Raw genomic sequence first — 110,274 nt, 5'->3', positions numbered from 1 at the left:
AGCCGCTCCATCCGAACACGTCCCGACGTCAGACGGTGCGCGCCGGCGCGCGCCCGAACGGAATGCCGATGACAGCCCCGATCGACACCATCCGCAACTTCTCGATCGTCGCGCATATCGACCACGGCAAATCGACCTTGGCCGACCGGCTGATCCAGGCCACCGGCACGGTCGCGCTCCGCGACATGAGCGAGCAGATGCTCGACTCGATGGACATCGAGAAGGAGCGCGGCATCACCATCAAGGCGCAGACCGTGCGCCTGGAGTACAAGGCCCAGGACGGCAAGGACTACGTCCTGAACCTGATGGACACGCCCGGCCACGTGGACTTCGCCTACGAGGTCTCGCGCTCGCTCGCCGCCTGCGAGGGCTCGCTCCTGGTGGTCGACGCCTCGCAGGGCGTCGAGGCGCAGACGCTCGCCAACGTCTACCAGGCGCTCGACGCCAACCACGAGATCGTCCCGGTCCTCAACAAGGTCGACCTGCCCGCCGCCGAGCCGGACCGGGTCAAGGAGCAGATCGAGGAGGTGATCGGCCTCGACGCCTCCGATGCCGTGCCGATCTCGGCCAAGACCGGCCTCAACATCGAGGCGGTGCTGGAGGCGATCGTCACCCGCCTGCCGCCGCCGAAGGGCAGGAGCGACGCGCCCCTGAAGGCGCTGCTCGTGGACAGCTGGTACGACGCCTATCTCGGCGTCGTGGTGCTGGTGCGGATCATCGACGGCACCCTCAAGAAGGGCATGACCATCCGCATGATGGGTGCCGACGCCGTCTACGGCGTCGACCGGATCGGCGTGTTCCGGCCGAAGATGGCCGACATCGACGCGCTGGGACCGGGCGAGGTCGGCTTCTTCACCGGCTCGATCAAGGAGGTGGCCGACACCCGCGTCGGCGACACGATCACCGAGGACAAGCGCCAGACCACCGAGATGCTGCCGGGCTTCAAGGAGGTCCAGGCGGTGGTGTTCTGCGGCCTGTTCCCGGTGGACGCGGCCGAGTTCGAGAACCTGCGCTCCGCCATGGGCAAGCTCCGGCTCAACGACGCCTCGTTCTCCTACGAGATGGAGACGTCGGCGGCGCTGGGCTTCGGGTTCCGCTGCGGCTTCCTCGGGCTCCTACACCTGGAGATCATCCAGGAGCGGCTAGAGCGCGAGTTCAACCTCGACCTGATCTCCACGGCGCCCTCGGTGGTCTACCACCTGAAGATGCGCGACGGCGAGACCAAGGAGCTGCACAACCCGGCCGACATGCCGGACATCATGAAGATCGAGACGATCGAGGAGCCGTGGATCCGCGCCACGATCCTGACGCCCGACGAGTATCTTGGCGGCGTGCTGAAGCTCTGCCAGGACCGCCGCGGCGTGCAGATCGACCTCAACTACGTCGGCAAGCGCGCCATGGTGGTCTACGACCTGCCGCTGAACGAGGTCGTCTTCGACTTCTACGACCGGCTGAAGTCGATCTCGAAGGGCTACGCCTCGTTCGACTACCACGTGTCGGATTACCGCGAGGGCGACCTCGTGAAGATGTCGATCCTGGTGAATGCCGAGCCGGTGGACGCCCTCTCGATGCTGGTCCACCGCACCCGCGCCGAGTCGCGCGGCCGGGCCATGTGCGAGAAGCTGAAAGACCTGATCCCCCGCCACCTGTTCCAGATCCCCGTCCAGGCGGCGATCGGCGGCAAGATCATCGCCCGCGAGACCATCCGGGCGCTGTCGAAGGACGTCACCGCCAAGTGCTACGGCGGCGACATCTCGCGCAAGCGCAAGCTTCTCGACAAGCAGAAGGAAGGCAAGAAGAAGATGCGCCAGTTCGGGCGCGTCGAGATCCCCCAGGAGGCGTTCATCGCCGCCCTGAAGATGGACGATTGATCCACCGCGTCTTTGCGAGCGGAGCGAAGCAAACCAGGTGCGCGACGCTCGTCAATGGCCCGCCGCCCTGGGTTGCCTCGCTGCGCTCGCAATGACGGTGGTGCCGCTTACCCCGGCGGCAGCACGTCGATCTGGATGCCCGCGTAGTACGCCGCCAGATTGGCAATGTCGGCGTCCGACAGTTCCTTCGCCACGACGTTCATGATCTCGTTCTGCCGCTTGCCGTCGCGGTACTCGGTGAGCGCCTTCACGAGGTAGGGCTCGACCTGCCCGGCGAGGTTCGGCGCCTCCGGTAGCTTCGAGAGCCCGTCCATCCCGTGGCAGGTCTGGCAGGCGGTCGCGCGCTTCTTGCCCGCGGCCGCGTCGCCGGCCTGAGCCGAGAGCGGGACGAGGGTGGCGACGAGGAGGAGAAGCGGGCGGATCATCGGGCGGGCTCGAACTCTGAGATCAGTGAAGACTTGTCCGCTCGCGTCGGAAGGGGACGCGCGCGCCCTCTCCCGAACGTCAGAGAGGGCGCGTTGCGGCTTTCCGCGACCTGGCGCCTCACGAGCGGAGAGGCGCCAGGTCACAAGAGACTACTTCTCGTAGGAGATCCGGTAGATCGCCCCGGCGGAGTCGTCGGAGACGAGTAGCGAGCCGTCGAGCATCACCGCGACGTCCACCGGGCGGCCGAGATACTCGCCGTCGCCGGTGAGCCACCCTTCCGCGAACGGCTTGACCGACTCGACCTTCCCGTCGGCCCCGAGCTTGGCGAACATCACCCGGGCGCCTACCGGCTCGGTGCGGTTCCACGAGCCGTGCTCGGCGATGAAGATCCCGCCCTTGTAGGCGGCCGGGAACTGCTTGCCGTTGTAGAAGGTCATACCGAGATCGGCCGCGTGCGGCGGCAGCTCGGCCTGCGGGGCGACGGCGTCGGCCGGCGGAGTCTGGTCCTTATACTCGACCGTGCGGACCGAGCCGCCGCCGAACCACGGGAAGCCGAAATTCTCGCCCGCCTTGGTGGAGCGGTTCAGTTCGCCCGGCGGCTTGTCGTCGCCCATGCCGTCGACCTGGTTGTCGGTGAACCACAGCGACTTGTCGGTATTGAAATCCATCCCGACGGAGTTGCGGATGCCGGTCGCGTAGACCTCGCGGTTCTTGCCGTCGGCGTCGATGCGGATGATGCCGCCGATGCCGGTCTTCTTGTAGAGGTCCGCCTTCTCGGCGGGCGGCACGTTGTAGGGCTGGCCGAGCGCGATGTAGGTCTTGCCGTCCGGCCCGACCCGGCAGACCCGGGCGGTGTGGTTGAAGCTCTCCTCGGAGGCCGGGATCAGCTGTCCCTGCTTGACCAGCACGCCGGCGGCGACGTCCGGGTTCTCGTAGAAGAACTCGGCGGCCGGGAAGGCCAGGACGCGGTTCTGCTCGACCACGGTGAGCACGCCGTCCTTCGAGAAGCAGACGCCGTTCGGGATCTTGAACGTGATGCCCGGCGCGAAGGGGCGGACCTCGTCGGCGACCCGGTCCTTGTCGCGGTCGGTGACCGTGTAGATCTTGCTCTTGCGCGTGCCGACGAACAGCACCCCGGCATTGGGACCGACCGCGATGGCGCGGGCATCCGGCACCACCGCGTACAGGTCGATCTTGAAGCCGTCCGGCAGCTTGACCTTCGACAGGTTCTTGCGGATCGCGTCGGCGCGACGGCCGGTCTGCGGGATCTCGGCGGCGGCCTGGGTGTCCGTGCTGTGGAAGCCCTCGAGCTTCTCGAGGTCGTCGGTCTTGGCCTTGGTCTCGGCAGGGGCCGCACCCTGCGCCAGGGCGGGGAGCACCGCCGCCGGCATGGCCACGCCCGCGAAGAGCGCGGCGAGAAGCAGAGATCGCATCGATAGAATCCTCCCGGCGGCCCTTGGACCAGGGCATTACCGGGAAGGAACGATAGGGGCGCCGCAGAGACCGGCAAGCCGCGCCGGTGACGCGGCAGGAGCCCTGTCGCTGTCCGCGGGGTTTCCGATCGTCACCTCAGTGGGGTCGCACCCTCCGTCATCGCGAGCGAAGCGAAGCGACCCAGGGCAGCGCGACTTCGAGGCGCTCAGCGCCGCCCTGGATTGCTTCGCTTCGCTCGCAAAGACGGGAGGCCGACCGGAACCGGCCTCAGGCCACCTTGCGCGGGACGAGGCGCTCGCTGCCCAGGGCGACGTCGGCCCCCGACACCCCGGACTCGGTGTACTCGGCGTCCTCGTTCACCCGCCAGACGTCGTGCCGGCGCCGGCCGCAGAGGATGTTCTCCACGGTCAGCATCGCGGTCATCATCGCGTGGTCCTGATTGTTGTACTTGTGCATGCCGTTGCGGCCCACGAGGTGCAGGCTCGGGAAATCCCGCTCCAGCTCCCGCCGCACGGTGACGACGTGGCCGGCATACTCCTCGTCGTAGACCGGGTAGGCCTTCGGCTGGCGGACCACGCAGGCATCGACGACGTCGGACGGGTCGATCAGGCCGATCTGACCGATCTCGCGCTTGGCGAGCTCCACCAGCTCCGAATCGTCGGCGTTCCAGAGGCCGTCGCCCTCGAAGCAGAAATACTCCAGGCCCAGGCAGGTGTGGTCCGCGTCCGGCACCATCTCGGGCGACCAGGAGCGGAAATTCTGCACCCGGCCGACCTTCACCGACGGGTCGTGGATGTAGATCCAGTTGTCGGGGAAGTTCTTGTCCGACTTGGCGATGAGCGCCACCGTCAGGAAGTCGCGGTACTTCAGCGCCCGGGCGTTGAAGGTGCTGAGCGGCCGCGGGCGGATGGCGTCGACGAGCTCGCGGACCGGCGCGGACGAGACGACGTTGCGGGCCGTGAAGGTCTCGCGGCTGCCGTCCGAGCGGCGGGCCGCCACCGTCCAGATGCCGGTGCCGGCGTCGTAGCTGAGGGAGTCGACGCCGCGGTCGAGCTTCAGCTGCCCGCCCTGGGCGCGGATCTTGGCGGCTGCCGCCTCCCACATCATGCCGGGGCCGCGGCGGGGATAGCGGAACGACTCGATCAGCGTTTTGATGACCGAACCGCCGGCCTTCGGCGCCTTGCGCAGGCCCAGCGACCGCTTGATGCCGTCGCGGATCGCCGCGCCGAGGTCGAGCCCCTTGATGCGCTGCGCCGCCCAGTCGGCCGAGATGGCGTCGCACGACATGCCCCACACCTTCTCGGTGTAGGTCTTGAAGAAGATCGAGAACAGGCGCTCGCCGAACTGGTTGCGGACCCAGGCATGGAAGGTCTTGGGCTCCGCCACCGGCCGCAGGCGGGCGTAGAGGTAGGAGGCGACGCAGGCCGCGCTGGTGAGGATCCCGAGGTTGCGCAGAGCCTCGAAGGCCTTCAGCGGGTAGGCGTAGTAGCGCCCGCGATAGTAGATCCGCGACAGGCGCGGGCGCTCGATGAAGTCGTCGGGGAGGATCTCGTCCCAGAGATCGACCACGGCCTGGGACTTCGAGAAGAACCGGTGGCCGCCGATGTCGAACAGGTAGCCGTTGTGCGAGACGGTGCGCGAGATCCCTCCGACCTGCGCCGGATCCCGCTCCAGGACGGTGACGGAGCGGCCCTTCTTCGACAGCAGGTAGGCGGCAGTCAGACCCGCGGGCCCGGCGCCGATCACCAGCGTCTCGGTGTGGTGGCTCATCCCATGCTCCGGCGATTGGTGCGGCGCGCGACGCGCAGGACGCCGACCGGTCGCCAGGATGCCCGGTCGTGGTTAAGGAATCGCTGGCGCCGCGGGGCCGGATCGACGGCCGGGCCGCGCATCCGGTGCCCTTTGACCGCGCGTTAAGCGGAACCGCGCGAGCATGCCGGCGAGGGCATCGACCGCCCGCCCGGGTGATCCACCAACCATGCCGGCTCCGGCGCTACCCCTCTCCCGACCGCGCGGGCGGATCGAGGCCCGCACGCTGCTGTGGATCCTCGCCGCCCTCTGCATCGCGACGATGAACGCGCCCCACGCGGTTTGGGAAACCGTCCAGCACCTGCGCGTCCCGGATACCGACGACGCGATGCGCCTCGTGGAAGTGCGCGACCTGCTGGCCGGCCAGGGCTGGTACGACAACGTCCAGTACCGATTCCTGCCCCCGGGCGGCGTGCCGAGCCACTGGTCGCGCCTCGTCGACGCGCCCATCGCCGGCCTGATCCTGGCGCTCACGCCCCTGACGGGCCCCGCGCTCGCCGAGGGCCTGACGGCGGCACTCTGGCCCGTGCTGCTCTTCGGGGTCTACGGCTGGCTCCTGTATCGCGGGGTCCGGCACAGCTTCGGCAGCCGCGCCGCGCTCCTGGCCGTGATCGCGGCCACGCAGACCTTCGGTGTGACGATCCAGTTCCAGGCGGGGCGGGTGGACCACCACAATCTGCAGATCCTCTCGATCCTCGGTCTCGCCTTCTGCATGATCCGCGGGGGCCTGCGACCCGGCGTGATCGGCGGGATCCTGGCAGCCGTGTCGCTGGCGATCGGGCTCGAGGGCCTGCCCTTCGTCGCGCTGGCGGCCCTCTTCCTCACGGGCGACTGGTGCCTGCGCGGACGGCCCGCGCTGGCGTCGCTCGCGGGCTTCGGCCTGGGTCTCGGCCTCGCCGCCCCCGCGCTGTTCGCCGTCCAGACGGCCCCCTCGCTCTGGGGTGTCTCCCACTGCGACGCGCTCTCGCCACCCTGGCTCTGGCTCACCCTGGGCGGCCTCACCCTCGCCGCGATCGCCGCCGGCGCGGGCGAGCGCCTCGCGACGGTTCCGGCGCGCCTCGCCCTGGCGGGCCTCGCGGGCAGCGTCCTGCTGGCCGGATTCGTCGCCGCCTTCCCGTCCTGCCTCGGCGGCCCGTTCCCCGACATGCCGCCGCTGGTGCGGATCCACTGGCTGCTCACGGTCAACGAGATGGCGCCGCTGGCGAAGTTCGTGGCCCGCGGCCAGTGGCAGGCGCTGGTCTTCTACCCGGTCGTGATCCTGGCGAGCCTCACGGCCGCCAGGATGGCGTGGCGCGGTCCCGAACGCCGGGCCTGGTCGGTGGTCGCGCTGTTCCTGTGGCCGGGGCTGATCCTCGGCGTCGCGCAGTTCCGCGGACTCTACATCGTCTCCGGCTTCGTGCCGCTGGTGGCGGGCGTGGTCCTCGACCGCGCGCTGGCACGGGCAGCCCTGCCGGCCGGGGCGCGGCGCTGGCCCGTCGCGCTCCTCGGCGCCGCGATGGTCAGCAGCCTCTGGATGATCCCGGCGCTCCTGGCGGAGACCCTCGCGCCCGGCCTGCGCAACGCGCCCGACGCGGCCGAGACGAATGCCTGCCTCGGCGACGCCGCGGTCCGCCCCCTGGCGCACCTGCCGGAAGGCACCGTGCTCGCCCCGATCTTCATGGGGCCGTCGATCCTCCTCCGCACCCCGCACAGCATCGTCGCCGCGCCCTATCACCGGGCCATTCCCGGCCTCAAAGCGGCGATCGAGGGGCTGGGCGGCACCGAGGCCGACCTCGACCGGGTGCTGACGGCGTTCGACGTCCGCTACCTCGTCGCCTGCCCGGCCCGGCCGGCCGCGAACCTTCAGGCGGAGACGGCGTTCGCCACACGGCTCGCCGCGGGCGCGGCCCGGAGCGCGCGCCTCGTGCCGCTGGACGTGCCCGGTCCCCTCAAGGTCTGGCGCGTCGCGCCCAGACGATCAGAGCAGGCGCCGATCGAGGCGGATGATCCGGCAGGGATCGCCGGCGCGCGCGGCCGGCGCGTGCGGGGCGCGGATCAGCAGGGCTTCGGACCGTCCGAGGACGGCGAGCATCGACGAGTCCTGACGTCGCTCGGCGGTCGCGACCGGTAGACGGTCGGGCTCGAGGGCGAGGCTCGCCCGCATGTAGTCGGCCCGGCCGTCATTCTCCGGCATGTCGCGGCCGAGCGTCGCCGGCTCGCTCCGGTCGGCACCGGCCCGCGGATCACCCTGGAGCGCGCGGATGGCGGGCACCACGAACAGGAGCCCGCACACGATGGACGAGACCGGGTTGCCCGGCAGCCCGATGACCAGCATGTCGCCGAGGCGGCCGTGCATCAGCGGCTTGCCCGGCCGGAGGGCGACCCGCCAGAAGCCGAGCTCCAACCCCTCCTTGGCGAGCGCGGCCTGAACCAGATCGTGGTCGCCGACGGAGGCGCCGCCGAGGGTGATCAGCAGGTCGGCCCGCGCCGCGCGGGCGCGACGGAACGCGTCCGCCAGGGCGTCGTGGTCGTCCCCCGCGATGCCGAGATCGACGATGTCGGCGCCCGCCTCCGCGGCGAGGGCACCGAGCGCGAGGCTGTTGGAGGCGACGATCTGGTCCCAGCCGGGCGCCGCGCCCGCCTCCACCAGCTCGTCACCGGTGGCGAGGATCGCGACGCGCGGCCGGCGGCGGACCGTGAGGCGCGGATGGCCGGCCGCCGCGGCGAGCGCCAGCCGCCGCGCGTCCAGGCTCATGCCGGCCGGGATCAGGGTCTCGCCGGCGGTGAAGTCGAGGCCGGCCCGGCGGATGAATCGCGCCGGCTCCACGGGCTCCAGGACGCGCACCGCGCCCGCCTCGGCGGCGGCGTTCTCCTGGATCAGGATCGCGTCCGCGCCCTCCGGCACCGGCGCCCCGGTGAAGATCCGGACCGCCTCGCCCGGGCCGATGCGGCCGGAGAAGCCGTGACCGGCCGCGCTGGCGCCGATCAGCCGCAGGAGCGCCCCGACCTCCCCGGCGTCGGCGCCGCGCACGGCGTAGCCGTCCATGGCGGAGGCCGGGAACGGCGGCTGGGTCCGTGAGGCGACGACGTCCGCGGCGAGCGTCCGGCCGCAGGCCTGCGCCAGCGGGACAGTCTCCAGCTCGACCGGCGCGGCGACGCTCGCGAGCACCCGCGCCAGCGCCTCGGCGACCGGGATCAGGCCGCTCATTCCGCCGGGGCCCGGTAAGTGCCCGAGCGGCCCCCGTCCTTGGCGGTCAGCCGGATTCCCTCGATCCGCATGCCGCGATCGACCGCCTTCACCATGTCGTAGACCGTGAGACACGCCACCGAGACGGCGGTCAGCGCCTCCATCTCGACGCCGGTCGGGCCCTGGACCCGGACCTCGGCGGCGATGCGCAGGCCCGGGAGCGCGTCGTCGGGCTCGCACTCGACCCGCACCTTCGACAGCAGCAGCGGGTGGCAGAGCGGGATCAGCTCGTGGGTGCGCTTGGCCGCCATGATGCCGGCGAGCCGGGCCGTGCCGATCACGTCGCCCTTCTTAGCGTCGCCCTCGCGGATCAGGGCCAGGGTCTCCGGCTTCATCACGATCTGGCCTTCCGCCCGGGCGGTCCGGTCGGTGGCGGGCTTGTCGGTGACGTCGACCATGTTGGCCGCGCCGCTGGTGTCGAGATGGGTCAGCGTCGAGCCCGGCCGCATGCCTTACGCCTTCTTCCGCGGCTTGCCGCCCTTGGCCTCCGCGGCGCCGAACAGCAGGGCGCGGGCCGCCTCCGCGACGTCCGGCTGCCGCATCAGGCTCTCGCCGACCAGCACCACGCCGAGGCCGTTGTCGCGCAGCCGGACCACGTCGGCGTGGTCGCCGATCCCGCTCTCGGCCACGGCGATCCGGTCCGCCGGGATCCCCGGCGCCAGCCGGATCGCGGTCTCGAACGAGACCTCGAAGGTCTTGAGGTTGCGGTTGTTGATGCCGATCAGCGCCGTGCCGAGGGGGATGGCCCGCGCCAGCTCGGCCTCGTCGTGCACCTCGACCAGGACGTCCATCCCGAGGAGGTGCGCCGTCTCGACCAGGGCGACGGCCTCGTCGTCGTCGAGGCAGGCCATGATGACCAGGATGCAGTCGGCGCCCCAGGCCCGGGCCTCGTAGACCTGATAGGGCTCGAACAGGAAATCCTTGCGCAGGACGGGCAACGCGCAGGCGGCGCGCGCCGCCGTCAGGTACTCCGGCCGCCCCTGGAACGAGGGCTCGTCGGTCAGCACCGACAGGCAGGTGGCGCCGCCGGCCTCGTAGGCGGCGGCGAGGCTTGCCGGGTCGAAATCGGCGCGGATCAGGCCCTTCGAGGGCGAGGCCTTCTTCACCTCGGCGATGAGCGCCGGGCGGTCCGCGGCGAGGTGGCTCCGGATCGCCGCCGCGAAGCCGCGCACCGGCTCCGCCTGCGCGACCTTCCGCTCCAGCTTGGCGAGCGGCACCCGCAGCTTCGCCTCGGCGATCTCGCGGCGCTTGTAGGCCTCGATGCGGGCGAGGACGTTCGGCCGCTCGGTCGGCGTCCCGGTGCCGGTCTCCGGGGTCGCCTCGTGCGTCAGCGAGCTCATCGGCCCTCCTGCCCGTTGGAGTGGTCGTTCGAGGCCCGGACGAGGCGGGCGAGCGTCGCCCGGGCGGCCCCGGAATCGACGGCATCCTGCGCCTGCGCGACGCCGGCCGCCAGGGCCTGCGCGGCCCCCGCGACCACGAGCGCCGCCCCCGCGTTGAGGACCGCGATGTCCCGGTAGGCGTTCCGCGCACCCGCCAGGACGGCCTCCAGGGACCGCGCGTTGTCGGCCGGGTCGCCGCCGCGCAGCTCCTCGGGCGCGCGCAGCGCCAGACCGAAGTCGCGCGGGTCGATGGTGAAGTGGGACAGCCGCCCCTCGTCGAGGGCGACCACCCGCGTCGGGCCCGTGACGGTGATCTCGTCGAGCCCGTCGGACCCGTGGACGGTCCAGACCCGGCGGCTGCCGAGCTCGGCCAGGACCCGCGTCAGCGGCTCCGCGAGGGCCGCCTGGGCGACGCCGAAGAGCTGATAGCCGACGCCGGCCGGGTTGCTCAGCGGCCCCAGCAGGTTGAAGATCGTCCGCACGGGCAATTCGGACCGGACCGCCGCCACGTGGCGCATGGCCGGGTGGTGGGCCTGCGCGAACAGGAAGCAGAGTCCGGCCTCGGCGAGGCAGCGGGCCTGCGCGGCGGGGTCGAGCCCGAGCCGCACGCCCAGGGCCGCGAGCACGTCGGCGGCGCCGGAGCGCGAGGTCGCCGCCCGGTTCCCGTGCTTGGCCACCGGCACGCCGCAGGCGGCCACGACGATCGCCGCCAGAGTGGAGACGTTGACGCTGCCGGAATGGTCGCCGCCGGTGCCGACGACGTCGACGGCGTTCGCGGGCGCCGCGACGCGGGTCATGCGCGCCCGCATGGCTTCGGCCGCGCCGACGATCTCCTCGACGGTCTCGCCGCGCACCTTGAGGGCGGTCAGGAAGGCGCCGGCCTGGACCGGCGTGACCTCGCCCGACAGCAGGTCGTCGAAGGCGGCGCGGGCCTCGGCGCGGTCGAGGGCGAGGCCCCCGGCGACCTTCGCGAGATGGGGTCTGAAGCTGTCCATGGGTTCTTACGGAGGGCCGCCCCGGCCCCCGGCGTCAATGCACGTCGGCACGCGTCCTGTCACGCGCCGTGTTCCAGGCGGCGGCGAGATCGAGGAAGTTCTTCACGATCTCCGTGCCGTGCTGCGACCGGATGCTCTCGGGATGGAACTGGACGCCGTGGAGCGGCCGGTCGGCGTGCTCCAGGCCCATGATCAGGCCGTCGGCCTCGGCGGTGACCCGCAGGGCCGTCGGGCAGGTCGCGCGGTCGACCACCAGGGAGTGGTAGCGCGTCGCCTCGAAACTGTCGTTCAGGCCGCGGAACAGGCCGCGCGCGCCGTGCCGGATGGTCGAGACCTTGCCGTGGAGCGGCAGGGGCGCCCGCACGACGTCGCCGCCGAAGGCCTGGCCGATCGCCTGGAGGCCGAGGCACACGCCGAAGATCGGGATCTCCTCGGACAGGTCGCGGACCACGTCGAGGCAGATCCCCGCCTCCGTGGGCGTGCACGGCCCCGGCGACAGCACGATCGCGTCGGGCGCCTTGGCGCGGATGTCGGCGATCGTGAGCGCGTCGTTGCGCGCGACCTCGACCGCGCCGCAGAGCGGCCCGATCAGATGCACGAGATTCCACGTGAAGGAATCGTAGTTGTCGATGACGAGGACGTTGGGCATCGCGGCGGCACGCTCGGGCATGCAGGCGATGTGACCGCTCGCACCCGCGCGGTCAACCGTCGGCGTCGGACGGCGGCGCAGCCGCGCGTCCGCCCTACGGCCCGCGCTACTGCCCGCGCTTCGCCTGCGCGGCGAAGCGCACCGCCTCCTCGGCAGCCCGGAACAGCGCCTTGGCCTTGTTGACGCATTCCTGCTGCTCGGAGGCGGGATCGGAATCGTAGACGATCCCGGCCCCGGCCTGGACGTGCATGGTCCCGTCCTTCACCACCGCGGTGCGCAGGACGATGCAGGTGTCCATCTCGCCCCGCGCGCCGAAATAGCCGATGCAGCCCGCGTACGGCCCGCGCTTCTCGCGCTCCAGCTCGTCGATGATCTCCATGGCCCGCACCTTCGGGGCGCCCGAGACCGTGCCGGCCGGGAATCCCGCCGCCAGGGCGTCCAGGGGATCGTGGCGCGGGTCGAGGTCCCCCTCGACGTTCGACACGATGTGCATGACCTGGCTGTAGCGCTCGATGAAGAACGAGTCGGTCACGCGGACGCTGCCGATCCGCGAGACCCGGCCGGCGTCGTTGCGGCCGAGGTCGAGCAGCATCAGGTGCTCGGCCCGCTCCTTCGGGTCGGCGAGCAGCTCCTCGGCGAGGGCGGAATCCTCGGCCGGGGTCGCGCCGCGGCGACGCGTGCCCGCGATCGGGCGGACCGTGACCACGCCGTCGCGCACCCGCACCAGGATCTCCGGCGAGGAGCAGACGATCTGGAAGTCCTCGAAATCGAGGTAGCAGAGGAACGGCGCCGGGTTGGTCCGCCGGAGCGAGCGGTACAGGCTGAAGGCCGGGAGCGTGAACGGCGCCGAGAACCGCTGGGACAGCACCACCTGGAAGACGTCGCCCGCGACGATGTACTCCTTGGCGCGCGCCACCATGGCGAAGAAATCGTCCGGCGGCGTGTTCGAGACCGGCTCGGGCGGGGCGACCGCCGACAGGTCCACCCGCGCCTCGATCGGCAGCGGGCCCTCGAGGGCGGCGGCGACCCGGTCGACGCGCTGCAGCGCGTCCTCGTAGGCGGCCCGGGCCGCGGTGCCGGGGGCGGGCCGGATCGGCGAGACGACCGTGATGACGTCGCGGATCGAATCGAACACCACCATCACCCGGGGACGCACCAGGATCGCGTCCGGCACGCCCAGCGGATCCGGGTTCGGCTCCGGCAGCCGCTCCATGGCGCGGACCATGTCGTAGCCGAGGTAACCGAACAGGCCGGCGGCCATCGGCGGCAGGTCCTGGCCGTCCGACTCGCCGATGGCGCTCTCGGCGATCAGGGCCCGCAGGCTCGCCAGCGGCGCCCGCGAATCCGGCTCGAACCGCGTGAGATCGGCCCCGCGCGCGATCGCGGGCGCGCCCGCCCGGCAGCGCCAGATCAGGTCCGGATCGAGGCCGATCATCGAGTACCGGCCGCGGACGGCGCCGCCCTCGACCGATTCGAGCAGGAAGGCCGGCCCGGCATGGCCAGCGCGCAGCTTGAGGAACGCCGCCACCGGCGTCTCGAGATCGGCGACGAGGCTCACCGCCACGAGGCTCGGCTGCCCGGCCTCGTAGCGCGCCGCGAAGGCCGCGTAATCGGGCGCGTCGGCCATGCCTCAGTACTCGCCGCCGATGGCGCGCCGCAGGGCGGCCGGATCGACCTTCACGCCGGCGTTCTTCTGGACCTCGCTGATGTACTCGGACAGCACGTCGTCGGCGAGCGCCGCCTGGAAGCTCTGCGTGATCTGCTTGTCGCTCGGGCTGTCGGCCACGAAGGCCGGCACCGTCGCCGCCGTGACCTTGAAGACCGCCCGCGAATCGCCCGCGGCCGCCGTGCCGGCCTTGCCCACCGGGGTCGCGAAGATCAGGTTCACGACGTCGGCCGTGAGCATGTCCTTGGCCTGGTTGCGGGCGAGATCCTGCGCCTCCTGCAGGTTGACGCCGACCTCCTGGGCGGCGGCCTCCATGGTCTCGCCCTTGTTGATCTTCTCGACGAGCTCGCGGCCCTTGGCCTGGAGACGCTTGGCGATCTCGGTCGCGGTCCAGCCGGCCTTCACGCCGTCCTTGACCTCGTCGAGGGGCTTGTCGTGGGCGGCGTCGATCCCGGTGACGTCGTACCAGACGTAGCCGCCGGTCTTGGTCCGCAGGGGCTCGTTGTCGCCGCCGATCTCGGCGCGGAACAGGGCCGGCAGGGTGGTCTCGGGGTCCGGGATGTCGGTGATCCGCTGCCCGTCCGGTCCCTTGCCGTTCACGTCCACCGCCTTCACGGCGACGACCTTGAGGCCGCGCTCGGCCGCGATGTCGGCCAGCGGCTTGGCGCCGGCCCGCTGGTCCTCGATCGCGTCGCGGGTGGTCTCCATGGCGTCGCGGGCGCGGGCCAGGGCGAGGGCCTTGCGGATCTCGCCGTCCACCGCCTCGAACGGCTTCACCGTCCCGGCCTCGATCTTGGTCACGCGCAGCAGCACGGTGCCGAACCGGCCCTGGACCGGCTGGCTCACGCCGCCCTCGGGCAGCGCGAAGGCGGCGTCGGCGACGGCCTTGTCGAACAGCTCGCTCTTGGTCAGCGTGCCGAGGGTCAGGTCCTTCTCGTCGGTGCCGCGTTCGGCCGCCACCGCGTCGAAGGTCTTGGAGCCGTCCGTGATCGCCTTGCGGGCCGCCTCGGCGGCGGCCGCGTCGGGGAACACGATCTGCTGGATCGTGCGCTTCTCGGGCGTGCCGTAGCGGTCCTTGTTCAGCGCGTAGGCGGCGCGGGCGTCGGCCTCGGTGATCGCGTCGGGCTTCGCCATCGCCTCGGGCTCGACCACGAGGAGGTTGGCCGCCCGGAACTCCGGTGCCCGGAAGCCGGACTTGTTGGCCTCGTACCAGGTCTTCAGCTCGTCGTCCGTCGGCTCGGGAATCTGGCCGGCCACCGAGGGCGTCAGCACCAGGTAGGCGGCCGCGCGGCGCTCGGTGGTGTAGCGATGGACGGCCTCCCGCATGGCGAGCGGCACGTGCAGGTCGGACGACACCGCCTCGGCCAGCTGGAGGCGGGCGATCACCGAGCGCTGCTCGCGCACGAACAGGGCCTCGTTGAGGCCGGCGCGCTGCAGGGTCTGGTAGAAGAGCTGCGGCTCGAACTGACCCTGCTGGTTCTGGAAGCTCTTCTCCTCGTGGATCGCCTTGATCACCGAGGAATCCGGCACCGTGAGGCCGAGATCGTGGGTCTTCTGATCGAGGGCGGCCTCGGTGATCAGCTGGGACATCACCTGCCGGTCCAGGCCGAGCATCCGCGCCTGGTCGGGCGTCAGCGGACGCTTCAGCTGGGTCTGATAGCGCTGCAGCTGGTTCTGGTAGGCTTGGCGCACCTGCTCGGCCGTGATCGGCGTGCTGCCGACCGTGGCCACCTTGTTGCTCGCGCCGCCGCGGAAGAACTCCTCCACCCCGAAGATGCCGACACCGGCGATCAGCAGCGTGAAGATGATCGTCAAGACGATCTTGCCGAGCCAGTGCTGGCTGGCGTTGCGGATGCCCTGAAGCATGGTCTGTGATCGAGTACCTTCGGCAGCCGCCCCGTCACCGGGCCGGCGCTGTCCCTGAGAGCCGACCGCGATAGACCATTCGCGTCCACAGGCAAAGGCTCGGGCGGTCCCGGCCGTTTGCACGCTCAAGCTCGCTCTGGTAGGCCCCGGCGACTTCGAGAAAGCCGCGGCGGAGCGAGGGCAGGAATGACGCAGTCTGGGCGCAAGCCGCTTGTCGCCGGCAACTGGAAGATGAACGGGACCCGGGCATCCATCCAGGTTGTCGAGGCGATTCGCGACGGGCTCTCGCCGGACCTCGCGTCGCGCATCGACGTGCTGATCTGCCCGCCGGCGACGCTGATCGGATCCTGCGTGGCGGCGGCGGCCGGATCGCCGATCGCGATCGGCGGACAGAACCTGCACGCCCGGCCGAGCGGCGCCTTCACGGGCTCGATCTCGGCCGAGATGCTCGCCGATCTCGGCGCCAAGTACGTGATCGTCGGCCATTCCGAGCGCCGGGCCTACCATCACGAGACCGACGACGGGGTCCACGCCAAGGCGCTGGGCGCCCGCCGCGCCGGCCTGTGCGGCATCGTCTGCGTCGGCGAGACCATCGAGGAGCGCGAGCAGGGCCGCGCCCTCGACATCGTCCGCGCCCAGCTCGCCATCGGCCTGCCGAAGGGCGCGACGGCGGCCGACACGGTGATCGCCTACGAGCCGGTCTGGGCGATCGGTTCCGGGCGGACGCCGACGCCGCGCGACATCGCCGAGGTCCACGCCTCCCTGCGGGAGATGCTCGACAAGCTCGTCGGCGACGAGGCGCAGAAGATCCGCATCCTCTACGGCGGCTCGGTGAAGCCCGGGAACGCCAAGGAACTCCTGTCGGTGGACAACGTCGACGGCGCGCTCGTGGGCGGCGCGAGCCTCGTGGCGGAAGACTTCCTGGGGATCTGCGCCGCCTACGCCTGAGCGCGGGCCCGCGAAGCCTGGCTAGGCGCGGCGCGACAGACGCGCCGCGCGACCGTCAGATCTTGAAGGCCTGCCGGGCGAGCAGCCGCCAGCGGCCGCCGTCGCTGTGCCAGACCTGCATCACGCCGATATGGACCGGCGACGTCTTGCCACCCGAGACCACCTCGCCGGTGAAGACGTGGCGCGCGATGGCGTCGTCGCCGACCACCGAGACGGAGCGGTCCGACAGGGTGATGCTCGGGAAGGTCGAGCGCTTGCTGGTCAGCGTCTCGATGAAGGCCGCCTTGTCCTGCACCTGACCGCTGGAATGGCCGTAGCTCAGCCCGTCGAGGGTCAGGGCGTCGAGGGCCGCACCGTCGGCGGCGAGGAGAGCCTTGGTGAGGGCGTCGACCGCCTGCTCGACCGCGGCGCCCCGGGCGGAGGGATCGGTTCCGGCCGCGGAGCCGGAGCCCGGGCGGATCAGGACGGGTGCGGCGATGGCGGCGGCGAGCGCCGCACGGCGTGACACGGACATGGCCTGCCTCCCGGACCGGGCGGCGCGTTCGGTCGGCCGCCCTGCCCCGGCAGAGAGCACGGTGCGCCGACGAAGGCGAGGGTCGGAGCGGACAGTCGGCCGCGCGCGTCAGGTTGGCGGCGGGCGACCGGTGGTGTATGCCGTCGCCGAATTCCGGCCGGTCCGCCCGAAGCGTCCCCCGAAGCCCCCGCCGCACGCCCGTGCGTCGGGGCGATTCGTGGACGATCGCGGGCCCCGGCCCTCGTGCGTTCGTCTTCCGGTGCCCGCTGCCGGCGCGCGGCGCTGAAGAAGATCCCGGAACACCGATGCAGACCGTCCTGATCGTCGTCCACCTCATCATCGTGCTCGCGCTGATCGGCGTCGTGCTGCTCCAGCGCTCCGAGGGCGGACTCGGGCTCGGCGGCGGTGGCGGCGGTGGCGGCGTCGGCGGGTTCATGACCGGCCGCGGCCAGGCCAACGCCCTGACGCGCGCCACCGCGATCCTGGCGGCCCTGTTCTTCGCCACCAGCCTGACCCTCGCGATCCTGTCGCACCGCTCGGCGGCGCCGAAGTCGATCCTCGACACCGGCGCGCCGCAGACCTCCGGCCAGCCGGCCAAGCAGCCGACCGGTGCCGACAACCTGCTCGACACGCTTCGCCAGCAGCAGGACCGGGCGCCCGCGAACGCTCCGGCCCAGCCGGCCCCCGCGCAGCCGGCCCCCGCCCAGCCGGCGGTTCCGGACGCGCCGCAGTCGCGCTGACGGCGCGCGCCGCGAGCGGCGCATCGTCCGACCCTTGTCCCGACGGACCGGCGCTCGGCCGGTCCACGCCATGCGTTCCGCGATCCCCAGCCCATGCGCGGGCCGGGGCCTGCGTCGTTTGGCAAATGCCAGCAGCTTCTTTATGGACCGAGGCCCATGACGCGGTACGTTTTCATCACCGGCGGCGTGGTCTCCTCCCTCGGCAAGGGCCTCGCCTCGGCGGCCCTGGCGGCGGTCCTCCAGGCCCGCGGCTACCGGGTCCGGATGCGCAAGCTCGACCCCTACCTGAACGTCGATCCGGGCACGATGAGCCCGACGCAGCACGGCGAGGTGTTCGTCACCGACGACGGCGCCGAGACCGACCTCGACCTCGGGCATTACGAGCGCTTCACCGGCGTTCCGGCGAGCCGGGCCGACAACATCACGACGGGCCGGATCTACCAGGACATCATCGCCAAGGAGCGCCGCGGCGACTACCTCGGCGCCACGATCCAGGTGATCCCGCACGTCACGAATGCGATCAAGGACTTCGTCCTCGACGGCAACGACAGCTTCGACTTCGTGCTGGTGGAGATCGGCGGCACGGTCGGCGACATCGAGGGCCTGCCGTTCTTCGAGGCGATCCGGCAGCTCGGGCAGGAGCTGCCGCGGGGCACCTGCTGCTACGTCCACCTGACGCTGCTGCCCTACATCCCGTCCGCCGGCGAGCTGAAGACCAAGCCGACCCAGCACTCCGTGAAGGAGCTGCGCTCCATCGGCATCCAGCCCGACATCCTGCTCTGCCGCTGCGACCGGCCGATCCCGATGGACGAGCGGCGCAAGCTCGCGCTGTTCTGCAACGTCCGCCAGACCGCGGTCATCGAGGCCCTCGACGTGGCCTCGATCTACGAGGTGCCGCTCTCCTATCGGACCGCGGGCCTCGACCGGGAGGTGCTCGGCCATTTCGGCCTGGAGCACGGCGAGGAGCCGGATCTCGGCCGCTGGCAGACCATCGCCGAGCGCGTGCGCAATCCCGAGGGCGAGGTCTCGATCGCCATCGTGGGTAAGTACACGGGGCTGAAGGACGCCTACAAGTCGCTGACCGAGGCGCTGACCCACGGGGGCATCAGCCACCGGGTGAAGGTCAATCTCGAGTGGATCGAGGCCGAGGTGTTCGAGCGCGAGGATCCGGCGCCCTTCCTCGAAGGCCTCAACGGGATCCTCGTGCCGGGCGGCTTCGGCCAGCGCGGGGCCGAGGGCAAGATCCGGGCGGCCCGCTACGCCCGCGAGAAGCGCATCCCCTATCTCGGCATCTGCTTCGGCATGCAGATGGCGGTGATCGAGGCGGCCCGCTCGCTGGCCGGGATGCCGGAGGCCAACTCCACGGAGTTCGGCGACACCGCCGAGCCGGTGGTCGGCCTGCTCACCGAGTGGCTGCGCGGCAACGAGCTGGAGCGGCGCGCGGCGGCCGGCGATCTCGGCGGCACGATGCGGCTCGGCGCCTACGAGGCGAAGCTCGACCCCGAGTCCAAGATCGCCCAGATCTACGGGTCCGATCAGATCTCGGAGCGCCACCGCCACCGCTACGAGGTCAACATGGCCTATCGCGAGCGGCTGGAGGCCAAGGGCCTGCGCTTCTCGGGCGTGTCCCCCGACGGCCTGTTGCCCGAGACGGTGGAGCATGTCGGGCACCCGTGGTTCATCGGCGTGCAGTTCCATCCGGAGCTGAAGTCGCGCCCGTTCGAGCCGCACCCGCTGTTCAAGGGCTTCGTCGGCGCCGCGATCGAGCAGAGCCGCCTGGTCTGAGGCCGCGGCGGCGCGCCGCTGCTCGCGCGGCGGCCCGCGGCCCTATATCCTCGGTGCCGTGACCGAGATCCTCTTCTACCATATGCAGCGACAGCCCCTGGAGAAGGTGCTGCCGAACCTCGTCGAGCGCTCGCTGGACCGCGGCTGGCAGGCCGCGATCCAGGCGGCGAGCGAGGAGCGCCTGCAGGCGCTCGATGACCACCTCTGGACCTATTCCGACGAGAGCTTCCTGCCGCACGGCACCGACCGCGAGCCCGACGCCGCGAGCCAGCCGGTGGTGCTCACGCTCCGGGACGTGAATCCCAACACCGCCTCGATCCGCTTCCTGGTGGAGGGCGCCGACCTGCCGCCCGACGCCGGGCAGTACGAGCGGATCTGCATCCTGTTCGACGGGACCGACCAGGACGCGCTGCTGCGCGCCCGCGAGCAGTGGAAGCAGGCCAAGGATGCCGGTCACGCGGTGGCCTACTGGCAGCAGGACGAGTCCGGACGCTGGAACAAGAAGGCTTGATGGTGGCCCCCCACGCACGTCTCGGGCGCGCCGCGCTCGCCCTCGCCCTGGCTCTCGCCGCGCCCCCGGCCACCCTCGCCCAGGACGCGCCGCACGGCCATCCCGCGGAGAGCAAACCGGCGCAGCGCGGACCTGAGGGGCGCCGCCTGCCGCCCGATTCGACGACCAAGCAGAGCGAGACGCTGCCGGACGGCCGGACCCTCGACTTCACCGCCACCGCCGGCAGCCTGCCCCTCGTCGACGAGGCGGGCAAGCTGCAGGCCGAGATCGCCTACGTCGCCTACACGATGGCGCCGCAGGCCGGCCGGGAGCGTTCCGTCACCTTCGCGGTCAATGGCGGCCCGGGCGCCGCCTCGGCCTATCTCAATATCGGGGCGATCGGGCCCTGGCGGCTGCCGGTCGGCGGCGACAGCATCAGCCCGTCGCAGCCGGTGACGCTGACGCCCAACGACGGGACGTGGCTCGGCTTCACCGATCTCGTCTTCCTCGACCCCGTGGGGACCGGGTATAGCCGGGCCGCGGACGGGAACGGCAAGGCCTACTGGTCGATCGATTCCGACGCCTCGACCCTGGCGGCGACCATCGCGCGCTACCTGCGCGTCAACGACCGCATGGCGAGCCCGAAATTCTTCGTCGGCGAGAGCTACGGCGGCTTCCGCGGCCCGCTGATCGCCGAGAAGCTCCAGGAGGAGATCGGCGTCGGCCTGTCTGGCATGGTGCTGCTCTCGCCGGTGCTCGATTTCGCGTGGCTGGAGACGCCGCGTGCCAATCCGTGGGGCTACGTGCTGAAGCTGCCCTCGCTGGCGGCGGGCGCGCTCGAGCGGGCCGGCACGGTGCCGACGCCAACCCTGCTCGGCGACGCGGAGGCCTATGCCTCGGGCCCGTACCTGAGCGACCTGCTCAAGGGGCCGAGCGACACGGCCGCCGTCGCCCGGATGACCGAGAAGGTCGCGCCCCTCGTCGGTCTCCACCCCGCCCTGGTGCGTGCCCAGGCGGCGCGCCTCTCGACCCGGAGCGTCCAGCGCGAGATCGACCGCGCCGAGGGCCGCGTGACCAGCGCCTACGACACCGGCATCACCGGCTGGGACCCGAACCCGGACGCCGCCCAGTCGAGCTTTGAGGATCCCCAGCTCACCGCCCTCCAGGCACCGCTGACGAGCGCGATGCTCGACCTCTACGCGCGGACGCTGAAATGGCCGGTGACCAACATGCGCTACGAGCTCCTGAACAACGCCGTCAATCGCGGCTGGAACTGGGGCTCGGGCCGGCAGGCGCCCGAGGTCCTGTCGAACCTGAAGGGCGATCTGGCGCTCGACGGGCACCTGCGCGTCCTCGTGGCGCACGGCTTCACCGACCTGGTGACGCCCTACTTCGCCTCGAAGCTCCTGCTGGCGCAGGTCCCCGCCTACGCCGCCGGCCGCCTGAGCCTCGCGGTCTATCCGGGCGGGCACATGTTCTACACGCGTCCGGATTCGCGCGCCGCCTTCCGGACGGACGTGGAGCGGATGTACACGGACGCCCTGAAGGTGCGCGACGCCGGCTCGACCCGTCCGGCCGGAGCCCCCGCCGAGCATCTCCGGACGGCGCCGTAGCGCCTCCGGCCCGCCAAGCCGGTCACGCGTCGTCGAAGGCGAGGGCCTCGGCCGGGTAATCCACCATCGTCCGGCGCTGCGCGTCGGTGTTCTGCCACTCGCCGACCTTCATGTAGCGGCCCTCGAGATCGCGGACCTCGACCACCTTCCCGATGGTGGGGATCGACTGGAAGCCCTGCGGCCAGTTCGACGCGAAGTAGAAGATCTGCTCGACGTGGTCCGAGAGGTGGCAGATCCCCGGCCCGAAGGTCCCCAGCCCGAAGACGAGGTAGCGGCCGTTCACCAGCGCCGCGACGTCGGAGATCAGCGACTCGCTCTGGATCTCCACCGGCAATCCGCGCCGCTCGGCGTACGCCTCCACCTCGGCGATGACCGGGTTCAGTCTGTTCTCGAAGACGAGCTTGACCGAGCGGATCCGGCCCTCGGCCAGGAGCCGGTCGATGACCATCCGGTAGAACGCGAAGGGCGGCTGCGGATAGTGCGGATCGACCCAGGTGCTGAAGATGTCGCCCGACCGGATGTGGATCAGGAGCTGGTCGTCGGGCTTCACCGGGAAGCTCTTCGGCAGGCCGTTGAACAGCGGCCGGATCACGCTCTGCACGATCGCGCGCGAATCCGTCGGCCCCCGCAGCGCGGTCACGCGCTCGAACTGCGTCGGGTCGAAATACAGGCCCGACAGGAAGTAGCCGTCCGCCGGCAGCGGCTCGTCCGGCGGGATGAAGGTGATGCCGTCGCAGGTCAGCCGCTCGGTCAGGAAGATCACCTTGCTGCGGTCGACCTTGGGCACCTTGATGTACTTCAGGTTGAGCGCCTTCGCGATGGACACCGCGATGATGTACTGGACGAGGCAGTTGCCGAAGGCGCCGTTCTCGAACAGCGACAGGCCGACCAGGGCGTGGCTGGCGCGGTCGGGCGCCGACTGGAGCGCGTAGGTGACGTAGACGTTGGCGCCGGGCGTCTCGTTCAGGAGCGTCACGTCGAGGCCGAGCATCGCCCGCAGCGCGATCAGGTCGACCGCGGCCTCGTCGGCGCGGATGCCGATGCCGGCGATCCGGGCCGGTTCGGGCGCGGCGATCCGGACCGCGCGCGCCCAGGCCCGCTCGTCGGGGACGATCGCGGCGACGAGGGCGTCCGGGGTCGCGGTCCAGCCGGCGAGGTCCGGCTCGGCCCACGTCACGCCGTCCTGCGAGACCGCCACCGCGACGTCGCCGGGCTCCGCGGGAACCGCCCCCTCCCCCGGCCGCAGGGCGACGGAATGGATCGGGAAGCGGCCGCCGAGGTCGACCTCGAGCCACGTCGTTCCCGTGCCCGCATCGGAGACGATCCGCGGCTCACGGCCTGCCGCGAGATCGACGAGAACCGGGGTCGGATCGTCTGTCGGGGCCATCGGGTCTCCGGGAGTTCAGCGCCCGCGCCGGGGCCGGGCGGGTATCGGGTGCGGCGGTGCCCGCTCCGGGGCGCGGCCGTCAAGCCCGCCCCGATCGCGGGGCGGGCGCGGGAAACGGCCGCGATCCGGCGCCGCTCCGTTGTGTCCCGGCGGTCATGCGTCTACAACGGTCCGGCGACGGTGCCCCGGAGACGGGGTGAAAAGGGAATGCGGTGAGGGGTTTGAAGCCCCGATTCCGCGGCTGCCCCCGCAACTGTGAGCGGCGAGCGCCCGCCAAGCGCCACCGGAGCGATCCGGGAAGGCGGTGGGCGCGCCGAGCCGCGAGCCAGGAGACCTGCCGTCGCGACAGGATCCCGCAATGCCGCCGGTGGGGCGGCTGGAGACGCTTCTGATGACGACGCAAACCCTCGCCCCCGTCGCCGCCGGCACCCGCGCGTCGGAGCGCCCGATCGCCGTCGCGCTCGCGGCCGTGCTGGGCCTCGGCCTGCTGTTCATGGCGGGCTTCTCGCCGGCGATCGCGCTCCACAACGCGGCGCACGACTTCCGCCACACCCAGAACTTCCCCTGCCACTGACGTCCCCGGACCAGGGATGATCATCCGGCTCCTGTCGGCGGCCCTCGCCGCCGGCTTCTTCGCGGCTGCCATCGTGACGGGCCTCGAATTCACGCTGACCTCGCCGCTGATCGTCGCGGCCGAGCGCTACGAGCAGCAGGAGGCGCCGAACCGGGCTGCCAAGGCGCTCCCGATCAAGGCGTTCCCGATCGTGCTCGCCCATGCCGGGCACGACCACGCCGCGCCCGACGCCGCGCCGGAATGGCAGCCCGCGCCCGGCCTGCCGCGGATGGCCTTCACCGGGCTCGCGACCCTTGTGGGCGGCGTCGGCTACGCGCTGCTGCTCGGCGCGGTGATGCTCGCCTGCGGCCGGGAACCCACGCCGCAGGTCGGCCTCGCCTTCGCGGTGGCCGCCTTCGCCAGCGTCGCGCTCGCGCCGGGTCTCGGCCTGCCGCCGGAACTGCCCGGCAGCGCGGCGGCCCCGCTCGCGACGCGGCAGGCGTGGTGGGTGATGACCGCCGCGGCGACCGGCATGGGGCTCTACCTGATCACGATTCGCCGCGCGCTGATCACGATCCTCGGGGGGCTCGTCCTGATCATCGCCCCGCACGTCGTCGGCGCCCCGCAGGCGCCCGAGGCCGCGTCCGAACTTCCGGCGGCGCTCGCCGCGCAATTCGCCGCGCGGTCGCTCGCCATCAGCTTCGTGTTCTGGATCCTGATCGGGCTGGGGCTCGGCTGGGCGTGGCAGGCCTTCGCCCGCGGCGCGGATCGGGGAGCGGCCCGTGCCTGAGACCGTTCTCTACGTCTGCACCACCTGCCGCCGGCCGGACGACGACCCCGACGGGCCCCGCGCCGGGGCCCGCCTGCTGGAGGCGCTCCGGGCGCGGAGCGGCGCCACGCCGGACCTGCGGGTCGAGGCGGTGGAGTGCCTGTCGGTCTGCAAGCGGCCCTGCACCGTGGCGGTCGCCGCGGCCGACCGCTGGACCTACGTCTACGGCGACATGGATCCCGCCGCCTCGGCCGAGATCATCCTCGGCGGGCTCGCGGCCTACGCGGCGACCCCGGACGGCATCGTGCCCTGGCGCGAGCGTCCGGAGGCGTTCCGCAAGGGCGTGATCGCCCGCATTCCCCCTTTCCCAGAACCCCGCCCGGTCCCCGCCGGCACCCTGGAGCCCGCGGAATGACCCTCGTGAACAAGATCCCCTGCACCATCGTCACCGGCTTCCTCGGGGCCGGCAAGACGACCCTCGTCCGCCACGTGGTCGAGAACGCCAAGGGGCGCCGCCTCGCGATCCTGGTGAACGAGTTCGGTGATATCGGCTTCGACAAGTCCTTCCTGGCGGCCTGCGGCGTCGAGGGCTGCACCGAGGACGCCATCGTCGAGCTGCCGAACGGCTGCATCTGCTGCACGGTCGCGGACGATTTCGTGCCGGCGCTGGAGACCCTTCTCGGCCGCGCCGAGCCGCCGGAGCACATCCTGATCGAGACCTCGGGCCTCGCCCTGCCGAAGCCGCTGGTCCAGGCATTCCAGTGGCCGGCGATCCGCTCGCGGGTGACCGTCGACGGCGTGGTCGCGGTGGTCGACGGCCCGGCGGTGGCCTCGGGCGCCTTCGCGGAGGACCCGGAGGCCCTCGCGGCCCAGCGCGCCGCCGACCAGTCGGTCGACCACGACAACCCCCTGGAGGAGGTGTTCGAGGACCAGCTCCTCTGCGCCGACCTCGTGGTCGTCAACAAGGCCGACCTGATCGACGCCGCGACGCGGGCGCGGGTCCGCGCCGAGGTCGAGGGGCACCTGCCCCGCGCAGTGAAGGTGGTCGAGACCGAGAACGGCGCCATCGACCCGCGGGTGCTGCTCGGTCTCGGCGCGGCCGCCGAGGACGACCTTGACGCCCGCCCCTCGCACCACGGCGAGGGCGAGGACCACGACCACGACGATTTCGAGACGGTCGCGCTGCCGGTGCGCCCGGCGGTGACCGCGGGGGATCTCGCGGCCCGGGTCGAGGCGGCGGCCGAGGCCGCCGGCGTCCTGCGCATCAAGGGCTTCGCCGAAGTCGAGGGCAAGCCGATGCGCCTCGTGGTGCAGGGTGTCGGCCGGCGCGTGACCCATCATTTCGACCGCCCCTGGCGGGCCGGGGAAGCCCGCGACGGGACGTTGGTGGTGATCGGCCTCAAGGGCTTCGACAAGAACGCCGTCGCGGCGGCCCTCGCGGGATGAGGCCGGTCGCGCACGCCCGCCCGGACTCGCTCTAGGGGTCGCCGCGGTGCACCTCGTGCGCATCGATTCCGTCTCCCTCGACGAGGGCGAGGCGGCCGTGGATCTCGGGCAGGAGCCCGGCGACCTCGTGGTGCTGTCCTTCACCGACAGCGACCTCGCGTCGGTCGGGCAGGCCCACGCCGCGGAGCCCGGCCTGCCAAGCCTGCGGCTCGCGAAGCTCGCCAGGCTGCGGCACCCGCTCTCGGTCGACCTCTACGTCGAGCGTGTCGTGGCGCGCGCCAAGGTCGTGGTGATCCGCTGCCTGGGCGGCCTCGATTACTGGCGCTACGGGATCGAGCGCTGCGCCGAGGCCGCGCGGGCGCACGGCGTCGTCCTCGCGGTCCTGCCGGGCGACGACCGGCCGGATCCGCGCCTCGCCGCCTTCTCCACCGATCCCGACCTCGCCGGGCAGCTCGACGCCTATTTCCGGGCTGGCGGCCCCGACAATTTGCGGCGGATGCTGCGGCGCCTGGCGGTTCGCCTGGGCGCCGACGGACCGGTCGAGCCGCCCGTGCCGCTCCCGCGCGGCTTTCCCTGGTGCCCCGGCTGCGGAGTTCTTCCCCTCGAGGCAGCCCTCGCCGCGGCCGGGACCGCGGTCCCGCTCGCCGGAGCGCGCAGTGCGGCGGAGCCCGTCGCGCTCCTGCTGATCTACCGCTCCGCCGTGCTCGGCGGCGACACCGGCCCGTTCGTCGCCCTCGCCGCCGCCCTGCGGGCGCGCGGGATCGGCGTGCTCCCGATGGCCGTGTCGAGCCTGAAGGAGCCGCAGGCCGCCGCCGCGGTCGCCGCTGCCGTGCGCGCGCGCAGGCCCGACCTCGTGATCGCCGCCACCGCCTTCTCGGCCCGCGAGGACGAGACCGGTTTCGTGCTCGACGGCGGCGACTGCCCGGTTCTCCAGGCCTTCACGGTCGGCTCGCCCCGCGCGGCCTGGGAGGCCTCCGCCCGCGGTCTCGGCGCGGCCGATCTCGCCATGCAGGTCGCGCTGCCGGAATTCGACGGCCGGCTCTCGGGCTTCCCGATCTCGTTCAAGGAGGAGAGCGCCGAGATCGCCGGCTTCGCCGAGCGGCGCGCCGTGCCCTACGAGGCCGGCATCGCCGCACTCGCCGACCGGGCCGCGGGATGGCTGCGGCTGGCCGCCCTGCCCCGGGCGGCGCGTCGCGTCGCCCTGGTCCTGTCCGACTATCCCGCCCGAGGCGGCCGGGCCGGGTTCGCGGTCGGCCTGGACACGCCCGCGAGCGCCCGCGCGATCGCCGCCGACCTCGCGGCCGCGGGCTACGCGGCGGGCGCGCTTCCGGAGCCCGGAGCGCTGATGGCGGCGCTCACGGACGGCCCGGCCGCGTTCCGGGTGCCGCTCGCGGCCTACGCGGCGTGGTGGCGCACGCTCTCCGAGGACGTCCGCGCCGCCGTGACCGACAGCTGGGGCGAGGCCGAGGCGGACCCGGCCTGCGTCGACGGCGCCTTCCGGTTCCGGATGGTCCGGGACGGCGGCCTCGCGGTCTTCCTCCAGCCCGACCGCGGCCGCGACCCCGATCGCAAGACCGGCTACCACGACCTCGACCGCGCCCCGACCCACGCCTACCTGGCCTTCCATCTCGGCCTGCGGCAGCAATTCGACGCCCTGGTGCAGCTCGGCACGCACGGCACCGCGGAGTGGCTGCCGGGCAAGGCCGTCGCCCTGTCGCCCGCCTGCTTCCCGGCGCTCTGCGTCGGCGGGCTGCCGGTGATCTACCCGTTCATCGTCGACGACCCGGGCGAGGCCGCGCCGCTCAAGCGCCGCCTCGGCGGGATCGCGCTCGGGCACCTGACGCCCGACACCGCCGTCCACGCGCTGACACCCGAGGCGGCCCGGCTCCGCGAGCTGGTGGAGGAGTATTCGGCGGCCAGCGTCCTCGACCCCCGCCGCGCCGACCTCATCGCCCGCGCCATCCTGGAGGAGGCTGCGGCGTCCGGACTGCTGGACGGTGCCGGGATCGGCGCGGACACGCCGATGGACGAGGCGCTGACGCGGCTCGACGCCCATCTCTGCGATCTCGGCGAGACCGTCTTCCGCGACGGACTGCACGTCTTCGCCCGCGCTCCGGACGAGGCCGCGGAGGCCGTCGCGGCGAGCGCGGACTCCGAGCGGGCCGGCCTGCTCGCGGCCCTCGACGGGCGGTTCGTCCGGCCGGGCCCCTCGGGTTCGCCGTCGCGCGGGCGGGCGGACGTGCTCCCGACCGGGCGCAACCTCGCGACCCTGGACCCGCGGGCCATCCCGAGCCGCGCCGCCGCGCTCCTCGGCGAGAAGGCCGCCATCGCCGTGGTGACCCGCTACCTCCAGGACGAGGGCGCCTATCCGGCCCGGATCGTCATGGATCTCTGGGCCTCGCCGACCCTGCGCACCGGTGGCGAGGACGTGGCCCACGCCCTGGCCCTGATGGGCGTGCGGCCGGTCTGGGACCATTCCAGCACCCGCGTCACCGGTTTCGAGATCCTGCCCCTCGCCATGCTGGACCGGCCGCGGATCGACGTCACCGTCCGCGTCTCCGGCGCGTTCCGCGACACCTTCCCCGACACGCTGGCGCTGCTCGACCGCGCCGCCCGCGCCGTGGCGGACCGGGACGAGGCCGACGACGAGAATCCCCTCGCGGCGGCGCGCCGGCGGGGCGACGCGTCGGTGCGCGTCTACGGGGCCGCGCCCGGCCGCTACGGCGCCGGCACCGCCGCCACGGCCCTCGACGGCGCCTGGGACGGCCGCGCCGACCTCGGCCGCGCCTACCTGGCCGCGAGCGGCCACGCCTACGGCGACCGCGAGGGGCCCGACGCCGATTTCGCCGCCCGCGTCGCGGCGGCCGACGCCTATCTCCACGCCTTCGACGTGGCCGAGCGCGACCTGTTCGACGGCGACGCCGCCGTCGACGCGATGGGCGGTTTCGCGGCGGCCGCGGCCCTGGAGGGGGCGAGCCCCGCCCTCTACAGCCTCGACGTGTCGGTCCCGGAACGGCCGAAGGCGCGGACGGCCCGCGAGGACGCGGCCCGCCTGATCCGCGGGCGCCTCGCCGATCCCCGCTGGATCGCGGCCCAGCTGCGCCACGGTTACCGGGGGGCGCAGGAACTCGCCCAGGGGCTCGACGCGGTCTTCGTCCTGGCCGCCGCGAGCGACGCGGTGACGGATGCGGGCTTCGAGGCGCTCTACGCGGCCTGGATCGCCGACGCCGAGGTGTTCGAGCGCCTGCGCGCCGCCAATCCCGCCGCGGCCCGCGCGATCCTGGAGCGGTTCGACGAGGCCCGGGATCGCGGCCTCTGGCACAGCCGGCGCAACGCCCTCCCGGCCGACGCCCTGATGCGCGAGGCCGCCGAGTGAGCGCGGCCCTGCATCGGCGCGCCCTGCCCAAGGCGCCGGCCCGCCGGGGCTGGTGCCCCGGTCTGACGCGTCCCATGCCGACGGGCGACGGCCTGCTCGCGCGCGTCCACCCGCCGCTTGGGATCCTGACCCTCGATCAGGCCCGCGCCGTGGCGGAGGGCGCGCGGCTCTTCGGGAACGGGCACCTGGATCTCACCGCCCGGGCCAATCTCCAGATCCGCGGCGTCTCCGAGGCGACGCGCGCGCCGCTGGCCACCTGGCTCGCGGCCCGAGGGCTCGGCGACGTGCGCGCCGATGGCGGCCCCCAGCGCCTGACGCTCACGAGCCCCCTGGCCGGCCACGACCCGAACGAGACGATCGACGTGCCGGCCCTCGCCCGGGCGATCGAGACCGCGGGGCTCGCGATCCCGGGGTTGCCGGCCAAGACCCTGGTCGCTGTCGAGGGCCGCCCCGGCCGGGCGCTGCCGGAAGCGGATTTCTGCGTCGTCGCCGAGGGACCCGGCCGCGTCGCGATCGCGGTCGCGCACGGTGAGACCTCGCGGACGCTCCTCCGCTGCGCGGACGACGCGGCGCCCGGCCACGTGGCGGCCCTGCTCGGCGCCTTCGCGCGGACCGGTCGGCGCCGGATGCGCGACCTGTCGGACGGCGAAATGACCGTGCTGACCGAGGTACTTCCGGCAGAAAAAACTCTCGTCGCATCGGCGCAGGCGCACCGGGGCTTCGCTCCGGAGCGGGAGCCGGCGCGTCCGGCGGGCGGAGGCGACCTCCGGAGCGTCGCCGTCGACGCGCCCTTCGGGCGCTGTACTGCCGACGCCCTCGACCGGATCGCGGCTACGGCAGCGGCGATCGGGTCCGACGAGATCCGCCTCTCGCCCACGCGCGGCTTCGTGCTGCTGGTGCCGGCCACCGCCTCCGACGCGACGGCAGCCGCGACGGCGGCGCTCGCGGCGGAGTTCATCGTCGTCCCCGACGATCCGCGGCGCGCGATCGCGGCCTGCACGGGGGCGCCGGGCTGCGCCTCCGGATCGACCCCCACGCTCGCGGACGCGGCCCGCCTCGCGGCGGCGTTCGGCACCCTGGCGGCCGCGGGCCATGCCGCGCACGTCTCGGGCTGCGCCAAGGGCTGCGCGCGGCCGGGTGCGGCGGACCTGACCCTCGTCGGCCGCGACGGCCTCTACAGCGTGGTGATCGGGGGCGCGCCCGGCGATGAGCCGGCGATGGATCTCCCTATCGAGGCCGTGCTGGAGCGGCTAGGAAGGGCCGAGATCGACGGGCTCTCCGCCGCATTCGCGCCGGAGATCACCCCTTCGGCATGCGGGAGGACCAGGAGACCGGCATGAGCGCGAGCCAGAACGCCCTGCGCCAGACAGGATCGGAGCCGGCCGCGGCCCACGAGTCCCCGTCCCGCTACGACTACATCCGCGACGGCGGCGCGATCTACGCGCGCTCCTTCGCGATGATCCGCGCCGAGGCCGATCTCGGGCGCTGGTCGGGCGCCGCCGAGCGCGTCGTCGTCCGCATGATCCACGCCTGCGGCATGACTGACCTGCCGGCCGACGTGGAGATGGCACCGGACTTCGCCGCGGCCGGCGTCGCGGCCTTGCAGGCCGGCGCGCCGATCCTGTGCGACGTCCGCATGGTCGCCGACGGCGTCACCCGGGCGCGGCTGCCGGCCGGCAACGAGGTGATCTGCACCCTGGGCGACCCGCGCGTGCCGGACCTCGCCAAGAGCCTCGGCACGACCCGCTCCGCGGCCGCCATGGAGCTGTGGCGGGAGCATCTCCCGGGCAGCGTCGTGGCGGTGGGCAACGCCCCGACCGCCCTGTTCCGCCTCTTGGAGCTGCTCGATGCCGGCGTGGCACCGCCCGCCGCGGTGATCGGCATTCCGGTCGGCTTCGTCGGCGCGGCGGAGTCGAAGGAGGCCCTGGCGCGGGACGGCCGCGTGCCGTTCGTAGTCGTGCACGGACGGCGCGGCGGCAGCGCCATGACGGCCGCGGCGGTCAACGCGCTCGCCAGCGAGGTCGAGTGATGGACGGTTTCGAGCGCCTCGACGGCCCGACCGAGGAGATCCCCGCGGCCGCGGTGACGGGCACGCTCTACGGCGTCGGGATGGGCCCGGGCGATCCGGAGCTGCTGACCGTGAAGGCGCAGCGCATCCTGATGCGCGCGCCCGTGCTGGTGCATTTCTGCAAGCGCGGCCGGCGGGGCAACGCCCGCACCATCGCGGACGCGATCCTGCGCGACCCGGCCCGCGAGATGGCCCTCGCCTATCCCTACACGACCGAGATCCATCCCGAGCACCCGGACTACGTCGCGGCGCTGGCCGGATTCTACGACGAGGCGGCCGGGCAGCTCGCCGATCACCTGGGCGCCGGGCGCGACGTCGCGATCCTGTCGGAGGGCGATCCGTTCTTCTACGGCTCGTTCATGCACCTCTGGCGGCGCCTGAAGGACCGGTTCCCCGTGGAGGTGGTTCCGGGCGTCACCGGCATGTCGGGCTGCTGGACCCGGGCCGGCACGCCGATCACGTGGGGCGACGACGTCCTCACCGTCCTGCCGGCGACCCTGTCGCTCGACGCGCTGACCGAGCGCCTGCGCGGCACGGACGCGGCCGTGGTGATGAAGCTCGGGCGGCACCTGCCGAAGGTCCGGGCCGCCCTGTCGGCCGCCGGGCTGCTCGCGCGCGCGGTCTACGTGGAGCGCGGCACGATGGCGGGCGAGCGGGTCGTGATGCTGGCCGACAAGGCCGACGACGACGCGCCCTACTTCTCGATGGTGCTCCTGCCCGGAGAGGGCCGGCGACCGTGAGCGGAAGCCTCACCGTCGTCGGCCTCGGGCCGGGCGACGCGGCCCTGCTGACCGAGTCGGCCCGCCGGGCGCTGGACGCGGCGGAGGACGTCGTCGGCTACTTCCCCTACGTGGCCCGCGTGCCCGAGCGGCCCGGCCTCGTCCGGCACGCCAGTGACAACCGGGTGGAGGTCGACCGGGCGCGCCACGCGCTGCAGCTCGCCGCCTCCGGCCGCCGGGTCGCGGTCGTCTCCGGCGGCGATCCCGGCGTCTTCGCCATGGCGGCGGCGGTGTTCGAGGCGGTCGAGTACGGCGAGCCCGGCTGGCGCGACCTCGCCATCACGGTGGAGCCGGGCATCACCGCGATGCTCGCCGCCGCGGCCCGGCTCGGGGCACCGCTCGGCGGCGACTTCTGCGCGCTCTCGCTCTCGGACAACCTGAAACCCTGGCCGGTCGTGACCGCGCGGCTGGAGGCGGTGCTGCGCGCGGATTTCGTGGTGGCGCTCTACAACCCGATATCCACCGCCCGGCCCTGGCAGCTCGGGGCGGCGCTGGAGATCGCGGCCGGGATCCGCGCGCCCGAGACGCCGGTGATGTTCGCCCGCGCCGTCAGCCGGCCGGACGAGGCGATCCGCGTCGCGACCCTCGCCGAGGCGCCCGCGGTGCCGGCCGACATGGCCACGATGGTGATCCTGGGCGCCTCGACGACGCGGCTGATCCCGCGCGCGGGCCGGGCGCCCTTCGTCTACACGGCCCGCAAGGTCGAGGGATCGGCGTGATCGCCCGCGTCCAGCCAGTCGCGCGCGCCGGCGGCGTCCGCGACGCTCGGCACGTCGGGCTTGCCCGGCCGACGCACCATCACGACCGGGATTCCGAGGCCGCGCGCCGCCGCGATCTTGCCGTAGGTCGCCGCGCCGCCCGCGTTCTTGCTGACCACGATCTCGATCCGGCTCGCCCGCATCAGGGCCGTCTCGGACGCGGCGTCGAACGGTCCGCGCGCCTCCAGGGCGGTCAGATGCGGCACCGGCAGGATGCCGCCCAGCGGCTCGACCGTCCGCGCCAAGTAGCTGTGCTGGGGCGCCGCCGCGAAGGCCCCGGCCTCCTGTCGACCGATCGTCAGGAACACGCGCCGGGGCTCGGGGCCAAGGGCGGCGACCGCCTCCTCCATCCCGTCGACCTCGACCCAGTCGTCGCCGGGCTCCCGGCTCCAGGCCGGCCTGCGGATCGCGAGGAGCGGCACGCCCGTCAGGGCCGCCGCGCGCGCGGCGTTGGCCGAGATCCGCGCGGCGAACGGGTGGGTCGCGTCGATCAGGCGGGTGATCGCCTCGGCCTCCAGGTAGCGGGCGAGGCCCTCGGCGCCGCCGAACCCGCCGATCCGGGTCGGGACCGGCTCGGGCTTCGGCGCCGCCGTCCGTCCCGCCAGCGAGAGGGTCACGGCGCGATCCGCCTGCCCCGCGAGCGACCGCACCAGGGCGCTCGCCTCGCCGGTCCCGCCGAGGATCAGGATCCGCATCGTGCCGGTGATCGGGAGCGGCGTGTTCATAAGCGCCTTGTCCATGAGCGCTGACCCGCTGTCGAGCGTCCCGTGGCTGTCGATCGTCGGGATCGGCGAGGACGGCCGGGCCGGACTGACGCCGTCCGCCGCCGCCGCGCTCGACGCCGCCCGCGTGGTCTACGGAGGCCGGCGCCACCTCGCCCTCGCCGGGCCGCTCGACGCGGAGACGCAGCCCTGGCCGAGCCCGATCCACGAGGCCTATCCAGAGATCCTGGCGCGGCGTGGCCGGCCGACCTGCATCCTCGCCACGGGCGACCCGTTCCACTACGGCATCGGCGCCGAGATCGCCCGGCTGGTGCCGGCGGACGAGATCCGCGCCTTCCCGCAGCCTTCGGCCTTCAGCCTCGCCTGCGCCCGGCTCGGCTGGCCGCTCGCCGAGTGCGCCCTGGTCACGCTCCACGGTCGCGCACTGACCCGGATCGTTCCGCATCTCCAGCCGGGTGCGCGGCTCCTCGTCCTGTCGTGGGACGGCACGACGCCCGGCGCCCTTGCCGCCCTGCTGCGCGACCGGGGCTTCGGCGCGTCGACGCTGACGGTGCTGGAGGCGATGGGCGGGCCGCGCGAGCGCGTCCGGCCGCTCCGCGCCGACGCGTTCGACGGCGCCGACTTCGATCCGCTGAACACGGTGGCGCTCGCGGTGGCGGGTGCCGGCCGCGCCCTGCCCCTCGCGCCAGGCCTCGACGACGACCTGTTCGAGAATGACGGGCAGCTGACCAAGTCCGAGATCCGGGCCCTGACCCTGTCGGCGCTGCGCCCGCATCCGGGACAGCATCTCTGGGATGTCGGTGCGGGCGCCGGCTCGATCGCGATCGAGTGGATGCTGCGCCACCCGAGCCTGCGCGCCACCGCGATCGAGGGAAGGCCGGACCGCGTCGAGCGGATCCGCCGCAACGCCGTCGCGCTCGGCGCCCCGGACCTCGCCGTCGTCGCCGGCACGGCGCCGGGCGCGCTCGCCGGCCTGCCCGCGCCGAACGCGGTTTTCATCGGCGGCGGCGTCTCGGAGCCGGGGGTCCTCGCGACCGTGCTGGCAGCGCTGCCGGGCGGCGGTCGCTGCGTCGCCAACGCCGTGACCCTCGAGGGCGAGGCCGCGCTGCTCGCGGCCTTCGCGGCGCATGGCGGGAGCCTGCGCCGCTACGGCGTGGAGCGGGCGAGCCCGGTCGGGGGAATGCACGGCTGGCGCCCGGCCATGACGGTGATCCAGTGGGCCTGGACCAAGCCGTGACCGGAGCGCTGGTCGCCGGCATCGGGTTCCGCCGGGGCACCGAGGCCGAGGAGATCGCGGAGTTGATCGAGCGCGCTCTCGTCCTGGTCGGCGCCGCGCGGTCGAGCCTCGCGGCCGTGGCCACGGCGGACGACCGGGCGTCGGACCCGGCGATCCGCGCGGCGACGGCCCGGTTCGGCCTGGCACCGCATTCCATCGCCGCCGCCGCGCTGGAGGCCCGCGACGCCGAGGTCGTCACCCGCTCGGCGCGGATCGAGCGCCTGCGCGGCGTCGGCTCGCTGGCCGAGGCGGCGGCCCTCGCCGGCGCGGGGCCCCGGAGCCGCCTCGCCCTGCCCCGGATCGCGAGCGGCGGCGCCACTTGCGCCCTGGCCGTCCGATACGACACGACACGGGAACCATGACCGTCCACTTCATCGGCGCCGGCCCCGGCGCGGCCGACCTGATCACGGTGCGCGGGCGCGACCGCATCGCCGCCTGTCCCGTCTGCCTCTACGCCGGGTCGCTCGTCGCCCCCGAGATCCTGGGCTGGTGCCCGCCCGGAGCGCGGATCGTCGACACCGCGCCCCTCGACCTCGACGCCATCCTGGCGGAGATCCGTTCGGCGCACGCGGCCGGCCAGGACGTGGCGCGCCTGCATTCCGGCGACCTGTCGATCTGGAGCGCCCTGGCCGAGCAGATGCGCCGGCTCGACGCGCTGGCCATTCCCTACACGGTGACGCCGGGTGTCCCCGCCTTCGCGGCCGCGGCCGCGCTGCTGCGCCGGGAGCTGACGGTCCCGGGCGTTGCCCAGACCGTGGTCCTGACCCGCACCTCCGGGCGGGCGAGCGCCATGCCCGAGCGGGAGACGCTGGCGGCCTACGCGGCCACCGGCGCGACCCTGGCGATTCACCTGTCGATCCACGTCGTCGAGGCCGTCGCCGCCGAGCTGATCCCCTTCTACGGCCCGTCCTGCCCGGCGGCGGCGGTGTTCCGAGCCTCCTGGCCGGACGAGCGGGCACTCGTGGGCGATCTCGCCGCGCTGCCCGGGCTCGTCGCGAAGGCCGGTCTGGAGCGCACCGCCCTGATCCTGGTCGGACCGGCGCTGAGCGCCGCGGAGTTCCGCGAGAGCGCCCTCTACGCGCCCGACTACGACCGGCGCTACCGGCCCGGCGGCATGGTGGGGTCGCGGTCGTGAGCGCCCCCGGCCTCCTCGTCGCGGCGCCGCGCTCCAGCTCCGGCAAGACGACCGTCGCCCTCGCGCTCATGCGCGCCCTCACCCGGCGCGGCCTGCGGGTGCGCGGCGCGAAGTGCGGCCCGGACTACATCGATCCGGCCTTCCACCACGCCGCGACCGGCCATCCGAGCTTCAACCTCGACAGCTTCGCCATGGCGCCGCCGCTCCTCGACGCGCTGGCGGGCGCGACGGCGGCGGCGGCCGATCTGCTGATCGCCGAGGGGTCCATGGGCCTGTTCGACGGCGTCCGGGCGGCCGAGAACCGCACCGGGGCGAACGCCGACATCGCCGCGCGCTACGGCTGGCCGGTGGTGCTCGTGGTGGACGTGTCGGGCGCGGCGCAATCGGCGGCCGCCGTGGCGCTCGGCTGCAAGCTCTACGATCCCCGCATCCGGATCGCCGGCGTGATCCTCAACAAGGTGGCGAGCGCCCGTCACCGGCGCCTCGTCGAAGCCGGCATGGAGCGCGCGGGGCTGCCGGTGCTCGGCGCGCTGATGCGCGACGCGCAGCTCGTCCTGCCCGAGCGCCACCTGGGGCTCGTGCAGGCCGGCGAGACCGCGGATCTCGCCGCGCGCCTCGACAGGCTCGCCGACCTCGCGGAGGCGGGCATCGACCTCGACGCCGTGACGGCCTGCGCGAGCGGCACCGTACCGCCCTCCGGTGGCCGCCTGCCCCGGCCGCCCGGACAGCGCGTGGCGGTCGCGCGGGACGCGGCGTTCAGCTTCCTCTACCCGCATCTCGAGACCGGGTGGCGGATGGCCGGCGCCGAGCTCGTGCCGTTTTCGCCCTTGGCCGACGAGGGACCGCCCGAGGATTGCAACGTCTGCTGGCTGCCGGGCGGCTATCCGGAACTGCACGCGGGCCCGATCGCCGGCGCGACCCGCTTCCTGGACGGGCTGCGCCGCTTCGCGCGGACCCGGCCGGTCCACGGGGAGTGCGGCGGCTACATGGTCCTGGGCGAGACGTTGCAGGATGCCGACGGAGCGACCCATGCCATGGCCGGACTGCTGCCGGTCGCGACCTCGTATCACCGGCGCAAGCTGCATCTCGGCTATCGCGTCGCGCAACTCTGCGAATCCGGCCTGCTCGGCGCCGCGGGCACGCGCCTCGTCGGCCACGAATTCCACTACGCCAGCGAACTCTCGCCGATCGCGCCGGAGGAAACGGCGCTCGCCCGCGTGACGGATGCCGAAGGTGTCGATCTGGGACTGGCCGGCCACCGGGTCGGACCCGTCACCGGCAGCTTCTTCCACCTGATCGCGACCGATCCGCCGTGACGCCGGGCTCGGCGCAGCCGCTTCGAAGGTCCCCGAGGTGAAGCCTGTTTCGCGCGCCGGTCAGGCCGGATCCGTCGTCGGCGCGGTTGCGCCCCGGTTCTGCGCGAGTCGCGCGGCGCTGCGGACCAGCGCGAGCACGTCGCGGCGCATCTGCTCGTCCTCGATCTGGGCGTAGGCGCGCAGCAGCTCGATGGCGCCGTGGGCGCTGAGGAAGCCGAACACGTCCTCCTGCGCGTTCTCGCGCGGCTCGTTCTCCTCGAAGAACGCGGAGACCGGAACCTCGAGGAGGCGCGCGATCTCGCGCAGCCGGCCGGCCCCGACCCGGTTCTGGCCCTTCTCGTATTTCTGAACCTGCTGGAAGGTCACGCCGACCGCGTTGCCCAGCGCGGTCTGGCTCATGCCGCGAGCCTTGCGCAGCGCTGTGATCCGGATGCCGACGAGGCGATCGACGTCCGTCGTCTGCTTCGGCATCGTCTGGCCGGAGGAATCCTTGTCCATGGCGTGGGCTGCATCCTCCTGCGGACGGGGTGTCTTCGCCTCGCTGTCGCGCCGCTTCACCGTCCGCCCCTTAGTCGCATGTCCTGCACGTCAGGTTGCCGGTACTCCGTGCCGATGTCCGGCTATAGCCCTGATCCCGACACAGGTGAACCGCGGCGCAGTAGGACACCAAGTTGTCAAGCTTCGCAAGTCGAAGGTTACATCTTCTAGTTTAAGCCCACACATCTTTGCAACATTGTTGCTCAAATGTCGACGTGGAGGTCAGGGCTGCTTTCGAGGTGCGCCTTGTCGCCGCGCGGCGGTACCCCTTAGGACCACAGGGGCATGTAGGTTCGGTACCGCGCAGGAGGCACGCATGTTCATCGCGATGAATCGCTTCAAGGTCGTTAAGGACGCGACGGCGGATTTCGAGGCCGTCTGGCTCGGGCGCGACAGCCACCTCGGCGAGATGCCGGGCTTCGTCGAGTTTCACCTGCTGCGCGGCCCCGAGCACGAGGACCACGTGCTCTACGCCTCGCACACGATCTGGCGATCGCGTGCCGATTTCGAGGCCTGGACCCGGTCCGAGCAGTTCCGCAAGGCGCATGGCCGCGTGCCCTCGACCAAGCCCCTGTATCTCGGCCACCCCCAATTCGAGGGTTTCGAGACGATCCAGACGGTCGGCGGGACGGCCGATGCGCGCCAGGACGCGGACGCCGTCTGAACGCGGCGGACCCCGGCCGCCCTTCGGCCGGGGTCATTCGAGGCGCCGATCCGGTTGAAACTGCGATGAAAGAAACCCGCGTGAATTGAAATAGCTCCGGCGAAAACGGTCCCCCGTCAAACCTCGCGACGGCCGGCTGCGCCGAACAGTCACTCAGCATTAACTATGTATTGCCTCCTCCGGAAGCAGGCCCTAACTCGCAGCGCTCATCCGCGACTGCGATCGTGAACCCGCCGGGCCCGCGGCTTGCTCCGTGACCGTCACCAGGCGGCGCTGAAACCTTTCGTGTCTCAGACTGGTACAGAGTCCGACTAAGACGGGACGTTGCGGGTCAGATGTTTCACGATCGGCTTCCGGAGACGTTTCAGGCGCTGCCGACCTCGGCGGAGCGCCGCCGCAATGTGTGGTCGGCCCTGCTGCCGCGCCGCGGCCGTGCGCTGGCACGCATCGCCCTGTCCATGACTCTCGCCGCCACCGACATCGCGGCGATCGTGGCGGTCACGCTGGGCCTCGAATGCGCCTACCAAGTCCTCGCGCAGGACGGCACGGTGTGGGCGGGTCTCGTCCGCGGCTCGCGGCTAACGGCGCTGCTGGCGCTGGTGATCGTCGCCACGAACGTCCTGCGCGAGGAGTACAGCCTCGAGAACGTGATGGCGCAGAAGCCGGGCGTCCAGCGGGTGGCCTCGCTCTGGCTGATCGCCTGGGCCGCCGTGCTCGTCGTCAGCTTCATGACGAAGACGACCAACGATTACTCGCGGCTCGTCTCGCTCGGGATCTTCGCCGCCGGCCTGCCGGTGCTCATCGCGGCGCGGGCCGCGGTGCGCCGGCTCGTGCGCGAGCGGCTGAGCGCGGGATCGGCCACCGCCAGCCGGATCCACCTCGTGGGCTACGAGGAGGACATCGCGCGCTTCTACGCCGGCAAGGAGGTCGACCAGCTCGGCTCGCGGATCATCGGGACGAGCTACCTGCGGCGGGTCGATCCCGGCGCCGACGCGGCCACGCGCCACGACCAGTTGCAGGAGGATCTCGACCTCGCCGTCTCCGTCGTCCGCTTCCTGCGGCCGGACGACGTCTTCGTGCTGGTGCCCTGGGCCGACACCGCGGAGGTCGAGCGCTGCATCGACGCCTTCCTGCGGGTGCCCTCGGCCCTCCACCTGCGTCCCGGCGCGGTCCTCGACCGGTTCCCGGACCTGCAGGTCGCCCGGGTCGGCGGCGTCTCGGGGATCAACATCGGCCGCCGTCCGCTGAACGTCGGCGAGGTCATGCTGAAGCGCGCCCTCGACCTGACGGTGGCGACCATCGCCCTGGTGTCGCTGTCGCCGCTGCTCGCCGCGATCGCGGTGGCGATCAAGCTCGACAGCCCCGGCCCGGTCTTCTTCCGGCAGAAGCGCTACGGCTTCAACCAGCAGCCGTTCGGCGTCTTCAAGTTCCGGTCGATGCGGGCGGATCCGAACGCCGCCTTCCGGCAGGCGACCCGCAACGACAGCCGCATCACCCGGATCGGCGCGATCCTGCGCCGGACGAACCTCGACGAGCTGCCCCAGCTGATCAACGTCCTGCGCGGAGAGATGTCGCTGGTCGGCCCCCGGCCGCACGCTTTGGCGCACGATCGGAGCTTCGAGCGCCGCATCGCCCTCTACGCCCGCCGGCACAACGTGAAGCCCGGGATCACCGGCTGGGCCCAGGTCAACGGCTACCGCGGCGAGACGCAGACCGACCTCGCCATGGAGCGGCGCGTCGCCTGCGACCTGCACTACATCGACAACTGGTCGATCTGGTTCGACATCCAGATCATGATCCAGACGGTCGTCTCGCGCCGCGCCTACCAGAACGCCTTCTGACCGGCACCCGGCGCCCGTCCGCCCTGGAAGTGGCGCCTCAGGGGGCCTGCTTCCGCTCCCGGCAGGCGCCGCAATCGCCCTCGACCTCCAGGATGCTGTGGGTCGGGGTGAAGCCGGCCCGCTCCAGCGTGCGCCCCAGGCTGCCCTCGACTTCCTCCGACGAGGCCTCGTCGACGCCGCCGCAGGTGCGGCAGATCAGGAAGATGACCCCCTCCCCGGGGGCGTGGCCGTGCGCGCAGGGGATGAAGGCGTTGCGGCTCGCGATCCGGTGGACCAGCCCCTGCTCCATGAGGAAGTCGAGGGCGCGGTAGACAGAGACCGGGGCCACGCGCTTGCCCGGCGCGCTCAGCCGCTCCGCGATATCGTAGGCGCCCTGAGCCTTGGCGGACTCGGCTACGGCCTCGAGCACCTCCCGGCGCAGGGGCGTGAACTGAAGACCGCGCTCGCGACACAGGGCCTCGGCCCGCGCGAGCATGTCACCGGTGCCGGCGTGGCACGCGTCGTGACCCTCGTGACGGTGCATGATCGCTCCAGACGTGATCCGCAGGTTGTCCCACGGGTTTGTTACAGTGTATCACCGCCGCCCAGCACCGCACCAGTAGCCCCGCGCGGTGCCCGCGCCGGCGTGAGCGCGCGACGAGGACCCCGTGCCGACCATTCCCAGCCCGAGACACGCGGCACGGCGATCGCTGTTCCAGAGCGGGATCGGCCTGCGACTGGCGCTCGCCGCGCTGCTCTCGGCGCTGGTCTGGCTGACCATCGCCTGGGCGCTGGCGACATGAGCGGCGCGCGCCCGGATCCGATCCGCCTCGTCGGTCTCACCCTCGGTTACGACCGGCATCCCGCGGTCCACCACCTCGACGGGTCCGTGCGGGCCGGCGACCTGCTCGCCCTCGTCGGCCCGAACGGGGCCGGCAAGTCGACGCTCCTCAAGGGCATGGCCGGGGAGATCCGCTGCCTGGACGGGCGCATCGAGCGCGCCGGCGCCCTCGCCTACATGCCGCAGGTCGACGAAATTGATCGGAGCTTCCCGCTCACCGTCATGGATCTCGCCGGCATGGGCCTCTGGCGGCGCGCGGGGGCGTGGCGCAGCCTCACCCGGCGGCGCCCGGCGATCGAGGCGGCGCTGGCCGCGGTCGGCCTCGACGGCTTCGCGGCGCGGCCGATCGGCACCCTGTCGGGCGGACAGTTCCGGCGCGCCCTGTTCGCCCGTCTGATCCTGCAGGACTGCCCGGTCGTGCTCCTCGACGAGCCGTTCACCGGCATCGACGCGCGGACGGTGGACGATCTCCTGGCGCTGATTCGCACGTGGCACGGCGAGGGGCGGACCGTGGTGGCGGCCCTCCACGACCTCCAGCAGGTCCGCGCGCATTTCCCGACGACGCTGCTGCTCGCCCGGGAGCCCGTGGCCTGGGGACCGACCGCGCGGGTCCTGACGGCCGAGAACCTCGCGCGCGCCCGCAACCTGTCCGAGGCCTGGGACGAGGGCGCGGCGATCTGCGCCGGGCCGCGATCCGTCGCGGCGGCGCACGACCACGGCGGCGCGGACCATCACCATCACGAGGACGCCGCGTGACCGATCCGCTCGGATCCCTGTTCGCGCCGTTCGTGGAGTTCGGCTTCATGCGCCGGGCCCTGGCGGGCTGCCTCGCCCTGTCGGTCTCGGCGCCGCCCATCGGCGTGTTCCTGACGCTGCGCCGCATGAGCCTGATGAGCGACGCGATGAGCCACGCGATCCTGCCCGGCGCCGCGGTCGGCTTCCTGGTCGCCGGCCTGTCGCTGCCGGCGATGACGCTGGGCGGCCTCGTCGCCGGCCTCGCGGTCGCCCTCCTGGCCGGCGCCGTCACCCGCGCGACGGTCGTCCGGGAGGACGCGAACCTCGCCGCCTTCTACCTCATCTCGCTCGCGGCCGGCGTGCTGCTGGTCTCCCTGCGCGGCTCGCAGATCGACCTCATGCACTTCCTGTTCGGCTCGGTCCTGGCGCTCGACGACGACGCGCTGTGGCTGCTCGGCGGCATCAGCACGCTGACCCTGCTGGCCCTGGCCCTGATCTACCGGCCGCTCGTGATGGAATGCGTCGATCCCCTGTTCCTGCGGAGCGTGAGCCGCAGCGGCGGCCCGGTCCACCTCGCCTTCCTGGCGCTGGTCGTCGTGAACCTCGTCGGCGGGTTCCAGGCCCTCGGCACGCTGCTGGCGGTGGGGCTGATGCTGCTGCCGGCGGTGGCGGCCCGGTTCTGGGCCCGCGACCTGGCCGGCCTGATCCCGGTCTCGATGCTGATCGCGGCCCTGGCGAGCGTGTCGGGGCTCAGCCTGTCGTACCGGTACGACGTGCCGAGCGGGCCGGCCATCGTGCTGGCGGCCGGTGCCCTCTACGTCGCCTCGATGATGGTCGGCCCCCGCGACGGCCTGCTCCGCCGCCTCGTCCGGCCGCGCCACCTCGAGGCCTGATCAGGGCTGGTCCTTGAGCGCGGCGAGTCCCTCGCGATAGGTCGGGTAGGCGAGCGCGACGCCCAGCTCGTCGCGGATCAGCCGGTTCCGGACGCGCTTGTTCTCGCCGTAGAAGCTGCGCGCCATCGGCGACAGGTCGGCGGTCTCGAAATCGATCTCGGGCGGCAGCGGCAGGCCTGTGAGGGCCGCCGCGTGCTCGGTCACGGTCTGGGGCGCGGTCGGCTCGTCGTCGGTGACGTTGTAGATCGCCCCCGGCCGCGGCCGATCGATCGAGGCGAGCAGCGTGGTGGCGATGTCGTCGACGTGGATGCGGTTGAAGACCTGCCCTGCCTTCACGATGCGCTGCGAGCGCCCCTCCCGCAGCTTCACGATCGGGTTGCGCCCGGGTCCGTAGATGCCCGAGAGCCGGAACACCTGCACGGCCTTGCCGGTCGCGGCGCCGAGCGCCAGCCACGCCGCCTCGGCGTCGACGCGCACCTTGGACCGGGCGCTGCGCGGGGTCGCCGGCGTGGTCTCGTCGATCCAGGCGCCGCCCTGGTCGCCGTAGACGCCGATGGTCGATAGGTAGCCGATCCACCGGATCCGGCTCGCCGCGACGGCGTCGGCGTAGCGGGCCAGCACCGGGTCGCCGGCCTCGCCGGGGGGCGCCGAGACGAGGAGCACGTCCGTGTCGGCGAGATCCGCCGCGATCCGGGGATCGTCGGCCTCCGGCCCGAAGGCGCGCATGGCGAAGCCCGTCTCCGCGGCGACGCGCTCGGCGGCCGCGGGGTCGGTCACCGTGGCGCGGACGGTCCCGAAACGCGGCCGCGCCCGCTCGGCGAAGTGGCGGCCCGTGAAGCCGAGCCCGAAGACGAAGAGGTTCATGCCGCGGATGTCTCGTCCGTCCGCGGTTCCGTCAAGCCGGTGGCGGCCCGCCACTCGTCCCGCACGTGGGCGTCGGTCTCGGAATCGCCGTGCTGGCGCCCGAGCGCGCGCACGGCCTCGGGCGCCAGCAGCCGGCCGCAGGCCCAGACCGCCATGCCGCGCACCAGTGAAGACGGGTCGCGCAGGCGCGCGACGGCCGCCTCCGCCAGCGACGGGTCACCCGAATTGCCGATCGCGATCATGACGTTGCGCAGGAAGCGGTCGCGCCCGGTGCGCTTCACCGGCGTGCCGGCGAAGAAGGTGCGGAACGCCGCGTCGTCGAGGCCCGCGAGATCCGCGAGCGCCGGGGCCGCCAGGTCCGCCCGCGCGGCGAGCCGGCTCTCCGCCGCGGTGCGGGCGAACTTGTTCCAGGGGCAGACGGCCAGGCAATCGTCGCAGCCGAACACCCGGTTGCCGATCGCTTCCCGGAACGCCGGGGGGATCGGCCCGGCATGCTCGATCGTCAGGTACGAGATGCAGCGGCGGGCGTCGAGCCGGTAGGGCGCCGGGAAGGCGTCGGTGGGGCAGACGTCCAGGCAGGCGCGGCACGAGCCGCAACGGTCGGGCTCCGGCGGGTCGGGCTCGAATTCCGCGCTCGTGTAGATCGCGCCGAGGAGCAGCCAGTTGCCGTGCCCGCGGGAGATCAGCACCGTGTGCTTGCCCTGCCAGCCGAGGCCGGCCGCCTCCGCCAGGGTCTTCTCCATGACGGGGGCGGTGTCGCAGAAGACCTTCACCCGCACGTCGCCCTTGGCCGACAGATACCCACCCAGTTCTTTCAGGCGGCCCTTCAAAACTTCGTGATAGTCCCGCCGCTGCGCGTAGGCGGCCACGGCACCGCGGTCGCGACGCGCCACGAGGTCGAGGGGATCGTGCTCCGGCCGGTAGCTCATCGCCAGGACCAGGATGCTGCGCAGACCGGGCCACAGCGCGATCGGGCTGGCGCGCTGATCGGACCGCTCCGCCATCCAGTCCATGGTGCCCTGCGCGCCCTCGGCGAGCCAGGCGGACAGGCGGCCGGGCAGGTCGGGCAGCCGGTCGGGTCGGGTCACGCGCAGGCCGCAGAACCCGAGCGTCCGCGCCCGGGTCTCGACGAGGCGGCGCAGGTCGGCGCCGTGGTAGGTCCGTCGGGCGTTCAGAAATCCAGATCCGCGTAGTGGGCGGCCGGTGCCATCCCGGCCACCCGGTCGGCGAGCAGGGCGCGGAACGAGGGCCGCGACTTGACGCGGGCGTACCAGTTCCGCGCCATCTCGTCCTCGTCCCAGGGCACGTCGCCCAGGTAGTCGACGCAGGAGAGATGGGCGGCCGCGGCGAGATCGGCATAGGTCAGGTTGTCGCCGGCGATCCAGCGCCGTCGCGCGATGAGGTAGCCGATGTATTTGAGGTGGTAGCGCACGTTGGAGCGCGCCGCGCGGATCGCGTTCATGTCGGGCGGGCCGCCGCCCTCGTTGGCCGACATGAAGCGCTTCGAGATCTTCTCGTTGACGAGGTAGGCGGTCACCTCGGACTCGAACTTGACCAGGAACCAGTCGAGCAGGCGCCGTACCTCCACGCGCTCGACGGTGTCCTCCGGCAGCATGCGGCGCCCCGAGAGCCCCAGGCCGCGGGTCTCGTCGAGGTACTCGGCGATGACGCCGGCGCCGGGAACCACGAGGCCGTTCTGCTCCAGCAGCACGGGCGTGACGCCCGCCGGGTTGATCAGCAGGAAGTCGTCGCGCCGTTCCCAAGGCCGTTCTTCGAACAGCGTCGGCTCCATGCCCATCTCGGCGAGCACGAGACGGATGAAACGGGAATTCGCGCAGAAAGGGAAATGGTAGAGGGTTGCCATCGAGGCCGTGCGGGACGTTCGGTCTGCCAGCGCGGCCGGTCCCGCGCTCGTCGTGGGTCCTGAAGCGCGGGTCTTCGGCGCAGAGGACTTCGGACCGAGCGTTATTGCCCGACCGTTGCCGAGCCCTTAACACGCGCGGCCCGGCCCAGTAACTGCCCGTCAACCCTGATCGGCGAAGCCTCGGGTACAACCATTTCGCGTGGCAGGTGGTGGCCCGACGGGGGCCTCCGCGCGCGCGGCACAGGGCGTCGCGATGGATCCGGCAAGCATCGGCAAGGCAGTTCTGCTCGCCCTGGTGGAGGGGGCGACCGAGTTCATCCCGGTCTCCTCGACCGGCCACCAGCTGCTGGTGGGGCACTTCATCGGCTTCCACTCGCCCAACAACACCTTCGAGGTGCTGATCCAGCTCGGCGCGATCCTGGCGATCCTGCTGGTGTATTTCCGCCGCCTCCTGGGGATCGCCACCGCGCTGCCGTCCGACCCGAAGGCGCGCCGCTTCGTGCTCGGCATCTTGGTGGCGTTCCTGCCGGCGGCGATCATCGGCGGCCTCTTCTCGAAGCTGATCAAGGCCTACCTGTTCAACCCGTGGATCGTCTGCGCGACGCTGGTGGCCGGCGGCCTCGTGCTCCTCGTCATCGACGACACCGACCTCGAGGTGAAGAAGACTGACGTCTACGACTTCTCGCTGCCGATGGACCTGAAGATCGGCATCTTCCAGTGCCTGGCGATGATCCCCGGCGTCTCGCGCTCGGGCGCCACGATCGTGGGCGCGATGCTGATGGGCGCCGACAAGCGCTCGGCCACCGAGTTCTCGTTCTACCTCGCGATGCCGACCATGGCGGGCGCCTTCGCCAAGGACCTGCTCGACAACTATAAATACCTCTCGAGCAACGATGTCGGCCTGATCGCGATCGGCTTCATCGTGTCGTTCGTCTCGGCGCTGTTCGTGGTGCGGTTTCTCCTCGACTACGTCTCCCGCCACGGCTTCTGGCTGTTCGCATGGTGGCGGATCATCGTCGGCGCCCTCGGCTTCGCCGGCCTGATTATCCTCGGCTGACGCGGGCGGGATCGCGCCCCGTTCGGTCGGCCCGGGCTCGCCGGCAGCGGCTCGGACTCGCGATCCGGATCGGCAGGTGCCCCTCACCGCACCTGCGCCGCATCACTCAAAAATCGGTGATCCGCGGCTTGAGCTTTCCTCAACCATCGGGCGATTGCCAGCGGCGGAGCGGCGTGCGAGGCAAACGCATGAAAGCGGTGCAGAAGACGCCGCGCCCTGGGACGTACCGATGGAAGACAGACCGCTCGCCGACCTCTTCGAGCCCGCAGACCGGGCGCGCTGGCTCGGCCTCGTCGAAGGCGTCCTGAAGGGCGCCGATTTCGAGAAGCGGCTGGTGTCGCGGACGGCCGACGGACTGCGGATCGAACCCCTCTACGGACCGGCCGAGCCGGCGGCGCAGCCGGTGCGTGAGCCCGGACCCTGGCGGATCGCCCAGCGGGTCGACCATCCCGACCTCGAAACCGCGAACACGCAGGCGCTCACCGACCTCGAGGGCGGGGCCGATGCCCTCGTGCTCGCCTTCGCGGGTGCGCCGGGCGCCCGCGGCTACGGTCTCACCGCGGCGAGCGTCGAGGAGCTCGACGCCGCCCTGAAGGGCGTGATGTTGCCGCTGATCGCCCTGCGGATCGATACCGGCGGCCGCGGCCTGGAGGTGGCCCAGCTAATCAAGGCGCTGGCGGAGCGCCGCGGCGAGGATCTCTCGACCTACGACGTCGATCTGGGGCTCGATCCCGTCGGCGTCCTGGCGGCCACCGGCAGCCTCGGAGCCGTCTGGACCGACATCGCCCCCCGCCTCGCCGACGCCGTGGCCGAGCTGGAGGCGGCGGGTTTCCGCGGCCGGGCCTTCCTGGCCGACGGCCGGCCCTACCACGAGGGCGGCGCCGGCGAGGCGGCGGAACTCGGCGCGGTGCTCGCCACCGCCGTCGCCTACCTGCGCGCCCTGGAAGCGGCCGGTCACGATCTCGCGAGCGCGCGCGACCGCGTCGCCGTGCTGCTCGCGGCCGATGCCGATGAGTTCGTCACCGTCGCGAAGTTCCGCGCGATGCGGCGCCTCTGGGCGCGCGTCGAGCAGGCCTGCGGCCTCGAGCCGAAGCCGCTGCGGCTCCACGCCGAGACCGCGTGGCGGATGATGACCAAGCGCGACCCGTTCGTGAACATCCTCCGCACCGGCATGGCGGCGGCCTCGGCCGGCATGGGCGGCGCCGACAGCGTCGCGGTCCTGCCGTACACGCAGGCCCTCGGCCTGCCCGACGCCTTCGCCCGGCGCGTGGCGCGCAACAGCCAGATCGTGCTCATCGAGGAATCGCACCTCGCGCGGGTCAGCGACCCCGCGGCCGGCGCCGGCGGGTTCGAGACCCTGACGGCCGAGCTCGCCGAGGCGGGCTGGGCGGCGTTCCAGGCGATCGAGGCCGAGGGCGGGATCGTCGCCTCGCTCAGCGTCGGCAAGCTCCAGCGGCGGATCGAGCTGACCCGCGAGGCCCGCGCCAAGGCGGTGGCGACCCGCCGCGAACCGCTCACCGGTGCGAGCGAGTTCCCGAACCTCCCCGAGAAGCCGGTCACGGTTCTCGACGTGCCGCCCGTGGCGGCGGTGCGCGGTACCAACTTCGGCGCGGGCTCGGCGGTCGCCTGCGACGCGCTGCCGTCCCAGCGCCTCGCGGAGCCTTACGAGGCCCTGCGGGACGCCTCGGACGCCTTCCTCGCCAAGACCGGTCGCAGGCCGATCGTGTTCCTGGCCAATCTCGGCCCGGTGGCGGCCTTCAACGCCCGGGCGACCTTCGCGGCCAACGCCTTCGCGGCCGGCGGGCTCGAGGCTCTGTCGAACGAGGGCTTCCCCGATGCCGAGGCGGCGGCGGCGGCGTTCCGGGAATCCGGCGCGAGCCTCGCCTGCATCTGCTCCACCGACGGGATCTACGCCGAGCGTGCGGTCGCGACCGCGGAGGCGCTGACCGGGGCCGGCGCCGGACCGGTCTACCTCGCCGGGAAGCCGACGGACCTGGCCGAGCCGCTGAAGCAGGCGGGCGTGGCCGCCTTCCTGCATGTCGGCTGCGACCTTCTCGCCCTCCTCAACGCGGCACTCCGTGCGGCCATGCGGACGCCCGCGCCGCAGGCGCCGCGCTGACGGGGCGCCGGTCTCCCCGAAGCCCACGGCACTCCGGATCCGCATGACGCCCCGCATCGCCGTCGCCCTGCTCCTCGCCGGCACGCTGCCCGCCGCGTCCGCCCCCCGCGCCGCCCTGCCCGATCGGTTCGACGGCACCTGGAGCGTCGAGATCATCACCGAGACGGGGACCTGCGACCGTGCCTACCGCTACCCGGTGCGGATCGAGCGCGGGCGGGCGCGCTTCATCGGGACTGCCTTCGTGGTGGAGGGTGGCGTCGCGCGGAACGGGGCGATCCGCGGCTCGATCTCCAACGGCGCCGCCACCGCCGACGTGCGGGGACGCCTGGGCTCGGACGGCTTCGGTGCCGGAACCTGGGTCTCGACCGGGGCCCTCGCCTGCCGGGGACACTGGAACGCGGAGCGGCGCGGCTGAGCGCGGCTGTGGCCGTCGCGAAACAGCCCGGATCTTGCCCGGAATCGGGCACCCGGACCGAACCGCCAGCCCCGATCCCGACGCAATCATGAGCGAGAGCTGAACACGGTTCGGACACCCGACGAGGCCGCCCGTATGAAGACTTCGATCCTCGCCACCTTCGCCGTCCTCGCGCTCGTCTCGGCCGCCGAGGCGCGGCCTCACCGGCACCCGGCCGCCCCGAAGGTGAACGCGGCGGAGGCCGAGAGGGTGTTGGCGCCGCTGCGGCAGGCCGCCACCGCGTGCTTCGCCGAGACGGTGCTGTCGAACCCGAAGGCGACGGCAGAGGCGCGCGCCGGCCGCTGGTACGAGGCCGTCGGCATCACGGGCTTCCTGTGCCGCCCGGAGGTCGCCGCGATGATCCGGACCCACGACAACCTCTACGGCGCGAAGACCGGTGAGCGCTACTTCAAGGGCGCGTACGTCAAGCATCTGGACCAGCAGCTCGCCGAGCGCCTTCAGCCGATGTTCGCCCGCAAGGCCGTCGCCAGCGCCGAGCCGCCACTCGAGAAGGCCTCGGCGGAGGAGCCGGCCGAGAACAACTGAGCGGGAACCGTCCGGGGTCGCCGCGCCTTCCCCGACCCGGAGGCGGCGATGCCCTACGAGCTCCATTACTGGCCGATGATCCAGGGGCGCGGCGAGTTCGTCCGCCTCGCCCTCGAGGAGGCCGGCGCCGACTACGTCGACGTGGCCCGCCAGGACGACGATTCCGGCGGCATCGGACCGATGCTCGACCGACTGTCCGACCCCGCCGATCCGCGACCGCCCCTGGCACCACCCTTCCTGCGCGACGGCGACGTCGTCGTCGGGCAGAGCGCCGCGATCCTGCTCTATCTCGGACCGCGCCTCGGGCTCGTGGGCCCGTCGGAGCGCGACCGGATCTGGACCCATCAGCTCCAGCTCACCGTCGCCGACGCGGTCGACGAGGCGCACGACACCCACCATCCCGTCGGCGTCGGCCTGTACTACGCGGATCAGAAGGCCGAGGCGCTGCGCCGGGCGGCCGAGTTCCGGCACGATCGCATCCCGAAATATCTCGGCTATTTCGAGCGCGTGCTGGCGGCCAACGGCGGCCGCCGCCTCGTCGGCGCGGATCTCTGCTACGCCGACCTGTCGCTGTTCCAGCTCGTCGACGGCCTGCTCTACGCCTTCCCCAAGGCGACCGCCGCGGCCCTCCGGAGAACCCCGCAGGTGGCGCGGCTCCACGAGACCGTGGCGCGGCGCCCGCGGCTCGCCGCCTACCTCGCCAGCGCGCGCCGGATCCCGTTCAACGAGGACGGCATCTTCCGCCGCTACCCGGAGCTGGATCCCTGAGACGCGAGCCGGGGCTCACCGACGCGGGCCGGCGATCAGGATCGCCGCGAGCACCAGCGCGACGAGCCCGAGCACCAGCGACAGCAGGCGCCAGAACAGCAGCGGGTCGCGCTCCAGGAGCGACGCCCGCCGGCCATCCGTGAAGGCCGGGTTGGGGTGGCGCAGGTCGTGGACGAAGGCCGACACGGTCGCGTAGCGCCGCTGCGGATCGGGATGGACGGCCCTGCGCAGCGCGCCGTCGACCCAGACCGGCAGCAGCGGGCGCACGGTCAGCGCCGACGCGTAGCGCAGCCGCCGCTGCGCCGCGCGCGTCCGGGCCCGGGGCACCGCGTCGCCGTAGGGCAGCCGCCCCGTGAGCATCTGGTAGGTCATCACGCCGACCGCGAAGACGTCCGACTGGGCGGTCCCCGAGGCGCCGAGGAAGCACTCCGGCGCCGTGTACTGCACCGTGCCCAGGATCTCCGCCGGGTCGATCCGCGGGTCGCCCTCGACGACGCCGGCGACCTGGGTCGCGCCGAAATCGATGATCTGGACGGTGCCGGCCGCGTCGATCAGAACGTTGTCGGGCCGCAGGTCCTGGTGGACCATCTCCCGCCGATGGAAGGCCTGCACGCCCCGGGCGAGCTGCTCGACGAGGCCCCGCACCGCCTCCAGCTCGGGCGCCGCGTGGTCGCGCATCCACTGGGTCAGGGTCTGGCCCTCGACGTAGCGCATCACCGTGTAGAGGTGGCTGCGGCGGCCGGCCTGGGGATGGGCCCTGAGCACGTGCGGATTGTCGATCCGCCGCGCGATCCACTCCTCCATGACGAAGCGCTTCCGCTGGGCTGGATCGTCCCGCAGGTCCAGCGACAGCACCTTCAGCGCGACCTGGGCGCCGGTCTCCGCCTCGACCGCCAAGTAGACGCGGCTCCGCGGACCGGAGTGGAGGATCCGCAGCAGGCGGAAGCCGTCGAGCTCCGCGGGCGGGTCGAGGAGCGGCGCCGGGTCCAGCCCCTCGGCCTCGCCGAGGAGGTCGGCCGGCTCGCCCTCCGGCACGGTCTCGACCCGCACGATCTGGATCGTCAGGTTGTCCGGGCTGCCGGCCGCCAGGGCCATCTCGACGATCGCCCGCGCGGCGGCGTCCAGGGTCTCGGCCGCAGCGATCTCCGCGACCATGTCGCGGGGCCGGACATGCTCGTGGATGCCGTCCGTCGTCAGCACGAAGGTGTCTCCGGCCTCGACGCCCACGGCGTGATAGTCGATCTCGACGCGGCCCTGCGCTCCGAGGGCGCGGCCGAGATACGATTCCGCCGCGGAGACGACGACCCGGTGGTCCTCGGTGAGCTGCTCGAGCGACCGGCCGGACACCCGCCAGATCCGGGCATCGCCCACGTGGAAGAGGTGGGCCACGCGGGATTTCAGCACGAGGGCGTCGAAGGTCGTGACGTGGCCCCGGTCGGCATCGTTCGGATCGGCGCCGCGCCGCGTCTCGGCGTAGAGCCAGGAATTCGTGGCCGCGATCACGCGCTGCGCCGAGGTCTTCACCGACCACGTGTCCGGCGTGGCGTAGTAGTCGCTGAGGAAGCTCTTGACCGCGGTCTCGCTCGCCGCCGCGCCCGCCGCGCTGCTGCTGATCCCGTCGGCGAGGGCGACCGCGATCCCCTTCAGGCCCAGCGCCGGCTGGACGGGAACCAGCGCGCCGTTGAAATCCTGGTTGGCGGCCTTGCCGCCGGCGCTGCTGTGCTGGCCGATCGTGACCGTCAGGTCGACCGGGCCGCGCGGTCCGGCGCTCAAGCGGCGGCCGCCGCGCTGTCGCCCCGGCCGCGGTACGACAGCGCTTCGGCGAGGTGGAGCCGGCGGACCTGCGCCTCGCCGTCGAGGTCGGCCAGGGTCCTGGCGACGCGCAGCGTCCGGTGGAAGCCGCGGGCGGAGAGGCGCATGCTCTCGGCCGCCTGGCGGATCAGCGCCGTCCCGTCGGCGTCGGGGCTCGCGACGTCCGAGATCAGCGTCGCGGGACAGGTCGCGTTGGTGGTGGATTCCGGCAGGCCGCGCGCGGCGTAGCGCGCCCCCTGGAGCGCGCGGGCCGCCGACACCCGGGCGGCCGCCTCGCGGGAGCCCTCGGCCGGCGCGGGCAGGATCAGGTCGGCGGCCGTCACCGCCGCCACCTCGACGCGCAGGTCGATGCGGTCGAGCATCGGGCCGGAGATCCGCGCCTGATACTGCGCCATGCAGCGCGCGTTCGGCCCGCGCCGGCAGGCGTAGCCCGGTTCGAGACCGTGGCCGCAGCGGCACGGGTTCATCGCCGCGACCAGCTGGAACCGCGCCGGGTAGGTGATTCGGTGGTTGGCCCGGGCAATCATCACCGCCCCGGATTCCATCGGCTGGCGCAGGCTGTCGAGCACCTGCGGGGAAAATTCGGGGAGCTCGTCCAGGAACAGCACGCCGCCATGGGCCAGGGAGACCTCACCGGGCCGCGCCCCGAGGCCGCCCCCCACCAGGGCCGCCATCGAGGCGGAATGGTGCGGCTGCCGGAACGGCCGGCGGTTCGAGAGCGCCCCGTCCTTCAGCGCGCCCGCCACCGACTGGATCATGGAGATGTCGAGCAGCTCGCGCGGCGTGAGCGGTGGCAGGATCGAGGGAAGACGCGCCGCCAGCATCGACTTGCCCGAGCCGGGCGGCCCGTTCATCAACAGGTTGTGGCCCCCGGCGGCCGCGATCTCCAGGGCGCGCTTGGCGCCCTCCTGCCCCTTGATGTCGGCGAGGTCCGGCAGCGGCCCGGCCGGCGCGGCGACGGCGGGCTCCGGCCGCGCCATCACCTGGCTGCCCTTGAAGTGGTTGGCGAGCTGGATCAGCGAGCGCGGCGCGAGCACGTCGAGGTCGCCCCCCGCCCAGGCCGCCTCCGGCCCAGTGGACGCCGGGCAGATGAGCCCGAGCCCCCGATCGGCCGCCGCCATCGCGGCTGGCAGCACGCCGCTCACCGCCGTGATGCTGCCGTCGAGGGCGAGCTCGCCCAGGACGCAGTAGCCGGCGAGCGCGTCCGCCGGGATCGCGCCGATGGCCGCCATGACGCCCAGCGCGATCGGCAGGTCGAAATGCGAGCCTTCCTTGGGAAGATCCGCCGGGGCGAGGTTCACCGTGATGCGCTTGGCCGGCAGCGCCAGCCCCGAGGCGATCAGCGCTCCGCGGACCCGCTCGCGCGATTCCGCCACCGCCTTGTCGGGCAGACCGACGACGGTGAACACCACCGAGCCCGGCACGATCTGGACCTGCACGTCCACCGCCCGCGCCTCGATGCCCTCGAAGGCCACGGTGGCGACGCGGGTGACCATTCGTGCAGTGTCCTCGCCGCCGCGTTCCGGTACGGCCAAGATGTGCGGCAGATTCGGGGGCGGCTCAAGGGGATCGCCGCCATGGAACTCCGCCGCGGCACGCCTGTTCACAGCCGGAAACAATTGCCGGATCGGAGACAGCCATGCGCCTGACCACGTCCCTTCTCGCCCTGACTTTGATCGCGGGCACCGGCCTCACCGCCCGCGCCGACGAGAAGCTTCCGGCCGATCAGCAGGCCAAGGTCGAGGCCGTGCTCAAGCAGGAGGGCTTCACCAAGTGGAAGGAGATCGAGCTCGACGACGGCATGATCGAGGTCGACGACGCGATCGACGCGAGCGGCAAGCAGTTCGACCTGAAGCTCGATCCGAAGACCCTGGCCATCGTGAAGCGCAAGGCCGAGTGAGGCAGCGCTTCGGCTGCGCTTCGACTCGGCTTCAGCAGCGCTTGCGTTCGGGCCGAGGCCCGGCCATATAGCCGGCGGGGGGTTGGCGAGGGACGTTTCACTCGCCAACCGGGTCAGGTCCGGAAGGAAGCAGCCCTAACGAGACCGAGCGGGTCTTCGTCCAGCCTCCCACCTCAATCCACGGCGCGCGGCAGCCGGACCCAGACACGGCATGGACGCTACGACCGGCACGCCTGACGACGAGCCGGGCCTGCCCGGGTTTCCAGCGCCCCCCGCCGCGGCGACGCCCTACCGGGTGCTCGCGCGCAAGTACCGCCCCACCAATTTCGGCGACCTGATCGGCCAGGACGCGATGGTGCGGACCCTCGCCAACGGGTTCGCGGCCAACCGCATCCCGCAGGCCTGGATGCTCACCGGCGTCCGCGGAGTCGGCAAGACCACGACGGCCCGCATCCTGGCGCGCGGCCTCAATTACGCCCGCGCCGGACAGCCCGACACCGGCCCGACCGTGTCGATGCCGGAACTCGGCCTCCACTGCGCGGCGATCATGGAATCCCGGCACATGGACGTGCTGGAGATGGACGCCGCCTCGCATACCGGCATCGACGACGTCCGGGCGATCATCGACGGCATCCGCTACGGGCCGGTCTCGGCGCGCTACAAGGTCTACATCGTGGACGAGGTCCACATGCTCTCCGAGAAGGCGTTCAACGCCTTCCTGAAGACGCTGGAGGAGCCGCCGCCGCACGCGAAATTCGTGTTCGCCACCACGGAGATCCGCAAAGTCCCGGTGACGATCCTGTCCCGCTGCCAGCGATTCGACCTGCGCCGGGTCGAGGCGCCGACCCTGCACGCGCATCTCGCGAAGGTCTGCGCGGCCGAGGGCGTATCGGTCGAGGACGAGGCTCTGGGCGCCATCGTGCGCGCCGCGGAAGGGTCGGTGCGCGACGCGCTCTCGCTGCTCGACCAGGCGATCGCCCACGGCGCCGGCACGATCACGGCGCAGAGCGTGCGCGACATGCTGGGCCTCGCCGACCGCGCCCGGATCCTCGACCTGTTCGAGGCGGTGATGCGCGGCGCGGTGCCGGCCGCCTTCGCGGAGCTGCGGGCGCAGTACGATTCCGGCGCGGACCCGTCGGTCGTGCTCTCGGATCTCGCGGCCTTCACGCACCTCGTCACCCGGCTCAAGGTGGTGCCGGAAGCCGCCGCCGACCCGACGCTCAGCGAGACCGAGCGCGTCCGCGGCGCCGCGTTCGCCGAGAAGCTCTCGATCCGCGCCCTGTCGCGGGCGTGGCAGATTCTGCTGAAGGCGATTCCCGAGGTCCAGGCGGCGCCCCGGCCCCTCGCGGCCGCCGAGATGGCGATCGTGCGCCTCGCCTACGCGGCCGACCTGCCCACACCCGACGAGGCCCTGCGCCAGCTCCGGGCCGAGGCCGCCGCCGCGCCCGCGGACGAGGCCCCGGTCGCGTCGGTCCGGCCGCCCCTCCCGCCGATTCCCGACCTGCGCGGCGGCGGTTCCGCGGCGCTCGCCGCGGCACCCCGCACGGTCGCGCCGGAGCCCGCCCCGGTCGCGGCGCCCCTGGCCGCGCCCGTCGCGGTGAACGCGCCGGCGAGCGTCCCGATCAGCGCGCCGGCGCCGAGGCCGGCGCCCGCGGAACCGCCGACGCCGCGTCTCGGTCGGTTCGAGGACCTGATCGCGCTGGCCGACGCCAACCGGGATATCCTGCTGCGGACCGCGCTGGAGCGCGACGTCCACCTGGTGCGCTTCGAGGAGGGCCGGATCGAGTTCCGCCTCGCCTCCGGCGGCCGGTCGAGCCTCGCCAACGACATCGGCGCCGCCATCGAGCGCTGGACCGGGCGGCGCTGGGTGGTGGCCCTGTCGAAGGACGAGGGCGCCCCGACCCTCGACGCGGCCGCCCGTGCCGCGACCGAGACACGCCGGGAGAACGCCGCCGCCGACCCATTCGTGCGCGAGGTTCTGACGCGCTTCCCCGGGGCCGAGATCGTCGACGTGCGCGAGACAATCTCCGAGGCCCTCCCCTCCGCCGAGCAGGAGATCCTCGGGGAAGGTGACGCCGCGCGGGTCGGCGAGGTCGAGGACGACGACGCCTGACGCATGGTGGCGCCCGGGCCGCGCCATACCCAGATCAGACGAGGAAACGGAAAGAGAGCCGCATGCGCGACCTGATGGGCATCATGAAGCAGGCTCAGGCCATGCAGGAGAAGATGGCCAACCTGCAGTCCGAGATGGACGAGATCGAGGTGACCGGCGCCTCCGGCGGCGGCTCCGTCCGGGTCACCATGAGCGCCAAGGGCCAGATGAAGGGGGTCAGTATCGACCCCTCGCTGATGGTCGCGGACGAGCGCGAGATCCTTGAGGACCTGATCGTCGCGGCCTGCAACGACGCCCGCGGGAAGGCCGAGGCGACCATGCAGGAGCGCATGGCCGAGCTGACCAAGGGCCTGCCCCTGCCGCCGGGCATGAAGCTGCCGTTCTAGGACGCATCTCGGACAGGACGTCCGAACCGTCTTCACGAGCGCAGCGAAGCGATCCAGTCGCGCTACGCTCGCAGATGTCGCGCTGCCCTGGATAGCTTCGCTGCGCTCGCTAAGACGGACGGGACGGGCGGCCCCGCGGGCCGCCCGCTCTCGGTTTACGCCGCGATCGCCTGCGCGGTCGGCCCGGCGGCGCGCACGTCGGCGTCGACATGGGCCTCGAACCGCTTGAAGTTGTCGTCGAACATCTTCACGAGCCGCGCCGCCGTCTCCACGAAGGCGCCCTTGTTGGCCCAGGTCTTCACCGGGGTCAGGATGTGCGGCTCGACGCCCGGAACCGAGACCGGCACCGCGAAGCCGAAATACGGGTCGCGGCGGAACTCGGCCTGCGCCAGCGAGCCGTCGAGGGCGGCGCTCAGCAGGCGGCGCGTCACGCGGATCGGCATCCGCCGGCCGGTGCCGACGCCGCCGCCGGTCCAGCCCGTGTTGACCAGCCAGCAATCGACGCTGTGCTTGGCGATGAGGTCGCGCAGCAGGTTGCCGTAGGTGCTCGGATGCCGCGGCATGAACGGCGCGCCGAAGCAGGTCGAGAAGGTCGCCTCGGGCCCGGTCAGGCCGCGCTCGGTGCCGGCCACCTTGGCGGTGTAGCCCGAGAGGAAGTGGTACATCGCCTCGGCGCCGGTGAGCTTGGCGATCGGCGGCATCACCCCGAAGGCGTCGCAGGTCAGCATGACGATGTTCTTCGGATGCCCGGCCCGGCCGGAGGCGCTGGCGTTGGCGATGAAGTCCAGCGGGTAGGCGCAGCGGGTGTTCTCGGTGAGCGACGCGTCGTCGAAATCCGGTGCGCGGGTGACCGGATCGATGATCACGTTCTCCATCACCGTGCCGAAGCGCTCGGTGGTGGCGTAGATCTCCGGCTCGGCGTTGCGCGAGAGGCGGATGGTCTTGGCGTAGCAGCCGCCCTCGAAGTTGAAGATGCCCTCGTTCGACCAGCCATGCTCGTCGTCGCCCAGCAGCTGGCGGGAGCTGTCGTTCGACAGCGTCGTCTTGCCGGTGCCCGAGAGGCCGAAGAAGATCGCCGAGCCGCCCTCGGCATCGAGCGCCGCGTTGGCGGAGCAGTGCATCGGCATCACGCCCTGGCCGGGCAGGATGTAGTTCAGGTAGGTGAAGACCGACTTCTTCATCTCGCCCGCGTAGGCGGAGCCGCCGATCAGCACGAGCTTCTTCGAGAAGTCGATGGCGATCACGGTCTTCGACCGGCAGCCGTGCCGGGCGGGATCGGCCTGGAAGCTCGGCAGGTCGATGATCGTCATGTCCGGCACGTAGGACGCGATCTCGGAGCGGTCCGGACGGATCAGCAGGTTGCGGATGAACAGCGAGTGCCACGCGAACTCGGTGAAGACCCGGGCCTTGACCCGGTAGGCCGGATCGGCGCCGCCGTAGAGGTCCTGGGCGAACAGCTCCTTGCCCTCGGCGTGCTTCAGGAAGTCCTGCCGTAGGGTCTCGAACTGCTCGGGCGTGATGGCGCCGTTGTTGTCCCACCAGACCTCGTTCTCGGTGCCGGCGTCGCGCACCACGAACTTGTCCTTGGGCGAACGGCCGGTATGGCTGCCGGTGGTGGCGACGAGGGCGCCGCCGCGGGCGAGCTGCGCCTCCTTGCGGAACAGGGCCTCCTCGTAGAGGCGCGGGGCCTCGAAATTCCAGTGGACGGCCTTGAGGTCGCGGAAGCCCGCCGCCTCGGCGCCGTGGGCCGCGTTGTGATCACCGATGTTGGTCATGATCGTATCTCCCGGGCCCCTGTTCGACCGTCGACGCGACTGAGCCGGACGGCACCGCCGTCCGGGTTTGCCCGGGAGACGTCCGTGCGGTCGTACAGGACCGCCGCACGCAGGTTCTCCGTTCCCGGCCGCTCGCCATCCCACGCTCGCGTAGGCGGCGAAGCTTCGCTGTCATAATGGGCTCCGCCGGGAGCCCGCAACGTGTACAAACAGGTTAGACCACAGTCGTGGACTCAGGAACCCAGGTCTGTAAGCAGTCCCGTTCGTCGTGCAGCATAATGCCACCGGCGCAGCGACGTCGGAATACCCATATACCACATACGATGGACCGCATCGGCGCGCGGACCCTTGCGCGGCGCCCGGCGCCGTCTATGCCCGTCCCGATCCGCAGCCCCTTCCTCGCCCCAGAGGCACGATGCCCCAAGCCGTCGCCGGCCCCGAGATCGAGCGCCTGATCCAGCTCCTCGCCCGCATGCCGGGCCTCGGACCGCGCTCGGCGCGGCGGGCCGCCCTGCAGCTCATCAAGAAGCGCGACACGCTGCTCGGGCCCCTCGCCGACGCGATGCGGGTGGCGGCCGACCGCATCATCGTCTGCACCAGCTGCGGGAACGTCGACACCTCGGACCCGTGCACGATCTGCCGGGACGCCGAGCGCGATCCGACGACGCTCGTGGTGGTGGAGGACGTGTCCGACCTCTGGGCGCTGGAGCGGTCCGGAGCCGTGAAGGCGCGCTACCACGTGCTCGGCGGCGTCCTCTCGGCGCTGGACGGCGTCCGTCCGGAGCACCTGAACCTCGCGAGCCTCGTGGAGCGCGTCGCCCGGCCCGAGGTGACCGAGGTCATCCTGGCGCTCAACGCCACCGTCGACGGCCAGACCACCGCCCACTACGTCACGGAGTCGATCCGGCACTGCGACGTGAAGGTCACGCGCCTCGCCCACGGCGTGCCGGTCGGCGGCGAGCTCGACTACCTCGACGAGGGCACGCTCTCGGCGGCGATCCGCAGCCGGACGGTGTTCTGAGGGCCGGCGACAGGTCGCGAACCGGTATTTGACCGGTCCTCGGCCGCATCCTATTCGACGGTGAGCCCGGACCCGTCCCGGCGCCTTCCCTGCCGGTTCCCGCCATGACCATCCGCCCGCTCGTCATCCTTCCCGATCCCGTCCTGCGCCTGGGATCCGAACCGGTCGGGCCGATCACCGCCGAGATCCGGACCCTCGTCGCCGACATGTTCGAGACGATGTACGACGCTCCTGGCGTCGGGCTGGCGGCGATCCAGATCGGCGTGGCGAAGCGCGTCGTGACGATCGACACGTCGAAGGAGGAAGGCGTCCGCGACGCGCGGGTCTTCATCAATCCCGAGATCGTCTGGTCGTCCGAGGAGAAGCGGGTCTACGACGAGGGCTGCCTGTCGATCCCGGACTACTACGCCGAGGTCGAGCGCCCGGACCGGGTGCGCGTGAAGTTCCGAGACCTCGACGGCAAGGAGCAGGAGATCGAGGCCGACGGCCTGCTCTCAACCTGCATCCAGCACGAGATCGACCATCTGAACGGCGTGCTGTTCATCGATCACCTGTCGAAGCTGAAGCGCGACCGGGTGATCAAGAAGTTCACCAAGGCGGCCAAGCGCGACGCGGCCTGAGCCGGCCATGCGCGTCGTCTTCATGGGCACGCCGGACTTCGCGGTGCCGACGCTCGCGCGGCTCGCGCAGGACGGGCACGACATCGCGGCGGTCTACACCCGCGCGCCCGCCAGGGCCGGCCGCGGCATGAGCCTGCGCCCCTCACCGGTCCACGCGCTGGCCGACACGCTCGGCGCGCCGGTGCTGACGCCCGCGACGCTCCGCACGCCCGAAGCCGCCGAGACCTTCGCGGCGCACCGGGCGGACGTCGCGGTGGTCGTGGCCTACGGGATGCTGCTGCCGCAGGCGATCCTCGACGCGCCGCGGCACGGCTGCCTCAACCTGCACGGATCCCTGCTGCCGCGCTGGCGCGGCGCGGCGCCGATCCAGCGCGCCGTGATGGCGGGCGACGCCGAGAGCGGCGTCGGCGTCATGCGGATGGAGGCCGGTCTCGACACAGGCCCGGTCGCCCTCGAGGCGCGGTTGCCGATCACCCCGGGCATGACGGCGGGCGCCCTTCACGACGCGCTCATGCCGCTCGGCGCCGACCTGATGGCGCGGGCCCTCGCGGCGCTCGACGCGGGCACGCTGACCTTCGCGCCGCAGCCGGAGGACGGAATCGTCTACGCCCACAAGATCACCAACGACGAGGCGCGGATCGACTGGTCCCGCCCGGCGGCTGAGGTCGCCAACCGGATCAACGGGCTGTCGCCGTTCCCCGGCGCCTTCTTCGAGGTCGATCTCGGCAAGGGCTCCGAGCGCGTGAAGGTGCTCCGCGCCGCCCCGGCGGAGGGTTCGGGCGCGCCGGGCACGCTGCGCGACTCCGACGGCACCGTCGCCTGCGGGGACGGCGCCGTCCAGCTGCTGGAGCTGCGCCGCGCCGGGAAGGGCGGCAGCGCCAGCGGGGCCGAGTTCGTCCGCGGCGCCCGTCTGACGCCCGGCGCCCGCCTCGGCTGATGCGCGTCGCCCGTTCACGGCATTCGGCGCGCTGCCCGACCCGTCATCGCGAGCGCAGCGAAGCGACCCAGGGCAGCGCACCCTGGCGAGGCTTGGCGCGACGCCGGATCGCTTCGGCACGCTCGCAGAGACGATCGCGCGCGCATCTTTCCGAAGCTCTGTGCCGTATCGCGAGATCGAACATCGGAGCGCTATCGAGAGACCTTGAGGGGGCCGGCTGATGCCCCGCTACAAGCTCGTCATCGAGTACGACGGCGGTCCGTTCTGCGGCTGGCAGCGGCAGGCGGACGATCCCACGGTCCAGGGCGCGATCGAGGCGGCGGTCACGCGCTTCTCCGGCGAGGAGGCCCGGCTCACCTGCGCGGGCCGGACCGATGCCGGCGTGCACGCGATCCATCAGGTCGCCCATCTCGACCTCGCCAAGGACTGGCGGACTGACACGGTGCGGGATGCCCTGAACGCCCATCTGCGGCCGCAGCCGGTGGCGATCCTGTCCGCCGAGACCGTGCCGGAGAGCTTCGACGCCCGCCACTCGGCGATCCGCCGGCACTACCGCTACCGCATCCTCAATCGGCGCAGCCCCGCGGCGCTGACGCGTGCCAATGTCTGGCACGTGCCGTGGACCCTCGACGTGGACCTCATGCACGAAGCCGCCCAGCGCCTCGTCGGCCGCCACGACTTCTCGGCCTTCCGGGCCGCCGAGTGCCAGGCGAACAGCCCGATCCGAACGCTGGAGCAGCTCGACGTCGCCCGCGCGCCGATGGCGCTCCACGACGAGATCGTGGTGGCGACGTCGGCGCGCTCGTTCCTGCACCATCAGGTGCGGGCGATGGTCGGCACGCTGATGCTTGCCGGCTGCCGCCGCCTCTCGGCGGACGAGGTCGCCGCTATCCTGGCCTCGGGCGACAAGCGCCGGTGCGGGCCGCTGGCCCCGGCCGCCGGGCTGACCTTCGTGGGCGTCGACTACGAACCGGGGAAGTAGGCGTCGAGCACGCGCCCGTAGATCGCCGTCAGCCGCTCCAGGTCGGCGACCGCCACGCACTCGTCGGTCTGGTGCATGGTCTCGCCCACGAGGCCGAACTCGATCACCGGGCAGGCATCCTTGATGAAGCGGGCATCCGACGTGCCGCCCGTCGTGGAGAGCGTCGGGGTCAGGCCGGTCTCGGCCCGGATCGCCTCCGCGACCAGCCTCACGAAGGCGTCCGGCCGCGTCAGGAACGCCGGCGCGTTCGAGGGCTGCAGATCCAGGCTGAAGCGCACCGCGTTCCCGGCCGCCTGTTCCAGGCGCCGACGGATCTCTTCGCCCAGGCTCTCGGCCGTCCAGTCGTCGTTGAAGCGGATATTGAAGGTCGCCCGGGCGGTCGCCGGGATCACGTTGGTGGCCGGGTTGCCGACGTCGATCGTGGTGAATTCGAGGTTCGAGGCGTCGAAATGCGCCGTCCCGCGATCCAGCGGCTCGGCGACCAGCGCCGAGGCGAGGCGCAGCAGGCCCGGGATCGGGTTCTCGGCCTTGTGTGGGTAGGCGACGTGGCCCTGCCGGCCGAGAACGGTGAGCTTGCCGGTCAGCGACCCGCGCCGACCGATCTTGATCATCTCGCCGAGCCGGCCCGGATTGGTCGGCTCCCCGAGGACACAGTGGTCGAACCGCTCGCCCCGGCGCCGCGCCCAGTCGAGGAGCTTCACGGTGCCGTTGACCGCCGGTCCCTCCTCGTCGCCGGTGATCAGGAACGCGATGGAGCCGCCGAAATCGGCGCCGCGCCGGTCGAGGAAGGCGAGGGTCGCCGCGAGCATGCAGGCGACGCCGCCCTTCATGTCGGCCGCTCCCCGCCCGTACAGCATCCCGTCGGCCACGGCGCCCGCGAAGGGATCGTGGCGCCACGCGCCCTCGCCCTCCGGCACGACGTCGGTGTGGCCGGCGAAGACGAGGCACGGACCGTCCCGCCCGACGCGGGCGTAGAGGTTCGGCGTGTCGGGGTAGCCGGGCTCCGAGAAGACCGGCCGGTCGACCGCGAAGCCGGCCGGCCGGAGCGCGTCGGCGACGACGTCGAGGGCGCCCCGATCCTCCGGCGTCACGGACGGGCACCGGATCAGGTCCTGCGCGAGGCGAAGGGCCGCGTCGGGGGCGTGATGAACTGCCGGCATGAACCCGTCCTCGGCGGCGCGACGTGCCGCGCGGCCCGCTTAACCCGAAGCGGGCCGCCCCGGAACTCCCGTCCCGGGCCCTACTTGGTCACCACGACCTGCACGTCGCCGTGGCGGCGTTGCACCGACACGGTGACGTCGTCGTCATAGCGCTGGAACCGGATGTCCAGGCGCGAGCCGCCGAGCTTGACGTTGTAGAGCGTCACCCCGTCGAGGAAGCCCGGCAGGATCGGGTTCTTGAGCCGGACACGGTTGCGCTCGTGGTCCAGTTCGAGGCCGAGGCAGGCCGCCAGGAACGCGAACGGCGCCGCCGCCGCCCAGGCCTGCGGGCTGCAGGCGACCGGGTACGAGACGGGGCCGCGCTGCTTGCGGCGCATGAAGCCGCAGAACAGCTCCGGCAGCCGCTTCTGGTCCTGGTAGAGCGAGGTGTCGAACATCCCCTGGAAGATGCGCGCGGCCTCGTGCTTGCGGTCGTAGCGCGCCAGACCCATCGCGATCAGCGCGTTGTCGTGCGGCCAGATCGAGCCGTTGTGGTAGGACATCGGGTTGTAGCGCGCCTCGCCCTTGGCGATCGTGCGCACGCCCCAGCCGTTGAAGCCGTCCTTGCACAGCAGCGTCTCGGCGACCCGCGCCGCCCGCTCCGGCTTGGCGATGCCGGTGAACAGGGCGTGGCCGGCATTGGAGGAGCGCACCGCGCACTGCTTCTTGGCGCCGTCGAGCGCCAGCGCGTAGGTGCCGATCTCCTCGTTCCAGAACGCCGCGTCGAACCGCTCGCGCAGGCTCGCCGCCTCCTGGGTGAGGCGCTCCGCCATCGGGTCGTGGCCGAGGAGCGCCGCGAGCTTCGCCATGCCGTTCTTGGCGGCGTAGACGTAGCCCTGCACCTCGCAGAGGGCGATCGGGCCCTTTGCCAGGTGACCGTCGGTGTGGAAGATCGAGTCGTGGCTGTCCTTCCAGCCCTGGTTCTCCAGACCCTTGTCGGTGTCGCGGGCGTACTCGACGAAGCCGTCGCCGTCGCGGTCGCCGTAGCGGTCCATCCATTCGAGCGCGAGTTCGAGGGCCGGCCAGATCGCCCGCACGGTCTCGAGGTCGCCCGTGACCGCGTAGTACTCCCAGGCCAGCATCACGAAGAGCGGCGTGCCGTCGATGGTGCCGTAATAGTGCCGGAACGGCACCTCGCCGAGCATCGCCATCTCGCCGCGCCGGGTCTCGTGGAGGACCTTGCCGGGCTGCGCGTCGGCGGCCGGATCGACCGCCTTGGCCTGGGTCGAGGCGAGGTAGCGCAGCACGCCCCGGGCGAATTTCGGGTCGATCCAGAGCGCCATCATCGCGGTGATGATGCCGTCGCGCCCGAACACCGTGGAGTACCAGGGGATGCCGGCGAAGGGGTAGATGCCCTCCGGGGTTCGGCTCGCGAGCATGTAGAGGTCGGCGGTCGCCCGGCACAGCCCCTCGTTGAACTGGTCGTTCGACGAGATGATCGTGGTGATGCCAGCCGTCAGCGCCCGCAGGTCGCGCCGCGAATCGCGGTAGGCGCGTGCGAAGATCGTCCCCTCGCCGAGATCCTTCGGCTCGCGCCGGGCACCGCCGGCATTGGCGGCGAGCGTCAGCTTGGCGGCCGCGTCCTCGCCGACCATCGTGTCGGTCGGGGGCTTGGTGAAGGCCCGGTGCGCCTCGAAGGTGACGCGGATGAACAGGGAGGTCCGGCCCTCCGGCGGGAGCGACACGTCGAACACCACCTTGCCGGGCTCGATCGAATCGGGCTTCGGGCCGAAATGCAGGGAGGTCGTCCGGACGATCTCGTCCAGGCCGACGTAGCGGAACTGCACCTCGCGGTCGCTCGCCACGAGCACGCCGCGCTTGCCGCGCTCCTGTCGATCTGTCCCGCGGACCTCGAAGAGGTCGCGGAAATCCGCGTCGAAGGTGACGGCGATGCGCAGGCGCCGGTGCTTCGAGTCGTAGGAGCGGAGGCCGATCCGGTCGTAGCAGGCGCCGCGGAACAGGAACTTGGTGCGCTCGATCGCGATCGTCTCGCGGGGGATCGAGGTCTCGTCGTGGGCGTCGATGCGGATGTCGGGCGTCGTCATGTCGACGCTGAGCGCGCCGTTATCGTCCTGCATCACCGAGGAGAGCATCAGCGGGCGCTGGCCCTCGACCGTCACCTCCAGGCGCGAGAGGTAGCGCGTGTCCTGGAAATAGAGGCCTTCCGGGCCGGGCTGGACGCCGATGTCGCCGTAGGAATCGAGGACGCCGAAGGCCTCGCCGAACTTCAGCGAGCGCAGTGGCCGCTCGACCAGGGAGGTCTGCGCCTCGATGTGATAGGTCGGGAGGACATCGTCCGCGTCCTGGAATCCGTGCGCCACGCTTCCGGCGCTCGCCGCGGTCCGGGCCTTCGCATCGTGGGCCGCTGCCGTGTTGTCCGCCGCCATGCAGGGCATCTCCGGGTGCAAATGAGGGGTGCGAATCGAGAGGGCTGCTGCATCCCTTCGATGCAGCAGCCCTTGTTCACCCTACGGATGAGTCGCCTTTAAGACGCTAGGCCGAGCCGGCCCCGCCTCGCAAGCCCGGGGGCCGGCTTTCAGGCCGGCATGGCGGCGACCGGGATCGCCGGACGCGCGGAGCCGTTAACCTCGCCGTACTGCGGCATGAAGCCGGACTTCGGCAGCTTGATCACGTCGGCGCCGCGGGCGAGCAGGTCCTCGTAGGCGGCGACGTACTTCTTCACCATGCACTCGGCGGTGAAGGCGCTCTCGAAGTGGCGGCGCACGCCGGCGCGGCTCATGGTCTTCACCTTGGCGACCGCGGCCACGGCGTCGTCCATGTTCTCGCAGAGAACGCCGCCCACGCCGTCCTTGATGACCTCCGGCACGGAGCCGTTCCGGAACGCGATCACCGGGGTGCCGGCCGACATCGCCTCGATCATCACGAGGCCGAAGGGCTCCGGCCAGTCGATCGGGAAGGCGAGCGCCAGGGCGTTGCCGAGGAACTCCTTCTTCTGCTCCTCATTGATCTCGCCGATGTACTCGATCAGCGGGTGATGGATCATCGGCTCGATGACCTCGTCCCAGTAATCCTGGTCGGCCTTGTCGACCTTGGCGGCGATCTTGAGGGGCGTGCCGGAACGGATCGCCATCTCGATCGCGCGGTCGGGCCGCTTCTCGGGCGAGATCCGGCCGAGGAAGGCCAGGTAGCCGCCCTTGGCGTCCGGGTAGTACGGGCAGTTCTCGGCCGGCAGGCCGTGATGGATCGTCGCCAGCCAGTTGGAGGTCGGCGGCATGGGCAGGCGCTGGTTGTCGGAGATCGAGACCAGCGGCATGCCCGTGAAGGTGCGGTAGACCGGCATGAAGTCCGGCACGTCCAGGCGACCGTGCATCGTGGTGATGCACTTGTGGTTCAGATCCTCGAACATCGGGTACTGAAGCAGGTCGATGTGGAAGTGCAGGATGTCGAACTCGTGCGCGCGGCGGTGCACCTGATGCAGCATCGCCAGGTGGCTGGCCGTGTGATCCCGGTAGCCGAGCAGGCGCAGACCCTCGGGCGTGCAGGCCGCGAGCTTGGCAGTCGTCTCGGAGTCACCGCTCGCGAACAGCGTGACTTCGTGGCCCTGGCGAACCAGTTCCTCTGTAATCCAGCTGACGACGCGCTCGGTGCCGCCGTAGAACTTCGGAGGGACGGCCTCCGACAACGGAGCGATCTGGGCAATGCGCACGAAGTGTCTCCTGGTTGGCCAATTTGACGGGGGGTCTAACCCTGCCGGCCTGAGCGGGACATGAATGAAACCGACGGCTAAGGTTATGGTTCCTGGCGCACCCGCTGTCCCTCGCCGTTTTGTGCGGCGCGCAAGCCGTCCCCGAATTCCTCCGAATCAGCACGGGCGAAACGGCCGCTGCCCCGCCGTTGCCGGCTCGCCGGCGCGGGCGTCGTGCAGAGAAGCCCGGTCCCAGGGCTCGATACGCCGGAGCCCGGCGACGCGTTCCACCGGATCTCGATCTCGTGCTCCGATCCGCGGGCGTTGCCGCCGCGTCAGCTTTCTGTCATAAGCCGCCCCGCGTCGAACCGCCCGGCCGATAGGGCTGCCGTGGCGGCTCGTGCTGCTCCACCAGAAGCATCAGCGCGCGAACCTCATCCGATCCTCCCGGATCGGTCCGGGATCATTTCGCGCAACGGAGAGCCAAATGCCCAAGTTGAAGACGAAATCGGGCGCGAAGAAGCGCTTCAAGATCACCGGCACCGGCAAGGTGATGTACGCCCAGGCCGGCAAGCGCCACGGGATGATCAAGCGGACGACCAAGCAGATCCGCAACCTGCGCGGCACCACGACCCTGTTCGAGGGCGATGCCGCCAACGTGAAGAAGTACTTCCTGCCGAACGCGCGGTAAGTCCTTCAGCACCCGTTGCCACTGTCTTTCGTCGAATCCAGGAGATAACCGATGGCCCGCGTCAAGCGCGGCGTGACCAGTCACGCGAAGCACAAGAAGGTTCTGAAGGCCGCCAAGGGCTATTACGGCCGGCGCAAGAATACGATCCGCATCGCCAAGCAGGCGGTCGAGAAGGGCATGCAGTATGCCTACCGCGACCGCAAGAACAAGAAGCGCACGTTCCGCGCCCTCTGGATCCAGCGCCTCAACGCGGCGGTCCGCGAGCACGGCCTGACCTACTCGCGCTTCATCGACGGCCTGGCGAAGTCCGGCATCGTCGTCGACCGCAAGGCCCTGTCGGAGCTGGCGATCCACGAGCCGGCGAGCTTCGCCGCCGTCGTCGAGAAGGCGAAGGCCGCGCTGCCGCAGAACACCGCCAAGGCCGCCTGATCCAGGCCTGAGGCGAGACGGACGGAAGGCGCGGTTCCCCAGGGAGCCGCGCCTTCGTCGTTTACGAGGTCCCGCGCCCCGCGCTTGCGCCGGCGCCCGCAACGCGCGAGAGCACGGCCCGACGGCCGACTCCGCCAACCCTGCTCGAAGACTGCGATGACCGATCTCGACACCCTGGAACGCGACCTCCTGGCCCAGGTGAGCGCGGCCTCCGACGAGGCCACCCTCGACGCGGTCCGCGTCGCCGCGCTCGGCAAGAAGGGCAGCGTCTCGGATCTGCTGAAGACGCTCGGGTCGATGACGCCGGACGAGCGCAAGGAGCGCGGGCCCCTGATCAACGGGCTGCGCGACCGGGTCCAGGGCGCCGTCACCGCCCGCAAGACCGAGCTGGCCGAGGCCGCCCTGGAGGCCCGCCTCGCCTCCGAGCGGGTCGACGTGACCCTGCCGGTCCGCGAGGCCCCCGAGGTGCGCGGCCGGATCCACCCGATCTCCCAGGTGATTGACGAGATCACCGCGATCTTCGCCGACATGGGCTTCGCGGTCGCCGAGGGTCCGGACATCGAGACGGACGAGCTGAACTTCACGGCGCTCAACTTCCCGCCCGGCCACCCGGCCCGCGAGATGCACGACACCTTCTTCCTGGCGCCCGACCGCGACGGGCAGCGCAAGGTGCTGCGCACCCACACCTCGCCCGTACAGGTCCGGACCATGCGGGCGCAGACGCCACCGATCCGCGTGATCATCCCGGGGCGGACCTACCGGCACGATTCCGACCAGACCCACACGCCGATGTTTCACCAAGTCGAGGGGCTGGTGATCGACAAGGCGGCCAACATCGCCAACCTGAAATGGGTGCTGGAGGAGTTCTGCAAGGCGTTCTTCGAGGTCGACGGCGTGAAGATGCGCTTCCGCCCGTCCTTCTTCCCCTTCACCGAGCCCTCCGCCGAGGTCGACATCCAGTGCTCGCGCAAGGGCGGCGAGATCCGCTTCGGCGAGGGGGACGACTGGCTGGAGATCCTGGGCTGCGGGATGGTCCACCCGAACGTGCTGCGCAATTGCGGGCTCGACCCGGACGCGGTGCAGGGCTTCGCCTTCGGTGTCGGCATCGACCGCATCGCCATGCTGAAATACGGCATGCCGGACCTGCGCCCGTTCTTCGAGGCCGACGTCCGCTGGCTCGACCATTACGGCTTCCGCCCGCTCGACGTGCCGAGCCTCGTGGGCGGCCTCACGAGCTGAGCCGCCCCGGCCCCGCGATCCTGTTCCTCCGACGGTCGAGCCGATACCGGGCTCTCGAAGGTCCATCATGAAATTCACCCTCTCCTGGCTCAAGGACCACCTCGACACCGAGGCCTCCCTCGACACCGTCGCCGAGACGCTCACGCGGATCGGCCTTGAGGTGGAGGGCGTCGAGGACAAGGCCGCCGCGCTCAGGCCCTACGTGATCGCCCGGATCCTGACGGCCGAGCAGCACCCGAACGCCGACCGGCTCCGGGTCTGCACGGTCGACACCGGCACGGGCACCCCCGTGCAGGTGGTGTGCGGCGCCCCGAACGCCCGGGCCGACCTCGTCTCGGTCTTCGCGCCGCCCGGCACCTACGTCCCGGGCAAGAACATCACCCTGTCGGTGGGCACGATCCGCGGCGTCGAGAGCCACGGCATGCTGTGCTCGGGCGCCGAGCTCGGCCTCGGCGACGACCACGACGGCATCCTGGAACTCCCGACCGACGCGCCGGTCGGCCAGGCCTACGCGCTCTACGCCGGGCTCGACGATCCGGTCATCGAGATCAACCTGACGCCGAACCGTCCGGACTGCACCTCCGTCCACGGCATCGCCCGCGACCTCGCGGCGGCCGGCCTCGGCACGCTCAAGGGCGAGACGCTGCCGGGCCTGCGCGGCGAGGGTCCCTGCCCGGTCGCGGTCGAGCTCGCCCTCGATCCGGCCGACCGGCACCTCGCCCCGATGTTCGCCCTGCGGCTCGTGCGCGGCGTCCGGAACGGCCTGTCGCCGGCCTGGATGCAGGCCCGGCTGCGCGCCATCGGCCTGCGGCCGATCAACAGTCTCGTCGACATCACCAACTACGTCACCTTCGACCGCGGGCGGCCACTGCACGTCTTCGACGCTGCCAAGGTCGCCGGCACGCTGACCGTGCGGCGGGCGCGGGCGGGCGAGAGCCTGCGCGCCCTCGACGGCCGGACCCACACGCTGACCGACGACACCGTGGTGATCGCCGACGCGAACGGCGTCGAATCCATCGCTGGCATCATGGGCGGCGAGGCGTCGGGCTGCGACGCCGGCACCACGGACGTGCTGATCGAGTCGGCCCTGTGGGACCCGACCAACATCGCCCAGTCGGGCCGACGGCTCGGCATCATCACCGACGCGCGCTACCGCTTCGAGCGGGGCGTCGACCCGGCCTTCACGGTTCCCGGCCTCGACCTCGCGACGCGGCTGGTGGTCGATCTCTGCGGCGGAACGCCGACCGAGGCGCATGTCGCCGGCGCGCCGCCCGAATCCCGGCGCAGCATCGACTTCCCCTGGACCGAAATCCGCCGCCTCGCCGGACTGGACGTGCCGCGCACCGAGATGCAGCAGATCCTCGAGACGCTGGGCTTCCACGTCTCCGGCACCGGGGACCGGGTGACGGTGCTGCCCCCGTCCTGGCGGCCCGACGTCGAGGGCAAGGCCGACCTCGTCGAGGAGGTCGTCCGCATCGCCGGGCTCGACCGGATCGTGGCCGAGCCCCTGCCGCCGCTCGCCGGGATCGGCCGCCCGCTGCTCACCGTGATGCAGAAGCGGACCCGCCTCGCCAAGCGCGCCCTGGCGAGCCGCGGCCTCATGGAGGCGGTCACGTGGTCGTTCGTGCCGCACGACGACGCCGTCCTGTTCGGCGGCGGCGGAGCCGACCTGGTGCTGGCCAACCCGATCGCCTCGGAGCTGTCCGACATGCGGCCGAGCCTGGTGCCGGGCCTCCTGCGCGCGGCGCAACGCAATGCCGACCGCGGCTACCCGGACGCCGCCCTGTTCGAGGTCGGCCAGTGCTTCGCCTCGGACGTACCGGAAGGCCAGACCGTCCGCGCGGCGGCGGTCCGACGGGGCGGCGCGACCCTGGCCGGCGCCGGGCGGCACTGGGACGGCACGGCGGCGACCGTCGACGCGTTCGACGCCAAGGCGGACGCCATCGCGTTGCTCGGCAGCCTGGGCGTGCCGACCGGCGGCCTCCAGATCACGCCCGGCGGCCCGTCCTGGCTGCATCCCGGCCGCTCCGGCACGCTGCGCTTCGGTCCGAAGACGGAGATCGGCTGGTTCGGGGAGGTGCATCCGCGAACGCTGCAGGCCCTCGACCTGAAGGGAACGCTCGTGGCCTTCGAGATCGTCCTCGACGCCCTGCCCCTGCCCAAGCTCAAGCCGACCAAGGCCAAGGCCGCCCTGGCACTGTCGGAATTCCAGCCGCTGTCGCGGGACTTCGCCTTCGTGGTCGGCCGCGACGTGCCGGCGGGTGACATCGTCAAGGCCGCCCAGAACGCCGAGCGCAAGCTGGTGACGGGTGTCGACGTGTTCGACCTCTACGAGGGGCCGGGCGTGCCGGACGGCGCGAAGTCGGTGGCGATCGCGGTGCGTCTCCAGCCCGTCGAGCGGACCCTGACCGACGCGGAGATCGAGGCGGTGAGCGCCAGGATCGTCGCCGAGGTCACCCGCAAGACGGGCGCGACGCTCCGGGCCTGAGGCGCCGCCATGGACCGGATCGCCCTGCTCATCGACGACCTCGCGGCGGCCGAGTACCGGCCGAAGGCGGCGTTGCGGGAGGCCCTGAACCACCCCGCCGCCGTCGCGGAGGCGACGCTGCCGCTGCTGGAGGCGGCCGCCGACGGGCGCGAGCTGGCAGCGGAGGAGACGAACCTCCTGTTCTGGGGCCTGCACGTCATGGCCCATGCCCGGGACACGCGCGCCCTCGCGCCGCTCCTCAGGCTGCTCCGGCACGACGAGGAGACCCTCGACGCGGTGCTGGGGGACGCCGTCACGGCGACGCTGGCCAAGGTCGTGGCGAGCCTGTTCGACGGCGATCCGCAGCCGCTGTTCCGCCTGATCCTGGACAGCACGGTCGACGATCACGCGCGCATGGCGCTGATGTGCGCCTGCACCTTCCTGACCCTGGAGGGACGGATCGACCGGGCCGCGATGCACGACCTGCTGGTCCGTTTCGACGACGCGCAGGCCGCCGTGGAGGACGGGCCGGCCTGGGTCGGCTGGGAGGAGACGATCGCGCATCTCGGCTTCCGGGACCTCGCGCCCCGCGCGGCCGCGGCCCGCGCCGACGGACGGCTCACCGACGAGATCAGCGACGCCGACTGGTTCAAGGAGGCCCTGCGCAAGGCCGAGACCAAGCCGGACGACCGGGACCGGCTCGGGCCCTACCAGTACGGCTACCTCGACGATCCGGTCGAGGCTCTCGACTGGGCCGAGGAGGGCGCGGGCGAGCCGCAGCGCAACCCGTTCAAGGATGTCGGCCGCAACGATCCCTGCCCCTGCGGCTCGGGCAAGAAGTTCAAGAAGTGCTGCCTCGGCAAGGCGGAGGCGGAGGGGCCTTGGATGCCGCCGGAACCCCTAGGCCGCTGAGGCGCCGCTGCCGCTGAGCGGGTTCTCGGGATCCCAGCCGTAGCTCAGGGTCTCGAACCGCATAGCGCGGGCGTCGACCATGAGGAGGCGCCCGACGAGGGGCTCGCCGAAGCCCGCCACGGCCCGGATCACCTCCATGGCCATCAGCGAGCCCATGACGCCGGCGAGCGCGCCGAGCACGCCGGCCTCCGCGCAGGCGGGCACACTGCCGGGCGGCGGCGGGTTCGGGAAGAGGCAGCGATAGGTCGGGTTCGGCGTCCCGTCGGGCCCCGTCTCGTGGGCCCGGATCGTGGTCAGCGTACCGTCGAAGCGGCCCAGAGCCGCCGTGACCAGCGGCCGACGCGCCCGGAAGCAGGCGTCCGACACCGCGTAGCGCGTGGCGAAATTGTCGGACCCATCCGCCACGAGGTCGTAGCCGGCGATCAGGTCGACGGCGTTGTCCGCGTCGATCCGGAACGGGTGCGGGACCACCGACACGTGCGGGTTGAGGCGCGCCACCGCGTCGGCCGCGCTCTCGACCTTCGGCCGACCAAGGTCCGGCGTCCCGTGGATCACCTGCCGCTGCAGGTTCGACAGGGAGACCGTGTCGTCGTCGACGAGGCCGATCGTGCCGATCCCCGCGGCGGCGAGGTACTGGATCAGCGGCGCGCCGAGGCCGCCCGCCCCAACGACGAGGATCCGGGCGGCCTTGAGCCGGGCCTGACCGGGACCGCCGACCTCCGCGAGGACGAGGTGGCGGGCGTAGCGTTCGATCTCATCGGGAGCGAGGGCCATCGCCTGCCCATAATCCGCGGCGCCGCCGATCGGAAGCGCTGAAAAAGACAACGCCGCCCCGGTGAGGAGGCGGCGCGGGTCTCGCGTCTCGGGATCCGGGCCGCTCAGCGCGGCGCGAGGATCATGATCATCTGCCGGCCTTCGAGCATTGGCTCGCTCTCGACCTTGGCGATCTCGGCGGTCTCGCTCTTCACGCGCTCCAGGAGGCGCAGACCGATATCCTGGTGAGCCATCTCACGACCGCGGAAGCGCAGGGTCACCTTGACCTTGTCGCCCTCCTCGAAGAAGCGGTGCACCGACTTCATCTTGGTGTCGTAGTCGTGCTTGTCGATGCCGGGACGGAGCTTGATCTCCTTCACCTCGACGGTCTTCTGCCGCTTGCGGGCCTCGTTCTGCTTCTTCTGCTCGTTGAAGCGGAAGCGCCCGTAATCGAGCAGCTTGCAGACGGGCGGCACGGAGTTCGGCGCGATCTCCACGAGATCGAGACCGGCCTCCTCGGCCAGATTGAGGGCGTCGAAGAAGGGAACGACGCCGCGGTTCTGCCCGGTGTCGTCGATCAGCTGCACTTCCCGCACACCGCGAATGTCGCGGTTGGCGCGCGGCCCGTCCTTCTGCGGGGCCGGCATGGCTCTCATCGGTCTACGAATGGCTTAGGTCTCCTGCTGCAACGGCGAAACGGCGGATCTTCAGGAAGATCTCCTGACCGCCAGCCGCTCCGGTCTCATCCGGACATACAACGTTGGTGGAACCGCGGCCAGAGTCAACCGGCTACCATCGCGACGCCGGAAATAATCGGCCGCCGCGTCGCGATTCGAGTCCGATGCCCTCAGGTCGAACGGCCGAGCAGCTCGGCGTAGACCGCCAGCGTGTCGCCGACCATCCGCTCCAGGGAGAAGTGCGCCTCGACATGCGCGCGGCTGCGCCGACCGAGGGCGTCGCGGGCGCTCGCGCCGAGGGAGAGGGCCTCGGTCAGAGCGGCGGCGAGCGCGGCCGGGTCGCCGGGCGGCACGCGCCATCCGGTGCGCTGGCCGGCGGGGGTCTCGGGCGGTGCCAGCACCGTCTCCGGCACCGCGCCGAGATCCGAGACGACCACGGGTGCGCCGAGCGCCTGCGCCTCGACGGCCGAGCGGCCGAAGGCCTCGGGCTCCACGGACGGCACCGCCACCACCGATGCGGCGCGGAAGGCCGCCGGCATGTCGGTGCAGTGCCCGACCCTGCGGACGATGCCCTCGAGCCCGCGCGCGGCGATCAGCGCGTCGAGCTCGCGTTCGTAGGCGGCGCGGCCCTGCGGGTCCCCCGCGAGGACCACGGCCAGGTCCGGGACACCGCGATCGCGCATCCGCGCGGCGGCCTCGATCAGCACGCGGTGGCCCTTCCAGGCCGTGAGGCGGGCGGCCAGCAGGATCACCCGCTCGTGCGGCGCCACATTCCAGCTCCGGCGCAGCGCCTCGACCCGGGTGGCCCCGACCGCCACCGGGTTGAACACCGCGAGGTCGGTGCCGCGGTGGATGACCCGCACGCGGTCGCCGGCCTGCTCGGCGTGCAGCCGGTGGATCAGGTCCGCGGTGTAATGCGAGTTGGCGATCACCACGTCGCCGCGGGCCATGATCGAGTTGTAGAGGACCTTCACGCCGGTCCGGCCGGAATAGCTGCCGTGATAGGTGGTCACGAACGGGAGCCCAAGCCGGCGCGCCGCCCCGAGGGCGACCCAGGCGGGCGCGCGGGAGCGGGCGTGGATGATCTGCACCTTCTCGCGGCGGCAGAGCGCCATCAGCCGCAGGACGTTCACCGCCATCGACGCTGGGTTCTTCGACGCGGCCGGGAATCGGAGCCAGTGCCCGCCCTTGGCCTGCAACTCGCCGACGAGTCGTCCGCCCTCGGTCGCCACCAGGGCGCGGGCGCCCACGGCCGCGAGGCCGCCCGCGACGTCGACGGTGGTACGCTCGGCGCCGCCCGCATCGAGTTCGGGGATGATCTGCAGGATGCGGGCGCCGGCCAGCGCCCCGACCTCCGCCGGGAACCCCGACAGGGCGTGGGGGCCGTCGCCCGTTCGCGGGCCCTCGGCGAGGACGCGCAGGCCCCCGGCCGGTATCTGCCAAATGCTCGCTGCCATTGATCCAGCATCGCCGCCGGGCTTTACGGTCCGGTAAACGAGAGTTGAAGCCGAACCGTTCAGGACCGGACTTCTTCCACGTCGAGACAGGGATACCGGAGAGAACGATGACGGATACGGCCCCCGAGTTCCTGACCGTTGGCACCGGCGACGCGGCCCGCCGCATCGCCGTGCGGGTGCGCGCGGGCGGCGGGCCGCCGGTGGTCTGGCTCGGCGGCTTTCGCTCCGACATGACCGCGACCAAGGCGACGGCGCTCGATGCCTGGGCCGAACGGACGGGCCGTAAGCTCGTGCGGTTCGACTACGCCGCGCACGGTGCCTCGGGCGGCACGTTCACGGACTGCACCATCTCGTCGTGGCTCGAGGACGCGCAGGCGGTCCTGGCGGCCTACGTGACGGAGGCGCCGGTACTCGTCGGCTCGTCGATGGGCGGCTGGATCGCCTGCCTGGCGGCCCGCGACCGGGCCGCGCGCGGGGAGGCCACGGCGGGGCTGGTGCTTATCGCGCCGGCCCTCGACTTCACCGAGGAGCTGATCTGGAACCGCCTCAGCGAGGCGGCGCGCGCCATGCTGATCCGCGACGGCGTCCTCCGGAAGCCCAGCGACTACGCGCCGGAGCCGGACCCGATCACGCGGGCCCTGATCGACGACGGCCGCCGACACTGCATGCTGGGCGGCCAAGTCGATCCGGGCTGCCCGGTGCACATCCTCCAGGGCATGCGGGACACCGACGTCCCCTACACGCACGCCCTGCGAATCCTCGACCGCCTGCCGGCCGAAGGGACGGTGCTGACGCTGATCGCCGACGGCGACCACCGGCTGTCGCGGCCGCAGGACATCGCGCGGCTCGTGGCGGCGGTGGCCGAGATCGCCTGACCGGTCTCCCGGCCAGGCCTCTCAGCGGGTCGGGTGCAGGGTCAATGCAGGCTGACGGGCTGCAGGTCGTGCGCGGCGGCGTTGGCCAGCACGACGTCCCGCGAATCGGCGAGCATGATCGGCGCGCCGCTCGCCGAGAGCAGGGCGAACAGGTCGAGGCCGGGCGTCAGCTCGGGGGCCTGCGGGAAGAAGCGGCGGACCTCGTCGGACCGGATCGGCCGGACGTAGGCGATGTGCCCCTCGCCCAGCGCCGCGAGATCGGCCGGCTGGAAATCGGCCGGATCGAGATCGGCGGGGGTCAGAGGAGACGGATTCAGATCGGTCATAAAGCCCTCCTGGGGTGGCAGAGCGTCCACCGCCGATCCTGAAGGCATCGGCGGCTCCACCCTGATGTGGGGATCCGCGCCGGCCAATCAATCGGTCGGCGTCAGCCGCGGGCGCCGATATCGATCTTGCGCACGATGCGGTCCGGCTCCGGCCGGACCAGATCGATCGACAGGAGGCCGTTGGCGAGGTCGGCGCCGAGCACCTCCATGCCGTCCGCGAGCAGGAAGGCCCGCTGGAACTGCCGCGCCGCGATGCCGCGGTGCAGGAAGTGGCGCTCGCGCTCGTCGACCTGCCGGCCGCGCACGACGAGCTGGCTCTCCTCCAGCATCACGTCCAGCTGATCGCGGGTGAAGCCGGCCACCGCCAGGGTGATCCGCAGGCGCTCGGGCTCGCTCTCGGTGCGGGGCAGGCGCTCGATGTTGTAGGGGGGGTAGCCGTCGTTGGCGGCCTTGGAGACCCGGTCGAGGGCCTGCTCGATCTCGTCGAAGCCGAGCAGGAACGGGTGCCCGAAGGGCGAGGATCGAGTCATCGCGGCCATCATCCAGAAAGCGAAGCCTCCGACCCCGGGATCTGCCGCAATCCCGGGATGCCCGAGCACCTCGTCGACAGGAGCCCGCCCGGGGCAGCGCTCCGCCGGACGCGACGACGCCGGCGACTCGGAGATATGGCCAAGGCCTTCCGGGCCATCAAGGGAGGGGACCGGAATCGACGGCGACCCGTGGTCGCGCATTTCCGGGAAGTTTCGGCAAATTTATGCGGGATCGATAGGCAAAGCCTGCAACGGCCACGCTTTCTTCTAACAGTTTGGAACTGCTCTGATTTTCTCGCCGGGCCTTGATCCGGGCGGCGGGCCTGGATACTGCCGCGGCAGGCGACGATCCGGCTCCCGAGCTCGATCGCCGCGATCCATTTCCGCGAGGCGCCGGAGCCGTGAGCACGCCCATGACCCCGTCGGACCACGCGGCGATGCGGCGCGTCGCAGACGTGTGCGGCGACGAGGCCGACATCCTGGCCCTGTCGGTGGCCCGCTTCGTGGCGGCCGGCTACATGACCAGCGACGTCGCCTGCTGGAACGCGGCCTTCGACGGGGCCGAGCAGTTGCTCGGGCCAACGGAAGGGTGCCGCTTCGTCGCCTGCGTGGTCGCGATCATCCGGGCGCTCCGCGCGGAACGCGACGGCGACTGGTCGTTCATGCCGGCGAGCTGCTGCCGCGTGACAGGCCACGAATGCGCGCTGGTGAAGCTGATCAACCGGGGCCGGCAGCGCCTCTGGGCGGATCTCGAGGCCGCCGCGGCCGAGATCACCGGCCAGGACGCGGCGCCGCGCCTCGTGGCGGCGGTCCGCGCCGCGGTCGGGCCGCTCGACGCGGCGGCCGAGCGCCTCGCCCCGGCCTCCTGCCCCGCCGGAACGGTGCTGCACTGATCCGGCTCCCCGTCACCCCGGACCGCGCGGCCCGAGCCGCCGGCCGGCGCGAACTCGAAGAGGACTTTGTCACGGTGCTTGCCCTGCGCGCTCCCCTGTACCGCCGTCGGATCGGGCGTGTCGCCCTCGACACGGCGGCCTGCTTCGCGCTCTCGGCGCTGCTCGTCGTGTCGGCCCTGGCGCAGGACGCCTCCGAGAAGGCGCCGATCAAGTTGCAGCTCAACAAGGTCGAGACCGCGGGCGAGGCCTGCCGGATCACCATGGTGATCGACAACAAAGGTTCGGGCCTCAAGTCCTACAAGGTGGATCTCTTCGCCTTCGACCCCGAGGGCGTCGCGCAGAAGCGCGTGGCGGTCGAACTCGGGCCGCTGCCGCCGAAGAAGACCACCGTGAAGATCTTCGATTTCCCCGGCATCGCCTGCAACAAGGTCGGTCGCGTCCTCCTGAACGACGTCCTGACCTGCGACGGCGGCGATCCGGGCCGCGAGGCCTGCCTCGAGCGGACCGAGACCGACAGCAAGGCCGGCCTGCCGTTCGACCGCTGATGCGGATGGTGTGACGGCTGACGAGACCAAACCGCCCGGCGGCGAGAGCCGCCGGGCGGCCTGCGGCTTTCGCCGCACCCCGAGACGATGGCGGCGCGACGCCGCGTGAGACCAGGACGCCAGGAGCCCGCGATGGACCCGACACAAGCCCCGATCGAGGCGGCCCACGACTTCTCGTTCCTCGGCCTGTTCCTGCAGGCCGACCCGATCGTGAAGGGCGTGATGATCCTGCTGGTGATCGCCTCGATCGCCTGCTGGACGGTGGTGTTCGAGAAGGTCATCCGGCTCGCCGCCGCGCGGCGCCAGGCCAAGGCCTTCGCGAATCTGGTCCGCTCCGGGGGCAGCCTCGACGGCGAGCATCGCGGCATCGCCGGCCACGTGGTGAAGGCGGCGATCGACGCGTGGCGCGATCAGGATTCCTCCGAGACCCGGGCCGAGCGCCGCGACCGCATCGAGCGGGCGATGAAGGGCGCCCTCGCCATCGAGGTGAAGCGCCTGCGCACCGGCCTGTCGCTGCTGGCGACCTCCGGCTCCACGGCCCCGTTCGTCGGCCTGTTCGGCACCGTCTGGGGCATCATGAACTCGTTCTCGTCCATCGCCCGGAGCCAGGACACCTCCCTCGCCGTCGTGGCGCCGGGCATCGCGGAGGCGCTGTTCGCCACGGCGATCGGTCTCGTCGTCGCGATCCCGGCGGTGATGGCCTACAACAAGCTCTCGAGCGACGTGAGCGGCATCCAGAGCACCTTCTCGTCCTATATCTCGGTCCTGGGCAACCGCCTCGCGCGCGACCGCGCCGGCGCCCACCGCGCGGCCGCCGAGTAGCGCGGCCGGCGCCAGCCCCCAGAGAGCCGAACGTAAAGGTACCGGAGACGCCCCATGGCGATGGGATCCATTCGCGCGAACGACGACGACGACCTCGACGACGTGCCGATGTCCGACATCAACGTCACCCCGATGGTCGACGTGATGCTCGTACTGCTGATCATCTTCATGGTCGCCGCGCCGCTGATGACCACCGGCGTGCCGGTCCAGCTGCCGAAGACCGCGGCGCCCAAGGTCGCGCAGTCGAAGAAGCCCGCCGAGGTGACGGTCGACAAGGACGGCAACCCGTCCATCGCCAAGGAGGTGTTCACGATGGAGAGCATCGTGCCGCGCCTGCGCGAGATGGCGGCTGCCGACAAGGATCAGGTGATCCTCGTGCGCGGCGACCGCGACGTGCCCTACGGCAAGGTCATGGAGGTCATGGGCCTCGTCGGACAGGCCGGCTTCACCAAGGTGTCGCTGATCGCGCAGTCGCCCGGCGGCGCCGCTCCGGCCTCGCCTGGCGCCGCCCCGGCCGCCCCCGCTGCCCCCGCAGGGACCGCGCGCTGAGCCGATGAGCACCTACACGTCGACGGATATGCCGGCCGGTCTCGGCGAGCGCCGCCCGTCCGGGCTGCTCGCCGCTTTCCTGGTCGCCCTCGGGCTGCACGCCTGCGTGCTCGCCGCCGTGATGTTCCTGCGGCTCTCCCCGCCCGCACCGCCCGGCGAGCAGCAGATCACCGTCGACCTCGCGCCGCTCATGACCGACGCGGCCACCGAGGCCCCGGCGGAGCAGCAGATGAGCCAGGAAGCCCCGCCGGAGGCGAAGCCGGTGGACACGCCGCCCGACGAGGCCGTCCAGCCGCCGCCGCCGACCGAGATGACCGAGGTGAAGCCGGAGGACACCCAGGCGGTCGAGATGCCGCAAGAGGCTCAGCCCGTGGAGGCGCAGAGCCAGGTGATCACCTCCGCGTCCGAGGCCGCCGAGCCGCTGGCGCCGCCGCCCACCGAGGTCGCCAAGTCCGAGGAGCCGCCCAAGCCGACGCCCGATCCGGCGAAGCTGAAGGCGGAGCGCGAGGCCAAGCTGCGCAAGATCCGGGAGGAGAAGCTCCGCGAGCAGAAGCGCGAGGAGGCGCGGCAGGAGCGCCTGGAGGAGATCCGCGAGGCGAAGGCCAAGGCTGCGCGCGAGGCGAAGGCGCGCGAGGCCAAGGCGCGGGCTGGCGCCGAGCGGAGTTCGGCGTCGGCCTCGCGGGCTAACGCGGCCGGCCGGGCCGCCGCGGGCAACGATCCGAGCGCCATGCGCCAGTGGCAGGGCGCCATCAGCGCGGCGATCCACAGCCGGATGAACGTGAACGCGGCCGTCGGCACCGGCGGCGGGACCGCGGTGGTGCGCTTCACCGTGATGCGCTCGGGTCAGGTGACGGGCGCCGGCGTGGCCCGGTCCAGCGGCGTCGGCCAGATCGACAGCGCTGCCCTCGCGGCGGTGCGCGGCTCGATGCCGGCGGCGCCCCCCGGCGTGACGCAGTCCAGCCTGTCGGTCTCCATTCCGCTCAACTTCCGCGTGCGCTGATCGGAGGACGATCCGGGCCGGATCCCGCTCGGCCGACCGCTAGCCCGATCCGGATCGTCCGGCGGACGCGTACGAATGGTGTGCGCCGTCAGTCCCACGCGGCGATCCGGATTCGCCATCGGCCGCGCGGGCATGCTAAAGCCTTCGTGAACCTGCCTTCCCCGCGCGCCTGACGGCGATGCGGGAGGGCGCCGATCCGGCCTTGCCTCCCGCCCCTCGAACAGGCCGGACCCGCTCAGACCCCGTCCCGCGCAGGATGCGCCGGGTCGGACCCGTCGAGCCGGGGTGAAAGGGACAGGATGAACGACGACACTGAGTACGACCTCGACGAGGTGAATGCCACCCGCGACGCGGAGGCGGAAGCCAAGACCCGGGCGGAGAACCGCGCCGAGCGCGCGGAACGGGCGGAGCGCATGGCTCGCGAGGGCGCCCAGGCGATGGCGGAGCACCACGCGGCCATCAAGGCGATGGACGAGCGGACGGTGCGGCTACGGTCGCTCCGGCTCGCCAAGGAGGCCGCGGACGCGCAGGCCAAGGCGGCCGAGAAGGAAGCCAAGGCGGCCGCCAAGGGCAGCGCGAAGAAGGCCGCGCCGAAGAAGACGACCGCGAAGGGCTAGAGGTCGATGGCCGAAGACCGCAACCGCCGCCGCTTCACCGACCCGCGCGCGGCAGCCGAGGCGGCCTTCCGGGCCGCCACGAGCCCGAAGACGGCCGCTCCGCCGCCTCAGGCCGCGCCGCGGCCGGCAACGGTCCCAGGATCTCGGGAAGTGGTGAGCCTGCGCCTCGACAGCGCCGTGCTCGCGCATTTCCAGAAAGACGGCCCGGGCTGGCAGGACCGCATCAACGAGGCGCTCAAGGCCCTCGTCCCGGCGGCCGAGGCCTGAGACCTCCCGCGCGGGGAACGCCGTCGCGCCCGGGACCGGTGCTCAGACCGGCTTCGGCCGCTCGCGCAGGATCCGGTTCACCGCCCGGTCGAGGGCGCACAGGAAGGCCGACCGGTCGGCGCGCGAGAACGGTTTCGGCCCGCCCGTGATGGTCCCGGCCTCGCGCAACGATTGCATCAAGTCGCGCGTCGCGAGGGCGAGACCGATCCCGGCCTCGCTGAACGGCTTCCCAGTGAACGCCAGGACCGTGGCGCCGGCCTTCACGCAGCGCGCGGCCAGCGGAACGTCGGCGGTGAGGACGATGCTCCCGGGTCCGGCCCGCGCGGCGATCCAGTCGTCGGCGGCGTCGAGTTCCGGACCGACGACCACGCGCTCGATCCAGGGCTCGCGCGGCAGGTTCAGCACGCTGTTGGCGACGACGTGGACGGTCAGGCCGTAGCGCTCGGCGACCCGGTAGGTCTCGTCCTTGACCGGGCAGGCATCGGCGTCGAGGTAGATCGGCGGGCGCGCCGGCGCGTCGCTCATGGCCGGGGCACCAGCTTCGAGGTGAAACCCGCCAGGATCAGGAGCACGCCCAGGGCGAACTGGCCGTGCTCGATATCGCCGCCCACCGACAGAACGACGGCGCGGCCGAAGACCGCGAGCCCGATCAGCGGCAGCCCGAAGCGCAGCGCCATCTTCACGGCGATCAGGGTGTTCGCCCGCGCGGTGCTCGCCCCGGCCATCAGCGGGCGACCGCGGCGCGGCGCGGCGCCAGATCCGCCACGGGCGCGGTCTCGGCGGGTCCGCGCTCGAGCGTCGCCACCGACAGCGGCGCGCCGCGGCCGCGGAGCGCGTGGGCGCCGAGGGACCGTGCCCGGACGCCGGCCGGAAGGCGCGGGAGGCGGTTGAGCAGATCCTGCGAGATCAGGATGCCGACGCCCAGCGGGCGGCACAGGGCCTCGATCCGCGACGTCACGTTCACGGCGTCGCCGAAATACGCGATCTTGTGGCGGTCGACCCCGACTTCGGCCGTGACCACCGAGCCGCCGTGCAGCGCCGCCCGGAGCCGCGGGACCGTCCCGAACCGGGCGGTCCAGGCCGCGGCGTCGGCCTCGATCCGGTCGAGCACCTCGAACACGCAGGTGACGCAGCGCGCGTCCTTCAGGCCGCGGGCCATCGGCCACGTCACCATGGCGAGATCGCCGATATAGTCGTCCACCGAGCCGCCGTTGCGCCGCACCGGCTCAGCGAGCGTGGCGAACACGGCGCTGAGATATTCCTGGGCGCGCAGGTCGCCGTGGGTCTCCGCGAAGGCCGTGGAGCCGACCACGTCGAGGAACAGGAAGACCCGCTCCTCCGCCACCGGCTTGTGGTAGCGGCCGATCATGAAGTTCACGAACACCTCGCCGCCGATCAGGTCGCGCATCCGTATGACGAAGACCAGCAGGCCTGACACGGCGAGGGCGTAGGCGAGCACCCGCGCGGTCATGCGGGTGGCGGTCGTGAGGTCGTCCGGTGTCAGGGCGAACGCCCAGACGAGCAGGCCGCCCAGGGCGTTGCCCGCCATGATCATCAGGACGTAGGCGAGTTCCGCGGCCAGCACGTAGAGCCAGGCCGGCAGCCGCCGGATCTTCGCCTGCAGGCCGGCCAGGATCAGCCCGCGGTCGAAGGCCAGCACCGTGGCGCCCATGCAGAGACCGTACGTGAAGCCGGCGAGGGGCGAGGCGCCGGCCGCGAAGATGATGTTGTAGAGCAACCCCGCGCCGGCCGCCGCCAGCAGGATCAGACCCCAGAATATCCGGTGGGCCGGCAGCATCGAGGCATCTCCAGCATGGCCAGCCGACGGACCGTGCGCGGGTCCGGGCGTCGCGTGGCCCTGCGCGGCGGCACTGCGCGGGGCGGCGCAGACTCGGCGAGCCCGCGCCGCCGGACTTCGGGCATGGGCCTAAAGTTTAGCGCCGCGGGAGGCCGCATGCCATTGCTCAACGCCCCAAGATGGCGCGAGTAAGGCGTGCCGGGTTGTTGCGCGGCCGAGCCGTGATACGCCGGCGGCCCGGGACTCGACCGGACCGCCGCCAGCAACCCCCTGTGACAGCGAAGAGGGAGCGCTGCCATGTACGCCAGGAGCTTCGGCGCGACGCGCGTCTCTGTGCCGGTGATCGGCCAGGGCACGTGGCACATCGACAGTTCGGACCGGACGGACGCGGTCCGGGCGCTGCGGGCCGGGATCGACGCCGGCATGACCCATATCGACACCGCGGAGATGTACGGGGACGCGGAGGCGATCGTCGCCGCCGCCGTCGCGGATTGCCGCGAGGAGGTGTTCCTCGTCTCCAAGGTGGTGCCGGGCAACGCGACGCGCCGGGGCGTCGCGCGGGCCTGTGAGGCGTCGCTCCAGCGTCTGCGGACGGACCGGCTGGACTGCTACCTGCTGCACTGGCCGGGTCAGCACCCGCTCGAGGAGACGATCGCGGGCTTCGAGGATCTGCGCCGGGCCGGCAAGATCCTGTCCTGGGGCGTCAGCAACTTCGACGTCGAGGATCTCGATCGCGTCCGGGCCATCGCGGGGCCGGACCGGATCGCCTGCAATCAGGTCCTCTACCACCTGAACGAGCGGGCCATCGAGCACGCCGTGCTGCCCTGGTGCGAGAAGCACGGCGTCGCCATGGTGGGCTACTCGCCCTTCGGCAGCGGCGACTTCCCCGATCCGGCCAGCGCGGGCGGCCGCGTCCTGGCGGGCATCGCGCAGAACCACGGCACGACGCCCTACGCGGTGGCCCTCGCCTACCTGACCCGGCTGCCGGGCACGTTCACGATCCCCAAGACCGGTCGCCCGGACCGGGCCGTCGAGAATGCCGGCGCGGCGGACCTGCACCTCGGTGCGGCCGAGATCGCCCTGATCGACGCGCATTTCCCCCGCGGACCGCGGCCCCGGATGCTGCCGATGCTGTGAGCCGCGGGGCCGCTCAGGCCCGCAGCGCCAGGGCCACGGGATCCGCCGGCGCGGCGGCGCGGACGCGGTTGCGCCCGGCCTTCTTGGCCGCGTAGAGGGCCCCGTCGGCCGCCGTGAACAGCCCTTCGGGCGGATCGCCGCCGGCCGGATCGGCACAGGCGACGCCGATGCTCACCGTCGCGATGCCACCGACCTCCGGGGCGTGGGGGATGCGGAGGTTCACCACGGCCCGGCGGACGCGCTCCGCCGCGAGGCTGGCGGCCGTCGCGTCGACGCCCGGCAACAGGGCGACGAACTCCTCGCCGCCGATCCGGAAGCTGAGGCCGGCGGTATCGAGGGTGCGTTGCAGGCACTCCGCCACCGCCTTCAGCGCCTCGTCGCCGCACTGGTGACCGAAGCGGTCGTTGAACTGCTTGAAGTGGTCGGCATCGACGATCAACAGCGCTAGGGGCGTCCGCAGCTGTGCGGCCCGCTTCCACTCCACGGCGAAGTGCTCGTCGTAGCTGCGCCGGTTCGGCAGGCCCGTCAGGCCGTCGGTCCGCGCGAGCACGGCGAGCGCGGCGTTGGCCTCGCGGCTGGAGGCTTCCGCGGCCACGTGGCGCCCGACCTCCCGGTGCAGCAGGATCGTCAGGCCGAAGGCGAGGAGGCAGAGGCACAGGATCAGGACGGCGACGATCGCCGCCTTGTAGATCCAGACGCTGCGGATGCTGTCGACGTCCGTCGCCACGGTCACGATCAGCGGCAGGTCGTCGAGGTCGGCGAAGCTGTAGACCCGCTCGACGCCGTCGAGGAACGAGCGTCCCTGGAACTCGCCGCGCGGCTTGGCCCGGTACATCTTGTAGCCGGGGCTCGCGCTGATATTCTGGCCGAGCGCCTCCGGCCGTGCCGGCGCCCGGATCAGCAGCGTCCCGTCCCGGTGGAAGACGTTCAGAGCGATGCCGTCGTCGAAGTGCAGGCGCTCGAACAGCGCCTGAAAATGCGCGAGCCTGATCGATCCCGACACGATCCCGGCGAATGAGCCGTCGGGCGTCCGGATCCGCCGGGTCATGCGGATGATGGGCTCACCGGTCATGAGAGATACGGTCGGCCCGGACAGGATCAGGCCGCCTTCGGGATTCGACCGATGGAACTCGAATTCCGGCAGCGTGCGCATGTTGGGCCGGGTCCGCACGCCGGGATCGCTCGTCAGCCGGACGTCGCCGGCCGCGTCCGTGACGGCGATCGGACCGAGGCCGGAGCCCGCCACAGCCGTGTCGAACAGCGCCAGGCGCCGAATATCCGGGTCCAGGGCCGCGATGTCGGCGCGGCTCGCGAGCCGTGCGGAGTTCCGCAGCGAGAGGTCGTAGACCCGCAGGCTGTGGCCGACGCCCTCCTCGATCACCGCCAGGAGATTCCCGGCGTTGCGGCGGGCGTTGTGCCAAGCGACGTCCCGCAGATCCAGGCAGAGATAGACGCCGAGCAGCGCGAGGCAGAGCAGCAGGCATGTGCCGGCCGCCGCGATCAGGCGCGAGGCGCGATCGTCCAGGTGAGCTCTGATCGCTATAGCGGTCGCGCGCAGGAGCATGGGCTCGATCGGGCTGCCACGAACCGCGCCATTGCGGTTGACGGGCTTACTGTTCACCCGATCTTACGTCCACGAAGATTGAAAAAGCGGTTATTGGCGGCACTAAGAAGCGCTGAATAACCGCTAATACAAATACAGGCCGCCGCGGCTGTCAGTCCCGCCTCGACGCGGTCGCCTTGGGCCGGAGCCCGAGCGTGATCGCGCAGATGCGCGATGGCGCGCGCCGCGGGCCGCCTCTCGCCCGCGACGCGCGCCGGCGCCTGGTCCCGACGAACGCGGAGACCGCGGAGCGTCAGTCACCGATGCCGAACAGCTTCTCGATGAAGTTGCGGTCGTCCTTCGGCGCGCGCCGCGACGGCGCGGCCTGGCGCGGCGCCGGGGCCTCCGGCTCGCCGAGGATCTGGCCCAGGAGCCCGCCCGGGCCCGCCGGAGCGGCGCTCGCCACCGAGGCGGTCGTCTCCGGCTGGCGGCGCCAGCGGTTGAGGCCCGGGAGCGGGACCGGCGTCTGCCCCTTCAGGGCCTGGGTCATATAGGTCTTCCAGATCTCCGCCGGCAGGTTGCCGCCGGTGACCTTCTTGGTGAGCTCGCCGTCGTCGTTGCCGAGCCAGACGCCGGTCACGAGGCTGCCCGAGAAACCCATGAACCACGCGTCGCGATAATCCTGGGTGGTGCCGCTCTTGCCCGCGAGGTCCCAGCCGGGGATGTCGGCCTTCTTGCCGGTGCCGCTGACGAAGGTCTCGTGCATCATGGCGTTCATCATGCCGTCGGCGTTGGCGTCGATGACCCGGCCCAGACCGTTGTCGGAGCGCTTGTAGAGGACCTTCCCGTCCTGGCTCTTCACGGCGGTGACCACGTAGGGGATCACGCCGATGCCGCCGTTGGCGAAGGCCCCGTAGGCGCCGACCATCTCCAGGAGCGTGACCTCGGACGTGCCGAGGGCGATGGAGCCGTTGGCCTGGAGCGGCGAGGTGATGCCGAGCCGCTGGGCGGTCTGGACCACGGTCTTCGGCCCGACCTCCTGGCCGAGGCGCACCGCGACGGTGTTGAGCGACTGGGCGAGCGCTGTCCGCAGGGTGACGGGACCCTCGTAGCGGTGGGAGTAGTTCTCCGGCGCCCAGTTGCCGATCCGGATCGGCGCGTCCTCCCGGACCGTGTCGGGCGTGGCGCCGTGCTCCACGGCCGCGAGGTACACGAAGGGCTTGAACGAGGAGCCGGGCTGACGCTTGGCGGTCGTGGCCCGGTTGAACTGGCTCTGCGCGTAGTCGCGGCCGCCGATCAGGGCGCGGATGGCGCCGTCCGGCCGCATCGAGACCAGCGCCCCCTGGCTGACGTTGTAGCGTGTGCCCTTGGCGTTGAGCTCGTCGGTGAGCGCCTTCTCGGCCGCCGCCTGGAGGCTCGGATCGACCGTGGTCTGGACTGTGATGTCGGTGTCGAACTTGCCGACGTAATCGTCGAGCACGTCCATCACGAGGTCGGCGACGTAGTTGGCCGACCCGCCGCCGCGGGCGTTGGCGGGCTTCGCCGGCTGGGCGAGCGCCACCTTGACGTCCTGCGCCGACGCGAAGCCCAGCTCCTGCATGGCGGCGAGCACCTGCGCGGCGCGGGCCTGGGCGGCCGGGAGGTTGCGGTTCGGGGCAAGGCGCGAGGGCGCCTGCACGAGGCCGCCGAGCATCGCGGCCTGCGCGAGGCTCACCTCCTTGGCAGGCTTGCCGAAATAGCGCTGCGCCGCCGCCTCGACGCCGTAGGCGCCGGCGCCGAAATAGACGCGGTTCAAATAGAGTTCGAGGATCTCGTCCTTCGTGTACTTGTGCTCGAGCCAGAGCGCGAGGATCGCCTCCTGGATCTTGCGCGAGGCCGAGCGCTCCGGGGTCAGGAACAGGTTCTTGGCGAGCTGCTGGGTGAGGGTCGAGCCGCCCTGCGCCACGCCGCGCCGGGTCAGGTTCTGGCCGATGGCACGCATGATGCCGACCGGGTCGACGCCGAAATGCTGGTAGAAGCGCCGATCCTCGATCGCCACGAAGGCGCGCGGCAGGTAGGGCGGCAGCTCCTTGATCGACACGACGCGGCCGCCGGTCTCGCCGCGATTGGCGAGCAGGGAGCCGTCGCTCGCCAGGATCGCGATGTTGGGCGGCCGCTTCGGCACCGCGAGCTGGTCGATCGGCGGCAGCTGCGAGGCGTGGTAGGCGATGAGCCCCGCGAGCCCGATCACGCCCCAGAGGCCGAGGACGACGCAGCCGTAGACGATGCGGCCGAGCCAGGAACGCCGGCGTCGGCCGCGACCCGAGGCCTTCGCCCGCCCCGTTGTCCGCGCCGGCGCCTTGCTCGGCTGCCGCGCTCCGCCGCCCGATCGCTTCGCCACGCCGTCTCCTGCCCCGGGGCGGTCCTCACGGGTCAGGCGCAGGTCGAGTTCGCCGCGATCCCGCGCGCGCCCTTCGGGCACGTCGAAGTTCGGCTCAATCCTGCCCCGACCCTTGGCCATGCATCCCGTTCTCGAATGTTCCGCCGCGATGCGCGACCGTCAGGCACGCCGCAGGACGGTTTCCGCACGCCAAATGCGGCGGTTTCGCGCCCCGTCCGGCAACGACGCCGGGGCCGGCACCGCCGGCGATCCTTGTCGAAACCGTTTGTGACCGCTTCGCGGTACGGTGCGGAAAAAGGCTGGCCAATCCGTTAAGGACCGCGCCGGACGGTCGGGATCGAGCCCGGCCACCGCGTGTTGGGACGACGCCGCCCTAGCGCGCGGCGCCCTGAAGCTCGCCCGTGCTCGCCAGGATCGTCTCCTGCAGCGCGGTCGCCGCCGCGTGGTGGCGACCCGGGCCGAGCACGACGAACTCGACCGCGCCGAGCGGCGGCAGGCCGGCCGCCTCGGAGATCGCGGCGAGGCCCGGCGGCAGGATCTTGGCCGAGTGCGGCGCGATGCCCAGGCCCGCCTCGACGGCGGCCCGCAGCCCCATCAGGCTTCCGCTGGTGCAGGCCACCCGCCAGGACCGGCCCACCGCCTCGAGGGCGTCGAGCGCCAAGGTGCGGGTCATCGACGGTGGCGGGTAGAGCACGAGGGGCAAGGGCTTGGCCCGATCCGGCACGAGGCCGGGCCGGCCCGTCCAGATCAGATCCTCCGCCCAGGCCAAGGTCCCGCGCGGGTCGCCGCGCCGCCGCTTGCAGAAGATCACGTCGAGTTCGCCCGCATCGTAGCCCTGGTAGAGGGCGCGGCTCAGCCCGACCGTGATCTGCAGATCGACCGCGTCGTGCCGATCGGCGAAGCGGGCCAGAACCTGTGCCAGGGTCGACAGGGTGTAGTCCTCGGAGACGCCGAGCCGGATTCGGCCGCGCAGGCCTTCCGGCGAGAAGAAGGCGCGCAGCCGGTCCTGCGCGTCCACCACGTCGCGGGCGAAGCCGATCATGGCCTGACCGTCCGGCGTGGGCGCGACCCGGTGGGTGTCCCGCGTCAGGAGCGCGCGACCGAGCGCCTGCTCGAGCCGGGCGATGTGCCCGCTCACCGTGGATTGCCGCAGACCGAGAGCCTGCGCCGCGGCGGTGAAGCTGCGGCTCTCGACGACGGCCAGGAACGAGCGCAGCAGCTCGATGTTCGGGTTGCCTATCATGAGTCACGATAACCGATATCGGTAACCTGCGGGCGCTGCGCGGCGTTAGGGTTCGGGGCAGCCCCGTCCCAGATCCGCGCCGCGAAGCCTTGCCCGATGTCCGCACCCGTTATCGTGACCACGCTGTTCGTCGGCGGCCTCATGGCGATCCCGACGCTCGGGAGATGGGCGACGCAGGTCACCGAGGTGCTCGCCTCCCTGCTGGCGATCGCCACCGTGCTGGTCGCGATCCTGTATCTCTGCGATCGCTGGCCCGACTACTTCGCCAATCCGCGGATGCCGGTCGGCCTGACGGCGACGCCCTTCGCCGACTGAGACGATGACCGGTCCCGCGCGAGCTCGGAGACCGGGGAGCGGTCTCTTCGCCGGCGCCGCCCTGGCGTTCGTCGCCGGCTTCGTCGACGCGGCGGCCTTCATCGCCCTGACCGGACTCTTCACCGCTCACGTCACCGGCAACTTCGTCCTGATCGGCGCCGAGCTGGTCGCGAGCTCCAGCGGCGTGGTTGCCAAGCTCCTGGCGCTGCCCGTCTTCGTCGGAGCGGTGGCGGGGGCTCGAATCCTGGCCCTGGCGCTGGAGCGGCGGGCTTTCGACCCCCTGCCCTGGCTCCTCGCCGTCGAGGTGACCCTGCTCGCGGGATTCGGGCTGTGTGGCACCGTGTGGTCGCCCCTCGGCGGAGCGGACAGTGCCGCTTCCATCGCCGTCGGCATGCTCGCGGTCGCGGCCATGGCGTTACAGAACGCCATCGGCCGCCTGTCTCTCGGCCATCTCGCCCCCACCACGGTCATGACGGTGAGCGTCAGCCAGGCCGTCATCGACGCGACCGACCTCGTCCTGGGACGTGGCCCACAGCGCGATCAGACCCGGGAGAGGTTCCTGCGCGTGCTCCCGGCGATCGCGGCCTTCGCCGCGGGCGCGCTGTTCGGCGCCTTCGGGATCGCCCATCTCGCCTTCGGCAGCATCGTCCTGCCGCTCGGCGTTCTGACGGCCCTGATCGTCCTGGCCGCGGCGCCAGGAGACGCCGGCGCCGGGCCGTGAGGAGCTGCGCCGCGCGGCGCCCGGGCGGCGACCGCCGTCACCGCTCGGCCGGCGGTTCGGGCGATGGCTTACCCAGCACCCGTCGCGCCTCGGCGAGCAACACGGGATGGCGGGCCGCCTGCGGACCGGAATCCGGCGTCTCGCGGCCGAGCCGGGCGATGCGCGCCCCGAACAGGCGCCGGCGCAGACCGAACCGGCGGACGCTCATCATCAGCGCCTGAAGCACGAGGCGGACGGCCTCGGTCCGCTCGCGCTCCTCCACGATCGCCGCCGCGAGAGCGGCCTCGCGCCGGAGCGCGGCCTCGAGCTCCTCCCGGACGGCGGCGCGGGCCGCCTCGTCCTTGCGCGCCGCGTCGAGCTGGATTCGGCATTCCTGGAGCGCGCTGAGCAGCAGAAGCTCCTGCGCGGACGCATCCCTCATCAAGGCCTCCCGGGGCGCCGTCTCCCGTCCGACGACGGGGCGTTCCGCCCGATCACCGTCGCGCCGGCCGCGGACCGGCCCGCGCGCATCCTGGTGCGACGCCATAGCGAGCGCGGCCGCTGGCCGGAAGCCGCCGACCGGATTATTCGGCACCCGCACCGCGAACCACGGGGGAATCGGGGACGTGCAGATTCGGATCGCTCTGGCCTTCGGGGCCATCACGCTGGGAGGTGGCGCGCTGGCACCCGCCCCGGCCCAGGCCTACCAGCTCGACACGGTGAACCTGGTCGGCTGCGCGCAGGAGGGCGGCGTCTGCCGGATGCCCTATCCCACCAACGTCTATTACGGCGTGCCCGGCCGGACGAACGGCCGGCCGTTCCCGCAGGGCGGCGTCGTGCCCTGCAACACCCAGACCTTCGGCGATCCGGCGCCGGGCCAGGCGAAGAGCTGCTGGTACGCCCCGCGGATCAACGCGGGCGGCGGTGGGGGCTACGGCGGCGGCGGCTACGGCGGTGGCGGCGGGGGTGCCTACGGCGGCGGGGGCGGCTACCGGAATGACGGCTACGACGACCGGCGCGACGCCTACCGCGACCGCCGCGACTACGACCGCCCGCCGCCGCGCCGCTCCTACGACGACGATTACGGGCCGGGGCCACGCCGCTACCGGGGTGATCCCGACGAGTACTGATCTCGGTCGAGCAGGGCAGGCACGGGAACGTATTTGCCCTGTTAACCGCGATCCGGCATCGTCCGGCTCCGCGGAGCCGCGAGACGGGACGGAGGAGCTGATGACGGAGAATCGCCGCGGCACCTTCCGGAAGAACGCCTTCACGTTCGGCGCCGTGCTGCTCGACGGCGGCGAGGTGAGCTGCCTGGTCTGGGACGCCACCGACGTCGGCGCGCAGATCGAGGTCGAGGACGATCAGGCCGTGCCGGACCGCTTCGCGCTTCGTGTCAGCACGGGCACCGAACCGCGCCCGGCCACCGTAGCGTGGCGGCGCAGCCGGCGGATCGGTATCGCCTTCGACGGCTGAGGTCCCTCAGGTCGCCTGCAGGGCCGGGCTCGGCTTAGGCCCGGACCCGGCCAGCCGGAACCGGCGCGGCCGGACGAACAGCAGGTCGAGCGCCGTCCCGCGGACTAGCCGCTCCAGCACCAGCGGCAGGATCACCGCCATCGCCATGACGGTCAGGCTCGCGAGGCCGATATCGGTGATCGCGCCGGTGCGCACGAGGATCTCCCGTGTCGCCGCCATCGGCAGCGAGAAGGCGAGGTAGATCACGATCGAGCGCTGGCCGCAGGTCCGGACCGCCTCGGCGACCGGACCGCCGGCGCGGCCGATGAGAGCCGCCGCCACCACGATCGCGAGGGCTCCGGCCGCGCCGAGGGCGAGGCTCACCAGCGGCAGGCTGGCGAGGGTCGGATGATCCGGCAGGCTCGACGGGGTCAGCGCGAGCCAGCCTTCCAGGACCGCCCAGGCGGCGAGGCCGCAGAGGGCGAGCGGGACGCGGCGGCGCGCCGCGTCGGCGAGCGCGAAGATCCGCCCGGCGAACAGGTAGCCCGCGACGAAGTAGACGTAGCGGGCGCAGAACTCCTCGATCAGGGTCGACTCGCTGCGGATGTCGGCGATCTGCAGCAGGGCGGCGCCGGCGAGGAGCACGCCGCCGGGCACGCGGCGCAGGGCCTTGGTGACCACCGAGAACACCGCCAGCAGGTAGATGAACCAGAGGCTGGAATAGGGCTCGATCAGTGCGTGGGCGAGATGCACCGCGAAGGCCGCGGGACCGGCATCGCCGACGATCTTGCCGTACTTTGCGACCGACTGGATCACCAGCCAGAGCAGGTAGAAATAGGCGAAGTGGACGACCCGGCGGTCGGAGAACAGGCGCCAGTCGCGGTCGATCACCCGTCCCACGAACAGGCCGGAGAGCAGGAAGAAGTCCGGGATCCGGAACGGCTTCGCGAAGGCGACGACCGGGTGGAGGAAGCCCTCGCCGCCCATGGCCTCGCCGGTGCCGATGACCGAATGCATCATGACGACCAGGAGGATGCAGATCCCCTTGGCGATATCGACCCAGGCGAGTCGATCCCCCGTATTCCCGACCCCGGCCATCGTCCGAACCCTCGCGATCGGGGCGATCCTGGACCGGTTCGGGTTGACGGCAAGGAACGGGGCGGCGGCCACCTGCGGATGTGACGAACGCCCGGTAAACGCCGGCCGGGCAGGTGTCAGATCTTGCGGCGCGCCGACTTCCGCTCGCGGGTCATGCGCGTGGCGGCGTGGAAATCGTCGGGCTTGCCGCGGACCCAGACGAGGAAGCGCGCGATCTCCGGATCGGCGCGCAGGGCCTCGACGTCGGCGAGGCGCTTGGCGATCTCCGCCTCGCTGTAGCGGGCGTGGATCGCCGAGTGGCAGATCTGGTGCAGCCGGACCGTGCCGCGATGGGTCCCGCCCTTCAGCTTCGGCGTGAGGTGATGGAGGCTGGAGCGGGCGCGGCGCGGGATCGGGCGCTCGCAGAGGGGGCAGACCGGGTCCGGCGGGCCCGGGACGCCCGGCCCGTCCGGATCCTCGGCGCTCCAGCGCTGCGAGCGCCGTCCGACCACGCGAGCCTCCCTCTCCTACCCCTGCTGGTCCACCGGCTGCGGGCAGGCCGGACCGACGCCCTGTCCGAACAGCGCCTCGGCCTCGCGATCTCGGCTCCCCAGGATGGAGACGTGGTCCCCGGGGATCACGTCGATCCGCGCCCGCGGGCCGGCCGCCTCGGCGAGGTTCCGCGCCAGCTTGGCCGGCACCACCGTGTCGTCGCGGCCCTGCACGATCAGCACGGGCGCCGACCCGTCGCGGATGCGCAGGTCCGAGCGGTACGTGTCGCGCAGGAGCCAGATCGGGGCTAGCGGGACATGCAGCCGCACGGTGTGGATCATCGAGTCGAAAGGCGCCTCCAGGTACAGGCCGATCGTCGGCACCCGTTCGGCGACGGCCACGGCCACGGCGGCCCCGAGGGAGTGTCCGTGGAGGAGGATCGGCGCGTCGGGCGCCCGCGCCCGCGCGGCCTCGACGGCCGCCAGCCCGTCGCGGATCAGCCCGTCCTCGCTGGGGCTGCCGGTGGAGCCGGGATAGCCGCGATAGGCCACAGTGAGCACGCCCCAGCCGCGCGCCCGCCAGGGCTCCGCGGCGAAGCGGGCCGCGTGCGGCTCGGGGCGGGACCCGTTGCCGTGGAAGCTCACGACGACGCCGCAGCCCGGCCGCGGAGGCCGCCACAGGCCGTGCAGGGTCTCGCCGTCGGGGGTCGCGACCGTGATCGTCGCGAGGCCCGGCGGGATCGTCCACGGGTTCTGCGGCCCGAAGGCGCCCGGATAGAGGAACCGGCGCTGCCCGAGCGCGAGCGCGACGCAGGCCAGCCCGCAGAGGAGGAGCGCGGCGAGCAGGAGGCCGGCGATGAGGCGCATTGCGGTGCGATTGCGGCGGGGGAGAACGCGTGCGTTCGGACGAACGGTTTCGGGGATGTGTTTTCTAGGGCGGCCGGTCAGCATTGACAAAGCCGTCCGCGGGCCCGAGTCTGGAACCGTTCCGAGGGGGGCCCTGAAGAGGGCTGAGATTGGGCACGCTGCCCTGACCCTTGAACCTGATCCGGCTCATACCGGCGGAGGGACGGGAACCTGCGGTCGCATCTCGCGCGACCTCATCTCATCTCGGCCATCGCGTGGACCGGACCGCTCCAGCACGAGGAGAGGCCCACGATGAACGCACCCGTTCTCCCGAAGGACGTGAAAGGCAGCCCCGAGACCGTGACCACGGGTCCGGTCACCGGATCGCGCAAGGCGTACGCGAACCCGGCCGGGCGGCCGGACATCCGCGTCCCCTATCGCGAGATCGTCCTCTCCGATCCGAAGGAGGAACCGGTGCGGGTCTACGACCCGTCGGGCCCCTACACCGAGACCGATGCCCGCATCGACCTCAACGCCGGCCTTCCCGGCGTGCGCGAGCCCTGGGTCGCGGCCCGCGGTTACGCGGCCGTCGCGCCGCGGGCGGTGAAGCCCGAGGATAACGGCTTCGCGGGCGACAAGCTCGTGGCCCCCTGCCCCGCCGAGCGGACCATCCGCAAGGCGGCCCCGGGCCAGATGGTGACCCAGTACGAGTTCGCCCGCGCGGGGATCATCACCGAGGAGATGATCTACGTCGCCCATCGCGAGAACGTCTGCCGCGAGGCCATGCTCGCGGGCGCCGAGGCCGCGCTCGCGGACGGCCAGAGCTTCGGGGCCTCGGTCCCGCCCTTCATCACCCCGGAATTCGTGCGCGACGAGATCGCCCGCGGCCGGGCGATCATCCCGGCCAACATCAACCACACCGAGCTGGAGCCGATGGCGATCGGCCGGAACTTCCTGGTCAAGATCAACGCCAACATCGGCAACTCCGCCGTGACCTCCTCGGCCGCCGACGAGGTCGAGAAGCTCGTCTGGTCGATCCGCTGGGGCGCCGACACGGTCATGGACCTGTCCACCGGCCGCAACATCCACAACATCCGCTCGTGGATCATCCGCAACAGCCCGGTCCCGATCGGCACGGTGCCGATCTACCAGGCGCTGGAGAAGGTCGGCGGCGACCCGCTCAAGCTCGACTGGGAGGTCTTCAAGGACACGCTGATCGAGCAGGCCGAGCAGGGCATCGACTACTTCACCATCCATGCCGGCGTGCGCCTCGCCCACGTGCCGCTGACCGCGCGGCGCGTCACCGGCATCGTCTCGCGCGGCGGCTCGATCATGGCCCGCTGGTGCCTCGCCGGGCACCGGGAATCGTTCCTCTACGAGCGGTTCGACGAGATCTGCGACATCATGCGGGCCTACGACGTCTCGTTCTCTCTGGGCGACGGCCTGCGCCCGGGCTCGATCGCCGACGCCAACGACGCCGCCCAGTTCGGCGAGCTTGAGACGCTGGGCGAGCTGACCAAGGTCGCCTGGGACAAGGGCTGCCAGGTGATGATCGAGGGCCCCGGCCACGTGCCGATGCACAAGATCAAGGTCAACATGGAGAAGCAGCTGAAGGAGTGCGGCGAGGCGCCGTTCTACACCCTCGGCCCGCTGACCACCGACATCGCCCCCGGCTACGACCACATCACCTCGGGCATCGGCGCCGCCATGATCGGCTGGTTCGGCACCGCGATGCTCTGCTACGTCACCCCGAAGGAGCATCTCGGCCTGCCGGACCGGGACGACGTGAAGACAGGCGTCATCACCTACAAGATCGCCGCCCACGCCGCAGACCTCGCCAAGGGGCATCCCGCCGCGCAGCTCCGGGACGACGCGCTCAGCCGCGCCCGGTTCGACTTCCGCTGGGAGGACCAGTTCAACCTGGGCCTCGATCCGGATACCGCCCGGCGCTTCCACGACGAGACTCTGCCGAAGGACGCCCACAAGGTCGCGCATTTCTGCTCGATGTGCGGGCCGAAATTCTGCTCGATGAAGATCACGCAGGACCTGCGCGCCGAGGTGCTGGCGATGGAGGAGGCCGGCGAAGTCGTGGGCGCGGCGCCCGCGATGTCGAAGGCCGAGGCCGAGGCCGGCATGCGGGCGAAGTCGCAGGAATTCCTGGCCGAGGGCGGCAAGCTCTACGTCGACGCCGCCGAGTGAGATGGCGGCGCGCCCGGTCCGCTCAGGATTCGGGCGCGCCGCAGCCCCGCCCCGGCGTTCCGCCGTGCGGGGCCTCGATATCGAGAATGTCGCCCGGGCGGGCGCCGTAGGCATCGTGCAGCGCCGCGAGCATCAGATCCGCGGCGATGCCCGTGTCGGGCGGCGATCCCAGCTCCACCAGGCGCGCGAAGTTCTCCGCCGGGTCCGCCTGGACGTATCCGAGCGCCGCCAGCGCCTGCCGTGCCGTCGCATCCAGCCGCAGGCGCCTTCGGCCGGGTGGCCCGTAGGCGCCCGACGCGGCCTCGCAGAACATCCGCGTATCCCGATCCTGGAAGATGCACTGGACGTAGCGCTGCGCCTGTCCGTGCGGCGCGACGACGATGAAGCGGTCGCGCGAGACGTCGACCGGCCCGCGCCTGTGGATGGCGTCGAGACGCTCCACGACGGCGCAGCGGTGCTCGCGGATGAACGGCGCGCGCGTACCCGGATCGCCAGCCGCGGCCGGCGCGGCGAGCGCGGGACTGGTCGCCAAGACGAGCATCGCCGAGATCCTGTACATCGCGTGCTCCACGCTGCGCGGGGCGGGCCGCAGTCCCGTTGCGGGAAGACGAACCGGCTGGGCGCCGAGTCGACCCAGGAGAAAATTCAGCACGGATTTGTGTCGCTCCGGTAACGCGATGTTCATCGCATCTCCGATCCCGCCGCATCATCCGGTGGACCGGCGGTCGCCATTAAGGAACGATTAGGCAGGACCGCGCCTCAATCCTTCGATCACAGGATCGCAGGAGACCGGCGATGGAGATCCGAACGCTGACATCCACGACGCCGGGGCCGCAAGGCCTCGACGCGCTCGGAGCGACGGCCGCCGCCGCCGTGACCCAGCAGGCGCCCGAGCCCGAGACCTCCGCCAAGCCGCTCGAGCCCGCGGTGAAGCTCGACATCGGCACGAACGGCGGCAAGGCGCGGTACATCCAGGATCCGGACACCAGCTCGATCGTGTTCCAGGTGGTCGATCCGTCGTCCGGCAACGTGATCGACCAGCTCCCGAGCGAGACCGCCCTGCGCAATCGCGCCTACGATTCCGCCCGCAGCACGCAGGGTTCGCAGAGCGGCAGCCTCTCCCGCGTCGCCTGAGCGGAGTCGCTCAGGCGCGCAGCCGGCGGACCGAGTCATCGACCGGCGGCGCGGCCAGGCCGAACTGCGCCAGCGACAGGATCTCCACCGGCGCGTCCCGCCGCGCGACGAGCACGCTGTTCTCGGCGACCGTCGTCCAAGTGCCGTGATCCCGGTCGAGCGGCTCCGAGGCGACGACCACGCCGCCCTCCGAAGCGCGGTAGTAGAGCGAGTTCGCCTTGTCGTTCGCGGCGTAGCGGAACGCGTAGAGATCGCGCCCGTCGGCCAGCGCCGCGGTGAACCGGAACGGATGCGGCCCGGCGAGATCCGTGAGGCGCGCGAGCGCGCGCGCCGTCGCCTCGACAGGATCGCGGCGCGGCCCCGGTCCCATCAGGCCGCAGCCCAGCAGCCCGAGGAAGATCGCTTCGGAATCGGTGGTCCCCGCGCGCGACGGGTACAGCTCGTCCGGGATCAGCGCCTCGACCGGGCGCCGCAGGCGGCTCCAGTCGCCGATATAGCCGTTGTGCATGAACAGCCACGGACCGCAGGCGAAGGGATGGCAGTTCGGCCGGGTGATCGGCGTGCCGGTCGCGGCGCGCACGTGCGCGAAGAACAGGTGCGAGTGCAGGTGCCGGCACAGGTAGCGCAGGTTGTCGTCCGACCAGGCGGGCTGGACCTCGCGGTACCGGCCGGGCTCCGGGTGATCGCCGTACCAGCCGAGCCCGAACCCGTCGCCGTTGGTCGCAGCGGTCGATTCGAGCGCCGCGATACTCTGCGAGACGAGGCTGTGGGACGGCTCGGTGACGTAGTGCTCCAGCGGGATGGTGCGTCCCGCGTAGGCGATCCAGCGGCACATCGACGGGCTTCTCCGGGTGTCTGTCGACCGGCTGATCCGGGACGATCGTGGACAAAGCGCGGCACCTTGAGCGCGCGATCGATCACGATCCGTCGCGAAAGGCGTGCCGCGGCCCGTCTCAGACGCCGTGCGTCTGGAGCCAGCTCTCCAGAAGGGCCACCTGCCAGAGCTTCGAGTTGCCCTTGGGCGTCAGCGTGCCGTCGGGATCGGCGAGCAGGTGATCGACGTAGGCGCGGTTGAAGATGCCGCGCGTGCGCGCCTGGGGCCGGTCCAGCACGTCGCGGACGTAGTCGAGGAACGGGCCGCGGATGTGCTTCAGCGCCGGAACGGGGAAATACCCCTTCTCGCGGTCGATCACCTCGGCCGGGACGACCGCCCGCGCGGCCTCCTTGAGGATGTACTTGCCGCCGTCCCGGACCTTGAGCTCCGCCGGGATGCGGGCCGCCAGCTCGACGAGGTCGTGGTCGAGGAACGGCACCCGCGCCTCGAGGCCGCAGGCCATCGTCATGTTGTCGACCCGCTTGACCGGATCGTCGACCATCATGACCTCCTGGTCGAGTTGCAGAGTCTTGTCGATGGCGCTGTCGCTCCGCGAGTTCGCGAAGAAGGTCGCGATGTAGTCGGTGCTGTGATCGCCGCCGACCATGTCGGGCGTCAGGGCCTCCCGCATCTCGGCATGGTCGCGGTCGAAATACGCCTTCGCGTAATCGGCGACCGGGTCCGTCGAGCCCATCAGCTTCGGATACCAGTGATAGCCGCCGAACACTTCGTCGGCGCCCTGCCCGCTCTGGATCACCGTCACGTGCTTGGCGACCTCCTGCGAGAGCAGGAGGAAGGCCACCGCGTCGTGGCTCATCTGCGGCTCCGACATCGCCGCGATGGCCGCGGGCAGCGCCTCCAGTGTCCGGGTGCCGTCGACCGCGAGCTTCGTGTGGTCGGTGGCGAAGGTCTCGGCGATGATGTCCGAGTACTTGAACTCGTCGCCTTCGACGCCGTTCACCGCGTCGAAGCCCACCGAGAAGGTCTTGAGGCCGCGCTGGCCACCGCGCGCCAGCAGGGCCACCAGCAGCGAGCTGTCCAGGCCGCCCGAGAGGAGAACCCCCGTCGGGACGTCGGCGACCTGCCGGCGCTCGACCGCGGTGCCGAGGGCGTCGAGGACGGCCTCGCGCCAGTCCGCCTCGGTCCGGCCACGGTCGGCCGCGCGGGGGCCGATCGCCAGGGTCCAGTAGGTCGACGCGTGCCGCGTCCCGTCCCGCTCGATCGTCAGGATCGTCGCCGGTGGCAGCTTGCGCACGCCCTTGAGGATGGTGAGCGGGGCCGGGACGCCCGCGTGCCAGCTCATGTAGTGGTGGAGCGCGACCGGATCGACCGCGGTATCGACGTCTCCGGCGGCGAGCAGGGCCGGGAGCGACGAGGCGAAGCGGAAGCGGCCCTTCGACTCGCTGTAATAGAGCGGCTTCACGCCGAGCCGGTCGCGCGCCAGCACGACTCGCCCGGAATCCCGCTCCAGGATCGCGAAGGCGAACATGCCGGCGAAGCGCTCGACGCAGGCAGTTCCCCAGGCGTGGAAGGCCTTGAGCACCACTTCAGTGTCGCTCGTCGAGAAGAACGCGTAGCCCTTCGCCTCGAGTTCGGCGCGCAGCGCGCGGAAATTGTAGATGCAGCCGTTGAACACGATCGCGAGCCCGAGGGCGGGATCGATCATGGGCTGCTGCCCGGCCTCGGACAGGTCGATGATCTTGAGCCTGCGATGGCCGAAAACGACCCGGCCGGAACCGAAGAGCCCCGCTGCGTCGGGCCCGCGCGGCCGCAGAGATCCCATCATCGCGTCGACGGCGGCGGGGTCCGCCGGCCGGTCGAAGCAGATCTCGCCGCAGATTCCGCACATAGTGTCAGCAGGGTCTCGGTCCGGCGCCACGCGCGCTTCTTCGAGCGAAACGGCTCGCGCGCCGCGGCGTTCCGCCGACCCGGCCGGGACGCCGCGCCGGGCTCACGCGGGGTCGCCCGGGGATCACGACCGGGAGATGCCGGACCCGTTTGACGCCATCGCCGTCGAACTGCTAGACCATGGCCGTACATGAGCGCACGGCGCCGTTCGGAGCTCGCGCTCCGCGACAGACCTTATCCGTGCCGACCATGTCGGCGGGCGTAGTTCAGTGGTAGAACGTCAGCTTCCCAAGCTGAATGTCGTCGGTTCGATCCCGATCGCCCGCTCCAATCCTCATAAGCACTTCGTAGGGGACCGTGGTACGCTGACAGGCGAGCGTACCACCGTCAGCCGAATCAACGCTCGCTTCCGCGTAGTCCGAGCGCCCGCGAACTGCCACGCTGCCGGGACAACGCCCCTCACCTGACCTGGCCGGTATTTTGGCCCGGGCCGAGTGGGAGGCTACTGCATGGTAGCGGCCATGGGTAGCCGGAAGGCCAGATCTGGGAAGCTGACAGGCGCAGGTGGCCGATAGCCAAGCGACGAATGCGGTCGGACGCGGTTGTAGGTGGATGGCCACAGACCAATCACGATCTGCGCCTCCTTCAGCGAGTCGAAGATCTCTTGGCGTAGGCACTCGTCGCGCCGCCTACCGTTGAAGTTCTCACAGTACACGTTCTCCCACGGCGATCCCGGTGCGATGTACTGGATCTGCGAGCCAGCTTTGGCGACCCACTGGCGCACCGCCTTCGAGATCATCTCAGGGCCATTGTCGCAGCGGATGTGCTCCGGGATGCCGTGCAGGCACATGGCGTCGGCCAGTGCCTCGATCACACCGAGGCTGTTGATCCGCCGCGCCACCTTCAGCGCGAGGCACGCCCGGCTGTGCTTGTCGAACAGCGTCAGGATGCGCAAGGTTCGGCCGTCGTGCGTCTGGGCCTGCACGAAGTCGAAGCTCCAGACGCGGTTGCGGCGGAGCGGGCGCAGCCGCACGCACAAGCCGTCGTTCAGCCAGAGACGGCTGCGCGGCCGATGCTTCTGCGGGACCTTCAGCCCCTCGCGACGCCAGATGCCCTCATCCTGAGGTTCTCGAAGGATGAACCCGGTCCTTGCCCACCGGCCAGCCGTCTGCCTGCAGCAGCGCGGTGACGCGGCGATAGCCATAGCGCCCGTACTCGGACGCCAGGGCGATGATGGCGCGGGTCAGCGCATCCTCGTCCGCCAACAAGGTCGGCACGTAGCGTTGCGTGCCGCGGTGCTGACCGACGATCCGGCAGGCGTGACGTTCGGAAGAGACCGTACTTCTCCCGGATCCCGTCCACCGCCTGCCGGCGTCGCTCGGGGGCTACAAGTTTCCCGAGGCGACGTCCGCCAGCACCTGATCCTCCAAGGATAGATCGGCTACCAGCCGCCGCAGCCGCGCGTTCTCGCGCTCCAGGCTCTTCATCTTCCTGGCCTGATCGACTCGGAGACCGCCGTACTCCTTGCGCCAGCGGTGATAGCTCTGCTCGGAGATCTCCGCCTCCTTGCACGCCAGCGCCAAGCTCTTGCCCTGGGTCGTCTGCACCTCGATCTGGCGCAGCTTCAGCACCACCTGCTCCGCACTCGTCTTCTGACCTCGCCGCATGTCCAACTCCCTCGGGCCCAACTGATCCTCTCAATCAGCCCGGTCCAAAGCCAGCCGGTCAGGTCAGTTTCCGGAATGTCAGCTTTCTGACGCGGATCTGGAAAAGCTGCCGTTGCACGGGGCGGACCTCAGCCATCGGCCGTCGTTCGCTGGCTCAGGTGAGGGCTGCGAGCTTCAGCGCATGGTCTCGGATGTCCGGTGGCCATGCGGTCATGCGCTCGGCAAAGCCGTTGGCATCCCCGGCGAAAAGCGCCCGGATCACCTCCTCAAACCCGGGCAGATCGCCAGCCAAAGCCGAAAGGAAGCGGTAGGCGGCCTCTCTCGCGGCCTTCATCAGGGTCTGCCTACCATCTGCCCGCCGCGCTTCATCAACGAGGCGCCGCAACGCTTGCGATGCACCTCCTGGCTGGGATGCAAGCCACTCCCACTGACGGGGAAGCAGCGTCACCTCGCGGGCGATGACCCCGAGTTTCGGGCGACCTCGGCTTCTTGGCGCACCATCAGGATCCGTTCGGCTCTCGACGGTGCTCGTAGCGTCTCCCGCATTCGCGAGTTCGGCGAACCGTGCGGTGATGTCCGCCTCTGTTCCACGCAGATCGAGGTCCATGACGGAGCCCGACCTGTCGTCGAAGGTCAGGATCGGATCGCCTTCTTCCGCCGCCCGCGCTTTCACGGCGAGAGCCACGTCGATCAAGCGACCGCTGGCGAGCCGCTGCACACCCGCGAACGCGGTGAACGTCCTGATTGGGTCTTCAGGCATGGCGCCTCCATCCTCTCCACCTTAGCCGGATCGACCACTTGATGTCAATTTTACCCGGGTGATATTGCGTCACCGGGGTGCCTTCGATAGCGTCGCCGCCAAGCTGTGAGGGCACATGATGAGAATGGAAGACCGAAAGGCGGCCGTGAGCGCCTACAAGAAGCGAGACGTCGACAGCGGCATCTACGCTGTCCACTGCATGGCCTCCGGTGAGGTTTGGGTTGGCGGCGCGCCCGACCTGTCCAAGATCCAGAACCGCCTCTGGTTCACGCTCCGGCAGGGCACGAACACGCACCGTTCGCTCCAGACCGCGTGGAATGCGCATGGAGCCGAGGCGTTCAGCTTCGAGATCGTCGAGCGGTTGGACGCTGAAGAGATCGCGCACGTCCGTGACCGGGTGATGAGGGAGCGCCTTATCCAGTGGGCGGAGCAACTCCGGGCCGTCCGGATATGAGCTCGGAACTTAGGTCAGCCCATGTGGCGGCCAACGGCATCACCCTGGCCTACGACAGCTTCGGCGACGGGGCGGCTGACACGATCCTCCTGATCGCTGGGCTCGGTACGCAGATGATCCGCTGGACGGACGCCTTCTGCCTTGAGTTGGTGACGCGCGGCTTCCGCGTCGTGCGGTTCGATAACCGGGACACGGGACGCTCAACCCACTTCGCTGAGCATGGCGCGATGGACTTTGCGACCTTAGCCTCGGCGCTCACTGAGGGACGGCGGCCGGAACTCGCCTACACGCTCGACGACATGGCCTCGGACGCGCTCGGTCTGCTCGATGCCCTGTCCATCCGCCGAGCCCACATTGTCGGCCGCTCGATGGGCGGCATGATCGCCCAGATCCTGGCGAGCGAGCACCCGTCTCGTGTGCTCTCGGTCGCCTCAATCATGTCGACCACGGGAAATCCGGACCTGCCGTCGGCAGGGCCTGACGTCATGACGATGTTGATGCGCCCCGCCCCCGATCCCGCCTTGGACGAGGCTGGTTTCCTCGATCACGGCGTTGCCTTCGCGCGGCGCATTGCAAGTACGGCACATCCATTCGACGAAGAGGCCCACCGTGCTCTCCTCTGGGAGGAAGTTCGGCGAGGCCGTGCGCCGGGTGGGTTCGGACGCCAGATCGCAGCGGTTGGGTTAGCTGGCGACCGCCGGTCACGGCTCGCCGCGATCACGGCGCCCACCCTTGTTGTTCATGGGACAGAGGATCCTCTGTTTCCGCCTGCCTGCGGCGAGGACACCGCGGCCGCGATCCCGAATGCGGAGATGATGTTGATCGCCGGGATGGGGCACGATCTGCCGCCATTTCTGTACCGGACCATTGCCGATGCAATCGAGCGAACCGCTTGCCGTTCAAGCATCTCGATTTCGGGACTGTAGAAGGGCCTGAATCCACAGGTTCAAGCGACCGCTTTTAAGAAGGCTGTTGTGCCGTCCCTTTGGCGATAGTGGGTCGATAGCAGACCGTCCACTTATTTGTCAGATCGGCTTCAGGGCAACGGATTCGTTGTTGCGAATATAATCGCGGTAACCGCGCACAGCCCTGAGCAACCCCCACAATATCTGCTGCCAGTCATTGCGCCTTCAAATATTCTCATCCCGCTTCGGCATAGGGAGTTCCTGCTGCCGCGCCCGCGGCGGCTTGGAAACCACGATCGATCAGACGAAGAAAGACGCGACCGGCAGCCGCGGCATCGCCGGGCGTTTCAGCCACCTTGTACCCTTCGAAGAAGGCGACGCTCCACGTCGCCACGAGCAAGCCCGCCACCAGATGCGCGTCGGGATCGTCCGCGGGTCGATCAACCGCCTCTGCCATCATCTCTGCCAAAACGCGCGTGAACTCGCTGCACATCTGACGGGCGCGCGCCTTCAGCGCCTCGCTGGCCAGTGCCGTCGCCACGAACCTCAGCGACGCACCGAAAAGCGGGAGGAGAGGGTTCCGGTCCTCGATACAACGATGAGCGAGCAAGCGCAGTGCCGTGACCGGGCTTGCTCCCTCATCCCGCCCGTGGAAGGCCGCGGCCACCATTCCGCGTACCTCATCCTCACGATCGAAGAACATGTCCTCCTTGCGGGGGAAATGGTTGAACACGGTCATGCGGCCGACATCGGCAGCCTCCGCGATCTCGTCGACCGTCACCCGGTCGAAGCCGTGCTCCATGAACAGACGCGTGGCTGCATCGGAGATGGCTTGGCGCGTCGCCAGCCGCTTCCGTGTGCGCCTGTCCAGCATGGGGCTTGCCCGTTCCTGCACGTCTATATATACTCAGTATAGTTTCATATCGAGATCATTCTGAGGTGACGGCATGCCTACGTCAACCGTGGTATCCGGTGCGTCCTCCAGCAAAACGCGAGCCGCACTCGTAAGCGGCGCGAGCTTCGCCGGCTTGGCCACAGCATTCTGGCTGAACCAGCTTGGATACTGCGTCACGGTAGTTGAGGTCGCACCGGGTCTGCGGCGCGGCGGGACGCCCGTCGACATCGAGGGCGAGACAATCGCAATCCTGACACGCATGGGCTTGATGGACGCCGTTCGCTCTCGAACGCTTCCCCCTCGACGCTTCGCCTTCAAGGATGCGGAAAACGCAACGCTGGGCGATATGGCCCACCACCCAGACGATGAGGCGGGGCCGCGCTACGAGATCCACCGCGACGACCTGTTGGATGTTCTGTGCGGCGCGATCGATGGCGATGTGGAACTGCGGTTCAACCGTTCGATCGTGGCGATTGAAGAGCGTCCGGAGGCGGTGTCGGCGACGTTCAGCGACGGCAGTCAGCACGAATTCGCACTGATATGTGGTTGCGATGGAAATCGCTCCAATACGCGCAGACTGGTGTTCGGCGACGGTGAGCAGTTCACCCGTTTCATGGGCGGATATTTCTACCTCAAAGTCGTGCCAGACACCGGACTGCTCGAACCGAACAGCTCGGAGCTTTTTGCCGTTCCTGGGCGGATGGCGATGCTGAACGGCTATGACGATCGTACAGATATTGGCTTCGGGTTTCGCACAGCCGGCGAGATCGAATACGACTACCGGAACAAGGATCAGCAACGTCGCCTGATCAGGGAAAATTTTTCCGGTCTGAAGTGGAAAGTACCGGATATGCTCGCTCGTATGGGCGAGGACAACGACTTCTATTTTGATCGTATCAGCCAGATCAGGATGCCGACGTGGTCTCACGGGCGCATCGTTCTTGTCGGCGACGCAGGCTATTGCGTGTCCCCGTTCGCAGGCCTCGGTGGCTCGATGGCCATCATCGGCGCGGGAAGGCTGGCCGACGCCTTGGCGCGGCATCCGGACAACCATGCCGCCGCATTTCATTCTTATGAGGAAGGGCTACGGCCGTTTGTTGAGCAAGTACAAGAACGGGCCGCGATCGACAGCATACAGATGCTATTTCCCGGCGACGATGGCGAAATGGCAGAGCGAGATCGTAAGCTGGCCATCGGTGACATCGGCGTTTGACGGCCGCTTTGGAGAAGCTCCGACGGCAGTCCCACTGGCCGAGTTGGGTCCCATGCGGGCCGTCCGCTCGGGGTCGAAACCGGCTGCCCCTAACCCAGCAAACTGGCCCGAAGGCCATACTTCAGGGCAGACCACGCCAGTGGGGGCGGATCAGGAGAGGATAGGGTGTTGCAGAATTTTCTCCCCAACACCCTATCAGGTTTAAGGGTTACTTTAGATCAGCGCGACATGACATCAGCTGACCGAGCCCTCCGATCGAAGCCCCAAAAACCGCCCCGCCTATCGCCGGTAAGCTGCCGAAAAATGCCGCGGGTACTGCACCGCTGATCGCGCCTACCACTGCAGCATTGCGCATCGCCTAAAGGGTACATGAAGGCGGCACAGTGCCGCCAGCCACATTCATAATCTCTTCGTCATTAAGTTCGCGAATGGTATCGGTAAGTTCGCGGATAGCTGCATATTTTAGCTCCTCCGTTTCAAACCATATCGCAGGGTCTTTGCAGGACCTCTTTGAGTCCTGGAAAGACCGTAGCAGACGATCTCCCGCCTGCCACTAGTAAAGATGACCTATGAACTTGCGGATGGACCCTGCGCTAAATGTCGGAAGGGTGGCAATTTGTGGCAGCAGAAGGACGGTTCATGACGATCGGTGTCCTGATCCTGGTCGGCGCCTGCGGGGTCCTCGTCGGGATCGTCATCGGATACGTCGCGGGGACGCGACTCAGCCAGGCCTTCGCGCGGCTGCCGGTGACGGACCGCTCCCCCGCCGCGCAGGCGCTCCGGATGGTGGACCGCGTCGCGATCAAGCACCGCCTCGCGCGGGACGTGTTGTTGAAGGAGATGATCGGTCAGCAAGGCGGTAGGACGGAAGTTTTTGTGTCCTTCCAAGGAAACGGGCGAACAGGCCCGGTAAGCGTTACAAGGCCGCCGCAGCCGCGGGCGGATAGGTGGGGTCGAACTTCGACTGTCGGCTTTTTGTTGCCGCCCAGACTTAGGATGGGCACGTCGGGTGCCGATTCGAGTGGGGCAGGAGGTAGAAAGTCCTTTCAGCCTACTCCAACGTAGAGCTAAGGGTTTTTCGCGCAGGCCGCACAGTTTCGCAACCGCCGTGAGAAGCAGACACCGTGCGACAGGTCGTTGTAGGTCCAACCAAACCAGAGTGGTCCCTGCTGGCTCGAACGTCGGATTTCAGCTGCAGCGGAACGACTGGTTGCTGTCGCTAGATTATTTGCCAAGTGGCCGAAGAGCGTCCGCTTTCGTGGAGCGCTGTTGGCTATCGGAACGCGTGGGTCGGGTCGATAGAAGGCAGTCCGCTTCTCAAATCGACCTTCCGAAGCGTTGTTCCGCTTACGGCCAGACTTGAACACGTGGATGACGCGGCTGATCATACGCTGGTCGTTCACGCGCCGTTCGCTCAGGGTGTTGTTCGACAGATGCCGTGACTCCTTGGCACGGATGTTGGCGATAGTGTAACGTGACCGAATGAAACGTCGAATAGTCATAATTGCAATGATCGTATCCTTGATGGCAATTGCAGAATTCTTCATGACGCATAAAATCTCTAAGCATCCCGCGAGAAATCCGCACCCCATCAAGCGCTATGATGTCATCGCCACTTCAAACGCTCCCGAGCCGTGGAATTCTATCGCGGGATACATTGGATATGAGATCATAAACAGGGAATGTCTGCCAATTGACTCATTTCTAGGTCAGCAAGACGTGCCGAATTTTGGAATTAACATCGAAATGGAACGCGTAGACGATCATACTTGGAAAGGACATTTCTTCCGTGATGCTTGGCAGGATGCAGATATTTACAATCTCGGTATCTGTCATTGGGATGTCACCAGCGCAGGTATTTCTGCGATTGCCAGAAAAGTGAGGTTCAACTGGAGCCACACGTTAACTACCCTTTTGCGTGATGGCATTCAGACGAGCTACTTCAAGAAAAGCCTATACGGAGATGCTGGTGCCGTGCGTTATGGCGCACAAGCCTTCACCGCCGAAGACCCCGAGGTATTGCAAGCACCGAGTGCGTATTTTCCTGTCACTATCGCTGTCGAAAACGTACCCCGCTGAAACATACCAATCAAAACAATCCTCAACATCACCGCTCATTTATTCGAGGCAATATGAAGCAGAAATTCCATTTTTATAGTATCGATTGATAAGCTAGATTGAACAGAACATTAAGTAGTTCTCAAATATACCAATGTTTCGAGACACAAACATCTTGTAGGTCTAATTTCCATAAAATTGGTTCGGGCGGTATCCAGCTGAATGTCGGCTTTGGAGGACATCGCGATCCGCGTTGAACGTCAAGATTGGGTCGACAGCCGAAGGGCGGCTACGGGTTAATTTCCGCCGGTCCGCCGCCCCTCGAAAATGAAGCGGAAGCGGACTCTCGGTGGTTAGATCCTCGATAGACGATCAGCGTTGATAGGATTGTGTCAGGCGGTGCGGACGGTGGCGAGGAATCGGCTGACCTCCGCGGTCAGGTGCTCGGATTGCCGCGACAGCTCCGAGGCCGCCGACAGGACCTGGCCGGCCGCCGCCCCCGTCTCCTCCGAGGCCTGCGCCACGCCGGTGATGTTGCCCATCACCTCGTTCGTCCCCGCCGACGCCTGCGCCACGTTGCGCACGATCTCCTGCGTGGCCGCGCCCTGCTCCTCGACAGCTGCCGCGATCGAGGTGGCGACGCCGCTGATTTCGCGGATCCGGTCGGTGATGCCGGCGATCGACGTCACCGCCTGCCCGGTCGAGGCCTGGATCTGCGCGATCTGGCCGGAGATCTCGTGCGTCGCCTTGGCAGTCTGCTCGGCCAGGGCCTTCACCTCGGAGGCGACGACCGCGAAGCCCTTTCCGGCGGCCCCGGCGCGGGCCGCCTCGATGGTGGCGTTGAGGGCCAGCAGGTTGGTCTGGCCGGCGATGTTGGAGATCAGCCCGACCACGTCGCCGATCCGCGACACGGCATCGCTCAACTGCCGGACGAGGGTGCCGGTTTGATCGGCCTCGCTCACCGCGAGCTGCGCGAGGCTGGCCGATCCCTGCACCTGCCGGCAGATCTCCTGCACCGACGAGCCGAGCTCCTCGGCCGCCGCCGCCACCGTGCTGACGTTGGAGGCGGCTTCCTCGGCCGCCGCCGCCACGGTCGTCGACTGGCTCGCGGTCTCGGTGGCCGTGGCGGTCATCGCCTGCGCGGTCGCCTGCAACTCGGTCGCGGAGGATGACACCGTGCCGATGATGCCACCGACCGCGGCCTCAAAGCCATCGGCCATCTGCCGCATGCCGGCCTTGCGCTGCTCCTCGGCGGCCAAGCGCGCCTGCGCGGTCTCCTCTTCCAGACGGCGGGTGCGGATCAGGTTGTCCTTGAACACCTGGACGGCCGCCGCCATCGCACCGACCTCGTCGCGGCGCGCGCGGTGGGGCAGCTCGCCGCCCGTGTCGCCCGCGGCCAGGCCGGTCATCACGCCCGTCATCGCCTGGATCGGACGCGAGACGTGCAGCAGCACGAAAGCGGCCGCGCCGCAGGCCGCGAGCACGCTCAGTGCGATGAAGAGATAGGCCGTCAGGGTCGCGGACTCGGTCGCCGCCATGGCGCTGTCGGCACCCACGTGCGCGCTACGCTCGTTCAGGGCAACGTCCTGGTGAGGGTCCCCCAGATTTTGGTCCGGCCGGAAGGTGAGCTTCCGGATCTCATTCGGCGGCCTGCAGGGCCGCCGCCAGGGCAAATTCCTGGGGC

General features: G+C 71.2%; 104 protein-coding genes, 1 tRNA gene, 1 other RNA gene, 2 pseudogenes and 2 riboswitches. Of the genes and pseudogenes, 62 read left to right on the top strand and 46 right to left on the bottom strand.

What is annotated here, in order from left to right:
- Positions 1-68: 68 nt before the first annotated feature.
- A complete protein-coding gene (lepA, locus tag ACQKQD_RS24725) occupies positions 69-1,871 on the top strand; it encodes a translation elongation factor 4 (protein ID WP_042669970.1) in 1,803 nt (600 codons plus the stop codon).
- Positions 1,872-1,978: 107 nt separating this feature from the next.
- On the opposite strand, the gene ACQKQD_RS24720 is transcribed toward lepA, so the two are convergent.
- The 10 genes from ACQKQD_RS24720 to ACQKQD_RS24675 form a co-directional block, all read right to left on the bottom strand.
- Positions 1,979-2,296 (bottom strand): c-type cytochrome, encoded by a 318-nt coding sequence (locus tag ACQKQD_RS24720; protein ID WP_427509828.1) that lies wholly within the window; start codon positions 2,294-2,296, stop codon positions 1,979-1,981.
- A 150-nt stretch (positions 2,297-2,446) separates the two neighbouring features.
- Complete coding sequence (locus ACQKQD_RS24715; RefSeq protein WP_132366472.1) at positions 2,447-3,730, bottom strand: PQQ-dependent sugar dehydrogenase; 1,284 nt, start codon at positions 3,728-3,730, stop codon at positions 2,447-2,449.
- Between the two features lie 268 nt (positions 3,731-3,998).
- On the bottom strand, positions 3,999-5,501 hold the full coding sequence (locus tag ACQKQD_RS24710; RefSeq protein WP_427509827.1) for an NAD(P)/FAD-dependent oxidoreductase: 1,503 nt from the start codon (positions 5,499-5,501) through the stop codon (positions 3,999-4,001).
- Positions 5,502-7,497: 1,996 nt separating this feature from the next.
- The gene (locus ACQKQD_RS24705) at positions 7,498-8,727 is read right to left on the bottom strand and encodes a molybdopterin molybdotransferase MoeA (RefSeq protein WP_427509826.1); all 1,230 of its coding nucleotides are present in this window, start codon (positions 8,725-8,727) and stop codon (positions 7,498-7,500) included.
- Positions 8,724-9,215 carry a cyclic pyranopterin monophosphate synthase MoaC gene (gene moaC, locus ACQKQD_RS24700; protein WP_020094615.1) on the bottom strand — a complete coding sequence of 164 codons (492 nt, stop codon included), beginning with the start codon at positions 9,213-9,215 and terminating at the stop codon, positions 8,724-8,726. Before moaC ends, ACQKQD_RS24705 begins: the two co-directional genes overlap by 4 nt.
- A 3-nt stretch (positions 9,216-9,218) precedes the next feature.
- On the bottom strand, positions 9,219-10,106 hold the full coding sequence (gene trpC / locus ACQKQD_RS24695; protein WP_091680767.1) for an indole-3-glycerol phosphate synthase TrpC: 888 nt from the start codon (positions 10,104-10,106) through the stop codon (positions 9,219-9,221).
- Positions 10,103-11,140: an anthranilate phosphoribosyltransferase gene (gene trpD / locus ACQKQD_RS24690; RefSeq protein ID WP_427509825.1), complete on the bottom strand. Its 1,038-nt coding sequence runs from the start codon at positions 11,138-11,140 to the stop codon at positions 10,103-10,105. The genes trpC and trpD overlap by 4 nt, the downstream gene beginning before the upstream one ends.
- Positions 11,141-11,174: 34 nt before the next feature.
- Positions 11,175-11,789 carry an anthranilate synthase component II gene (locus ACQKQD_RS24685; protein ID WP_042672235.1) on the bottom strand — a complete coding sequence of 205 codons (615 nt, stop codon included), beginning with the start codon at positions 11,787-11,789 and terminating at the stop codon, positions 11,175-11,177.
- Positions 11,790-11,895: 106 nt separating this feature from the next.
- Positions 11,896-13,416, bottom strand: coding sequence for an anthranilate synthase component I (gene trpE / locus ACQKQD_RS24680; RefSeq protein ID WP_042672234.1), 1,521 nt, complete (start codon positions 13,414-13,416; stop codon positions 11,896-11,898).
- Between the two features lie 3 nt (positions 13,417-13,419).
- On the bottom strand, positions 13,420-15,321 hold the full coding sequence (locus ACQKQD_RS24675; protein ID WP_427509824.1) for a peptidyl-prolyl cis-trans isomerase: 1,902 nt from the start codon (positions 15,319-15,321) through the stop codon (positions 13,420-13,422).
- Between the two features lie 186 nt (positions 15,322-15,507).
- Here ACQKQD_RS24675 and tpiA point away from each other — a divergent pair, with 186 nt between their 5' ends.
- Positions 15,508-16,269, top strand: a complete 762-nt coding sequence (gene tpiA, locus ACQKQD_RS24670; RefSeq protein WP_020094621.1) for a triose-phosphate isomerase — start codon at positions 15,508-15,510, stop codon at positions 16,267-16,269.
- A gap of 55 nt (positions 16,270-16,324) precedes the next feature.
- On the opposite strand, the gene ACQKQD_RS24665 is transcribed toward tpiA, so the two are convergent.
- On the bottom strand, positions 16,325-16,783 hold the full coding sequence (locus ACQKQD_RS24665) for a nuclear transport factor 2 family protein (protein WP_427509823.1): 459 nt from the start codon (positions 16,781-16,783) through the stop codon (positions 16,325-16,327).
- Between the two features lie 305 nt (positions 16,784-17,088).
- Between ACQKQD_RS24665 and secG the strand changes: the two genes are divergently transcribed.
- The 4 genes from secG (at position 17,089) to ACQKQD_RS24645 (ending at position 21,411) form a co-directional block, all read left to right on the top strand.
- Positions 17,089-17,523 (top strand): preprotein translocase subunit SecG, encoded by a 435-nt coding sequence (secG, locus tag ACQKQD_RS24660; protein WP_042672232.1) that lies wholly within the window; start codon positions 17,089-17,091, stop codon positions 17,521-17,523.
- Between the two features lie 156 nt (positions 17,524-17,679).
- A complete protein-coding gene (locus ACQKQD_RS24655; RefSeq protein WP_020094624.1) occupies positions 17,680-19,308 on the top strand; it encodes a CTP synthase in 1,629 nt (542 codons plus the stop codon).
- A 58-nt stretch (positions 19,309-19,366) separates the two neighbouring features.
- Entirely contained in the window at positions 19,367-19,819 is a 453-nt protein-coding gene (locus ACQKQD_RS24650; protein ID WP_020094625.1) for a DNA polymerase III subunit chi, read from the top strand.
- Entirely contained in the window at positions 19,819-21,411 is a 1,593-nt protein-coding gene (locus tag ACQKQD_RS24645) for a S10 family peptidase (RefSeq protein ID WP_427509822.1), read from the top strand. The genes ACQKQD_RS24650 and ACQKQD_RS24645 overlap by 1 nt, the downstream gene beginning before the upstream one ends.
- Positions 21,412-21,433: 22 nt before the next feature.
- Here ACQKQD_RS24645 and ACQKQD_RS24640 read toward each other — a convergent pair whose 3' ends face one another.
- Positions 21,434-22,798, bottom strand: a complete 1,365-nt coding sequence (locus ACQKQD_RS24640; protein WP_427509821.1) for a discoidin domain-containing protein — start codon at positions 22,796-22,798, stop codon at positions 21,434-21,436.
- A 161-nt stretch (positions 22,799-22,959) separates the two neighbouring features.
- Positions 22,960-23,154: riboswitch (cobalamin riboswitch) on the top strand.
- A gap of 35 nt (positions 23,155-23,189) precedes the next feature.
- Here ACQKQD_RS24640 and ACQKQD_RS24635 point away from each other — a divergent pair.
- The 9 genes from ACQKQD_RS24635 (at position 23,190) to cobJ (ending at position 32,508) form a co-directional block, all read left to right on the top strand.
- Complete coding sequence (locus ACQKQD_RS24635; RefSeq protein WP_024829520.1) at positions 23,190-23,372, top strand: CbtB domain-containing protein; 183 nt, start codon at positions 23,190-23,192, stop codon at positions 23,370-23,372.
- A 16-nt stretch (positions 23,373-23,388) separates the two neighbouring features.
- Positions 23,389-24,141, top strand: coding sequence for a CbtA family protein (locus ACQKQD_RS24630; protein ID WP_427509820.1), 753 nt, complete (start codon positions 23,389-23,391; stop codon positions 24,139-24,141).
- Complete coding sequence (locus ACQKQD_RS24625) at positions 24,134-24,535, top strand: DUF1636 domain-containing protein (RefSeq protein WP_020094630.1); 402 nt, start codon at positions 24,134-24,136, stop codon at positions 24,533-24,535. The genes ACQKQD_RS24630 and ACQKQD_RS24625 overlap by 8 nt, the downstream gene beginning before the upstream one ends.
- A complete protein-coding gene (cobW, locus tag ACQKQD_RS24620; RefSeq protein WP_056528083.1) occupies positions 24,532-25,566 on the top strand; it encodes a cobalamin biosynthesis protein CobW in 1,035 nt (344 codons plus the stop codon). The genes ACQKQD_RS24625 and cobW overlap by 4 nt, the downstream gene beginning before the upstream one ends.
- A 46-nt stretch (positions 25,567-25,612) precedes the next feature.
- The gene (gene cobN, locus ACQKQD_RS24615; protein ID WP_427509819.1) at positions 25,613-28,942 is read left to right on the top strand and encodes a cobaltochelatase subunit CobN; all 3,330 of its coding nucleotides are present in this window, start codon (positions 25,613-25,615) and stop codon (positions 28,940-28,942) included.
- 74 nt (positions 28,943-29,016) lie between these two features.
- Positions 29,017-30,282 carry a precorrin-3B synthase gene (locus tag ACQKQD_RS24610; RefSeq protein ID WP_427509818.1) on the top strand — a complete coding sequence of 422 codons (1,266 nt, stop codon included), beginning with the start codon at positions 29,017-29,019 and terminating at the stop codon, positions 30,280-30,282.
- Positions 30,279-30,971 carry a precorrin-8X methylmutase gene (locus tag ACQKQD_RS24605; RefSeq protein WP_280142467.1) on the top strand — a complete coding sequence of 231 codons (693 nt, stop codon included), beginning with the start codon at positions 30,279-30,281 and terminating at the stop codon, positions 30,969-30,971. The genes ACQKQD_RS24610 and ACQKQD_RS24605 overlap by 4 nt, the downstream gene beginning before the upstream one ends.
- Positions 30,971-31,750 (top strand): precorrin-2 C(20)-methyltransferase, encoded by a 780-nt coding sequence (locus tag ACQKQD_RS24600; protein WP_020094635.1) that lies wholly within the window; start codon positions 30,971-30,973, stop codon positions 31,748-31,750. The genes ACQKQD_RS24605 and ACQKQD_RS24600 overlap by 1 nt, the downstream gene beginning before the upstream one ends.
- On the top strand, positions 31,747-32,508 hold the full coding sequence (gene cobJ / locus ACQKQD_RS24595) for a precorrin-3B C(17)-methyltransferase (RefSeq protein WP_020094636.1): 762 nt from the start codon (positions 31,747-31,749) through the stop codon (positions 32,506-32,508). Before ACQKQD_RS24600 ends, cobJ begins: the two co-directional genes overlap by 4 nt.
- Here the strand turns inward: cobJ and ACQKQD_RS24590 are convergent.
- Positions 32,475-33,287: a cobalt-precorrin-6A reductase gene (locus ACQKQD_RS24590; protein WP_020094637.1), complete on the bottom strand. Its 813-nt coding sequence runs from the start codon at positions 33,285-33,287 to the stop codon at positions 32,475-32,477. The genes cobJ and ACQKQD_RS24590 overlap by 34 nt on opposite strands.
- On the opposite strand from ACQKQD_RS24590, the gene ACQKQD_RS24585 reads away from it, so the two are divergent.
- From ACQKQD_RS24585 to ACQKQD_RS24570, 4 genes are read left to right on the top strand one after another with little or no spacing between them, the layout of a single operon-like run.
- On the top strand, positions 33,286-34,506 hold the full coding sequence (locus ACQKQD_RS24585; protein WP_020094638.1) for a bifunctional cobalt-precorrin-7 (C(5))-methyltransferase/cobalt-precorrin-6B (C(15))-methyltransferase: 1,221 nt from the start codon (positions 33,286-33,288) through the stop codon (positions 34,504-34,506). The genes ACQKQD_RS24590 and ACQKQD_RS24585 overlap by 2 nt on opposite strands.
- Complete coding sequence (locus tag ACQKQD_RS24580) at positions 34,485-34,907, top strand: cobalamin biosynthesis protein (protein ID WP_020094639.1); 423 nt, start codon at positions 34,485-34,487, stop codon at positions 34,905-34,907. Before ACQKQD_RS24585 ends, ACQKQD_RS24580 begins: the two co-directional genes overlap by 22 nt.
- Entirely contained in the window at positions 34,904-35,680 is a 777-nt protein-coding gene (cobM, locus tag ACQKQD_RS24575) for a precorrin-4 C(11)-methyltransferase (RefSeq protein WP_427509817.1), read from the top strand. The genes ACQKQD_RS24580 and cobM overlap by 4 nt, the downstream gene beginning before the upstream one ends.
- Positions 35,677-36,996, top strand: coding sequence for a cobyrinate a,c-diamide synthase (locus tag ACQKQD_RS24570; RefSeq protein WP_427509816.1), 1,320 nt, complete (start codon positions 35,677-35,679; stop codon positions 36,994-36,996). Before cobM ends, ACQKQD_RS24570 begins: the two co-directional genes overlap by 4 nt.
- Before the next feature lie 60 nt (positions 36,997-37,056).
- Here the strand turns inward: ACQKQD_RS24570 and ACQKQD_RS24565 are convergent, their stop codons facing one another.
- Positions 37,057-37,494, bottom strand: coding sequence for a helix-turn-helix domain-containing protein (locus ACQKQD_RS24565; RefSeq protein WP_020094642.1), 438 nt, complete (start codon positions 37,492-37,494; stop codon positions 37,057-37,059).
- A 355-nt stretch (positions 37,495-37,849) separates the two neighbouring features.
- Between ACQKQD_RS24565 and ACQKQD_RS24560 the strand changes: the two genes are divergently transcribed.
- Both ACQKQD_RS24560 and ACQKQD_RS24555 read left to right on the top strand, forming a co-directional pair.
- Positions 37,850-38,197, top strand: a complete 348-nt coding sequence (locus ACQKQD_RS24560; RefSeq protein WP_042672224.1) for an antibiotic biosynthesis monooxygenase family protein — start codon at positions 37,850-37,852, stop codon at positions 38,195-38,197.
- Positions 38,198-38,532: 335 nt separating this feature from the next.
- The gene (locus ACQKQD_RS24555) at positions 38,533-40,038 is read left to right on the top strand and encodes an undecaprenyl-phosphate glucose phosphotransferase (RefSeq protein ID WP_427509815.1); all 1,506 of its coding nucleotides are present in this window, start codon (positions 38,533-38,535) and stop codon (positions 40,036-40,038) included.
- Positions 40,039-40,075: 37 nt separating this feature from the next.
- Here the strand turns inward: ACQKQD_RS24555 and ACQKQD_RS24550 are convergent, their stop codons facing one another.
- Positions 40,076-40,561, bottom strand: coding sequence for a transcriptional repressor (locus ACQKQD_RS24550; RefSeq protein WP_020094645.1), 486 nt, complete (start codon positions 40,559-40,561; stop codon positions 40,076-40,078).
- A 124-nt stretch (positions 40,562-40,685) separates the two neighbouring features.
- Here ACQKQD_RS24550 and ACQKQD_RS24545 point away from each other — a divergent pair, with 124 nt between their 5' ends.
- The 3 genes from ACQKQD_RS24545 to ACQKQD_RS24535 are packed head-to-tail and all read left to right on the top strand — an operon-like array spanning position 40,686 to position 42,486.
- Positions 40,686-40,820, top strand: a complete 135-nt coding sequence (locus tag ACQKQD_RS24545; RefSeq protein WP_020094646.1) for a hypothetical protein — start codon at positions 40,686-40,688, stop codon at positions 40,818-40,820.
- On the top strand, positions 40,817-41,614 hold the full coding sequence (locus ACQKQD_RS24540; RefSeq protein WP_042672223.1) for a metal ABC transporter ATP-binding protein: 798 nt from the start codon (positions 40,817-40,819) through the stop codon (positions 41,612-41,614). Before ACQKQD_RS24545 ends, ACQKQD_RS24540 begins: the two co-directional genes overlap by 4 nt.
- A 47-nt stretch (positions 41,615-41,661) precedes the next feature.
- Positions 41,662-42,486 carry a metal ABC transporter permease gene (locus ACQKQD_RS24535; RefSeq protein WP_427509875.1) on the top strand — a complete coding sequence of 275 codons (825 nt, stop codon included), beginning with the start codon at positions 41,662-41,664 and terminating at the stop codon, positions 42,484-42,486.
- On the opposite strand, the gene ACQKQD_RS24530 is transcribed toward ACQKQD_RS24535, so the two are convergent.
- Genes ACQKQD_RS24530 through ACQKQD_RS24520 form a run of 3 tightly spaced genes read right to left on the bottom strand, consistent with a single transcriptional unit; the run spans position 42,487 to position 45,214 of the window.
- On the bottom strand, positions 42,487-43,350 hold the full coding sequence (locus tag ACQKQD_RS24530) for an SDR family oxidoreductase (RefSeq protein ID WP_427509814.1): 864 nt from the start codon (positions 43,348-43,350) through the stop codon (positions 42,487-42,489). It lies immediately after the preceding gene.
- Entirely contained in the window at positions 43,347-44,492 is a 1,146-nt protein-coding gene (gene queG, locus ACQKQD_RS24525; RefSeq protein WP_427509874.1) for a tRNA epoxyqueuosine(34) reductase QueG, read from the bottom strand. The genes ACQKQD_RS24530 and queG overlap by 4 nt, the downstream gene beginning before the upstream one ends.
- A gap of 29 nt (positions 44,493-44,521) precedes the next feature.
- On the bottom strand, positions 44,522-45,214 hold the full coding sequence (locus ACQKQD_RS24520) for a glutathione S-transferase family protein (protein ID WP_020094651.1): 693 nt from the start codon (positions 45,212-45,214) through the stop codon (positions 44,522-44,524).
- A gap of 253 nt (positions 45,215-45,467) precedes the next feature.
- On the opposite strand from ACQKQD_RS24520, the gene ACQKQD_RS24515 reads away from it, so the two are divergent.
- From ACQKQD_RS24515 to ACQKQD_RS24495, 5 genes are all read left to right on the top strand, one after another.
- The gene (locus ACQKQD_RS24515; RefSeq protein ID WP_020094652.1) at positions 45,468-46,271 is read left to right on the top strand and encodes an undecaprenyl-diphosphate phosphatase; all 804 of its coding nucleotides are present in this window, start codon (positions 45,468-45,470) and stop codon (positions 46,269-46,271) included.
- Positions 46,272-46,500: 229 nt separating this feature from the next.
- The gene (locus ACQKQD_RS24510; protein ID WP_427509813.1) at positions 46,501-48,390 is read left to right on the top strand and encodes a methylmalonyl-CoA mutase family protein; all 1,890 of its coding nucleotides are present in this window, start codon (positions 46,501-46,503) and stop codon (positions 48,388-48,390) included.
- Positions 48,391-48,433: 43 nt separating this feature from the next.
- The gene (locus ACQKQD_RS24505; protein ID WP_427509812.1) at positions 48,434-48,805 is read left to right on the top strand and encodes a hypothetical protein; all 372 of its coding nucleotides are present in this window, start codon (positions 48,434-48,436) and stop codon (positions 48,803-48,805) included.
- Positions 48,806-48,940: 135 nt separating this feature from the next.
- The gene (locus tag ACQKQD_RS24500; protein WP_427509811.1) at positions 48,941-49,390 is read left to right on the top strand and encodes a hypothetical protein; all 450 of its coding nucleotides are present in this window, start codon (positions 48,941-48,943) and stop codon (positions 49,388-49,390) included.
- 48 nt (positions 49,391-49,438) lie between these two features.
- Complete coding sequence (locus ACQKQD_RS24495; protein WP_427509810.1) at positions 49,439-50,158, top strand: glutathione S-transferase; 720 nt, start codon at positions 49,439-49,441, stop codon at positions 50,156-50,158.
- Between the two features lie 15 nt (positions 50,159-50,173).
- Here ACQKQD_RS24495 and ACQKQD_RS24490 read toward each other — a convergent pair whose 3' ends face one another.
- Together ACQKQD_RS24490 and ACQKQD_RS24485 are read right to left on the bottom strand one after the other, a co-directional pair.
- Positions 50,174-51,931, bottom strand: coding sequence for a protein kinase domain-containing protein (locus ACQKQD_RS24490; protein ID WP_427509809.1), 1,758 nt, complete (start codon positions 51,929-51,931; stop codon positions 50,174-50,176).
- Positions 51,928-53,466: a YifB family Mg chelatase-like AAA ATPase gene (locus ACQKQD_RS24485; protein ID WP_427509808.1), complete on the bottom strand. Its 1,539-nt coding sequence runs from the start codon at positions 53,464-53,466 to the stop codon at positions 51,928-51,930. The genes ACQKQD_RS24490 and ACQKQD_RS24485 overlap by 4 nt, the downstream gene beginning before the upstream one ends.
- Positions 53,467-53,609: 143 nt before the next feature.
- Here ACQKQD_RS24485 and ACQKQD_RS24480 point away from each other — a divergent pair, with 143 nt between their 5' ends.
- From ACQKQD_RS24480 to ACQKQD_RS24465, 4 genes are all read left to right on the top strand, one after another.
- Complete coding sequence (locus tag ACQKQD_RS24480) at positions 53,610-53,870, top strand: PepSY domain-containing protein (RefSeq protein WP_427509807.1); 261 nt, start codon at positions 53,610-53,612, stop codon at positions 53,868-53,870.
- Between the two features lie 75 nt (positions 53,871-53,945).
- Positions 53,946-54,044: signal recognition particle sRNA small type (ffs, locus tag ACQKQD_RS24475), an RNA gene on the top strand.
- A 37-nt stretch (positions 54,045-54,081) separates the two neighbouring features.
- Positions 54,082-55,983: a DNA polymerase III subunit gamma/tau gene (locus ACQKQD_RS24470; RefSeq protein ID WP_427509806.1), complete on the top strand. Its 1,902-nt coding sequence runs from the start codon at positions 54,082-54,084 to the stop codon at positions 55,981-55,983.
- A 62-nt stretch (positions 55,984-56,045) separates the two neighbouring features.
- A complete protein-coding gene (locus ACQKQD_RS24465; protein ID WP_020092789.1) occupies positions 56,046-56,369 on the top strand; it encodes a YbaB/EbfC family nucleoid-associated protein in 324 nt (107 codons plus the stop codon).
- A 155-nt stretch (positions 56,370-56,524) separates the two neighbouring features.
- Here ACQKQD_RS24465 and ACQKQD_RS24460 read toward each other — a convergent pair whose 3' ends face one another.
- The gene (locus tag ACQKQD_RS24460; RefSeq protein ID WP_427509805.1) at positions 56,525-58,144 is read right to left on the bottom strand and encodes a phosphoenolpyruvate carboxykinase; all 1,620 of its coding nucleotides are present in this window, start codon (positions 58,142-58,144) and stop codon (positions 56,525-56,527) included.
- A 415-nt stretch (positions 58,145-58,559) separates the two neighbouring features.
- Here ACQKQD_RS24460 and recR point away from each other — a divergent pair, with 415 nt between their 5' ends.
- The 4 genes from recR (at position 58,560) to truA (ending at position 61,704) form a co-directional block, all read left to right on the top strand.
- Positions 58,560-59,165: a recombination mediator RecR gene (gene recR / locus ACQKQD_RS24455; protein ID WP_020092791.1), complete on the top strand. Its 606-nt coding sequence runs from the start codon at positions 58,560-58,562 to the stop codon at positions 59,163-59,165.
- Between the two features lie 104 nt (positions 59,166-59,269).
- Complete coding sequence (gene def / locus ACQKQD_RS24450; RefSeq protein WP_020092792.1) at positions 59,270-59,785, top strand: peptide deformylase; 516 nt, start codon at positions 59,270-59,272, stop codon at positions 59,783-59,785.
- Positions 59,786-59,792: 7 nt separating this feature from the next.
- Positions 59,793-60,722, top strand: coding sequence for a methionyl-tRNA formyltransferase (gene fmt, locus ACQKQD_RS24445; RefSeq protein WP_427509804.1), 930 nt, complete (start codon positions 59,793-59,795; stop codon positions 60,720-60,722).
- 220 nt (positions 60,723-60,942) lie between these two features.
- Complete coding sequence (gene truA, locus ACQKQD_RS24440) at positions 60,943-61,704, top strand: tRNA pseudouridine(38-40) synthase TruA (RefSeq protein ID WP_427509803.1); 762 nt, start codon at positions 60,943-60,945, stop codon at positions 61,702-61,704.
- Here truA and dapE read toward each other — a convergent pair.
- From dapE to ACQKQD_RS24425, 3 genes are all read right to left on the bottom strand, one after another.
- On the bottom strand, positions 61,686-62,864 hold the full coding sequence (gene dapE / locus ACQKQD_RS24435) for a succinyl-diaminopimelate desuccinylase (RefSeq protein WP_427509802.1): 1,179 nt from the start codon (positions 62,862-62,864) through the stop codon (positions 61,686-61,688). The genes truA and dapE overlap by 19 nt on opposite strands.
- A gap of 80 nt (positions 62,865-62,944) precedes the next feature.
- Entirely contained in the window at positions 62,945-65,290 is a 2,346-nt protein-coding gene (locus ACQKQD_RS24430) for an amylo-alpha-1,6-glucosidase (RefSeq protein WP_020092796.1), read from the bottom strand.
- Positions 65,291-65,439: 149 nt separating this feature from the next.
- Entirely contained in the window at positions 65,440-66,570 is a 1,131-nt protein-coding gene (locus ACQKQD_RS24425) for a glycosyltransferase family 4 protein (protein WP_056528008.1), read from the bottom strand.
- Between the two features lie 466 nt (positions 66,571-67,036).
- On the opposite strand from ACQKQD_RS24425, the gene rpmI reads away from it, so the two are divergent.
- The 5 genes from rpmI (at position 67,037) to ACQKQD_RS24400 (ending at position 72,287) form a co-directional block, all read left to right on the top strand.
- The gene (rpmI, locus tag ACQKQD_RS24420) at positions 67,037-67,240 is read left to right on the top strand and encodes a 50S ribosomal protein L35 (protein WP_007561407.1); all 204 of its coding nucleotides are present in this window, start codon (positions 67,037-67,039) and stop codon (positions 67,238-67,240) included.
- A 51-nt stretch (positions 67,241-67,291) separates the two neighbouring features.
- Positions 67,292-67,669: a 50S ribosomal protein L20 gene (gene rplT, locus ACQKQD_RS24415; RefSeq protein WP_012320099.1), complete on the top strand. Its 378-nt coding sequence runs from the start codon at positions 67,292-67,294 to the stop codon at positions 67,667-67,669.
- A gap of 156 nt (positions 67,670-67,825) precedes the next feature.
- Positions 67,826-68,908 (top strand): phenylalanine--tRNA ligase subunit alpha, encoded by a 1,083-nt coding sequence (pheS, locus tag ACQKQD_RS24410; RefSeq protein WP_020092798.1) that lies wholly within the window; start codon positions 67,826-67,828, stop codon positions 68,906-68,908.
- A 67-nt stretch (positions 68,909-68,975) separates the two neighbouring features.
- On the top strand, positions 68,976-71,396 hold the full coding sequence (pheT, locus tag ACQKQD_RS24405) for a phenylalanine--tRNA ligase subunit beta (RefSeq protein WP_427509801.1): 2,421 nt from the start codon (positions 68,976-68,978) through the stop codon (positions 71,394-71,396).
- A gap of 9 nt (positions 71,397-71,405) precedes the next feature.
- Positions 71,406-72,287, top strand: a complete 882-nt coding sequence (locus ACQKQD_RS24400) for a DUF1186 domain-containing protein (RefSeq protein ID WP_020092800.1) — start codon at positions 71,406-71,408, stop codon at positions 72,285-72,287.
- Here the strand turns inward: ACQKQD_RS24400 and ACQKQD_RS24395 are convergent.
- From ACQKQD_RS24395 to ACQKQD_RS24385, 3 genes are all read right to left on the bottom strand, one after another.
- Positions 72,276-73,061: a HesA/MoeB/ThiF family protein gene (locus ACQKQD_RS24395; protein WP_056528002.1), complete on the bottom strand. Its 786-nt coding sequence runs from the start codon at positions 73,059-73,061 to the stop codon at positions 72,276-72,278. The two genes, ACQKQD_RS24400 and ACQKQD_RS24395, sit on opposite strands and share 12 nt — an antisense overlap.
- A 104-nt stretch (positions 73,062-73,165) precedes the next feature.
- Positions 73,166-73,687 (bottom strand): translation initiation factor IF-3, encoded by a 522-nt coding sequence (infC, locus tag ACQKQD_RS24390; RefSeq protein ID WP_020092802.1) that lies wholly within the window; start codon positions 73,685-73,687, stop codon positions 73,166-73,168.
- Between the two features lie 200 nt (positions 73,688-73,887).
- The gene (locus tag ACQKQD_RS24385) at positions 73,888-75,174 is read right to left on the bottom strand and encodes a glycosyltransferase family 4 protein (protein ID WP_427509800.1); all 1,287 of its coding nucleotides are present in this window, start codon (positions 75,172-75,174) and stop codon (positions 73,888-73,890) included.
- 107 nt (positions 75,175-75,281) lie between these two features.
- On the opposite strand from ACQKQD_RS24385, the gene ACQKQD_RS24380 reads away from it, so the two are divergent.
- Positions 75,282-76,049: an alpha/beta hydrolase gene (locus ACQKQD_RS24380; RefSeq protein ID WP_427509799.1), complete on the top strand. Its 768-nt coding sequence runs from the start codon at positions 75,282-75,284 to the stop codon at positions 76,047-76,049.
- A 41-nt stretch (positions 76,050-76,090) separates the two neighbouring features.
- On the opposite strand, the gene ACQKQD_RS24375 is transcribed toward ACQKQD_RS24380, so the two are convergent.
- Both ACQKQD_RS24375 and ACQKQD_RS24370 read right to left on the bottom strand, forming a co-directional pair.
- A complete protein-coding gene (locus tag ACQKQD_RS24375; protein ID WP_020092805.1) occupies positions 76,091-76,375 on the bottom strand; it encodes a DUF1150 family protein in 285 nt (94 codons plus the stop codon).
- A gap of 101 nt (positions 76,376-76,476) precedes the next feature.
- A complete protein-coding gene (locus ACQKQD_RS24370) occupies positions 76,477-76,905 on the bottom strand; it encodes an Hsp20 family protein (RefSeq protein WP_012320108.1) in 429 nt (142 codons plus the stop codon).
- Positions 76,906-77,318: 413 nt separating this feature from the next.
- On the opposite strand from ACQKQD_RS24370, the gene ACQKQD_RS24365 reads away from it, so the two are divergent.
- The 7 genes from ACQKQD_RS24365 to ACQKQD_RS24335 all read left to right on the top strand — a co-directional run bounded on the left by ACQKQD_RS24365 (position 77,319) and on the right by ACQKQD_RS24335 (position 81,598).
- Positions 77,319-77,798: a hypothetical protein gene (locus tag ACQKQD_RS24365; protein WP_020092807.1), complete on the top strand. Its 480-nt coding sequence runs from the start codon at positions 77,319-77,321 to the stop codon at positions 77,796-77,798.
- A 74-nt stretch (positions 77,799-77,872) separates the two neighbouring features.
- A complete protein-coding gene (locus ACQKQD_RS24360) occupies positions 77,873-78,343 on the top strand; it encodes a hypothetical protein (protein WP_056527997.1) in 471 nt (156 codons plus the stop codon).
- Positions 78,344-78,475: 132 nt separating this feature from the next.
- Positions 78,476-79,165, top strand: a complete 690-nt coding sequence (locus ACQKQD_RS24355) for a MotA/TolQ/ExbB proton channel family protein (RefSeq protein ID WP_020092809.1) — start codon at positions 78,476-78,478, stop codon at positions 79,163-79,165.
- Between the two features lie 54 nt (positions 79,166-79,219).
- Positions 79,220-79,714, top strand: coding sequence for an ExbD/TolR family protein (locus ACQKQD_RS24350; RefSeq protein ID WP_056527994.1), 495 nt, complete (start codon positions 79,220-79,222; stop codon positions 79,712-79,714).
- 4 nt (positions 79,715-79,718) lie between these two features.
- Positions 79,719-80,714, top strand: coding sequence for a cell envelope integrity protein TolA (gene tolA, locus ACQKQD_RS24345; RefSeq protein ID WP_056527992.1), 996 nt, complete (start codon positions 79,719-79,721; stop codon positions 80,712-80,714).
- A gap of 299 nt (positions 80,715-81,013) precedes the next feature.
- Entirely contained in the window at positions 81,014-81,331 is a 318-nt protein-coding gene (locus tag ACQKQD_RS24340; protein ID WP_020665400.1) for a hypothetical protein, read from the top strand.
- A 6-nt stretch (positions 81,332-81,337) separates the two neighbouring features.
- Positions 81,338-81,598: a BrnA antitoxin family protein gene (locus tag ACQKQD_RS24335; RefSeq protein ID WP_056527989.1), complete on the top strand. Its 261-nt coding sequence runs from the start codon at positions 81,338-81,340 to the stop codon at positions 81,596-81,598.
- 42 nt (positions 81,599-81,640) lie between these two features.
- On the opposite strand, the gene ACQKQD_RS24330 is transcribed toward ACQKQD_RS24335, so the two are convergent.
- From ACQKQD_RS24330 to ACQKQD_RS24320, 3 genes are read right to left on the bottom strand one after another with little or no spacing between them, the layout of a single operon-like run.
- Positions 81,641-82,123, bottom strand: a complete 483-nt coding sequence (locus tag ACQKQD_RS24330) for a YaiI/YqxD family protein (protein WP_427509798.1) — start codon at positions 82,121-82,123, stop codon at positions 81,641-81,643.
- Positions 82,120-82,323, bottom strand: coding sequence for a hypothetical protein (locus tag ACQKQD_RS24325; RefSeq protein WP_056527984.1), 204 nt, complete (start codon positions 82,321-82,323; stop codon positions 82,120-82,122). The genes ACQKQD_RS24330 and ACQKQD_RS24325 overlap by 4 nt, the downstream gene beginning before the upstream one ends.
- Entirely contained in the window at positions 82,323-83,396 is a 1,074-nt protein-coding gene (locus tag ACQKQD_RS24320; protein WP_056527981.1) for an adenylate/guanylate cyclase domain-containing protein, read from the bottom strand. Before ACQKQD_RS24320 ends, ACQKQD_RS24325 begins: the two co-directional genes overlap by 1 nt.
- A gap of 297 nt (positions 83,397-83,693) precedes the next feature.
- On the opposite strand from ACQKQD_RS24320, the gene ACQKQD_RS24315 reads away from it, so the two are divergent.
- Positions 83,694-84,533 carry an aldo/keto reductase gene (locus ACQKQD_RS24315; protein WP_056527978.1) on the top strand — a complete coding sequence of 280 codons (840 nt, stop codon included), beginning with the start codon at positions 83,694-83,696 and terminating at the stop codon, positions 84,531-84,533.
- Positions 84,534-84,546: 13 nt separating this feature from the next.
- Here ACQKQD_RS24315 and ACQKQD_RS24310 read toward each other — a convergent pair whose 3' ends face one another.
- The 3 genes from ACQKQD_RS24310 to ACQKQD_RS24300 all read right to left on the bottom strand — a co-directional run bounded on the left by ACQKQD_RS24310 (position 84,547) and on the right by ACQKQD_RS24300 (position 89,699).
- Entirely contained in the window at positions 84,547-86,097 is a 1,551-nt protein-coding gene (locus tag ACQKQD_RS24310; RefSeq protein WP_427509797.1) for a diguanylate cyclase domain-containing protein, read from the bottom strand.
- Positions 86,098-86,389: 292 nt separating this feature from the next.
- Positions 86,390-88,576: a transglycosylase domain-containing protein gene (locus ACQKQD_RS24305; protein WP_020092817.1), complete on the bottom strand. Its 2,187-nt coding sequence runs from the start codon at positions 88,574-88,576 to the stop codon at positions 86,390-86,392.
- A gap of 253 nt (positions 88,577-88,829) precedes the next feature.
- Positions 88,830-89,699 carry a LysR family transcriptional regulator gene (locus ACQKQD_RS24300; RefSeq protein ID WP_170855170.1) on the bottom strand — a complete coding sequence of 290 codons (870 nt, stop codon included), beginning with the start codon at positions 89,697-89,699 and terminating at the stop codon, positions 88,830-88,832.
- Between the two features lie 96 nt (positions 89,700-89,795).
- Between ACQKQD_RS24300 and ACQKQD_RS24295 the strand changes: the two genes are divergently transcribed.
- Together ACQKQD_RS24295 and ACQKQD_RS24290 are read left to right on the top strand one after the other, a co-directional pair.
- Positions 89,796-90,014, top strand: a complete 219-nt coding sequence (locus ACQKQD_RS24295; RefSeq protein ID WP_042672292.1) for a hypothetical protein — start codon at positions 89,796-89,798, stop codon at positions 90,012-90,014.
- A gap of 4 nt (positions 90,015-90,018) precedes the next feature.
- Positions 90,019-90,735: a YoaK family protein gene (locus ACQKQD_RS24290; RefSeq protein WP_427509796.1), complete on the top strand. Its 717-nt coding sequence runs from the start codon at positions 90,019-90,021 to the stop codon at positions 90,733-90,735.
- A gap of 37 nt (positions 90,736-90,772) precedes the next feature.
- Here ACQKQD_RS24290 and ACQKQD_RS24285 read toward each other — a convergent pair whose 3' ends face one another.
- Entirely contained in the window at positions 90,773-91,156 is a 384-nt protein-coding gene (locus ACQKQD_RS24285; protein ID WP_427509795.1) for an ATP-dependent helicase, read from the bottom strand.
- A gap of 184 nt (positions 91,157-91,340) precedes the next feature.
- On the opposite strand from ACQKQD_RS24285, the gene ACQKQD_RS24280 reads away from it, so the two are divergent.
- Together ACQKQD_RS24280 and ACQKQD_RS24275 are read left to right on the top strand one after the other, a co-directional pair.
- Positions 91,341-91,844 (top strand): hypothetical protein, encoded by a 504-nt coding sequence (locus tag ACQKQD_RS24280; protein WP_091680853.1) that lies wholly within the window; start codon positions 91,341-91,343, stop codon positions 91,842-91,844.
- Between the two features lie 100 nt (positions 91,845-91,944).
- Positions 91,945-92,190, top strand: coding sequence for a hypothetical protein (locus ACQKQD_RS24275; RefSeq protein ID WP_020092823.1), 246 nt, complete (start codon positions 91,945-91,947; stop codon positions 92,188-92,190).
- Between the two features lie 6 nt (positions 92,191-92,196).
- Here the strand turns inward: ACQKQD_RS24275 and ACQKQD_RS24270 are convergent, their stop codons facing one another.
- The 3 genes from ACQKQD_RS24270 to ACQKQD_RS24260 all read right to left on the bottom strand — a co-directional run bounded on the left by ACQKQD_RS24270 (position 92,197) and on the right by ACQKQD_RS24260 (position 94,604).
- Positions 92,197-93,267: an acyltransferase family protein gene (locus ACQKQD_RS24270; RefSeq protein ID WP_427509794.1), complete on the bottom strand. Its 1,071-nt coding sequence runs from the start codon at positions 93,265-93,267 to the stop codon at positions 92,197-92,199.
- Positions 93,268-93,383: 116 nt separating this feature from the next.
- Positions 93,384-93,758, bottom strand: a complete 375-nt coding sequence (locus ACQKQD_RS24265) for a restriction endonuclease (RefSeq protein WP_427509793.1) — start codon at positions 93,756-93,758, stop codon at positions 93,384-93,386.
- A gap of 15 nt (positions 93,759-93,773) precedes the next feature.
- On the bottom strand, positions 93,774-94,604 hold the full coding sequence (locus ACQKQD_RS24260) for an alpha/beta hydrolase (protein WP_427509792.1): 831 nt from the start codon (positions 94,602-94,604) through the stop codon (positions 93,774-93,776).
- Positions 94,605-94,718: 114 nt separating this feature from the next.
- Positions 94,719-94,824: riboswitch (TPP riboswitch) on the top strand.
- 71 nt (positions 94,825-94,895) lie between these two features.
- Here ACQKQD_RS24260 and thiC point away from each other — a divergent pair.
- Complete coding sequence (gene thiC / locus ACQKQD_RS24255) at positions 94,896-96,782, top strand: phosphomethylpyrimidine synthase ThiC (protein ID WP_091680898.1); 1,887 nt, start codon at positions 94,896-94,898, stop codon at positions 96,780-96,782.
- Between the two features lie 22 nt (positions 96,783-96,804).
- Here thiC and ACQKQD_RS24250 read toward each other — a convergent pair whose 3' ends face one another.
- Positions 96,805-97,323, bottom strand: coding sequence for a TY-Chap domain-containing protein (locus ACQKQD_RS24250; RefSeq protein ID WP_128083392.1), 519 nt, complete (start codon positions 97,321-97,323; stop codon positions 96,805-96,807).
- A 254-nt stretch (positions 97,324-97,577) separates the two neighbouring features.
- Here ACQKQD_RS24250 and ACQKQD_RS24245 point away from each other — a divergent pair, with 254 nt between their 5' ends.
- On the top strand, positions 97,578-97,916 hold the full coding sequence (locus ACQKQD_RS24245) for a flagellar protein FlaG (protein WP_020092829.1): 339 nt from the start codon (positions 97,578-97,580) through the stop codon (positions 97,914-97,916).
- Between the two features lie 10 nt (positions 97,917-97,926).
- On the opposite strand, the gene ACQKQD_RS24240 is transcribed toward ACQKQD_RS24245, so the two are convergent.
- Entirely contained in the window at positions 97,927-98,751 is an 825-nt protein-coding gene (locus tag ACQKQD_RS24240) for a class II glutamine amidotransferase (protein ID WP_091978876.1), read from the bottom strand.
- A gap of 118 nt (positions 98,752-98,869) precedes the next feature.
- Complete coding sequence (locus ACQKQD_RS24235) at positions 98,870-100,639, bottom strand: N-acetylglutaminylglutamine amidotransferase (RefSeq protein WP_427509791.1); 1,770 nt, start codon at positions 100,637-100,639, stop codon at positions 98,870-98,872.
- Between the two features lie 254 nt (positions 100,640-100,893).
- On the opposite strand from ACQKQD_RS24235, the gene ACQKQD_RS24230 reads away from it, so the two are divergent.
- A tRNA-Gly gene (locus tag ACQKQD_RS24230) sits at positions 100,894-100,968 on the top strand.
- A 172-nt stretch (positions 100,969-101,140) separates the two neighbouring features.
- Here ACQKQD_RS24230 and ACQKQD_RS24225 read toward each other — a convergent pair.
- Positions 101,141-102,305: pseudogene (locus tag ACQKQD_RS24225) on the bottom strand (IS3 family transposase).
- A gap of 154 nt (positions 102,306-102,459) precedes the next feature.
- Positions 102,460-103,065, bottom strand: coding sequence for a DUF2239 family protein (locus ACQKQD_RS24220; RefSeq protein WP_427509790.1), 606 nt, complete (start codon positions 103,063-103,065; stop codon positions 102,460-102,462).
- 118 nt (positions 103,066-103,183) lie between these two features.
- Here ACQKQD_RS24220 and ACQKQD_RS24215 point away from each other — a divergent pair, with 118 nt between their 5' ends.
- Positions 103,184-103,519 carry a GIY-YIG nuclease family protein gene (locus ACQKQD_RS24215; RefSeq protein WP_427509873.1) on the top strand — a complete coding sequence of 112 codons (336 nt, stop codon included), beginning with the start codon at positions 103,184-103,186 and terminating at the stop codon, positions 103,517-103,519.
- Between the two features lie 23 nt (positions 103,520-103,542).
- A complete protein-coding gene (locus ACQKQD_RS24210; RefSeq protein ID WP_427509789.1) occupies positions 103,543-104,445 on the top strand; it encodes an alpha/beta fold hydrolase in 903 nt (300 codons plus the stop codon).
- A 214-nt stretch (positions 104,446-104,659) separates the two neighbouring features.
- Here the strand turns inward: ACQKQD_RS24210 and ACQKQD_RS24205 are convergent, their stop codons facing one another.
- Positions 104,660-105,298 carry a TetR/AcrR family transcriptional regulator gene (locus tag ACQKQD_RS24205; protein WP_427509788.1) on the bottom strand — a complete coding sequence of 213 codons (639 nt, stop codon included), beginning with the start codon at positions 105,296-105,298 and terminating at the stop codon, positions 104,660-104,662.
- Positions 105,299-105,371: 73 nt separating this feature from the next.
- Here ACQKQD_RS24205 and ACQKQD_RS24200 point away from each other — a divergent pair, with 73 nt between their 5' ends.
- A complete protein-coding gene (locus ACQKQD_RS24200) occupies positions 105,372-106,532 on the top strand; it encodes an FAD-dependent monooxygenase (RefSeq protein WP_427509787.1) in 1,161 nt (386 codons plus the stop codon).
- Between the two features lie 1,524 nt (positions 106,533-108,056).
- The gene (locus ACQKQD_RS24195) at positions 108,057-108,611 is read left to right on the top strand and encodes a hypothetical protein (RefSeq protein ID WP_427509786.1); all 555 of its coding nucleotides are present in this window, start codon (positions 108,057-108,059) and stop codon (positions 108,609-108,611) included.
- A gap of 371 nt (positions 108,612-108,982) precedes the next feature.
- Here ACQKQD_RS24195 and ACQKQD_RS24190 read toward each other — a convergent pair.
- Positions 108,983-110,068: pseudogene (locus tag ACQKQD_RS24190) on the bottom strand (methyl-accepting chemotaxis protein); the annotation flags it as partial.
- Positions 110,069-110,274: the final 206 nt, after the last annotated feature.

Source organism: Methylobacterium sp. NPDC080182 (genome assembly GCF_050281105.1).
GTDB lineage: Bacteria > Pseudomonadota > Alphaproteobacteria > Rhizobiales > Beijerinckiaceae > Methylobacterium.
The sequence above is the reverse complement of the archived record's forward strand: the minus strand, read 5'-3'. Positions and strand labels throughout refer to the sequence as shown.

Coding starts and splice junctions, on each gene's coding strand:
- lepA (WP_042669970.1), top strand. CDS start 69: ATGACAGCCCCGATCGACACCATCCGCAACTTCTCGATCGTCGCGCAT.
- ACQKQD_RS24720 (WP_427509828.1), bottom strand. CDS start 2,296: ATGATCCGCCCGCTTCTCCTCCTCGTCGCCACCCTCGTCCCGCTCTCG.
- ACQKQD_RS24715 (WP_132366472.1), bottom strand. CDS start 3,730: ATGCGATCTCTGCTTCTCGCCGCGCTCTTCGCGGGCGTGGCCATGCCG.
- ACQKQD_RS24710 (WP_427509827.1), bottom strand. CDS start 5,501: ATGAGCCACCACACCGAGACGCTGGTGATCGGCGCCGGGCCCGCGGGT.
- ACQKQD_RS24705 (WP_427509826.1), bottom strand. CDS start 8,727: ATGAGCGGCCTGATCCCGGTCGCCGAGGCGCTGGCGCGGGTGCTCGCG.
- moaC (WP_020094615.1), bottom strand. CDS start 9,215: ATGCGGCCGGGCTCGACGCTGACCCATCTCGACACCAGCGGCGCGGCC.
- trpC (WP_091680767.1), bottom strand. CDS start 10,106: ATGAGCTCGCTGACGCACGAGGCGACCCCGGAGACCGGCACCGGGACG.
- trpD (WP_427509825.1), bottom strand. CDS start 11,140: ATGGACAGCTTCAGACCCCATCTCGCGAAGGTCGCCGGGGGCCTCGCC.
- ACQKQD_RS24685 (WP_042672235.1), bottom strand. CDS start 11,789: ATGCCCAACGTCCTCGTCATCGACAACTACGATTCCTTCACGTGGAAT.
- trpE (WP_042672234.1), bottom strand. CDS start 13,416: ATGGCCGACGCGCCCGATTACGCGGCCTTCGCGGCGCGCTACGAGGCC.
- ACQKQD_RS24675 (WP_427509824.1), bottom strand. CDS start 15,321: ATGCTTCAGGGCATCCGCAACGCCAGCCAGCACTGGCTCGGCAAGATC.
- tpiA (WP_020094621.1), top strand. CDS start 15,508: ATGACGCAGTCTGGGCGCAAGCCGCTTGTCGCCGGCAACTGGAAGATG.
- ACQKQD_RS24665 (WP_427509823.1), bottom strand. CDS start 16,783: ATGTCCGTGTCACGCCGTGCGGCGCTCGCCGCCGCCATCGCCGCACCC.
- secG (WP_042672232.1), top strand. CDS start 17,089: ATGCAGACCGTCCTGATCGTCGTCCACCTCATCATCGTGCTCGCGCTG.
- ACQKQD_RS24655 (WP_020094624.1), top strand. CDS start 17,680: ATGACGCGGTACGTTTTCATCACCGGCGGCGTGGTCTCCTCCCTCGGC.
- ACQKQD_RS24645 (WP_427509822.1), top strand. CDS start 19,819: ATGGTGGCCCCCCACGCACGTCTCGGGCGCGCCGCGCTCGCCCTCGCC.
- ACQKQD_RS24640 (WP_427509821.1), bottom strand. CDS start 22,798: ATGGCCCCGACAGACGATCCGACCCCGGTTCTCGTCGATCTCGCGGCA.
- ACQKQD_RS24635 (WP_024829520.1), top strand. CDS start 23,190: ATGACGACGCAAACCCTCGCCCCCGTCGCCGCCGGCACCCGCGCGTCG.
- ACQKQD_RS24630 (WP_427509820.1), top strand. CDS start 23,389: ATGATCATCCGGCTCCTGTCGGCGGCCCTCGCCGCCGGCTTCTTCGCG.
- cobW (WP_056528083.1), top strand. CDS start 24,532: ATGACCCTCGTGAACAAGATCCCCTGCACCATCGTCACCGGCTTCCTC.
- ACQKQD_RS24610 (WP_427509818.1), top strand. CDS start 29,017: ATGCCGACGGGCGACGGCCTGCTCGCGCGCGTCCACCCGCCGCTTGGG.
- ACQKQD_RS24605 (WP_280142467.1), top strand. CDS start 30,279: ATGAGCGCGAGCCAGAACGCCCTGCGCCAGACAGGATCGGAGCCGGCC.
- ACQKQD_RS24600 (WP_020094635.1), top strand. CDS start 30,971: ATGGACGGTTTCGAGCGCCTCGACGGCCCGACCGAGGAGATCCCCGCG.
- ACQKQD_RS24585 (WP_020094638.1), top strand. CDS start 33,286: ATGAGCGCTGACCCGCTGTCGAGCGTCCCGTGGCTGTCGATCGTCGGG.
- ACQKQD_RS24590 (WP_020094637.1), bottom strand. CDS start 33,287: ATGGACAAGGCGCTTATGAACACGCCGCTCCCGATCACCGGCACGATG.
- cobM (WP_427509817.1), top strand. CDS start 34,904: ATGACCGTCCACTTCATCGGCGCCGGCCCCGGCGCGGCCGACCTGATC.
- ACQKQD_RS24565 (WP_020094642.1), bottom strand. CDS start 37,494: ATGGACAAGGATTCCTCCGGCCAGACGATGCCGAAGCAGACGACGGAC.
- ACQKQD_RS24560 (WP_042672224.1), top strand. CDS start 37,850: ATGTTCATCGCGATGAATCGCTTCAAGGTCGTTAAGGACGCGACGGCG.
- ACQKQD_RS24555 (WP_427509815.1), top strand. CDS start 38,533: ATGTTTCACGATCGGCTTCCGGAGACGTTTCAGGCGCTGCCGACCTCG.
- ACQKQD_RS24550 (WP_020094645.1), bottom strand. CDS start 40,561: ATGCACCGTCACGAGGGTCACGACGCGTGCCACGCCGGCACCGGTGAC.
- ACQKQD_RS24540 (WP_042672223.1), top strand. CDS start 40,817: ATGAGCGGCGCGCGCCCGGATCCGATCCGCCTCGTCGGTCTCACCCTC.
- ACQKQD_RS24535 (WP_427509875.1), top strand. CDS start 41,662: ATGCGCCGGGCCCTGGCGGGCTGCCTCGCCCTGTCGGTCTCGGCGCCG.
- ACQKQD_RS24530 (WP_427509814.1), bottom strand. CDS start 43,350: ATGAACCTCTTCGTCTTCGGGCTCGGCTTCACGGGCCGCCACTTCGCC.
- ACQKQD_RS24520 (WP_020094651.1), bottom strand. CDS start 45,214: ATGGCAACCCTCTACCATTTCCCTTTCTGCGCGAATTCCCGTTTCATC.
- ACQKQD_RS24515 (WP_020094652.1), top strand. CDS start 45,468: ATGGATCCGGCAAGCATCGGCAAGGCAGTTCTGCTCGCCCTGGTGGAG.
- ACQKQD_RS24510 (WP_427509813.1), top strand. CDS start 46,501: ATGGAAGACAGACCGCTCGCCGACCTCTTCGAGCCCGCAGACCGGGCG.
- ACQKQD_RS24505 (WP_427509812.1), top strand. CDS start 48,434: ATGACGCCCCGCATCGCCGTCGCCCTGCTCCTCGCCGGCACGCTGCCC.
- ACQKQD_RS24500 (WP_427509811.1), top strand. CDS start 48,941: ATGAAGACTTCGATCCTCGCCACCTTCGCCGTCCTCGCGCTCGTCTCG.
- ACQKQD_RS24495 (WP_427509810.1), top strand. CDS start 49,439: ATGCCCTACGAGCTCCATTACTGGCCGATGATCCAGGGGCGCGGCGAG.
- ACQKQD_RS24485 (WP_427509808.1), bottom strand. CDS start 53,466: ATGGTCACCCGCGTCGCCACCGTGGCCTTCGAGGGCATCGAGGCGCGG.
- ACQKQD_RS24480 (WP_427509807.1), top strand. CDS start 53,610: ATGCGCCTGACCACGTCCCTTCTCGCCCTGACTTTGATCGCGGGCACC.
- ACQKQD_RS24470 (WP_427509806.1), top strand. CDS start 54,082: ATGGACGCTACGACCGGCACGCCTGACGACGAGCCGGGCCTGCCCGGG.
- ACQKQD_RS24465 (WP_020092789.1), top strand. CDS start 56,046: ATGCGCGACCTGATGGGCATCATGAAGCAGGCTCAGGCCATGCAGGAG.
- ACQKQD_RS24460 (WP_427509805.1), bottom strand. CDS start 58,144: ATGACCAACATCGGTGATCACAACGCGGCCCACGGCGCCGAGGCGGCG.
- recR (WP_020092791.1), top strand. CDS start 58,560: ATGCCCCAAGCCGTCGCCGGCCCCGAGATCGAGCGCCTGATCCAGCTC.
- def (WP_020092792.1), top strand. CDS start 59,270: ATGACCATCCGCCCGCTCGTCATCCTTCCCGATCCCGTCCTGCGCCTG.
- fmt (WP_427509804.1), top strand. CDS start 59,793: ATGCGCGTCGTCTTCATGGGCACGCCGGACTTCGCGGTGCCGACGCTC.
- truA (WP_427509803.1), top strand. CDS start 60,943: ATGCCCCGCTACAAGCTCGTCATCGAGTACGACGGCGGTCCGTTCTGC.
- dapE (WP_427509802.1), bottom strand. CDS start 62,864: ATGCCGGCAGTTCATCACGCCCCCGACGCGGCCCTTCGCCTCGCGCAG.
- ACQKQD_RS24430 (WP_020092796.1), bottom strand. CDS start 65,290: ATGGCGGCGGACAACACGGCAGCGGCCCACGATGCGAAGGCCCGGACC.
- rpmI (WP_007561407.1), top strand. CDS start 67,037: ATGCCCAAGTTGAAGACGAAATCGGGCGCGAAGAAGCGCTTCAAGATC.
- rplT (WP_012320099.1), top strand. CDS start 67,292: ATGGCCCGCGTCAAGCGCGGCGTGACCAGTCACGCGAAGCACAAGAAG.
- pheS (WP_020092798.1), top strand. CDS start 67,826: ATGACCGATCTCGACACCCTGGAACGCGACCTCCTGGCCCAGGTGAGC.
- pheT (WP_427509801.1), top strand. CDS start 68,976: ATGAAATTCACCCTCTCCTGGCTCAAGGACCACCTCGACACCGAGGCC.
- ACQKQD_RS24400 (WP_020092800.1), top strand. CDS start 71,406: ATGGACCGGATCGCCCTGCTCATCGACGACCTCGCGGCGGCCGAGTAC.
- ACQKQD_RS24395 (WP_056528002.1), bottom strand. CDS start 73,061: ATGGCCCTCGCTCCCGATGAGATCGAACGCTACGCCCGCCACCTCGTC.
- infC (WP_020092802.1), bottom strand. CDS start 73,687: ATGCCGGCCCCGCAGAAGGACGGGCCGCGCGCCAACCGCGACATTCGC.
- ACQKQD_RS24385 (WP_427509800.1), bottom strand. CDS start 75,174: ATGGCAGCGAGCATTTGGCAGATACCGGCCGGGGGCCTGCGCGTCCTC.
- ACQKQD_RS24380 (WP_427509799.1), top strand. CDS start 75,282: ATGACGGATACGGCCCCCGAGTTCCTGACCGTTGGCACCGGCGACGCG.
- ACQKQD_RS24375 (WP_020092805.1), bottom strand. CDS start 76,375: ATGACCGATCTGAATCCGTCTCCTCTGACCCCCGCCGATCTCGATCCG.
- ACQKQD_RS24370 (WP_012320108.1), bottom strand. CDS start 76,905: ATGACTCGATCCTCGCCCTTCGGGCACCCGTTCCTGCTCGGCTTCGAC.
- ACQKQD_RS24365 (WP_020092807.1), top strand. CDS start 77,319: ATGACCCCGTCGGACCACGCGGCGATGCGGCGCGTCGCAGACGTGTGC.
- ACQKQD_RS24355 (WP_020092809.1), top strand. CDS start 78,476: ATGGACCCGACACAAGCCCCGATCGAGGCGGCCCACGACTTCTCGTTC.
- ACQKQD_RS24350 (WP_056527994.1), top strand. CDS start 79,220: ATGGCGATGGGATCCATTCGCGCGAACGACGACGACGACCTCGACGAC.
- tolA (WP_056527992.1), top strand. CDS start 79,719: ATGAGCACCTACACGTCGACGGATATGCCGGCCGGTCTCGGCGAGCGC.
- ACQKQD_RS24340 (WP_020665400.1), top strand. CDS start 81,014: ATGAACGACGACACTGAGTACGACCTCGACGAGGTGAATGCCACCCGC.
- ACQKQD_RS24335 (WP_056527989.1), top strand. CDS start 81,338: ATGGCCGAAGACCGCAACCGCCGCCGCTTCACCGACCCGCGCGCGGCA.
- ACQKQD_RS24330 (WP_427509798.1), bottom strand. CDS start 82,123: ATGAGCGACGCGCCGGCGCGCCCGCCGATCTACCTCGACGCCGATGCC.
- ACQKQD_RS24325 (WP_056527984.1), bottom strand. CDS start 82,323: ATGGCCGGGGCGAGCACCGCGCGGGCGAACACCCTGATCGCCGTGAAG.
- ACQKQD_RS24320 (WP_056527981.1), bottom strand. CDS start 83,396: ATGCTGCCGGCCCACCGGATATTCTGGGGTCTGATCCTGCTGGCGGCG.
- ACQKQD_RS24315 (WP_056527978.1), top strand. CDS start 83,694: ATGTACGCCAGGAGCTTCGGCGCGACGCGCGTCTCTGTGCCGGTGATC.
- ACQKQD_RS24310 (WP_427509797.1), bottom strand. CDS start 86,097: ATGCTCCTGCGCGCGACCGCTATAGCGATCAGAGCTCACCTGGACGAT.
- ACQKQD_RS24305 (WP_020092817.1), bottom strand. CDS start 88,576: ATGGCCAAGGGTCGGGGCAGGATTGAGCCGAACTTCGACGTGCCCGAA.
- ACQKQD_RS24300 (WP_170855170.1), bottom strand. CDS start 89,699: ATGATAGGCAACCCGAACATCGAGCTGCTGCGCTCGTTCCTGGCCGTC.
- ACQKQD_RS24295 (WP_042672292.1), top strand. CDS start 89,796: ATGTCCGCACCCGTTATCGTGACCACGCTGTTCGTCGGCGGCCTCATG.
- ACQKQD_RS24290 (WP_427509796.1), top strand. CDS start 90,019: ATGACCGGTCCCGCGCGAGCTCGGAGACCGGGGAGCGGTCTCTTCGCC.
- ACQKQD_RS24285 (WP_427509795.1), bottom strand. CDS start 91,156: ATGAGGGATGCGTCCGCGCAGGAGCTTCTGCTGCTCAGCGCGCTCCAG.
- ACQKQD_RS24275 (WP_020092823.1), top strand. CDS start 91,945: ATGACGGAGAATCGCCGCGGCACCTTCCGGAAGAACGCCTTCACGTTC.
- ACQKQD_RS24270 (WP_427509794.1), bottom strand. CDS start 93,267: ATGGCCGGGGTCGGGAATACGGGGGATCGACTCGCCTGGGTCGATATC.
- ACQKQD_RS24260 (WP_427509792.1), bottom strand. CDS start 94,604: ATGCGCCTCATCGCCGGCCTCCTGCTCGCCGCGCTCCTCCTCTGCGGG.
- thiC (WP_091680898.1), top strand. CDS start 94,896: ATGAACGCACCCGTTCTCCCGAAGGACGTGAAAGGCAGCCCCGAGACC.
- ACQKQD_RS24250 (WP_128083392.1), bottom strand. CDS start 97,323: ATGCTCGTCTTGGCGACCAGTCCCGCGCTCGCCGCGCCGGCCGCGGCT.
- ACQKQD_RS24245 (WP_020092829.1), top strand. CDS start 97,578: ATGGAGATCCGAACGCTGACATCCACGACGCCGGGGCCGCAAGGCCTC.
- ACQKQD_RS24240 (WP_091978876.1), bottom strand. CDS start 98,751: ATGTGCCGCTGGATCGCCTACGCGGGACGCACCATCCCGCTGGAGCAC.
- ACQKQD_RS24235 (WP_427509791.1), bottom strand. CDS start 100,639: ATGTGCGGAATCTGCGGCGAGATCTGCTTCGACCGGCCGGCGGACCCC.
- ACQKQD_RS24220 (WP_427509790.1), bottom strand. CDS start 103,065: ATGCCTGAAGACCCAATCAGGACGTTCACCGCGTTCGCGGGTGTGCAG.
- ACQKQD_RS24215 (WP_427509873.1), top strand. CDS start 103,184: ATGAGAATGGAAGACCGAAAGGCGGCCGTGAGCGCCTACAAGAAGCGA.
- ACQKQD_RS24205 (WP_427509788.1), bottom strand. CDS start 105,298: ATGCTGGACAGGCGCACACGGAAGCGGCTGGCGACGCGCCAAGCCATC.
- ACQKQD_RS24200 (WP_427509787.1), top strand. CDS start 105,372: ATGCCTACGTCAACCGTGGTATCCGGTGCGTCCTCCAGCAAAACGCGA.
- ACQKQD_RS24195 (WP_427509786.1), top strand. CDS start 108,057: ATGGCAATTGCAGAATTCTTCATGACGCATAAAATCTCTAAGCATCCC.